This window comes from Bacillus sp. BHET2, from assembly GCF_005938125.1.
GTDB lineage: Bacteria > Bacillota > Bacilli > Bacillales > Bacillaceae_B > Rossellomorea.
Window position 1 is genome coordinate 344,419 of the sequence record NZ_VCQN01000002.1, and the last position, 115,343, is coordinate 459,761.

The 115,343-nt window shown below is 41.4% G+C and carries 113 protein-coding genes, 5 pseudogenes and 1 riboswitch (2 of these 119 only partly in view); of the genes and pseudogenes, 26 read left to right on the plus strand and 92 right to left on the minus strand.

The genetic code is table 11. From position 1 onward, the window contains the following. The 13 genes from coaE to FGG79_RS11410 all read right to left on the minus strand — a co-directional run. A protein-coding gene (gene coaE, locus FGG79_RS11350; RefSeq protein WP_138778348.1) for a dephospho-CoA kinase crosses the window boundary here: on the minus strand, positions 1-384 show its 5' portion. Its footprint begins 222 nt before the window's first position; only the first 384 of its 606 coding nucleotides appear in the window; the start codon lies at positions 382-384; its stop codon lies off the left edge, out of view. A gap of 21 nt (positions 385-405) precedes the next feature. Then, on the minus strand, positions 406-1,038 hold the full coding sequence (ytaF, locus tag FGG79_RS11355; protein WP_138778350.1) for a sporulation membrane protein YtaF: 633 nt from the start codon (positions 1,036-1,038) through the stop codon (positions 406-408). A gap of 68 nt (positions 1,039-1,106) precedes the next feature. Then, positions 1,107-1,931 (minus strand): DNA-formamidopyrimidine glycosylase, encoded by an 825-nt coding sequence (gene mutM / locus FGG79_RS11360; protein WP_138778352.1) that lies wholly within the window; start codon positions 1,929-1,931, stop codon positions 1,107-1,109. Positions 1,932-1,955: 24 nt separating this feature from the next. Continuing rightward, positions 1,956-4,586, minus strand: a complete 2,631-nt coding sequence (gene polA / locus FGG79_RS11365; RefSeq protein WP_138778354.1) for a DNA polymerase I — start codon at positions 4,584-4,586, stop codon at positions 1,956-1,958. 522 nt (positions 4,587-5,108) lie between these two features. After that, entirely contained in the window at positions 5,109-6,044 is a 936-nt protein-coding gene (gene hflC, locus FGG79_RS11370) for a protease modulator HflC (RefSeq protein ID WP_138778357.1), read from the minus strand. Continuing rightward, complete coding sequence (gene hflK, locus FGG79_RS11375) at positions 6,037-6,990, minus strand: FtsH protease activity modulator HflK (RefSeq protein WP_138778359.1); 954 nt, start codon at positions 6,988-6,990, stop codon at positions 6,037-6,039. The genes hflC and hflK overlap by 8 nt, the downstream gene beginning before the upstream one ends. Before the next feature lie 384 nt (positions 6,991-7,374). Further along, positions 7,375-9,174 carry a two-component system histidine kinase PnpS gene (gene pnpS / locus FGG79_RS11380; RefSeq protein WP_138778360.1) on the minus strand — a complete coding sequence of 600 codons (1,800 nt, stop codon included), beginning with the start codon at positions 9,172-9,174 and terminating at the stop codon, positions 7,375-7,377. Next, positions 9,171-9,890, minus strand: coding sequence for a response regulator transcription factor (locus FGG79_RS11385; RefSeq protein WP_138778362.1), 720 nt, complete (start codon positions 9,888-9,890; stop codon positions 9,171-9,173). Before FGG79_RS11385 ends, pnpS begins: the two co-directional genes overlap by 4 nt. A 247-nt stretch (positions 9,891-10,137) precedes the next feature. After that, positions 10,138-10,614 (minus strand): MaoC family dehydratase, encoded by a 477-nt coding sequence (locus FGG79_RS11390; protein WP_138778364.1) that lies wholly within the window; start codon positions 10,612-10,614, stop codon positions 10,138-10,140. 594 nt (positions 10,615-11,208) lie between these two features. Next, positions 11,209-12,147: a malate dehydrogenase gene (gene mdh, locus FGG79_RS11395; RefSeq protein ID WP_138778366.1), complete on the minus strand. Its 939-nt coding sequence runs from the start codon at positions 12,145-12,147 to the stop codon at positions 11,209-11,211. A 78-nt stretch (positions 12,148-12,225) separates the two neighbouring features. Next, on the minus strand, positions 12,226-13,500 hold the full coding sequence (gene icd / locus FGG79_RS11400) for an NADP-dependent isocitrate dehydrogenase (protein ID WP_138778368.1): 1,275 nt from the start codon (positions 13,498-13,500) through the stop codon (positions 12,226-12,228). A gap of 120 nt (positions 13,501-13,620) precedes the next feature. Then, complete coding sequence (citZ, locus tag FGG79_RS11405) at positions 13,621-14,739, minus strand: citrate synthase (RefSeq protein ID WP_138778370.1); 1,119 nt, start codon at positions 14,737-14,739, stop codon at positions 13,621-13,623. Positions 14,740-15,139: 400 nt separating this feature from the next. Beyond that, positions 15,140-15,598: a DUF441 domain-containing protein gene (locus FGG79_RS11410; RefSeq protein ID WP_138778372.1), complete on the minus strand. Its 459-nt coding sequence runs from the start codon at positions 15,596-15,598 to the stop codon at positions 15,140-15,142. Between the two features lie 158 nt (positions 15,599-15,756). Between FGG79_RS11410 and ytvI the strand changes: the two genes are divergently transcribed. Then, the gene (gene ytvI / locus FGG79_RS11415) at positions 15,757-16,863 is read left to right on the plus strand and encodes a sporulation integral membrane protein YtvI (RefSeq protein WP_138778374.1); all 1,107 of its coding nucleotides are present in this window, start codon (positions 15,757-15,759) and stop codon (positions 16,861-16,863) included. 32 nt (positions 16,864-16,895) lie between these two features. Here ytvI and FGG79_RS11420 read toward each other — a convergent pair whose 3' ends face one another. The 9 genes from FGG79_RS11420 to dnaE form a co-directional block, all read right to left on the minus strand. Further along, on the minus strand, positions 16,896-17,282 hold the full coding sequence (locus tag FGG79_RS11420; protein WP_138778376.1) for an FxsA family protein: 387 nt from the start codon (positions 17,280-17,282) through the stop codon (positions 16,896-16,898). Positions 17,283-17,412: 130 nt separating this feature from the next. After that, the gene (locus tag FGG79_RS11425; protein WP_138778378.1) at positions 17,413-17,703 is read right to left on the minus strand and encodes a hypothetical protein; all 291 of its coding nucleotides are present in this window, start codon (positions 17,701-17,703) and stop codon (positions 17,413-17,415) included. A gap of 98 nt (positions 17,704-17,801) precedes the next feature. Further along, positions 17,802-19,562, minus strand: a complete 1,761-nt coding sequence (gene pyk, locus FGG79_RS11430) for a pyruvate kinase (protein ID WP_138778380.1) — start codon at positions 19,560-19,562, stop codon at positions 17,802-17,804. A gap of 30 nt (positions 19,563-19,592) precedes the next feature. After that, the gene (gene pfkA, locus FGG79_RS11435) at positions 19,593-20,552 is read right to left on the minus strand and encodes a 6-phosphofructokinase (RefSeq protein ID WP_138778382.1); all 960 of its coding nucleotides are present in this window, start codon (positions 20,550-20,552) and stop codon (positions 19,593-19,595) included. A gap of 348 nt (positions 20,553-20,900) precedes the next feature. Next, on the minus strand, positions 20,901-21,884 hold the full coding sequence (gene accA, locus FGG79_RS11440; protein ID WP_138778384.1) for an acetyl-CoA carboxylase carboxyl transferase subunit alpha: 984 nt from the start codon (positions 21,882-21,884) through the stop codon (positions 20,901-20,903). Beyond that, on the minus strand, positions 21,878-22,747 hold the full coding sequence (gene accD, locus FGG79_RS11445) for an acetyl-CoA carboxylase, carboxyltransferase subunit beta (RefSeq protein WP_138778386.1): 870 nt from the start codon (positions 22,745-22,747) through the stop codon (positions 21,878-21,880). The genes accA and accD overlap by 7 nt, the downstream gene beginning before the upstream one ends. Before the next feature lie 147 nt (positions 22,748-22,894). Beyond that, positions 22,895-23,551, minus strand: a complete 657-nt coding sequence (locus FGG79_RS22280) for a FadR/GntR family transcriptional regulator (protein WP_276607963.1) — start codon at positions 23,549-23,551, stop codon at positions 22,895-22,897. After that, the gene (ystJ, locus tag FGG79_RS11455) at positions 23,551-24,789 is read right to left on the minus strand and encodes an NADP-dependent malic enzyme (RefSeq protein WP_138778390.1); all 1,239 of its coding nucleotides are present in this window, start codon (positions 24,787-24,789) and stop codon (positions 23,551-23,553) included. The genes FGG79_RS22280 and ystJ overlap by 1 nt, the downstream gene beginning before the upstream one ends. Positions 24,790-24,956: 167 nt before the next feature. Next, the gene (gene dnaE / locus FGG79_RS11460; RefSeq protein ID WP_138778392.1) at positions 24,957-28,313 is read right to left on the minus strand and encodes a DNA polymerase III subunit alpha; all 3,357 of its coding nucleotides are present in this window, start codon (positions 28,311-28,313) and stop codon (positions 24,957-24,959) included. Positions 28,314-28,451: 138 nt separating this feature from the next. Here dnaE and ytrH point away from each other — a divergent pair, with 138 nt between their 5' ends. From ytrH to FGG79_RS11475, 3 genes are all read left to right on the plus strand, one after another. Beyond that, on the plus strand, positions 28,452-28,787 hold the full coding sequence (gene ytrH / locus FGG79_RS11465; RefSeq protein ID WP_034756917.1) for a sporulation membrane protein YtrH: 336 nt from the start codon (positions 28,452-28,454) through the stop codon (positions 28,785-28,787). Continuing rightward, complete coding sequence (gene ytrI / locus FGG79_RS11470; protein WP_138778396.1) at positions 28,784-29,290, plus strand: sporulation membrane protein YtrI; 507 nt, start codon at positions 28,784-28,786, stop codon at positions 29,288-29,290. Before ytrH ends, ytrI begins: the two co-directional genes overlap by 4 nt. Before the next feature lie 489 nt (positions 29,291-29,779). Next, the gene (locus FGG79_RS11475) at positions 29,780-30,193 is read left to right on the plus strand and encodes a sigma-70 family RNA polymerase sigma factor (protein ID WP_138778398.1); all 414 of its coding nucleotides are present in this window, start codon (positions 29,780-29,782) and stop codon (positions 30,191-30,193) included. A 19-nt stretch (positions 30,194-30,212) separates the two neighbouring features. On the opposite strand, the gene FGG79_RS11480 is transcribed toward FGG79_RS11475, so the two are convergent. From FGG79_RS11480 to FGG79_RS11490, 3 genes are all read right to left on the minus strand, one after another. Then, a complete protein-coding gene (locus tag FGG79_RS11480; RefSeq protein ID WP_138778400.1) occupies positions 30,213-31,058 on the minus strand; it encodes an alpha/beta fold hydrolase in 846 nt (281 codons plus the stop codon). Further along, a complete protein-coding gene (locus FGG79_RS11485) occupies positions 31,055-32,761 on the minus strand; it encodes a M3 family oligoendopeptidase (protein WP_138778402.1) in 1,707 nt (568 codons plus the stop codon). Before FGG79_RS11485 ends, FGG79_RS11480 begins: the two co-directional genes overlap by 4 nt. Before the next feature lie 131 nt (positions 32,762-32,892). Then, positions 32,893-33,249, minus strand: coding sequence for a MerR family transcriptional regulator (locus tag FGG79_RS11490; protein WP_138778404.1), 357 nt, complete (start codon positions 33,247-33,249; stop codon positions 32,893-32,895). 91 nt (positions 33,250-33,340) lie between these two features. On the opposite strand from FGG79_RS11490, the gene FGG79_RS11495 reads away from it, so the two are divergent. After that, entirely contained in the window at positions 33,341-33,661 is a 321-nt protein-coding gene (locus FGG79_RS11495; protein ID WP_138778406.1) for a hypothetical protein, read from the plus strand. A gap of 713 nt (positions 33,662-34,374) precedes the next feature. Here FGG79_RS11495 and FGG79_RS11505 read toward each other — a convergent pair. Both FGG79_RS11505 and FGG79_RS11510 read right to left on the minus strand, forming a co-directional pair. Next, positions 34,375-34,800: a hypothetical protein gene (locus FGG79_RS11505; RefSeq protein ID WP_138778408.1), complete on the minus strand. Its 426-nt coding sequence runs from the start codon at positions 34,798-34,800 to the stop codon at positions 34,375-34,377. Positions 34,801-35,024: 224 nt separating this feature from the next. After that, a complete protein-coding gene (locus FGG79_RS11510) occupies positions 35,025-36,239 on the minus strand; it encodes an MFS transporter (protein ID WP_138778410.1) in 1,215 nt (404 codons plus the stop codon). Positions 36,240-36,622: 383 nt separating this feature from the next. Here FGG79_RS11510 and FGG79_RS11515 point away from each other — a divergent pair, with 383 nt between their 5' ends. Continuing rightward, a complete protein-coding gene (locus tag FGG79_RS11515) occupies positions 36,623-37,588 on the plus strand; it encodes a quinone oxidoreductase family protein (RefSeq protein WP_138778412.1) in 966 nt (321 codons plus the stop codon). Positions 37,589-37,664: 76 nt separating this feature from the next. Here FGG79_RS11515 and FGG79_RS11520 read toward each other — a convergent pair whose 3' ends face one another. From FGG79_RS11520 to FGG79_RS11535, 4 genes are all read right to left on the minus strand, one after another. Next, positions 37,665-38,117 carry a GNAT family N-acetyltransferase gene (locus tag FGG79_RS11520; RefSeq protein ID WP_138778414.1) on the minus strand — a complete coding sequence of 151 codons (453 nt, stop codon included), beginning with the start codon at positions 38,115-38,117 and terminating at the stop codon, positions 37,665-37,667. A gap of 617 nt (positions 38,118-38,734) precedes the next feature. Next, positions 38,735-39,073: a hypothetical protein gene (locus FGG79_RS11525; RefSeq protein WP_138778416.1), complete on the minus strand. Its 339-nt coding sequence runs from the start codon at positions 39,071-39,073 to the stop codon at positions 38,735-38,737. 21 nt (positions 39,074-39,094) lie between these two features. Beyond that, positions 39,095-39,622 carry a chloramphenicol phosphotransferase CPT gene (gene cpt, locus FGG79_RS11530; protein WP_138778418.1) on the minus strand — a complete coding sequence of 176 codons (528 nt, stop codon included), beginning with the start codon at positions 39,620-39,622 and terminating at the stop codon, positions 39,095-39,097. A gap of 301 nt (positions 39,623-39,923) precedes the next feature. Then, the gene (locus tag FGG79_RS11535; RefSeq protein WP_138778420.1) at positions 39,924-40,367 is read right to left on the minus strand and encodes a pyridoxamine 5'-phosphate oxidase family protein; all 444 of its coding nucleotides are present in this window, start codon (positions 40,365-40,367) and stop codon (positions 39,924-39,926) included. A 103-nt stretch (positions 40,368-40,470) separates the two neighbouring features. On the opposite strand from FGG79_RS11535, the gene FGG79_RS11540 reads away from it, so the two are divergent. After that, positions 40,471-40,965, plus strand: coding sequence for a hypothetical protein (locus FGG79_RS11540; protein WP_138778422.1), 495 nt, complete (start codon positions 40,471-40,473; stop codon positions 40,963-40,965). Positions 40,966-41,113: 148 nt separating this feature from the next. Here FGG79_RS11540 and FGG79_RS11545 read toward each other — a convergent pair whose 3' ends face one another. After that, positions 41,114-41,584: a DinB family protein gene (locus FGG79_RS11545; RefSeq protein ID WP_138778424.1), complete on the minus strand. Its 471-nt coding sequence runs from the start codon at positions 41,582-41,584 to the stop codon at positions 41,114-41,116. Positions 41,585-41,806: 222 nt separating this feature from the next. On the opposite strand from FGG79_RS11545, the gene FGG79_RS11550 reads away from it, so the two are divergent. Continuing rightward, the gene (locus FGG79_RS11550) at positions 41,807-42,025 is read left to right on the plus strand and encodes a hypothetical protein (RefSeq protein ID WP_138778426.1); all 219 of its coding nucleotides are present in this window, start codon (positions 41,807-41,809) and stop codon (positions 42,023-42,025) included. 160 nt (positions 42,026-42,185) lie between these two features. Here the strand turns inward: FGG79_RS11550 and FGG79_RS11555 are convergent, their stop codons facing one another. The 3 genes from FGG79_RS11555 to FGG79_RS11565 all read right to left on the minus strand — a co-directional run bounded on the left by FGG79_RS11555 (position 42,186) and on the right by FGG79_RS11565 (position 43,960). Further along, a complete protein-coding gene (locus FGG79_RS11555) occupies positions 42,186-42,728 on the minus strand; it encodes a ribonuclease FAU-1 family protein (protein ID WP_138778428.1) in 543 nt (180 codons plus the stop codon). A 126-nt stretch (positions 42,729-42,854) separates the two neighbouring features. Then, on the minus strand, positions 42,855-43,253 hold the full coding sequence (locus FGG79_RS11560) for a VOC family protein (RefSeq protein WP_138778430.1): 399 nt from the start codon (positions 43,251-43,253) through the stop codon (positions 42,855-42,857). Positions 43,254-43,474: 221 nt separating this feature from the next. Further along, the gene (locus FGG79_RS11565) at positions 43,475-43,960 is read right to left on the minus strand and encodes a GyrI-like domain-containing protein (RefSeq protein WP_138778432.1); all 486 of its coding nucleotides are present in this window, start codon (positions 43,958-43,960) and stop codon (positions 43,475-43,477) included. A gap of 114 nt (positions 43,961-44,074) precedes the next feature. On the opposite strand from FGG79_RS11565, the gene FGG79_RS11570 reads away from it, so the two are divergent. Next, a complete protein-coding gene (locus tag FGG79_RS11570; RefSeq protein WP_138778434.1) occupies positions 44,075-45,037 on the plus strand; it encodes a helix-turn-helix transcriptional regulator in 963 nt (320 codons plus the stop codon). Positions 45,038-45,044: 7 nt separating this feature from the next. On the opposite strand, the gene FGG79_RS21780 is transcribed toward FGG79_RS11570, so the two are convergent. Together FGG79_RS21780 and FGG79_RS11575 are read right to left on the minus strand one after the other, a co-directional pair. Then, on the minus strand, positions 45,045-45,215 hold the full coding sequence (locus tag FGG79_RS21780) for a hypothetical protein (protein ID WP_171050899.1): 171 nt from the start codon (positions 45,213-45,215) through the stop codon (positions 45,045-45,047). A 47-nt stretch (positions 45,216-45,262) separates the two neighbouring features. Next, complete coding sequence (locus tag FGG79_RS11575) at positions 45,263-45,940, minus strand: AraC family transcriptional regulator (RefSeq protein ID WP_138778436.1); 678 nt, start codon at positions 45,938-45,940, stop codon at positions 45,263-45,265. A 410-nt stretch (positions 45,941-46,350) separates the two neighbouring features. Here FGG79_RS11575 and FGG79_RS11580 point away from each other — a divergent pair, with 410 nt between their 5' ends. Together FGG79_RS11580 and FGG79_RS11585 are read left to right on the plus strand one after the other, a co-directional pair. After that, positions 46,351-49,383: an efflux RND transporter permease subunit gene (locus FGG79_RS11580; RefSeq protein ID WP_138778438.1), complete on the plus strand. Its 3,033-nt coding sequence runs from the start codon at positions 46,351-46,353 to the stop codon at positions 49,381-49,383. A gap of 198 nt (positions 49,384-49,581) precedes the next feature. Beyond that, positions 49,582-49,710, plus strand: a pseudogene (locus FGG79_RS11585) (IS1595 family transposase); the annotation flags it as partial. 90 nt (positions 49,711-49,800) lie between these two features. Here the strand turns inward: FGG79_RS11585 and FGG79_RS11590 are convergent. The 7 genes from FGG79_RS11590 to FGG79_RS11620 all read right to left on the minus strand — a co-directional run bounded on the left by FGG79_RS11590 (position 49,801) and on the right by FGG79_RS11620 (position 54,555). Beyond that, positions 49,801-50,025 (minus strand): hypothetical protein, encoded by a 225-nt coding sequence (locus tag FGG79_RS11590; protein WP_138778440.1) that lies wholly within the window; start codon positions 50,023-50,025, stop codon positions 49,801-49,803. A gap of 137 nt (positions 50,026-50,162) precedes the next feature. Beyond that, positions 50,163-51,077, minus strand: a complete 915-nt coding sequence (locus FGG79_RS11595) for a GNAT family N-acetyltransferase (RefSeq protein ID WP_138778442.1) — start codon at positions 51,075-51,077, stop codon at positions 50,163-50,165. 149 nt (positions 51,078-51,226) lie between these two features. After that, positions 51,227-52,069 carry an alpha/beta fold hydrolase gene (locus tag FGG79_RS11600; RefSeq protein ID WP_138778444.1) on the minus strand — a complete coding sequence of 281 codons (843 nt, stop codon included), beginning with the start codon at positions 52,067-52,069 and terminating at the stop codon, positions 51,227-51,229. A 280-nt stretch (positions 52,070-52,349) separates the two neighbouring features. Next, positions 52,350-52,676 (minus strand): antibiotic biosynthesis monooxygenase family protein, encoded by a 327-nt coding sequence (locus FGG79_RS11605; RefSeq protein ID WP_138778446.1) that lies wholly within the window; start codon positions 52,674-52,676, stop codon positions 52,350-52,352. Positions 52,677-52,718: 42 nt separating this feature from the next. Beyond that, on the minus strand, positions 52,719-53,042 hold the full coding sequence (locus FGG79_RS11610; protein WP_138778448.1) for a hypothetical protein: 324 nt from the start codon (positions 53,040-53,042) through the stop codon (positions 52,719-52,721). Between the two features lie 279 nt (positions 53,043-53,321). Continuing rightward, positions 53,322-53,783, minus strand: a complete 462-nt coding sequence (locus FGG79_RS11615; protein WP_138778449.1) for a nucleoside 2-deoxyribosyltransferase — start codon at positions 53,781-53,783, stop codon at positions 53,322-53,324. A gap of 160 nt (positions 53,784-53,943) precedes the next feature. Continuing rightward, positions 53,944-54,555: a CGNR zinc finger domain-containing protein gene (locus FGG79_RS11620; protein ID WP_138778451.1), complete on the minus strand. Its 612-nt coding sequence runs from the start codon at positions 54,553-54,555 to the stop codon at positions 53,944-53,946. A 120-nt stretch (positions 54,556-54,675) separates the two neighbouring features. On the opposite strand from FGG79_RS11620, the gene FGG79_RS11625 reads away from it, so the two are divergent. The 3 genes from FGG79_RS11625 to FGG79_RS11635 all read left to right on the plus strand — a co-directional run bounded on the left by FGG79_RS11625 (position 54,676) and on the right by FGG79_RS11635 (position 56,590). After that, complete coding sequence (locus FGG79_RS11625; protein WP_138778453.1) at positions 54,676-55,149, plus strand: hypothetical protein; 474 nt, start codon at positions 54,676-54,678, stop codon at positions 55,147-55,149. 126 nt (positions 55,150-55,275) lie between these two features. After that, on the plus strand, positions 55,276-56,088 hold the full coding sequence (locus FGG79_RS11630) for a helix-turn-helix domain-containing protein (RefSeq protein WP_138778455.1): 813 nt from the start codon (positions 55,276-55,278) through the stop codon (positions 56,086-56,088). 79 nt (positions 56,089-56,167) lie between these two features. Then, the gene (locus FGG79_RS11635) at positions 56,168-56,590 is read left to right on the plus strand and encodes a VOC family protein (RefSeq protein ID WP_138778457.1); all 423 of its coding nucleotides are present in this window, start codon (positions 56,168-56,170) and stop codon (positions 56,588-56,590) included. 112 nt (positions 56,591-56,702) lie between these two features. On the opposite strand, the gene FGG79_RS22130 is transcribed toward FGG79_RS11635, so the two are convergent. From FGG79_RS22130 to FGG79_RS11650, 4 genes are all read right to left on the minus strand, one after another. After that, on the minus strand, positions 56,703-57,014 hold the full coding sequence (locus FGG79_RS22130; protein WP_240794258.1) for a hypothetical protein: 312 nt from the start codon (positions 57,012-57,014) through the stop codon (positions 56,703-56,705). 98 nt (positions 57,015-57,112) lie between these two features. Then, on the minus strand, positions 57,113-57,310 hold the full coding sequence (locus FGG79_RS22135; protein WP_240794259.1) for a hypothetical protein: 198 nt from the start codon (positions 57,308-57,310) through the stop codon (positions 57,113-57,115). A gap of 229 nt (positions 57,311-57,539) precedes the next feature. Then, entirely contained in the window at positions 57,540-58,271 is a 732-nt protein-coding gene (locus tag FGG79_RS11645) for a GNAT family N-acetyltransferase (protein ID WP_138778459.1), read from the minus strand. 43 nt (positions 58,272-58,314) lie between these two features. Next, complete coding sequence (locus tag FGG79_RS11650; protein WP_138778461.1) at positions 58,315-58,938, minus strand: class I SAM-dependent methyltransferase; 624 nt, start codon at positions 58,936-58,938, stop codon at positions 58,315-58,317. Positions 58,939-59,053: 115 nt separating this feature from the next. On the opposite strand from FGG79_RS11650, the gene FGG79_RS11655 reads away from it, so the two are divergent. Continuing rightward, on the plus strand, positions 59,054-59,416 hold the full coding sequence (locus FGG79_RS11655; RefSeq protein WP_138778464.1) for a hypothetical protein: 363 nt from the start codon (positions 59,054-59,056) through the stop codon (positions 59,414-59,416). A gap of 100 nt (positions 59,417-59,516) precedes the next feature. Here FGG79_RS11655 and FGG79_RS22140 read toward each other — a convergent pair. Then, positions 59,517-59,651 (minus strand): annotated as a pseudogene (locus tag FGG79_RS22140) (metallothiol transferase FosB); the annotation flags it as partial. Between the two features lie 168 nt (positions 59,652-59,819). Here FGG79_RS22140 and FGG79_RS11665 point away from each other — a divergent pair. Next, complete coding sequence (locus tag FGG79_RS11665) at positions 59,820-60,389, plus strand: dienelactone hydrolase family protein (RefSeq protein WP_138778466.1); 570 nt, start codon at positions 59,820-59,822, stop codon at positions 60,387-60,389. A 352-nt stretch (positions 60,390-60,741) separates the two neighbouring features. On the opposite strand, the gene FGG79_RS11670 is transcribed toward FGG79_RS11665, so the two are convergent. From FGG79_RS11670 to FGG79_RS11690, 5 genes are all read right to left on the minus strand, one after another. Then, positions 60,742-62,319 carry a SagB family peptide dehydrogenase gene (locus FGG79_RS11670; RefSeq protein WP_138778468.1) on the minus strand — a complete coding sequence of 526 codons (1,578 nt, stop codon included), beginning with the start codon at positions 62,317-62,319 and terminating at the stop codon, positions 60,742-60,744. Between the two features lie 20 nt (positions 62,320-62,339). Beyond that, on the minus strand, positions 62,340-64,286 hold the full coding sequence (locus tag FGG79_RS11675; protein ID WP_138778470.1) for a TOMM precursor leader peptide-binding protein: 1,947 nt from the start codon (positions 64,284-64,286) through the stop codon (positions 62,340-62,342). Then, a complete protein-coding gene (locus tag FGG79_RS11680; protein ID WP_138778472.1) occupies positions 64,286-66,190 on the minus strand; it encodes a putative thiazole-containing bacteriocin maturation protein in 1,905 nt (634 codons plus the stop codon). Before FGG79_RS11680 ends, FGG79_RS11675 begins: the two co-directional genes overlap by 1 nt. Before the next feature lie 148 nt (positions 66,191-66,338). Beyond that, the gene (locus tag FGG79_RS11685; protein WP_138778874.1) at positions 66,339-66,593 is read right to left on the minus strand and encodes a heterocycloanthracin/sonorensin family bacteriocin; all 255 of its coding nucleotides are present in this window, start codon (positions 66,591-66,593) and stop codon (positions 66,339-66,341) included. Positions 66,594-67,085: 492 nt separating this feature from the next. Then, positions 67,086-68,027 (minus strand): DHH family phosphoesterase, encoded by a 942-nt coding sequence (locus tag FGG79_RS11690; RefSeq protein ID WP_138778474.1) that lies wholly within the window; start codon positions 68,025-68,027, stop codon positions 67,086-67,088. Between the two features lie 94 nt (positions 68,028-68,121). Here FGG79_RS11690 and FGG79_RS11695 point away from each other — a divergent pair, with 94 nt between their 5' ends. Beyond that, on the plus strand, positions 68,122-68,427 hold the full coding sequence (locus FGG79_RS11695; protein ID WP_138778475.1) for a YtpI family protein: 306 nt from the start codon (positions 68,122-68,124) through the stop codon (positions 68,425-68,427). A gap of 389 nt (positions 68,428-68,816) precedes the next feature. Here FGG79_RS11695 and FGG79_RS11700 read toward each other — a convergent pair whose 3' ends face one another. Continuing rightward, positions 68,817-70,136, minus strand: a complete 1,320-nt coding sequence (locus tag FGG79_RS11700) for a CBS domain-containing protein (protein ID WP_138778476.1) — start codon at positions 70,134-70,136, stop codon at positions 68,817-68,819. A 419-nt stretch (positions 70,137-70,555) separates the two neighbouring features. Here FGG79_RS11700 and FGG79_RS11705 point away from each other — a divergent pair, with 419 nt between their 5' ends. Further along, positions 70,556-71,317 (plus strand): SDR family oxidoreductase, encoded by a 762-nt coding sequence (locus FGG79_RS11705; protein ID WP_138778478.1) that lies wholly within the window; start codon positions 70,556-70,558, stop codon positions 71,315-71,317. Positions 71,318-71,525: 208 nt separating this feature from the next. Here FGG79_RS11705 and FGG79_RS11710 read toward each other — a convergent pair whose 3' ends face one another. The 3 genes from FGG79_RS11710 to ald form a co-directional block, all read right to left on the minus strand. Beyond that, complete coding sequence (locus FGG79_RS11710; RefSeq protein ID WP_138778480.1) at positions 71,526-71,768, minus strand: hypothetical protein; 243 nt, start codon at positions 71,766-71,768, stop codon at positions 71,526-71,528. Between the two features lie 104 nt (positions 71,769-71,872). Beyond that, positions 71,873-72,553: a metal-dependent hydrolase gene (locus tag FGG79_RS11715; RefSeq protein WP_138778482.1), complete on the minus strand. Its 681-nt coding sequence runs from the start codon at positions 72,551-72,553 to the stop codon at positions 71,873-71,875. Between the two features lie 335 nt (positions 72,554-72,888). Continuing rightward, positions 72,889-74,007, minus strand: coding sequence for an alanine dehydrogenase (gene ald, locus FGG79_RS11720; protein WP_138778484.1), 1,119 nt, complete (start codon positions 74,005-74,007; stop codon positions 72,889-72,891). A 243-nt stretch (positions 74,008-74,250) separates the two neighbouring features. On the opposite strand from ald, the gene FGG79_RS11725 reads away from it, so the two are divergent. Beyond that, complete coding sequence (locus tag FGG79_RS11725) at positions 74,251-75,582, plus strand: purine-cytosine permease family protein (RefSeq protein ID WP_138778486.1); 1,332 nt, start codon at positions 74,251-74,253, stop codon at positions 75,580-75,582. A 249-nt stretch (positions 75,583-75,831) separates the two neighbouring features. Here FGG79_RS11725 and FGG79_RS11730 read toward each other — a convergent pair whose 3' ends face one another. From FGG79_RS11730 to FGG79_RS21785, 8 genes and pseudogenes are all read right to left on the minus strand, one after another. Further along, positions 75,832-76,104, minus strand: a complete 273-nt coding sequence (locus FGG79_RS11730; protein ID WP_138778488.1) for a hypothetical protein — start codon at positions 76,102-76,104, stop codon at positions 75,832-75,834. Positions 76,105-76,442: 338 nt separating this feature from the next. After that, positions 76,443-77,348, minus strand: coding sequence for a hypothetical protein (locus FGG79_RS11735; protein WP_138778490.1), 906 nt, complete (start codon positions 77,346-77,348; stop codon positions 76,443-76,445). Positions 77,349-77,949: 601 nt separating this feature from the next. After that, positions 77,950-79,278 carry a hypothetical protein gene (locus tag FGG79_RS11745; protein ID WP_138778494.1) on the minus strand — a complete coding sequence of 443 codons (1,329 nt, stop codon included), beginning with the start codon at positions 79,276-79,278 and terminating at the stop codon, positions 77,950-77,952. A gap of 182 nt (positions 79,279-79,460) precedes the next feature. Then, positions 79,461-80,501, minus strand: a complete 1,041-nt coding sequence (locus tag FGG79_RS11750) for a nucleotidyltransferase-like protein (RefSeq protein WP_138778496.1) — start codon at positions 80,499-80,501, stop codon at positions 79,461-79,463. Next, entirely contained in the window at positions 80,461-81,093 is a 633-nt protein-coding gene (locus FGG79_RS11755; protein WP_138778498.1) for a Cap15 family cyclic dinucleotide receptor domain-containing protein, read from the minus strand. Before FGG79_RS11755 ends, FGG79_RS11750 begins: the two co-directional genes overlap by 41 nt. Positions 81,094-81,414: 321 nt before the next feature. Next, positions 81,415-82,407, minus strand: a complete 993-nt coding sequence (locus tag FGG79_RS11760; RefSeq protein WP_138778500.1) for a LeoA/HP0731 family dynamin-like GTPase — start codon at positions 82,405-82,407, stop codon at positions 81,415-81,417. 578 nt (positions 82,408-82,985) lie between these two features. Beyond that, positions 82,986-83,543, minus strand: a pseudogene (locus FGG79_RS11765) (malate synthase); the annotation flags it as partial. Positions 83,544-83,815: 272 nt separating this feature from the next. Beyond that, positions 83,816-83,977, minus strand: a complete 162-nt coding sequence (locus tag FGG79_RS21785) for a hypothetical protein (RefSeq protein ID WP_171050900.1) — start codon at positions 83,975-83,977, stop codon at positions 83,816-83,818. A gap of 337 nt (positions 83,978-84,314) precedes the next feature. Here FGG79_RS21785 and FGG79_RS11770 point away from each other — a divergent pair, with 337 nt between their 5' ends. Continuing rightward, positions 84,315-85,055 carry a hypothetical protein gene (locus tag FGG79_RS11770; RefSeq protein WP_138778502.1) on the plus strand — a complete coding sequence of 247 codons (741 nt, stop codon included), beginning with the start codon at positions 84,315-84,317 and terminating at the stop codon, positions 85,053-85,055. 247 nt (positions 85,056-85,302) lie between these two features. Here FGG79_RS11770 and FGG79_RS11775 read toward each other — a convergent pair whose 3' ends face one another. From FGG79_RS11775 to FGG79_RS11785, 3 genes are all read right to left on the minus strand, one after another. Then, positions 85,303-86,157: a malate synthase gene (locus FGG79_RS11775; RefSeq protein WP_138778504.1), complete on the minus strand. Its 855-nt coding sequence runs from the start codon at positions 86,155-86,157 to the stop codon at positions 85,303-85,305. Positions 86,158-86,455: 298 nt separating this feature from the next. Beyond that, positions 86,456-86,626 carry a hypothetical protein gene (locus FGG79_RS21790; RefSeq protein WP_171050901.1) on the minus strand — a complete coding sequence of 57 codons (171 nt, stop codon included), beginning with the start codon at positions 86,624-86,626 and terminating at the stop codon, positions 86,456-86,458. 244 nt (positions 86,627-86,870) lie between these two features. Continuing rightward, on the minus strand, positions 86,871-87,719 hold the full coding sequence (locus FGG79_RS11785; protein ID WP_138778507.1) for a hypothetical protein: 849 nt from the start codon (positions 87,717-87,719) through the stop codon (positions 86,871-86,873). 310 nt (positions 87,720-88,029) lie between these two features. Here FGG79_RS11785 and FGG79_RS11790 point away from each other — a divergent pair, with 310 nt between their 5' ends. Beyond that, complete coding sequence (locus tag FGG79_RS11790; RefSeq protein WP_138778509.1) at positions 88,030-88,623, plus strand: Crp/Fnr family transcriptional regulator; 594 nt, start codon at positions 88,030-88,032, stop codon at positions 88,621-88,623. Here the strand turns inward: FGG79_RS11790 and FGG79_RS11795 are convergent. Then, a complete protein-coding gene (locus FGG79_RS11795; protein ID WP_138778511.1) occupies positions 88,620-89,330 on the minus strand; it encodes a DUF4386 domain-containing protein in 711 nt (236 codons plus the stop codon). The genes FGG79_RS11790 and FGG79_RS11795 overlap by 4 nt on opposite strands. A gap of 170 nt (positions 89,331-89,500) precedes the next feature. Here FGG79_RS11795 and FGG79_RS11800 point away from each other — a divergent pair, with 170 nt between their 5' ends. Continuing rightward, on the plus strand, positions 89,501-90,022 hold the full coding sequence (locus tag FGG79_RS11800; protein WP_138778513.1) for a hypothetical protein: 522 nt from the start codon (positions 89,501-89,503) through the stop codon (positions 90,020-90,022). Positions 90,023-90,298: 276 nt separating this feature from the next. Here the strand turns inward: FGG79_RS11800 and FGG79_RS11805 are convergent. Both FGG79_RS11805 and FGG79_RS11810 read right to left on the minus strand, forming a co-directional pair. Continuing rightward, a pseudogene (locus FGG79_RS11805) lies at positions 90,299-90,730 on the minus strand (PfkB family carbohydrate kinase); the annotation flags it as partial. Positions 90,731-90,736: 6 nt separating this feature from the next. After that, a pseudogene (locus FGG79_RS11810) lies at positions 90,737-91,309 on the minus strand (substrate-binding domain-containing protein); the annotation flags it as partial. Between the two features lie 124 nt (positions 91,310-91,433). On the opposite strand from FGG79_RS11810, the gene FGG79_RS11815 reads away from it, so the two are divergent. After that, positions 91,434-91,643 (plus strand): hypothetical protein, encoded by a 210-nt coding sequence (locus FGG79_RS11815; protein ID WP_138778517.1) that lies wholly within the window; start codon positions 91,434-91,436, stop codon positions 91,641-91,643. A 424-nt stretch (positions 91,644-92,067) separates the two neighbouring features. Here FGG79_RS11815 and FGG79_RS11820 read toward each other — a convergent pair whose 3' ends face one another. Continuing rightward, on the minus strand, positions 92,068-92,697 hold the full coding sequence (locus FGG79_RS11820) for a type 1 glutamine amidotransferase family protein (RefSeq protein WP_138778519.1): 630 nt from the start codon (positions 92,695-92,697) through the stop codon (positions 92,068-92,070). Between the two features lie 75 nt (positions 92,698-92,772). Further along, complete coding sequence (locus FGG79_RS11825) at positions 92,773-93,735, minus strand: helix-turn-helix transcriptional regulator (RefSeq protein ID WP_138778521.1); 963 nt, start codon at positions 93,733-93,735, stop codon at positions 92,773-92,775. 333 nt (positions 93,736-94,068) lie between these two features. Here FGG79_RS11825 and FGG79_RS11830 point away from each other — a divergent pair, with 333 nt between their 5' ends. Then, positions 94,069-95,247 (plus strand): HD domain-containing protein, encoded by a 1,179-nt coding sequence (locus FGG79_RS11830; protein ID WP_171050902.1) that lies wholly within the window; start codon positions 94,069-94,071, stop codon positions 95,245-95,247. Positions 95,248-95,533: 286 nt separating this feature from the next. Here the strand turns inward: FGG79_RS11830 and FGG79_RS11835 are convergent, their stop codons facing one another. The 11 genes from FGG79_RS11835 to FGG79_RS11885 form a co-directional block, all read right to left on the minus strand. After that, the gene (locus FGG79_RS11835) at positions 95,534-96,730 is read right to left on the minus strand and encodes a M20 family metallopeptidase (protein WP_138778525.1); all 1,197 of its coding nucleotides are present in this window, start codon (positions 96,728-96,730) and stop codon (positions 95,534-95,536) included. Positions 96,731-96,742: 12 nt separating this feature from the next. Continuing rightward, positions 96,743-97,579: a MetQ/NlpA family ABC transporter substrate-binding protein gene (locus tag FGG79_RS11840; RefSeq protein ID WP_138778527.1), complete on the minus strand. Its 837-nt coding sequence runs from the start codon at positions 97,577-97,579 to the stop codon at positions 96,743-96,745. 11 nt (positions 97,580-97,590) lie between these two features. Beyond that, the gene (locus FGG79_RS11845; protein ID WP_138778529.1) at positions 97,591-98,253 is read right to left on the minus strand and encodes a methionine ABC transporter permease; all 663 of its coding nucleotides are present in this window, start codon (positions 98,251-98,253) and stop codon (positions 97,591-97,593) included. Next, positions 98,243-99,268, minus strand: coding sequence for a methionine ABC transporter ATP-binding protein (locus FGG79_RS11850; protein ID WP_138778531.1), 1,026 nt, complete (start codon positions 99,266-99,268; stop codon positions 98,243-98,245). Before FGG79_RS11850 ends, FGG79_RS11845 begins: the two co-directional genes overlap by 11 nt. A gap of 109 nt (positions 99,269-99,377) precedes the next feature. Next, positions 99,378-99,482, minus strand: a riboswitch (SAM riboswitch). Positions 99,483-99,733: 251 nt separating this feature from the next. After that, positions 99,734-100,186, minus strand: coding sequence for an NUDIX hydrolase (locus tag FGG79_RS11855; protein ID WP_138778533.1), 453 nt, complete (start codon positions 100,184-100,186; stop codon positions 99,734-99,736). Between the two features lie 189 nt (positions 100,187-100,375). Beyond that, positions 100,376-100,906, minus strand: a complete 531-nt coding sequence (locus FGG79_RS11860; RefSeq protein ID WP_138778535.1) for a hypothetical protein — start codon at positions 100,904-100,906, stop codon at positions 100,376-100,378. Positions 100,907-101,439: 533 nt separating this feature from the next. Beyond that, complete coding sequence (locus FGG79_RS11865) at positions 101,440-101,961, minus strand: MgtC/SapB family protein (RefSeq protein WP_138778876.1); 522 nt, start codon at positions 101,959-101,961, stop codon at positions 101,440-101,442. Positions 101,962-102,299: 338 nt separating this feature from the next. Then, entirely contained in the window at positions 102,300-103,571 is a 1,272-nt protein-coding gene (locus FGG79_RS11870) for a PucR family transcriptional regulator (RefSeq protein WP_138778537.1), read from the minus strand. A 106-nt stretch (positions 103,572-103,677) separates the two neighbouring features. Further along, positions 103,678-105,309 carry an L-glutamate gamma-semialdehyde dehydrogenase gene (gene pruA / locus FGG79_RS11875; RefSeq protein ID WP_138778539.1) on the minus strand — a complete coding sequence of 544 codons (1,632 nt, stop codon included), beginning with the start codon at positions 105,307-105,309 and terminating at the stop codon, positions 103,678-103,680. Between the two features lie 47 nt (positions 105,310-105,356). After that, on the minus strand, positions 105,357-106,274 hold the full coding sequence (locus FGG79_RS11880; RefSeq protein WP_138778541.1) for a proline dehydrogenase family protein: 918 nt from the start codon (positions 106,272-106,274) through the stop codon (positions 105,357-105,359). A 491-nt stretch (positions 106,275-106,765) separates the two neighbouring features. Continuing rightward, the gene (locus FGG79_RS11885) at positions 106,766-107,245 is read right to left on the minus strand and encodes an Lrp/AsnC family transcriptional regulator (protein ID WP_138778543.1); all 480 of its coding nucleotides are present in this window, start codon (positions 107,243-107,245) and stop codon (positions 106,766-106,768) included. 205 nt (positions 107,246-107,450) lie between these two features. Between FGG79_RS11885 and FGG79_RS11890 the strand changes: the two genes are divergently transcribed. Both FGG79_RS11890 and FGG79_RS11895 read left to right on the plus strand, forming a co-directional pair. Continuing rightward, the gene (locus FGG79_RS11890) at positions 107,451-108,377 is read left to right on the plus strand and encodes a DMT family transporter (protein WP_171050903.1); all 927 of its coding nucleotides are present in this window, start codon (positions 107,451-107,453) and stop codon (positions 108,375-108,377) included. A 670-nt stretch (positions 108,378-109,047) separates the two neighbouring features. Beyond that, positions 109,048-109,557, plus strand: a complete 510-nt coding sequence (locus FGG79_RS11895) for a GNAT family N-acetyltransferase (protein ID WP_138778547.1) — start codon at positions 109,048-109,050, stop codon at positions 109,555-109,557. A gap of 340 nt (positions 109,558-109,897) precedes the next feature. On the opposite strand, the gene FGG79_RS11900 is transcribed toward FGG79_RS11895, so the two are convergent. From FGG79_RS11900 to FGG79_RS11930, 7 genes are all read right to left on the minus strand, one after another. Further along, positions 109,898-110,578 (minus strand): hypothetical protein, encoded by a 681-nt coding sequence (locus FGG79_RS11900; protein WP_138778549.1) that lies wholly within the window; start codon positions 110,576-110,578, stop codon positions 109,898-109,900. A gap of 54 nt (positions 110,579-110,632) precedes the next feature. Continuing rightward, a complete protein-coding gene (locus FGG79_RS11905) occupies positions 110,633-110,824 on the minus strand; it encodes an SE1832 family protein (protein ID WP_138778551.1) in 192 nt (63 codons plus the stop codon). Between the two features lie 100 nt (positions 110,825-110,924). Continuing rightward, positions 110,925-111,443, minus strand: coding sequence for a hypothetical protein (locus FGG79_RS11910; protein WP_138778553.1), 519 nt, complete (start codon positions 111,441-111,443; stop codon positions 110,925-110,927). Next, entirely contained in the window at positions 111,436-111,918 is a 483-nt protein-coding gene (locus FGG79_RS11915) for a hypothetical protein (RefSeq protein ID WP_138778555.1), read from the minus strand. Before FGG79_RS11915 ends, FGG79_RS11910 begins: the two co-directional genes overlap by 8 nt. Positions 111,919-112,065: 147 nt before the next feature. Then, complete coding sequence (locus FGG79_RS11920) at positions 112,066-114,015, minus strand: S9 family peptidase (protein WP_138778557.1); 1,950 nt, start codon at positions 114,013-114,015, stop codon at positions 112,066-112,068. Between the two features lie 16 nt (positions 114,016-114,031). Next, positions 114,032-114,307 (minus strand): hypothetical protein, encoded by a 276-nt coding sequence (locus FGG79_RS11925; RefSeq protein ID WP_138778559.1) that lies wholly within the window; start codon positions 114,305-114,307, stop codon positions 114,032-114,034. 268 nt (positions 114,308-114,575) lie between these two features. Then, positions 114,576-115,343: the 3' portion of an ABC transporter permease gene (locus FGG79_RS11930; RefSeq protein WP_138778561.1), read on the minus strand. The gene runs 390 nt beyond the window's last position; the window shows 768 of its 1,158 coding nt (coding positions 391-1,158); its start codon lies off the right edge, out of view; the stop codon is at positions 114,576-114,578.

Here is a 115,343-nt window from a genome sequence, read left to right on the forward strand (position 1 = left end):
TACCATCCAGGTCAAGTCGCTTTCGAATAAAAGCGGAATGTCCATGAAAATGGTATTTTTCCCGGCTTCTATTGCTTCATCCTTATGCTGTAGCATCATTTTTCTGACAGCTGGATGAACGATGCCGTTCAGCACTTTTCTTTTTTCGTCTGAGTTGAAGATGATCTGACCGAGTTTTTCCCGATTGATGGTAGCGTCTGGTTGATGGAGGATGCCCTCTCCAAATTCCTCTACAATCGCAAGGTAAGCGGGCTGACCGACTTCTACTACCATTCGGGCAGCCAAGTCAGCGTCGATGATCGTATATCCTTTTTCATTCAACATCGTGGAAACGGTACTCTTGCCACTCGCGATTCCACCTGTTAATCCTATAACACTTGCCATGATCATTTCCTTTCCGGCACATTAAAATCTCAGGATCCCTATAAGGATGAGCAATACTCCCGGAAGAAATGACACACGGTGAATCCACCGTAAATGAGAGAAGAATTCTCCCATCTTCAATCCAGAGAATAAGAACGTAAAGCTCATCACAAAGATCGCTAACGTTAGTAATAGGGGTGAAAAATGTAATAGTGCTGCGCCAATTCCTGCTCCGAACGCATCCAGTGACAAGGCGATTCCCAGCATAAATGCTTCAATTCCGGTAATCGTACCCGATTTATCAAAGTCTGCCGTCAGGGGCTTTCTTAAAATTTGAATCACTAAGCCTATCGATTTAATTTCAAAGTTAATTAATGTTTTTTCATGTGATAATGCGGCTTCCTTTTCCGGTCTGAAAAACTGGTAAAGAACGGCCGCTCCAATCACGACAAGAATCATGCCACCAATTCTGCCGGCCCAAGCCGGTGTGATGATGGACCCGAGGGTTTGACCAAGCAACATGGCCAATAATAGCGAGCTTGCTGAACAAATCGATATGATGCTGATTGATTTTGCATGTATTTTCACTTTTCGTAATCCGTAGGTTAAACCGGTGCTGAAACTATCGAGACTCACAGCAAACGCCAGCAGTAATAAGGAGATTGTTTCACTCATCTAATAGCCCTCCCAGAAATCATTACAATACTATATGGTAAGGGCTTATCAGATGTTAAATGTTCTTTCTACCGTTGGCACTGAGGACAGTAATGAGTCCCTCTTCCTGCGGAAACTTTTTTCTTGATGATAGCACCACAGTTTCTGCATGGTTCATCTTTGCGACTATACACGTAAAGATTCTGTTGAAACATCCCCATTTGGCCTTGGGAATTCACGTAAGATCGGATCGTACTCCCGCCCATTTCTACAGCTTCGGTTAGCGTTTCTATGATTTGTTCGTGTAATCGCTCGACCTCTTTCCGGGAGAGGGCTTTTGATTTCCTGTCTGGATGGATGCCAGCACGGAATAGGGCTTCGTCCACATAGATATTCCCCAACCCTACAAGGACCGTTTGATCTAATAACGTCGCTTTCACAATTCTTTCGGTTTTACCCAGTTTTTTTGTTAAGTAGTCCGCTGTGAATTCTGGTTGGAAAGGCTCTGGTCCCAACTGAAGGAGAGGGAGATGAAGCAGTTCTTCCCCCTTCTTAAATACATGCATCGTCCCAAACTTCCGTACATCCCTGTACCTAAGTTCCGTGCCATCGGTAAAGTGAAATATGACATGGGTATGCTTTTCAACGGGATCCCCTTGATGCGACACATTATATTTCCCCTCCATTCTCAAGTGAGAAACCAGTGCCACATCATTTAAATAAAAGACCAAGAATTTCCCTCTTCTTCTCATTTCAAGAATTTCCTGACCTCTCAAGCTATGAATGAATTCCTCGGTTTCAGCCGGGTGTTTGATCATTTTCGGCCAGGAGACTGTAACATCTTTTATTTTCTTTCCTATTACAAGGAGCTCAAGCGTTCTTCTGACCGTTTCTACTTCAGGTAGTTCGGGCACTCTGCCACCTCCTTCAAAAAGGCTTTATTTCGCATCGTACCATGTTTGTCCGTAAGAATAATCAACCTTTAATGGGACTTCAAGCTCCATCGCATTCTCCATGACATCAGGTACAATTTTCTTCAGTATTTCAATTTCATCTTCTGGAGCTTCAAAGATCAATTCATCATGCACTTGCAATAATAGGCGTGATTGAAGGTTTTCTTCCTTTAAGCGGGCAGCCATATCAATCATGGCCTTCTTGATAATATCTGCTGCGCTTCCTTGGATCGGGGTATTCATCGCCGTACGTTCTGCGAAGCTTCTCAGGTTGAAATTACGACTCGTGATTTCAGGAAGATAACGGCGACGATTCATCAATGTCGTGACGTATCCTTTTTGTTTAGCATCCTGCACGATGTCATCCATGTATTCCTTAACACCTGGGAAACTTTCTAAATACTTCTTGATGAATTCACCAGCTTCTTTCCGGGAGATATCAAGGCTCTGTGAAAGACCGTAATCACTAATTCCATAGACGATTCCGAAGTTAACAGCTTTCGCATGTCTTCTCATATTGGATGTGACTTCTTCCTTTTCAACCCCAAAGACGTCCATGGCTGTTTTCGTATGGATGTCCATATCATTTCTGAATGCTTCAACCAACTTCTCATCCTTGGCAATATGGGCCAGCACTCGCAATTCGATTTGAGAATAATCGGCAGCAAACATTACCCAACCCTTTTCAGAAGGAATGAACGCCTGACGGATTTTTCTGCCCTCTTCAAGACGGATCGGGATATTTTGAAGATTTGGATCCGTTGAACTTAATCGGCCTGTTTGTGTCAGAGCCTGATTGAAGCGTGTATGAATCTTACTTGATTCCTTATGAACGACCTTCAATAACCCTTCCAAATAGGTAGATTGCAGCTTACCTAACTGACGGTAATGAAGGATATGATCGATAATTTCATGCTTAGGCTGAAGTTTTTCCAACACGTCGGCAGAAGTAGAATAGCCCGTTTTCGTTTTCTTAACAACCGGTAATCCAAGCTTTTCAAAAAGAATCACACCGAGCTGTTTAGGAGAATTAATATTAAAGTTTTCCCCTGCAAGTTCATGGATATTTCGTTCAAGTTCCTCTAATCGGTGTGCAAGCTCATCTTTCATAGTAAGCAAACGATCCTGATCCACCTTCACACCTGTAAATTCCATCTCGGCTAAGATAAGAGCCAGTGGCAATTCCAGGTCCATAAATAATTCTTCCAAGTCGTTTTCTTTCAACTCTTTAATGCACGTATTCTTTAACTCATGAAGAATGAATGCTTTACGAGCAAGGTGCTCTGATAAAACTTCAGTGGAAGGAACTTTCTGTTTCGCCCCTTTACCATAGATGGTTTCATCTGTTTCAATAGCAGGCTGTCCATGTCCTTTTGCGATGGAAGCAAAGTCTTCACTCGATTCTGCAGGATTAATGATATAAGACGCTAACAAAAGATCAAACTGAATCCCCTTAATATCTATCCCTTGTCTCTTTAACGCCACAACCGCTTCCTTCGAGTTATACACATACTTCGCTGCGCTTTCGTTCTCCGCCCATTTCTTAAACACCTCTGAATTCAAAGCTGTATCAAGGGTAAAGAAAATCGTCCCCTGTTCATTGTGAAGGCTCAATCCAATGACTTCTCCTAGATGATAATTTTCCTCAAGCATTTCGATATATAACGAGCTCTCATTTGTCAGATGTTTATCTTGAATGGTCTCGACGATTTCAAAGGAGATATCATCGAGCTCCAGAGGTTCTTCTTCTATGGACTCACCCATTTTCTCCAATAATGAATTGAATCCAAGATCCCGGTAGAAGTTCTTTAGTTGCGCTTCAAGGGTGCCTTCATATTGAAGCTCGTCCACTTTGATCTCAATCGGCGCTTCCCTGAGAATCGTTGCCAGTTCTTTACTCATAATCGCCTGGTCTTTATTTTCTTGAAGCTTTTCTTTTAATTTTTTCCCACTCACTTGATCAATGGACTCGAGAAGCTTCTCTAGGGAATCAAATTCCTTCAACAGCTTAATGGCCGTCTTCTCTCCTACGCCTGGTACTCCAGGGATATTATCAGAGCTATCCCCCATCAGGCCTTTCATATCGATGATTCGATCAGGAGCAATTTCCCATTTCTCTTTTATATGCTCGGGCGTATAGACTTCGATGTCCGTTATCCCTTTTCTCGTTATACAAACCGTCGTATTTTTGGTGCTTAATTGAGTTAAATCTTTATCACCGGAGTAGACCTTCACTTCAAACCCGTCCGCTTCCGCTTGTCGGGAAAGGGTACCGATAATATCATCCGCTTCATAGTTTTCTTTTTCATAACGTTTGATACCGTAAGCGTCCAATAGCTCTCGGATATAAGGGAATTGTTCAGATAATTCCGGCGGAGTCTTCTGTCTTCCACCCTTGTATTCCTTATATGTCTTATGTCGGAAAGTCGTTTTTCCCGCATCGAATGCTACCATGATATGAGATGGCTTTTCGTCTTCCAAGATTTTCTGCAGCATGGTCGTGAAGCCATACACTGCATTTGTATGTACGCCCTTATCGTTATTTAATAATGGCAGGGCAAAGAAAGCACGATATGCAATGCTATTCCCATCAATCAGTACTAATTTTTTGGACATGCAAGTCCCTCCTATAAAGGCTTCAGTTTCTCTACGTTTATTCTACCATGTTGGGGAATGAAAGGAAAAATGGGGGGACTATTATTCGGAGAGTGGAGGCATAGGAAAGGTACCGGCCATAAATAATATTAAATTCAAGTAGCACACTCCTAGAAATAACGATTTCTCGACAAAAGGATCATAAAACCTAGCAAGCGGATCATAAATCGGGATACCGGATCATAGTTCCGAGAAGTGGCTCATATATGACGAAAACCGGCTCATATATTTAGGGAGAGCATGTTTTTCCTCTCTGGATCTTCAACTTATGACACTCAACCTCCAATCTCCATTCAACTAGCCAAAAATCATCTAAATAAAGACTAATTTTATAAATACAGCATCAAAATAACGAAACAATCGAACGACTACCATCTCGAAGCTGCCGAGCACCAATACAATGCATCGCCTCCAACCGATCAACTTAAATAAAAAAAACTCCCGAAGAATGGGTACATCCACATTCCTCAAGAGTTTTCTCATTTATTCCGTATACCCCATCAACAATCTTGCGTATGGGGAATCGGATGGTAAGATGATGACCGTTTCATCATCCACTGTTTTCTTATATGTTTCCAGTGTTTTATACAGGTCATAGAAGCTTGGATCTTTAGAGAACGATTTGTTAAAAATTTGTGCCGCTTCTGATTCTCCTTCGGCACGGATCACATTAGCATCTGCTCCTGCTTTTGCAAGAAGTTCCTTTACTTCACGATCTGTTTCAGCCGTAATCCTTTGCTTCTCAGCATCCCCCTTAGAGAGATACTCCTGAGCTTTGGATTCACGTTCTGAAATCATACGGGTGTAGACAGAGTTTTCATTTGCTTCAGGTAAATCGGTGCGTTTCATGCGTACATCCACCACGACGATTCCATACCCATCCCGCTCCAGTAATTCATTCACCTTTTGCGTCACTCGGTCGTTCAAGCTTCCTCGTGAAGACTTTTCATCATTAATGATTTCATCGTACTCTAATTGGCCAAGCTCTGATCGAACGACAGAATAGATAAACTCTTCCATTTTCGTTTCGGCATTAATGACAAGTCGAGCATTTTTAATCATTTTAAGAGGATCTTCGATGCGCCAAACCGCATAATTATCGATGAGCATCCGCTTTTTATCCTTCGTATTGATCTCGGCTTCCGTTACATCATACGTCATTTGGTGCTTAGGCAGGGTCGTCACAGATTGGATGAATGGAATCTTATACTTTAACCCTGGGTCTTTGTCTATTCGTACCACTTCCCCAAACTGGCGGACGACTTTGTATTCTCCTTCTTTGACAATGAAGAGGCTCGTGAACAGGAGAAGAAGGGCGGCAATGAGAATAATGAGGAAGATGCCTACTTTCGTATATCGCTTCCATTCGACCGGTTCTTTCTTTTTCGAATTCATATCAAAGACGTTTTGATCACTCATTCTCATCACTTCCTTCCTTTTTCACCGGAGGATCCATTTGTCGGATAGGGAAATATTTCAACGTTTCTCCACTGTCCTTCATAATATAGATTTCCGCATCTGGCAGAACATTTTCCAGGGTTTCCAGCACGAGACGCTTCCTTGTAATTTCAGGATTGGATTTATACTCATTGTATAGTTTATCAAATACCGCTACATCCCCACGTGCCTCTTCAACACGGGCGATTTTATCCCCTTTTGCACGTGACATGACCGCGTCTTTTTCACCTAATGCTTCGTTCGTTCGCTGATTTCGGTATTTCTTTGCTTCATTGATTTTCGTGTTCATCGTTTCCCGGGCATCCGTCACAGCAGTAAAGGCAGACCTGACCTCTGAATTCGGCAGCTCAACATCCTGTAACTTCACTGCGAGAATCGAAATCCCGATGTCATAATCATCAATCAGACTCGTTAACAAGTCCCTAACTTCTGCCTCGATTTCCGCTTTACCACTCGTCAAGGCATCATCTATTAATGAGCTTCCGATAATACTTCTCAAAGAAGAAGAAGTAGCATCGTACAGAATTTCTTTCGGATTATCGGAGTTGAATAAATAGCTTTCAGGATCCGTGATCTTCCATTGAACCACGAGATCGGCGAGAACAATGTATTCATCCCCTGTAATCATTTTTGTTTCTTTCGGGAAGTCCTTTATCTTTCCATCCTTTTCTTCATATCCGAATTGAAGACTGAAGGTTTCTTTGGATAGTACTTCCACTGATTGCATTGGCCACGGCATTTTAAAATGAAGACCTGGTTCCACTACCGGTTCCCCCGCTTCACCAAATGTTAATACAAGAGCTTGTTCTGATTCATCAACGGTGTACCAGGAAGTTAATAATACAACAATTAAAATTATGGCTGCCAAAATCATACCTGCCACCATATAAACACGTTTCAAACTCATAAGCACCCTCCCTTTTCTTTCTCTATATCTTATTGTTTGTCTACTAAGATATACGGATTTATGCCAAAAAGGTTTCAGAAAGATTAAGAGAAGATGACAAGATGTGAAAGATTATGAATCTAATAGAACTTCCCACTTCCCACTAACCATGTTCATAAAGAATGAATCGCAACAAATAAGATGACCGCATTTTATCTGGACAAATTGACTATAAGCAGAACAAAGAAAGCGCTTACGGAATAATAAAACGAAAAGACGAGAACGGGGTTAGTTCTCGCCTTTTCTTAACACCTTGGATGAAGGGGTTTCACTTAGTATCGTACCACCCTATTATTAATAGAAATTTAACCTAATGTAAAGAAAATGTAAAATGTACGAAACGTACTAAGTTTTTTCCAACCCTTCACCACGGGAATATGGAGACGGCTGCTTATTTAAGGTGACGGTAAAGGTCGTTCCTTTATTCAGCTCACTCTCGACGTCCACATTCCCTTCGTGTGCCTCGATAATATGTTTAACGATGGCCAGTCCTAAGCCGGTTCCCCCTGAATTACGGCTTCTCGCTTTATCGACACGATAAAAACGTTCAAAGATACGGGGCATCTCTTCTTGACTGATCCCCATTCCGTTATCCTTCACGCTCACGTATACCTTATCTGAATCTTCTTGTATCGTAATTTGGACATCTCCGCCTTTTGGGGTGTACACAATGGCGTTGCTGACCAAGTTGATGAATACCTGTTTTAATCGATAAGAGTCGACTACTGCCATTCCCCTAGAATGGAAGGACGTTCTGAGGGAGATGTCTTTTGATTTTGCTTTTTCCTGAAGGATCGGCATCACGTCTTCAATCAGACTAGCCACTTCTTCCTCATGGAGAGAAAGTTCGAATCCATGTTTTTCGATTTTTGACAGCTCCAATAGATCTTGGATCAGGGATTGCAGCCTGTCACTTTCCATTAGAATAATGTCTAAAAACGATTTTAACGTATCTGGGTCATTCATGGCACCGTCTAATAACGTTTCTGAGAAGCCTTTAATGCTTGTAATCGGCGTTTTAAGTTCATGGGAAACATTGGCCACAAAGTCTTTACGCATTTGCTCAAGCTTTTTGAGCTCCGTAATGTCATGGAAGACAACGACAATCCCTTTCCACTCGTCGTTATTCCCGATAATAGGGGCACCATACACTTCATAATGCTTCCGGTCCATTTTGTGAGGAAGAAGGATCTGCTTCCGCAACCGTTCTTCTGTCATGAAGATTTCTTCCACAAGCTTATTCACTTCCTGATAGTGAATCACCTCATGGTATCTCACTTTCCTCAGCTGACTTTCTTTCAGATTGAAGAAATCCCGGAACGTCCTGTTCGTCAATACTACAAATCCTCGATGATCGATTAGGAGCAGTGCGCTTCCCATGTTCTCGATCAAAGTTGTTAAACGGTCCTGCTGCAGCCCTTGTGTGTTCACCATCTCTTGCAGATTCCTCGCCAGTATATTGATTGAGGAACTCAGCATACTCGTTTCATCAAGTCGATCTTCATAGGTACGGGCGCGATAATTCCCTTTGGCTAGTTCAATCGCGACGTTTGTCGCCGATTCAATTGGCTTGGTGTACCTTACGGTGATCCTCGAGCCAAGTATAATAATGAGGACTAGAGCAAGTCCCAGTGAAATCGACAGAACAAACCAAATTTGCTGTGTACCTTTTTCAAGAGCTGCAACTTCCGTACTCATGATGAGCAGCCCCATCTTTTCATTATCTTTATTTATAAGCGGATACCAATAATATCTAAATTCTGTTCCCGTCGTAACGAGTTTCTTGTGCTTTTGTTTTACATTCCAGTTCTTGTGGATTTCTTTGACGATTTTTTTTTGCTGTGGACCGACAAGCGATTTGTCTGCTTCCGTATCATGGACCACACTACCCTGTTTATCCAGAATAGTGATCCTCACGTCCAATATGTCACTCAAACCTTTGATCATATCCGGATCAATCTCTTCTGGTGCACCATTCTCTTCAATTGAACCAGCGAGTAGTCTCGCTTCCTTTTCGATCCTGGAATTAAACGTATCCAAATAGAAGTTCTTAAAGATCTGTCCCAAGAGTAACCCAAGTCCTATTAATACAGCAATGATTAGCGTGATAAGAGCAAATAGGAGCTTTGTTCTAAACTTGCTCATCGATTTTTAGGCTCCTCCAATTTATACCCCAGTCCTCGAATCGTTTTAATATAAGTAGGTTTTTTGGTATTGGCTTCGATTTTTTCCCGTAAATGGCTAATATGCACATCAACGATTCTCGTATCTCCGGCAAAGTCGTAATTCCATACTGCACTCAGCAATTGATCTCTCGTCAATACTCTTCCTTTATTATCCGTCAAGTACAGAAGGAGCTCGAATTCCTTTGGCGTCAATTCAAGTAATTCCCCTTGGAAATAGGCCTCATATTGTTCAGGGTAAATCTTTAATTCCCCGACTTCCTTGTAATCTGTCGGTTCTGCGGCAGTTGAATCCGCCGCTTCTTGGATGGCTTGACTTCGTCTTAAGATCGCTTTCACCCTTGCAACCACTTCCCTGGGACTGAACGGCTTTGTCATATAGTCGTCTGCTCCAAGCTCCAATCCAAGTACTTTATCAAACTCATCATCCTTCGCCGTCAACATCAGAATCGGGATGTTAATCTTGCGTTGGCGCAGTTCTTTGCACACTTCAATGCCATCCATAGAAGGAAGCATCAGGTCAAGAATGATCAAATCCGGAGATTCTTCAATCGCTATATCCCTTCCCTCTTCGCCATCATGTGCCGTTGTAACCGAATAACCGGATTGCTCCAGATTGTACTTTAAGAGTGTTGCAATAGATTGTTCATCATCGACTACCAAGATTTTTTTGCTCATTTGTTGTGCCTCCAGAAAAAAAATTAACCCCATCATCCAATCGTTTATGTAATTGTACTCTCATTATAATATAAATCCTGAGGCTTACCATCATTTAAAGAGATTTACCATTGATAGATTTCTTCCGGTATGGAATATAACCGACATAGCCTTAGCTCTAATCTATTAATATGATGCACTTCTCAGTCGTTATTTATCATTATAACGAATAAAAAAAGAGCTATGGTTTCATAGCTCCTTCTCGTCATTAGAAATTTTCTAACGCATGACTATTCATTTTTTCTAAGCGATGAGGTGGGCAAACTTTTATTGTCCCGTTCAGAACTTTCTCATCCTCTTCATTGGTAGCCGACACACTAATCGTTACCAGGTGGCTGTTCGTATCGACTTCCGTTACTTCAAACAGAAATTGCACCGTTGCGTAATGGTAGACCGGTTTAGGAAATTCGATCGTTTGCTCTACAATATGAGAGCCCGGACCTGGCAGATATTTTGATACAGCGGATGTAATGATTCCAGTTAACATGATGGTTGGCACAATCGGTTTTTTAAACGGTGTTTGTGAAGCATAATCATGCTGAATATATAATGGATTCGCATCATTTGTGAGCCCTAAATAGAGAAGCAATGCGTTGTCTTCTATTTTTTCAGTAAGGGTCAGCTTTTCTCCAATAGTCATTTCTTCGATTTTTCTTCCCAGTTTTCTCTTTTTCCCCAATAACATAAGAAGCACCTCCGGTATGTAAACGATTACATTTTTAAATAATAGAAATAATGTTTATTGTCTGTCTATTATCATTTTAACATTTTTAGGTTTTCCTTACAAAGAGTTTTTACGCATGTGGGGGTTATTTTTAATGGTTTGATTGATGGTGCTATGAATCTTAATCGCATAAGGGTTAAATCTCAAACCAATAATAATAGCTGAGTAATACTATACTAACTACCATAATAAAAAAGTAACTTCTTTTGTTTTTGGTTCGTCTAGTGCCTCCGAAATAAAAATAGAGTGCACCCACTACAAATATTACATAGGCAATCCATTTAATAAGAATATCCTTATGTCACCTCATTAATGATATTGTTTCATTCTGTAAAAATGATTGCAGCTAAAAGAAGCAGCAATTTTTCCACCTACCCTTCATTAATACCATTATTTACCTAAATTTAATTATCCATTAATTCCTTCCTTTCATCAATGCTCTTATCCCAATTAATGCTTCAATTGTTGAATATAGAAACTCTTTAGCTGATTTTTCATTAATCTATATAAAAAAAACTGACCTCCCAAAAGGAAGTCAGTTTTACATTAAATCAATCAAGCCAATGAAGACATCACATTTTTGACAGCTTCTGCTGAGTTGGCCAGTGCTGATTTTTCTTCGTCGGTTAGTTCGAGTTCGATAATCTTTTCTAAGCCGTTGCCACCTAGGATGGTCGGGACACCGAGATAGATACCATCGAATCCGTATTCACCTTCTAAGTAAGCAATCGCAGGGATGACGCGGCGTTGATCCTTAAGGATGGCTTCTACCATTTGGACAAGTGAAGCCGCTGGAGCGTAGTAGGCACTGCCGTTACCGAGTAGTCCTACAATTTCGCCCCCGCCTTTCCGGGTACGCTCAACGATGGCGTCCAGACGGTCTTTAGGGATCAATGTCTCTAAAGGGATGCCTCCTGCATATGAGTAACGAATAAGAGGAACCATATCATCTCCGTGGCCACCCAGAACGAATCCAGTAATATCCTTCACAGACAGGTTTAATTCCTGAGCCACAAACGTACGGAAACGAGCTGTATCCAATACTCCCGATTGCCCGATCACGCGCTCTTTCGGGAAGCCGGACTCTTTGAAAACGGTATACGTCATGGCATCCACAGGATTGGTTAAAACGATGATATAGCAATCAGGTGAATACTTCACGATTTGCTGCGTGACTGATTTCATGACCTTTTGATTGGTCTGAACGAGATCATCGCGGCTCATTCCCGGTTTACGGGCAATCCCTGCAGTGATGACAACGATATCTGAATCCTTTGTATCTTCATAGTTGGACGTACCGGTAATGTTTGCATCAAACCCTTGTACCGGGCTTGCTTCAAGCATATCCAGGGCTTTCCCTTTTGTTGGATCTTCATTTTGCGGGATATCAACCAATACCACATCTCCAAGCTCTTTCTGAGCGAGCATAAGTGCCGTAGTCGCTCCAGTGAAACCTCCACCGATAACAGATACTTTTCTACGTTTAATTGCCATCATAATTCCCCCTATTCGTGTCATTATGTAAAGGAAGGAGTGCTCCAGAACGAAGCACCCCAACCCTATGTCATATTATTATGCTTCCATGTTTTCGATCAAAGCAGAACCGAACTCAGAGCATTTCACTTCAGTTGCTCCATCCATTAGACGGGCAAAGTCATATGTTACGACTTTAGAAGCAATTGTTTTCTCCATTGATTTCGAAATCAGGTTAGCAGCTTCTGTCCAACCAAGGTGTTCAAGCATAAGCACACCTGAAAGGATAACAGATGAAGGATTTACTTTATCCATACCTGCATATTTAGGAGCTGTTCCGTGAGTTGCCTCAAAGATTGCATGTCCTGTTTCGTAGTTGATATTGGCTCCAGGTGCAATACCTATTCCACCTACTTGAGCAGCTAGGGCATCAGAAATGTAATCACCATTCAGGTTCATCGTTGCTACTACATCAAACTCAGCTGGACGAGTAAGAATTTGTTGTAAGAAGATATCAGCGATTGAATCTTTCACGATAATCTTACCAGCAGCTTCAGCTTCAGATTGAGCTTTATTCGCTGCATCCAATCCATCAGCATCTTTGATCTTGTCGTATTGATTCCAAGTGAATACTTTATCCCCGAACTCTTTCTCAGCAAGCTCGTAACCCCAGTTTTTGAAAGCTCCTTCAGTGAACTTCATGATGTTCCCTTTGTGAACCAACGTTACTGATTTACGGCCTTCAGTGATCGCATAATTGATCGCTGCACGGACAAGACGGTTTGTCCCTTCTTCAGATACAGGTTTGATACCGATACCAGACGTTTCAGGGAAACGGATTTTGTTAGCACCCATTTCGTCTTGTAGGAAGCTGATTAATTTTTTGACTTCATCAGAACCTTTTGCGTATTCGATACCTGCATAGATATCTTCAGTGTTTTCACGGAAGATGACCATGTCAGTATCTTCAGGACGCTTAACCGGTGAAGGAACACCTTCAAAGTAACGTACTGGACGCAGGCAAGTGAATAGGTCTAATTCCTGACGAAGCGCAACGTTCAATGAGCGGATTCCGCCACCAACAGGAGTTGTTAGAGGACCTTTAATAGCAATGAAATATTCACGGATTGCGTCAAGTGTATCATTTGGAAGCCATTCGCCAGTTTTGTTGAATGCTTTTTCTCCGGCATATACTTCTTTCCATGAGATCTTGCGTTCACCTTTGTATGCTTTTTCAACAGAAGCATCTAGAACGCGCTTGGCTGATGCCCAAATATCTGGACCTGTTCCGTCACCTTCAATGAATGGGACGATTGGATTGTTTGGCACGTTAAGTTGGCCGTTTTGGTTTGTGATTTTTTCACCTTGTGTCATTATGTAACCTCCATTTTTTCATTATCAAAGGGGATGACTATAAGTGCCCTATGCATTTAGAGTCAGTCCCCTTCTCTTATTTATTACACCAATATTTTTAGTATTTGTAAATATTGATGATTAACCTCTTTGATCAACCGGAACGTATTCCTGCTTGCCAGGCCCCACATAATCAGCACGAGGGCGGATTAAGCGGTTGTTAGAATATTGTTCTAAAATATGTGCTAACCAGCCAGAAACTCGGCTTACTGCAAAGATCGGCGTAAATAGATCATGGTCGATACCTAAGCTATGATATACGGATGCCGAGTAGAAATCAACATTTGGCGGCAAGCCTTTATTGGACGTAAATACATCTTCTACTTTAACGGACATTTCGTAATATTTACTTTCGCCTCTTAATTCAGTTAGTTTTTTCGACATTTCTTTAAGATGCTTGGCACGTGGATCTCCTTGACGGTATACACGGTGTCCAAATCCCATGATTTTTTCTTTCTTTTCTAGTTTATCCAGGATATATGATTCTGCTTTATCGACAGATCCGATTTCAGTTAGCATCTTCATTACCTGCTCATTTGCTCCACCGTGAAGCGGTCCTTTTAAGGCACCGATCGCAGCAGTAACACCAGAGTACACATCAGAAAGTGTAGCAACACAAACACGTGCTGTAAACGTAGAAGCGTTTAATTCATGGTCCGCATGTAGGACAAGAGCTTTATTGAATGCCTCGATTTCAATTGGCTCCGGGTCTTTACCATTTAGCATATATAAGAAGTTGGCTGCAAACCCAAGATCCTTACGAGGAGCAATTGGCTCCTGACCATTGCGGATACGCGCAAAGCTTGTTACAATTGTCGGAATTTTAGCTTGAAGTCGAACCGCTTTTAAGTAGTTTTCCTTCTCTTCCATTACATCCGCTTTATCATCATATAATCCAAGTAAAGATACTGCAGAGCGTAATGCAGCCATTGGATGAACTTCCTTAATGTTGTACATTTTGAAATGCTCGATTACTTCTTTAGGCAGTGCAGCGTTATCTGCTAACAGCTCTTTAAATTCTTGAAGTTCTGATGAAGTAGGTAATTTAAGGTGCCATAATAAGTAGATAACCTCTTCAAAACTAGCATTATTTGCCAAATCATCAATGTTGTAGCCAACATATGTAAGAGTATCGTCAATGATTGAACTGATAGATGATGTCGTTGCTACAACTCCTTCTAAACCGCGAGTTGCTGTCATAATAATCTCTCCTTTTGGTAAGTATTTCTCTTTTACCCATTTTCATATGAGCATAAAACCCTATAACACATTAATCAGTACTAAAGGCTTGTTTAAAAAGAACGTAAATGAACACGTTGAGCGATTGCTCAATTCCTATACAAAAAATGATTCCCTGCTCCTACTATAATAACACTAGAGCTTGGGATGCGCTTACATTTCCTATTATAAACAATTATCTGACTTTTGTGAATGAAAACGCACTAATTTCTCTAAAAATTATTTTTCTAGAAAAATAAACCATTGGAAAAAAGGATATATAATGTTCTCCAATGCTTTGGAAAGGACCACCTAAAAAATGATGAATGGCCATCCCGAAATCCTCATCAAGAGTGAACGGGCATGATCCACAAAGCATTCTTTACAGAAAAAGTTCGTATAATTTCATCGCTAAATAGGCGATTCCTGCTCCAATCAGCGGGCCGACTGCAACTCCCTTAAAGATTGCCACAGCGAGTACAGTTCCAAGAACAAGCGCTGTCGTAATGTGAGGATCGTTCTCCAAGAGCGTCAATCCACTCTTTGCAATTAAGGCAACAGCCATTCCTGAAGCAAGAGCAATCCAGGCATAAGGTGATTTCAGTGAATCAAATAGATCTTTAAAGCCGATTTCACCGGTTGCAATCGGTGCCAAAACCGCAATCGTAATGATGGTCACACCCCAATTAATTCCTTTGGACTGTATGGTAGCAAACACCCTTTCATCTAGACCGACTAATTTAAGAACGAGTAAAAATGCTACGGCTATAATGATGGACTGGTTCTTTGCTATAAACCCTATTCCTAATAAGAGTAACAAAAACAGAAATGGCTGTGTCATCTAAGCATACTTCCTTCCTCTTCCATTCTCCAATCATTATCCTAGCATATCAACTTTTCTTCTCTGTAATAAAAATGCCGGACCATCTCAAATTAAACTTCCTTTCATTTCCTGTCTCCTATAAAATAGAAGTACTAGACTGGGTAGGAGGGAAGCCCTTGAACTTAGAATATGTTTATCGAACGATCCGGTTTCTGATTGTTGTAGCGATCATCATACTCTCACTGATTTCACTCTATTACATATGGAAACTTGCATATCCGTTTTTCATCGCCATAGCAATCGCCTTATTGATCAACCCAATGGTGAATTGGCTTGAACGATGGCTTCCGAGGATATGGTCCGTCACCTTATCTCTTATCTTGATTGTGGCCATCTTCGCAGGGCTCATCACGTTACTCATTGCCGAGATTGTTTCAGGAGCCAATTATTTAGCCGAAGTGCTCCCTGATCACGTTGATACTCTGGTGACATATGCAGAGGACTTCATCGTTGGACACGTGATCCCCTTCTACAATCAGCTTGCCGGATTGTTCAAAAATCTTGAAGCGGGCCAACAGGATACGATATTGAAGAATGTCCAGACGGCGGGAACGAAAATTGCCACTTCTGCAGGAGACTTCCTGCAAAACTTTTTCACAAAGCTGCCACAGCTGATCTCATGGATCCCGAATGCGGCGTCCGTCCTCATTTTTGCTGCTTTGGCTACATTCTTTATCAGCAAGGACTGGTATACATTATCTGCTAAAGCCGAGAAAATCATTCCTGGCAAAGCAATGACCAGTGGTAGAAAGGTATTCATTGACTTAAAAAAGGCATTGTTCGGATTCATACGCGCTCAGTTTACGCTCATTTCCATCACGGCTATCATTGTGCTGATTGGACTGATCATTCTCAGAGTAGATTACGCAATCACCATCGCCCTTGTGACTGGCCTAGTCGATATTCTGCCGTATCTAGGTACAGGAGCCGTGTTCGTTCCCTGGATCATTTATGAGTTCATTACCGGTAACGTTGGATTGGGAATCGGCCTATCTGTCCTCTATATGGTCGTTGTCGTCCAACGCCAAATCATGGAGCCGAAGGTCTTGTCTTCAAGCATCGGACTGGATCCCCTTGCGACACTGGTCGCTCTCTTCGTCGGCTTTAAGCTCATCGGGTTCCTCGGATTGATCGTAGGACCTGTCGTATTAGTCATTCTCTCCACTCTAAAAAGAGCCGGTGTCTTCGAAGATACATGGAAGTTTATTATGGGAGTAAAATAGAAAAAGCACTGCTCACGAGCAGTGCTTTTTCCTTATCTGTATATGATGACATTCCCGTTATTGATCCAGCGCTTGAATAACCTGTAAATAAACGGCTTGAATAGATTACGCGTCGGTGGAAGCAAAAGAAGGAATCCAATGGCGTCGGTGATAAAGCCAGGCGTCAACAGAACGACCCCACCAACCAGAATGCAAAGTCCATCCATGATGGCATCTCCCGGTAGCTGACCGTACTGCATGTCCTTCTGTGCTTTTCGAAGAGTCTCGATACCTTGCTTTTTAGCCAAATATGCACCGAGAATCCCGGTGGATATGATCAGTAACACGGTTGGAATCAGTCCGATCGCCTGTCCTGAAAGAACAAGTAACCCAATTTCCAACGCAGGAACAATGATTAACAATAACAATATATATCTCATGAAGGATTCCTCCATTCGTTTTAATACTTGCTACTTTTATTATAACATATTAGATGTTTGCCGTATTATGTGGGGGATTATGTTAAATAGTAGAGGTGTTTATAGCGCTTATTACTTTTTTTGTGCTCTTTTATGGAGAGAGGGGTGTTTGGTGTGGTACTTTTTGTGGTTGTTGCGGAACTTTAGCCTGTTGTTGCGGAACTTTCATCATGTATTGCGGAACTTTAGCCGATTGGTGCGGAACTTTCATCATGTATTGCGGAACTTTAGCCGATTGGTGCGGAACTTTCATCATGTATTGCGGAACTTTAGCCGATTGGTGCGGAACTTTCATCATGTATTGCGGAACTTCCACCTTCGATTGGGCCACTTTCATCATTAATTGGGCCACTCTCACCGTTAATCGGGCCACTTTTCTCATTTATCGGGCCAAATTGTGAACATTCACTTCACCCCCCCAAAAAAAACCAATCAAAAAAAGCCAGAGTCCAAACCGGACTCTGGCTTTCATTCTCTTCCTTACAGTACGCTAGCGTAACCGTTATAAATCACACCGTGGGTAGCATCGACGGTAATTTCCTGACCGTTTTCGAATAGGGAAGTTGCATTGTCAACACCTACAACTACAGGGATTCCTAAGCTGATTCCGACAACCGCTGCATGGCTTGTCAATCCGCCTTCTTCAACGATGAGTGCCGAACATTTTTCAATGGCTGGCATCATGTCTTTATCCGTACCGATGGTGATAAGGACGGATCCTGGTTGTGTATTCTTAACTGCCTCTTCAGCAGTTGTTGCGACAACAGCTTTACCGTATGCAGATTTGCGGCCAATTCCTTGACCTTTTGCAACGATATCGCCTACTACATGAATTTTCATTAGGTTGGTTGTTCCTGATTCACCGATTGGAACACCAGCTGTGATCACGATACGATCTCCATGCTTTGTCATGCCTGAGTTTACGCTCTCTTCTACAGCCATATCAAGCATTTCATCCGTTGTCGTCACTTGACGTCCAACTGTAGGGTATACGCCCCACACAAGCGCCAGACGGCGTGATACAGAGTCTGTACCAGTAACGGCTACGATTGGTGCTTTCGGACGGTATTTAGAGATCATGCGGGCAGTGTGACCACTTTCAGTCGGAGCCACAATAGCATTCACATCAAGGTTAAGAGCCGTGTATGCGACCGATTGGCCGATGGCGTCCGTCATGTTGTGCTCACTATCTTTGCTGCGCTTAGATAAGATTGCATTGAAATCAAGGGCGGTTTCTGCTCTTGAAGCAATGTTATGCATCGTTTGAACTGCTTCTACAGGATACGTCCCTGCAGCTGTTTCCCCAGAAAGCATGATGGCATCTGTACCATCGAAGATCGCATTGGCAACGTCACTTGCTTCTGCTCTTGTTGGTCTTGGATTGCGCTGCATGGAATCAAGCATTTGAGTTGCTGTGATAACCGGCTTCCCTAATGAATTACATTTCTTGATAAGTTGCTTCTGAACCAATGGTACCTCTTCAGCTGGAATCTCAACACCAAGATCTCCACGGGCTACCATTAGACCGTCTGAAACTTCAAGGATTTCGTCAATATTGTCTACACCCTCTTGATTTTCAATCTTAGGGATGATTTGAATGTGAGAAGCTTTATGCTCTTCTAATAATTGACGGATTTCTAATACATCCGATGCACGACGAACGAATGATGCGGCAATAAAGTCGACACCTTGTTCAATACCGAATACGATATCACTTGCATCTTTATCAGTGATTCCCGGAAGGTTTACAGATACACCTGGTACGTTAACGCCTTTTTTATTCTTTAATACACCGCTATTTTGTACAAGTGTATGAATCTCGCCATTTGCACGGTCGATTTCCGTCACTTCTAATCCGATTAATCCGTCGTCAAGAAGGATTTTCGAACCAACGTGAATATCGTCAATTAATCCTTCGTATGTAACGGAGAATTTCTCGGTTGTTCCCAGTACTTCCTTCATGGAAACGATGATGTTTGAACCTTGAGTTAATTCGATTGCACCGTCTTCCATATTGTTCGTACGGATTTCCGGGCCTTTTGTATCAAGTAAGATACCTACGGTTTTGCCAGCTTTTTCAGCAGCTTCTCGGATGTTTACAATTCGTTGTCCATGTTCTTCATGGTCACCATGTGAAAAATTCAGACGGGAAACGTTCATCCCCGCTTCGATTAGTTGTGATAACTTATCGACACTTTCACTTGCAGGTCCAATCGTACATACTATTTTCGTTTTTCTCATTTTCTCTACCTCCTGAAATCTTACAACAATTTAGATTGAAAGCTCTTTGGAAAGTCTGTACATGTTAAAGTCAATTTGATGTGGCTTGGCAAGTGCTTCAATTATATCGTAATCAACTAGTTGATTTTTCTCAATCCCTACTGCTCTGCCGCCTTTTCCATGAGCCAATAACTCGACTGCATGAGCACCTAAACGGCTTGCCAACACACGGTCGGCAGCGGTTGGTGTTCCTCCCCGCTGAATATGACCGAGGACAGATACCCGGGTATCCATTCCTGTTGCTTCGGTGAAACGATTGGCGAATTCATTCGCAGACATCACACCTTCTGCAACGATGATTACACTGTGCTTCTTCCCACGTTCCTGTCCTTTCTTCAATCGATTAACGACATCATCAAGATCGAATTTCTCTTCAGGGATCAGGATCGTTTCAGCACCACCTGCAAGACCGGACCACAGGGCGATATCACCTGCGTTACGTCCCATCACTTCAATGATGAACGTTCTCTCATGTGACGTTGCCGTATCACGAATCTTATCAATCGCATCGATTACTGTGTTCAGAGCTGTATCAAATCCGATTGTATATTCAGTACCTGGAATATCGTTATCAATCGTTCCTGGTACACCGACACAAGGGTAACCCCATTCCGTTAACGCCTTCGCCCCTTGGTAAGAACCATCTCCACCAATGACAACAAGGCCTTCAATCCCGTGTTTCTCCAGTTGCTGGATGCCTTTTTGCTGACCTTCTTTTGTTTTAAACTCTTCACAGCGTGCTGTATACAGCATCGTACCGCCACGATGAATGATATCACCAACAGAGCCAAGTTCAAGCTTTTGGATGTTTCCGTTAATTAATCCATTGTACCCTTGATAAACCCCGTACACTTCCAGGTCAAGGAAGATTGCCTTACGCACAACGGCACGGACAGCCGCGTTCATTCCTGGTGAATCTCCACCACTCGTTAACACACCAATCTTCTTCACTGCGATCACCTCATTAAGAAATATCCCTTTATATGTAAATGAATTGAGTAACTTGTTAATCGTTTCACATAAATCAAAGAATAGGAAAATTGAACATTGTATCCTGTTACATTCATTACATTATTATGAACCAATAGACTTTGGATTATTTCTAAAATAACACGAAGATTCAAGGTTCTCAACTAGATACGCAAAGGAAATCTAAAAGACGAAATAATCTTTTAAATGGAAGCGTTTTAATTGCTAATAAATTCTAAATAACGCCACAAATGGATATTCTTAAGGTGATTTCTGACTTTCCCAATGAAAAGACTGACAAACGGTCCATCCCTTTTGTCAGTCTATCGTTTAGTGTGATTTTACCCCGATTAAATCATTTAAAACCGAATATTCGCCCATGGCTTTGAATTTATCATAGCGATGTTGAATCAATTCGTCCTTCTTCATAGGAATCAATTCTCTCAATGATTCCTTCAGGACAGTGTTAATATAGCCAGCTTGCTCTTCTACACCTTTATGGGCACCGCCTTTAACTTCCGGGACGATCTCATCGACGATTCCAAGTTCCTTCAAGTCCGGCGCCGTAATCTTCATGGATTCTGCTGCACGCTTCGCTTGGGTAGAATCCTTCCAAAGAATGGCTGCTGCCCCTTCAGGAGAAATAACAGAGTAAGTAGAGTTTTCAAGCATATGGATGTGATTTCCTACGCCTAATGCCAGGGCACCACCGCTTCCACCTTCTCCGATGACCATGCAGATAATTGGCACAGTCATGCCTGCCATTTCTACTAAATTCCTGGCGATGGCTTCGCTTTGTCCTCTTTCCTCTGCCGCCTTACCAGGGTAGGCACCCTTTGTATCGATAAAGCAAATAATCGGACGGTTGAATTTCTCTGCCTGTTTCATCAATCGTAGGGCTTTTCTATACCCTTCTGGATGGGGCATACCAAAGTTTCGGCGGATATTTTCTTTCGTATCCTTCCCTCTTTGGTGTCCAATAATCGTGACAGGTACATCGTGAAATTTTCCGACACCTGACACAATGGCCTCATCATCCCCGTACAGACGGTCTCCGTGCATTTCAATGAAGTCTGTAAAGAGATAATTTATATAATCCAGCGTCGTAGGGCGGTTAGGATGTCGAGCTACCTGTACCCTTTCCCACGGCTTCATGTTTTCGTAAATATCATTTTCAAGCTTATCGAGACGGCTCTCAAGCTTTTCGATTTCTTTCGATAAATCTACGTCTGAATTCTGAGTAAATTCCTTCAGCTCGGCTATTTTCTTCTTAAGCTCGAGTACAGGTTTTTCAAACTCCATCTCATTTACCATGGTAGATCACCGTCCCACTGATGTATATCAAGTACTGTTCCGATCTTCTCTTTTAATTCAAGTCTTGAAATGACCCCGTCAAGCTGACCGTGTTTTAATAGAAATTCTGACGTTTGGAAGTCTTCCGGTAAGTCTTCCCGAATCGTTTGTTCAATGATCCTTCTCCCCGCGAATCCAATAAGGGCACCAGGCTCGGCGAAATTGTAATCCCCGACAGAAGCAAAGCTTGCCGACACCCCACCTGTCGTTGGATGCGTCATGATCGAGATGAAGAGACCCCCATTTTCGCTCAATCGATTCAGGGCTACGCTGGTCTTAGCCATTTGCATTAATGAAAGCACACCTTCTTGCATTCTTGCTCCGCCGGAAGCGGTAAAGATGATGAAGGGAACCTTCCGTTTATCGGCTTCTTCGATGGCTCTCGTGATTTTCTCACCAACGACAGATCCCATGCTACCCATTCTGAAACGGGAATCCATAATGGCTGTCACCACTTCGATACCATTCACCTTCCCAGAACCAGTCAGGACCGCTTCATTCATGCCTGTCTTCTTTCGATCCTTTTCAACCTTCCCCTCATAATCGGGAAAGCCAAGAGGGTTTACCGAAACAAGCTCACGATCCAGCTCCTCAAACGTTCCTTTATCTATAAAACTATTGACTCTCTCAGGCGAACTCATCCCATGATGAAACCCACAGTGAATACATACTTTTAAATTCTTTTGAAGCTCTTTCGTGTACATGATCTTTTTGCAATCAGGACACTTTGTCATGATTCCTTCCGGTACATCCTGTTTGGACGCTTCAGAAGGGATCGTTGCATATTTTTTCTTTTTCGATTTATTAAAAAGTTCCTTAAGCAAGGTGAAACCTCCTTACCGAATGACAGTAGCATAGAAGAAAGAAAAATAGTAATGCCTATCACATTCTCCAAAATGACAGCTGCTCATTCGCTTCTAGTAGTAAATGCATGATATAAAACTGCTTGACTATCAGTTTAATGGAAAGGTTTAAAAAAAGATGTTGGAAATTGTCACATCTTTATCGACAATTTTTCTTACCCTTTTATATGTCTCTTGCACAGTCTCTTTCTCTTGATGTTGGATTCCTTGAAGCATCTTAATCAACTCTTCCTTTATAGCAGGGGTGAGTGCTTTCTCCCCACAGATCAAGGTTTCGAAGTCATTTAATATATTCCAGATACGGTGGGATAAATGATTCGGGCTCATCAACACGATCTCCCTGAAAACCTCGTTCAGGTTTTCGCTATCAGATATCTTCTCCACCAAAGTATCCATCTTCTTTTTTTCATAATAAAGGTCTTTGAGTGCTTCCTTTTCGATCATCATCTTCGCATAGAGAATATCACTCTGCGCTTTGTCGTCCTGCAGAATGAACATTCCAAGTAGATCGATTAGATGATGATCCCGGAAATCTCTTAAAAAGGTACCTTCTCCTCTTCTTGTTTCAATCAAGCCCAGCAGCTCCAATGCCCGAAGTGCTTCCCTGACAGAAGAACGGCCAACGTTCAACCGATCGGTCAGTTCCCTTTCAGATGGAATCTTGTCACCTGGCTGCAGGCCATCCTTTGATATCATTTCTCGTAATTGGTGAACAATTCCAATATAGACCTTAGCGTGAGCATGGAGAGAGTTCACTTCCGCCATCATTCACTCTTCCCGATTACCGCTAAATCTTCCGTCTTTTTACGGATCTCTTCAGGATCCACCTTTAAGCGGGCTACACCGGTTTCCATCGCCGTCTTGGCAACGGCAGCTGCAACAGCTGGTGCCACTCGCTTATCGAACGGAGCCGGGATCACATAGTCTGCATTCAATTCGTCTTCACTGATTAACTCTGCAATCGCTTCTACAGCCGCTTGCTTCATCTTTTCATTGATGTGGGTAGCGCGGACATCAAGTGCCCCGCGGAAAATCCCAGGGAACGCCAGAACATTATTCACCTGGTTAGGGAAATCAGAACGGCCAGTCCCTACAACCTTCGCTCCAGCTGCTTTCGCAAGCTCAGGCATAATCTCAGGGACAGGGTTCGCCATAGCGAAGATGATCGGATCCTGCTTCATAGAGGAAACCATTTCTTCTGTTAAAGCTCCTGCAACGGATACACCGATGAATACATCAGCGTCTTTCATCACTTCCGAAAGTCCACCCTTGATGTGATCTCGGTTCGTAAATTTCGCGACTTCGTCTTTAATAACGTTCATTCCTTCAGGGCGACCTTCATAAATCGCTCCCTTAGAATCGCACATAATGATATCTCTCACTCCATACCTGTACAGAAGTTTGATGATGGCCATACCGGCAGCACCGGCGCCGTTTGCCACAACTTTGATTTCCGACATCTTCTTCCCGACAATCTTGAGAGCGTTCACAAGTCCCGCCACAGTAACAATCGCCGTACCATGCTGATCATCATGGAATACCGGGATATTGGTTTCCTTCTTTAATCGTTCTTCAATCTCAAAGCAATTCGGAGCTGCGATATCTTCTAGATTCACTCCACCAAATGTAGGCTCAAGAAGTTTAACCGTCTCGACAATCTTGTCCACATCGGTTGTGTTCAAACAGATAGGGAACGCATCTACACCGGCGAAGCTCTTGAATAGCACCGCTTTTCCTTCCATAACAGGAAGAGAAGCTTCCGGTCCAATGTTTCCAAGACCAAGGACTGCCGTACCATCGGATACAACAGCTACCATATTTCCTTTCATCGTGTAGTCATAGACCGTTTCTGGCTTGTCATAAATGACCTTACAAGGCTCGGCTACTCCAGGTGAGTAAGCTAAGCTCAAGTCATCGGCATTCCGCACTTCCACCTTGGATTTCGTTTCTAGTTTCCCTTTGTTCACTCGATGCATATGCAGAGCTTCTTCACGTAATGACAAATTGTCCCACTCCTTTTTGTTTCTGTACATTCTATTGATCAGCGATCATGGATCTTCTAAAGGTAAACGATATATATTTTCGAAAAGGAAAATGATAAAGTTCATAGGTGGTCAGACCACCTTTTTCTATTAAACAATAATATAAATATTGGTTTTAGTAAAGTAGGTTATTGTAATATGACATTTGCCCTACCCAGAATTTGGTGCAATTCCCCGAGAGCCTCTTTAGACGGGGTCACACGTAAATGATCAGGAAGTTGGACACTTTTTTTATCACGTTCATAATAGACAATCACATTTGTCTGTCCGTTAAACCGTTTAATGGCTTGGTGAATTTTCTGCATACACTTGTCTCCGTCCTGGCCACTTTCAATCTTTAAATAAAGAGTTTGCTTCTTTTCTTTTACTCTCGATTGCACGTCTTCCATCGTTTCCAATTGATTCACAATGACCTGTTGCTTATCATTTCGGTTCTCTACGTTGCCCCCGAATAGGAGGATGTTCCCTTCTTTCAAATGTGGCATGTTGTGCTTGTACACATTTGGGAACACCACAGCTTCGATTTCTCCGCTTTCATCCCCGATCTCAAGGAACGCCATCACTTCCCCTTTTTTGGTCCGGATTGATTTCACTGCTGTAATATAACCGCCGAATGTGAGTTTCGTACCCTTCTTTAGATCAGCAATTTGCGGTAAACCAAGATCAGTGTACAGGGAACGATAAGATGAAACCGGGTGATCAGATAAATAAAGGCCCAGCACCTGCTTCTCGAACTGAAGCTTCATATCGATGGTCATCGCTTCTACTTCCATATATTTCGGCTTTAACAGGAATGCCTCTTCTTCATGGAACAAATCAGGATCACCTTCAGGATTGACGAGTTCCGCATGCTGAGCGGCTACATCCAAGCTTGCAAGCAATGTGGCCCGATCGACGTCAAACTCATCAAATGCTCCAGCTAAGACTAGATTTTCAAGAATCTTACGGTTAATCGTTTTAGAAGACACTCTCATGCAAAAATCAAACAAATCCTGAAACGGTTTTTCTTTTCTCGCCCGGATGATTTCCTTCAGAGCTGCTGCTCCGATTCCCTTGATTGCTCCTAAGCTAAATCGGATCCGGTCCTTCCCTTCTACCGTAAAGACAAACTGGCTCGTATTAATCGATGGAGGAAGAATCTCTATGTCATACAGCTTTGCTTCCCGGATGTATTGAGCCACCTTCGTCTCATTCCCTACCACCGAGGTTAAGAGGGACGATAAGAAAAAGGCAGGATAGTGGGCTTTTAAATAAGCCAGCTGATAAGCGATCATACTATAGGCAACCGCATGCGAGCGATTAAATCCATAATCTGCGAATCTCACAATCAGGTCATAAGTCGTATGAGCGACGTCTTCGTTATAGCCTTTCCCGATTGCACCGGAAACAAAATGCTCCCTCTCTTGATCAAGAACATCTTTTTTCTTCTTGGACACGGCTCTTCGTAACAAATCTGCTTCTCCGAGAGAGAAGCCAGCCATTTTCGAAGCAATTTGCATGATTTGTTCCTGATAGACAATCACCCCGTACGTCATTTCGAGAATCGGTTTCAAATCTGGCAGGGGATAGTCTACCTTTTCCACACCATGCTTTCGTTTGATATATGTGGGGATGTTCTCCATCGGGCCGGGGCGATACAAGGCATTGACAGCCACGATGTCTTCAAAGGAACTGGGCTTTAGACGCTTTAACACATTACGCATTCCTTCCGATTCAAGCTGGAAGATCCCATTCGTTTGTCCCTTGCTTAATAACTCAAATGTTTCGGAATCATTCATGGGAATCGAATCTAGGGTGAATGATTGACCGGTTCCTATTTGAACGTTCTTCACGATTCTCTCCAGTATACTCAGATTGCGAAGACCCAGGAAATCCATCTTTAACAGGCCAATTTCTTCTAGAATATCCATGGAGAATTGAGTCAGGTGGATTCCGGAAGCACTGCCCTGAATCGGCACCCACTGGACTAACGGTGCTTCACTCATCACGACTCCCGCCGCATGAGTGGACGTATGTCTCGGTAGTCCCTCTAATGTACAAGCTGTCTCAAATAGCTTCTTATAATGATCGGAGCCCGTCACAAATTCACGAAAGCCCTTCGACTGCTCATAGGCTTCCTTCAACGTGATCCCCAGCTGATTGGGCACAAGCTTAGAGAGTTGCTCCTGCTCTTTCATATTCAGGCCGAATACACGTCCTGTATCTCGGAGTGCGGCCTTCGCTGCAAATGTACCGAACGTAATGATCTGGGCTACGTGGAGGCTTCCATATTTCCCTTCCACATATTCGATCACTTCATCCCGCCTGTGATCAGGAAAATCAATATCAATATCGGGCATCGTCACCCGGTCAGGATTCAGAAATCGTTCGAACAGCAGCTGATGCTCGATTGGATCCACATCCGTTATGTTCAAGGCGTAGGATACCAATGATCCTGCTGCCGATCCCCTTCCTGGTCCAGTCAGGATCTTCTGTTCTTTCGCATACTTCATGAAATCCCAGACAATCAGGAAATAATCACTGAACCCCATTTTCCCAATAACCTCAAGTTCATAATCCAACCGTTCGATGTACTCATCAGAGATCGTTTCCACTCTTTCACTTAGTCCCTTTTCACTGAGATGGGTCAGTTTTTGAAGAGCTGACTCTCCCGCGGGCAAAGGATACTTCGGCAGGAGCTGCTGGTGGAACGGGATATCAACATGACATTTTTCTGCTAGTTTCATCGTATTTTCAAGTGCTGAGACGTGGTCAGAAAATAACTCCACCATCTGATCCTTCGTCTTGAAGTAATATTCCTGTGATTCAAGCACGTCACGATCATCTTCCGACAGCTTCCCCCCGTCCCGGATCGCTCCCATGCATTCATGAGCAAAATGATCCTCCTGGTCGAGATACTGCACATCGTTGGTCGCAACCATTTCCGTACCTGTTTCTTCTGCCAGCGCGGTTATCAATGGAATGAGTTTGTCTTCTGACGGGAGACCATGCTTTTGCAAGCTTACATAAAAGGAATCCCTGCCAAACATCTGTTGAAAACTGTGGATGCATTCCTTCGCTTGCTCCTGTTCACCATTCAGTAGCAGACTCTCAACCTCTCCCTTGACGCCGGGAGTGATGGCAATCAATCCTTCGCTATAGGATTGCAGCCATTTCGACGGTATCCCATCTTTCGACTTCGCCCCGATCGCACTCGAGATCTTCAGGAGATTTTGATAGCCCGTTTGGTTTTTCACAAGCAGAACCAGGGGATGGGAAGGCCCTTCGTTGTCTGATGCTATATCTGCAGTCAACCCGATAATCGGCTTGATCCCTTCTTTTAAACACGCCTTATAAAAAGGTATGGCGGCATACATCATATTTTTATCGGTTAAAGCAAGTGCTTTATACCCTGAATTCTTCGCTTTATGTACAAGTCCATTTATCGATATCGTGCTAGACAAGAGACTGTAGGCACTCGCTATTTGTAAATGAACAAATGACATGTTATGCACAACCTTTTTCTCAATATACTTTTATTATAGGAAAGAAACCGAAAAAAAGAAAATATGTTCTCCCTCATATCTTGTCCCCGAATCCCATATAGTTATCGTAAAGACACGTAATAGATGGAGATGATTGAATTGGCAGAAGCTTTCTTTCCGGAACTATTCAAAAGCTTCTTTATCGCTATGGGGGTACTGCTCGGGGGATCACTCCTCGGCGGGTTAGCCTCGTTCGCCATGGGGCAGCCTTTATTCATTGAAATGAGACGACTATCCGATTTCCTGCGCATCTGGGCCATTATCGCGGCGATCGGCGGCACATTCGACACGGTCTACAGCTTTGAAAAAGGCTTTCTTAATGGAGAAACAAAAGAACTGTTCAAACAATTCCTATGGATCCTTTCTGCTCTCGGAGGAGCCAACACCGCTGCCATGATCATTACCTGGCTGACACAGGAGCATATGCCGTCATGAGGATCCCTCCCTTTTACCGGCTCCCCTCCTGGCAGCGTTTCTTTGCCGGAATGGTCGTAGGAGGCATCATCAGCTGGATGATCTTCTTATTCATGTTCGGTACCATGCATGAAAAGCAGGCCCAAAAGATAGAAGAACAGAAAAACGACATTAGCAAACTAAAACACACCCTCTCCTATCTACAGGAAGAATACAAACAATTAAACAACGAGAATGAAGACGAGCTCACCATTCAAGAAGTGAAAGTGAAGATCATCAACACGACAAAAACTAAAGTGGAATTACTCAGTATACACGAAACCGAAGACCGGCTGAGCGAGGACTTGCGGAGCCTTCTGACCAAGGACTTAGAGACAGTGTACGGAAATAAGGAACTCATTAAGAAGATTATTGAAAACAAAACGGTCAAATTACATGATAGAAACTTTCAATTGAAAGTTCGGGAGATGTACTTTTTTACGACTACGCAGATTACGTTGGAGTTGGAGTATGAGGATGATTAGCATTGATGGATGAACCTGTTAGAGAGGCGTTAGTGCCTTTAATAACAGGTTCATTTTTGTTCAATTAATTCATTTTTCCGGAAAAATTGGGACTTCCACTGAGTAAAGTCATATTTTTTCGGACGAACCTCTATTTGACAGGTGTTTGGGGTTACTTCTCTTACCCTTTCATCGTGATTGCGTCGTTTTTCACCACTATTGCGTCAGAATTTATTTTATTGCGTCATTATTTTAATTATTGCGTCAAAACGGACCATATTTGCGTCGATTTTATTGATTATTGCGTCAATATCCATAATATGCCATTGTTCAACAGCATGACATTCATCTATTTTCCAGTACATGCTCATTAGTATAAAAAATACATATATACTGGTGTTAATCCACTTGAAAAATAATTCCATCTTACATAAAAAAATGAGAATAAACCTAAAAACCATTCGTTGTACTATATGAAAAGGCCTTTCAACCATATAAGGAGCGAAGTAAATGAATAGTTCACCGACCAACTTCATCACCAGGTTAAAAAAGAAAAAAGAGGACGCATTGGAATATATTATCGATGCTTACATGCCACTTGTGAAAACCATTGCCACGAAGATTTTACACAATGGGAACCATCTGGACATTGATGAATGCATTAATGATGTATTCCTGATCGTCTGGCAGAACTCACATCAATTTAAGGGTGAGGCAGAGGATTTCAAAAAATGGATCGGGATGATTACCAAGTACAAGGCAATCGACCGGTACCGACAGGCTGAAAAACGCAACACCCGTGAACAAATGAACGAATCCCTCCTTCAGAAAGAAAGTTCTATGGAAACCGATATTTCTGTATTGAGACAGGAAGAAAAAAACGAATTATTAGCAGCGATCAGCCAGCTTGAGGTTGAAGGATAGACTTTTATAGGGGATTTATTTATATTTCATTAACCCAGTACCGAATTTCCCTTCCCACTCTCTCTGGACAATCCCAATGTACGTTATGTTTCGTATCCTCGATACCGACAACATTCACTCTTCTGATCGTACTCTTCAGTTTCTCGATTCCTTTCTGACGTGAACGGTCTGAGACGGGAATAGTCGCATGAAAGAATAATACAGGGCAAGCAATCGAATGATATATTGTTGAACTTGGTTCATGATAAAATGCTTTAATCGTTGCCAAAAGACTTTTCCTGTCTGCTTTCAACTGATAATGGTCATCCACTTTTGCAAAGTTTGAAGAGATGATCTCTTCAAGCTGCTGATTCCACGGCCTTGTCGTATACTCCTCGTATGTGTTCACCACTTCATTCCAGGCACCATACCTGCTCGAATCTATGTAGTCCTCCCAATCCGAAAGAGCCTTTTCTTTTGTATACCCCACAACCATTTCAGGAAATACATACCCTCCGTCTATTAAAATAAGCCCCTTCATTTGATTCGGGTATTGCTTGGCGATATGCAATGACAGGTCGGCTCCCCAGGAATGTCCCAGTACATATACTGGTTCAGTCGTTAGTCTGCTGATGACTCCCATTATACGTTTGGAAAGTGAGGAAAACAGATAATCCTTCTCATGGGGAAGGGGCCCGGTTTCTCCGTGTCCAGGAAGATCCAGTAGAATGATATGAAAATCGTTACACAAATGCTTGGTAAGTTCTACAAAACTGTTGGAGTCCCCTGTCATGCCGTGCAGACATACAAGTAAGGGCAAGTATTTGTCACCGATTTCATAGGTTCTAAAGGAATAGTTGTCTACTGTTATTGTTAATTCCTTCATTTCCACCTCTCCTCTTTCATTGATTGTTTCTCTAACCAGTTTTCAATAACACCTACTATTGATATAAATCCCTTCTCGTCAAACGGCGAAGCAATTCCACTAATGTCCAGCAACTCTAAAAACGATTTACTTCCTCCCAACTCACAAAGCTTCATGTACATTTCCCAAGCCTTTCCTTCATCCACTTGTGCAATTGCCCATAGCTGCAATGCACACAATTGTGCAACAGCATAATCAATATAATAAAACGGAAGGGTAAAAAGATGTACTTGTTGTTGCCAATAAGCCCCTCTTTTTAAAAATGGATGGTCATACGAATACTTATAAGGCATATATTTCTGTTCAATCTCAGACCATATTTCTTTTCTTACAGAGGGAGATACACCAGGATTCTTGTAAACGAAATATTGAAATTCATCAATGGCCGCTCTACAGGGCATGGAAAAGATTGCATCTTCAAGATGAGAATATCTATATTTATCAGCATCATCTCCAATGAAATCATCCAAATAGGACCATATAAAAAATTCCATTGCTATGGAGGTGATCTCACACGCTTCCTTTGTAGGGACGATGTATTCCGGAATCGAGTGATGCTCCTTAAAGTGAGACATTTGGAATGCATGACCAAACTCATGACTTAACACTTTGATATCTTTTCTTGTACCGTTCAAACTAGCAAAAATGTAAGGCTGTTTAACATTACACAAATAAGTGGAATATGCTCCTCTCATCTTCCCTTCCTTATGCGTTAAATCCATTAGATTTCTTTCAGTCAACGACGTGTACAATTTTCCTGCATCTAAGGATAGTTCATTTAACACTTTTCCAAAGTGAGAGACAATCCATTCACTATTGCCATTAAGAACTGCATCTCCAGAAAGGGATCGAATGTCTTCGTCATAATAAGTTAACTTTTCAATGCCTAGTCTGATTCTCTGCTCTTCTCTCATTTTTTCGGAAAAGGGAACGAGATATGTTTTTAAGAAATCACGGAACGAGTCAACATCCGCTTGGCCATAATCCACCCTTGAAAGTCTCGCATATCCAAGCTCTACAAAAGAGGAGTATCCCAACGTGTTGGCAATACGCGTTCGTACTTGTACCAAAGCATCGAAAATCTCATCAACCTTATTTTCAACCCTGCTTAAAAGCTCATACTTTCTTTCTCCAGCCTGTTTTCGAATTTGTCGGTCATTAGAGAACAAAAAAGCATCTAATTGGGAAAGGGTTCTTTCAACACCTTCAAATTCAATCTTGGATTGGGCCATCAACTTTGTATATTCACTGACTAAATCATTTTCTACCCTTAGATCTACAATCACTTCTGTACTGATTGTATGGTGGTTGACGCTAGCCAGTTTCAATAACTGGTCACCGTATTTGATATTAATATCCTTTTTAAAAGGGGACTCCAAAAGGTGTTCATAATAAGAAGCCACTATTTTTTCATAGATTGGCCAGACTCGGTTAATGTAGCTTTGCTCTTCTTGATACTGAGTATCAGCAGTGTCCAAATGACTTCTTATTTGTGCGATGGTCAGCATTGTTAAAACATCGTTTCGAAGAGTATTGATTTGATCGATTAATTCCGATTGTTCTATGAAATTATCAGCCGTTCGAAAATTTTCTAAAAGTACAGCAATCCTTTCTTCGAACTCTTCCATGTTAGGTCTCTCATAGATAAGATTGTTAAACTTCATCCTACTCCCCCTCACTACTTCTACATAATAGTAGGGAAAAACTTCATAGATTAATAGTCTTATAATTCTTACTATTGGGTGTTATAATAACAATATAAGGAAATAGACCTTCCGTATCTTATTCGCATAAATCATATAATATCCCTAATCTCTTCCATCTGTTTCTCCAAAGCAATTCTCCTCCTCCTCAATTCTGCCTCCTCTTTTTGAAGTGTATCCAAATGAATGTTTAGCTGATCAAACACCTTATTCACTAATTCTTTATCCCCGCAAGAATATGCATCCTTTAGGCTGAAAATCAGTTGAATTTCGCTCAGTGATAAACCATATTCCTTTAGCTCCCTGACCACTTGAAAATCCAAAACTTCCTTCTCACTATATTCTTTATAATGCTTATTCCACTTTGGAGTAATTAAATTTAGTTCCTCGTAATGCCTAACTGTATCCTTGGTCGTCTGAAGTAAGGTTACGAACTCTCCAATTTTCATCTATGTTCACCTCTTTTTGAAAAAAAACTTTGACGTGGGGTTAACCCCGTATATTTTAATTAGTTTATCAAATTTATACTGGAGGAAGAAAATGACTACAACCTTCTTGATTGGGACCACTCTTGCGGTTATCTACGGTGGATTATCTATGATAAGCGGAGCTATAGAATTAAAGACTAGAAACATCCCTACTTCGTCAGCAATTGTAATGATATTAGGAGCCGGAGGGGTATTGTGTTCACTTTATCTCATTCACCTCAATACAAAATATGTACTCGCTTTGATATTCTGTTTTCTTTTAATGCACATTACGGCTATAGTGAATGGCTATCATCTAAACGGAAAAATTAACAGGGGACATCATTTGATTCGTTTTTCGATTTCCCTCGTTATTTTCGCACTGTTACTTTAAGTGTATATTTCATTAAATTGTTCTCCATCAGGGGTTCACACTTTCTATAAATTATTGGCAACAGGGCTTTTCCAATACACAATAAAACCGTTCCACCTCTGGATAATTCTCACCTAAACCCGTAATCTCAGCAGTAATAAAAGATGGGGAATGATAAATTCGAGCATTTTCATTTCCTATGCCCTCGCTGCGATGGGTTGGCATTACGGCTATATGTTTTAATTCACACCGTTCATCATCCAGGAATTCAATCCCTAAACATCCAACAAAAATTATGCCCCACCGTAAACCTATTTAATTTTCGTACTATGAAGTGAATGTACAACTCATATTCCGGTTCGATTTTTCAGTGACCTCATAAGACAATAATGCCTTGATAGTAGGATGGATCGTTTTTGTTTTTACTTCCTCCATAAATAGGCTCATCCCCCATACTCAAATCCATGAAGCGCTTCCTGCAATGCGAACTTGCTCTTATAAAAGGTCATTCTTTCAAATACTTGATGCTCGCGCGGTGCAACTCCAGACATTTCCTGACGGAAGGTTCACCGTAACTAGATAACAATCCAGCAAAGTCATAGCCAGTGTCCCCTACTTCCGTTTCACCAAAATCGATAATCCTGGAGATACTTTGATAGCGTTTTAAGATTAGTCTTTGAGTAATAAAGAATTTACTTCTGAATCCTACGAAGCACTCTACTTTTTCCAGTTCATCAATGATGAAAAAGAAAAATGAAAATCTGATAAAATCGAAACAACGCTCCGATGAACAGAGCCCCTAAAGAAGCCATTAGTATGTACCTGAATTTGAATAGCCACTGGTATTTATATTCTTTAGGATCCTTCCACTTGTGAATATCTTTTTTCACAGTGTAAAAGAATAATAGTATTAGCGGCAAAACGATTAGTATGATGATACCTAGAAAGAAAATCTGATTATAATGCGTCATGAATGATTCCGGCAGAAAAGTTTTCAACAATTCCCCTAACGCGACAAAAAGCAAGATCACGAGCATGACATTGGATGTAAAAACAGCAGAGAGTTCTCTCCCATTCTTAATGCCCCTTATGATGAAAAATGGAATTAAAAAAAGGAGCCCAATCACTGCCAATGCGTAAAAATATGTACTTCCAGACATGGAATCCCTCCTTATTTACTTAGCTAACAAAAAACTGAGACATTCAGGCAACATAGGATAAACCGAAAATAACCTGACAGCATATGCAAGGGTTTCACCGGTAACGATATAAATTCCACGATGACAACTCCCTTATTTATCCAAAGATATTATAGCATTAAAAAAAGGAACATTTCGTATTTTTGAAATGTTCCTTAAACAATGATTCTAAAATGGAGACAACGCTACCTTCTCAACACTGATTTCCGCTCGATCCCACGAAGCCAAGCTGTTAACACTACAGCTCCTGCGACCATAATCGCACCGATCCACGGTGTATGAATCAAGCCGATTCCATCTACAATGATTCCACCTACAAAGGAACCAATCGCAATTCCGACATTAAATGCGGCAATATTCAGGGCAGATGCAACATTGACTGCTGATGGGACATATTTTTCAGCCAGGTTGACTACGAGAACCTGCAGCCCTGGTACGTTCATGAAAGCGAATAATCCCATTAGGAAGATCACGATGAGACCTGCCACTTTGAATGGTGCTGCGAATGTAAGAGCTAATAGAATGATGGCCTGCAGAACAAACATCCAGAATAGCGCTTTTAACGGACTCTTGTCGGATGCTTTCCCTCCGACGACATTTCCGATGGCAACGGCTATTCCGTATACGAGAAGGATGATACTCACCCATTTCGCGCTGAATCCCGTCACATCCTGCAGTAAAGGTGTTAAATAAGTGAATGCGACGAATGTACCACCGTACCCTAGGGCTGTAATAGCAAAAGCTAAGAGTAATCGGCCGTTGGTAAGAATCTTCAACTGGTCGCTAAATTTAGCAGGCGGTGATTCTTTTAAATTTTTCGGTACAAGGATTGAGCTTGCAATGATGCCCACGACACCGAGTAAGGCGACTCCCCAGAATGTAGCTCTCCATCCGAATGCCTGCCCTATAAAGGTTCCAAGAGGGACTCCTGTAACAGTCGCAACTGTTAATCCTGTAAACATAAAGGCAATTGCGCTGGCCCGCTTATGGGCAGGTACTAGATCCGCTGCAATCGTCGATCCGATTGAAAAGAAAATACCGTGGGAGAATGCTGTGATAAAACGTGCAACAAGCAATAGTCCAAAGCTTGTGGACATGGCCGCAACCGAGTTTCCTACAATGAATAACAGCATCAAGGACATAAGAAGCGATTTTCTGCTCATCTTACTGGTCAATGCCGTCAACACTGGTGCCCCTATGGCCACTCCAACGGCATAACCTGAAATCAATAATCCTGCTAGTGTGATTGATATCGATAAATCATCGGCAATCGATGATAATAATCCAACAGGTACAAATTCTGTCGTTCCTATTCCAAAGGCACTGATGGCAAGGGCAAGTAACGCCGGTGTGCCGCCTTTTGTCTTTGACTGATGTATAGTAGCTGAAGTTGAACTCATAACGTAACTTCCTCCTAAAATTTTTTAATTGGTATGAGAAAACGAAGGCGCCTTTGGTTTCTCTGTACACATGATAATGGGTACAAATATTTATTGTAAGTACGCACTTTAAAGTCATATAGGTACTTTTTTGTAACCTAGGGACTTGTGAGTTCCTATATACCTTTCAAACCTCTTTTGCTAAATCTAATAGGTACTGTTTGAAAAGCTAAACTGAATTATGAGGGAGATTTAACTTTTTGAGAAGAACGCACTTTGAAGTGACATAAGCACCTGGAAGTTCCTATGACTGTGACTGGGAAGAGAATGCAAGCTCTTCTCTAGTCAAATGAAAAGGAACTGGTTACACTAAAGGGGAATGATGTTAAAGAGGAGAGTACATAATGAAAGCACTCGTATTTGAAAAGTTCGGTGGACCGGATGTCCTCCATTATCAAGAGATTGATTCTCCCCAAATGGGACCGGATGAAGTTATCGTAGAAATGAAAGCAATCGGCCTGAATTTCGCAGATGTTTATAGAAGAAAAGGAAATTATCACTTAGCAGGAGATCCACCGTACATATGCGGGTATGAAGGAGCTGGGATCGTCAAGCGTGTTGGAGCAAACGTGAAAGGAATCGACGTAGGGGACCGCATCGCTTTTGCCGATGTCCCTTATGCGAATGCTGAACTTGTGGCTGTGCCTAAGGAAAAAGCAATCCCCCTGCCTGATGATATATCGTATGAAACGGCTGCATCCCTCTTGTTACAAGGTCTGACTGCACATTACTTAACGAAAGACAGCTATAGCATCAAGAGCGGGGATACCGTTTTAGTCCATGCAGCTGCGGGCGGAGTGGGACAACTCCTCGTCCAAATCATTAAGATATTGGGCGGCACAGTTATTGGGTTAACTTCTTCGGAAGAAAAAAGACAGGCAGCGTTGGCTGTTGGAGCCGACCATATGTTTTTATACAGTGAAGACTGGAAACAGAGCGTGCAGGATGTGACAAATGGCAACGGCGTGGACGTGGTATATGAGTCAGTCGGTTCGACTCTGATGGAAAGTTTTGAATCTACTCGCATCGGTGGGACGGTCGTATTCTTCGGTATGGCGGGAGGCGATCCTGTTTCAGTTGATCCAAGAATGCTGATGGACACCTCGAAAACTTTGACCGGTGGCGACCTTTGGAATGTGTTGACGTCTCACGAAGAACGAGTGACCCGCTCCCACGAATTATTCGGGTGGATCCAAGAAGGAAAGTTAAAGGTTTCTGAACCGATGGTCTTTCCTTTAAGCGAGGGTGCGAAAGCACATGAATATTTGGAAAGTAGAAAAAGTACCGGTAAGATTTTATTGACTTTGTAGACGAAATTGATGAGACCCTGTCCCTACATATTCGGAGGGACAGGGTCTCTTGTTAAATTATTTAACTTTTTGCGTTCTATATATCTTGAGATAATCGAATCATATCGCGACACTGGATGCCATTTTCAACGATTTCTTCCGGGTAATGCCTGATGAAAAAGTCCAAATCCACCCCAACGATTCTGAATCCACACTTTTGATAAAGGGCTAACTGCCCGATTCCAGCGTTCCCTGTCCCCACTTCAATGGTCTTGTATCCATTTGACCTTGCCACCTTAATGGCGTCCATCACCAGCTGTTTACCTATCCCATTGCCGTGCAGTTCTTCTGCAACAGCCACATTGACCAACTCGACGGTTTCAGGTCTGGTTGCAAGTAAGACGTACACACCAACGATTTTGTGATCCAGCTCCGCGACAAAACATTCTCCCCTCGCGACGTATTCCTTTACAATTCTCTCTGAAGGATCTGCCAGGAGAAGCAATTCCATTGGAAGAACTTCATCCTTGTTTAGTTTTCTAATAAACATTTCCTACCTCCACTGAATCCCAAAAGATTTTCAAGCATAACTTATTCTGATCATCACATTAAGAAAAAAATATTCATCTAGGCATATCACCTTTACTAACCTGAAATAAATAGTATACTGAAATTATTCTTCATCTTGAAGAAAGTGGTTTAAGGTAGGACCCCTTAATGTAAATCGAAAAATTCCTTATTTGTAGCGGCTTACCAGTGTTGTTGGTAAGCTATTTTTTTATGTATATAGACCTATTTTGGGGAGCTGCGGAACATTACCTCGCAGCTTGGTAAATGTCTTTAAACCCCTATTCAATAAATCAGGAATTCAGCTGAAACATATTGCGTTGTATCCTCGACTTTATCATGATGATTCTGAAATACACCCACCCCGTTCTTAATCTTCAAATTCTCTCTACTTTTGCCAAGCTGTTCTTTTGTAAATGTGGCGATATATTCTTAGTTGTTAATTGGAAACAATCATCTGAAGCTGTTATGCCTTCATCAATGCAAATAAGCGTTTGGCCATCCCATAAACGTCCTCAATCGTGAGTGTTGCCTCTTCTGGTAATCCAGTCTTTCCCTTACTTCCTCCATGAAAAAGTGAAGAAAGGTAAATTAATTAGATTAATTCACTAATTCCCAAACGCGGCCATCTTCCATCCGGATGATCATTCCTAGAAAACCAAAGGTTCTAAAGGTCATTTGTTCTCCTGTATCATACTCATAATTCCTCTCGTATGAAGAAAAAAATCCAACGTTTCTAAAGTGTCCGGATCGTCCCCAGATTGCTTGATCATTTTTCATACAATCTTTAACCCCTCCATCTTCTGTACATACAATGTCATTTTCATCCATCATCCATTGTTCCATTTCTTCACTGGTTGGAGAAGTATAATCCATTACAGCAAATAATATGATGAATACAATGATTCCTGAAACAAATATTCTCTTTTTTGACAACACACCATTCCACCTTTAATGAGCTTACACTTTTTGTTTAATCAATCGAATACATTCCTCTGCCGATGACTTTGTTGTATCCACCGTCACATCATAATTCATTCCTTCGTGCACAATAGTAGCCTGTGATACAGCCATTCCTTCAATACGGTCTCCTCGTTCTTTCTCACGGGCAGCAGCTACGGCCGGATCACAGAAGACACCGACCCACAGCACCTGCATTCCTTCCAAGGCAATCTCCCAGCTTTCACGGCTTTTCACTCCGCCTAAGAAAACATCGTCGATGATGATCCGTGCACCTCTTCGTGCCATCTCTCCGATACCGTGCATCCACGCAGATTCCAACGCTCGGAATTCAGAGCCTGGATTAACCGAACCATCCTCATCCAGTGTAATGCCGCTTTCTTTCTTAAACATGGCTACAGGCATAGCCTCAATTAGATCATCAATGCCCAATCGCAACCATGACTCAGGCAGAGAATTCTGGAGACATCTTACGAGCGTTGTTTTGCCGGAGCTTGATCCGCCGTTTAGGATAATGATATTAGTCATAGTGATAGTCTCGCTTTCTTTTATTGAAAACCATGATTCCTATTCCTTTTACATTAAAAAGTCGGTCTCATTCGTCAGATTTAGTTTAATTAATTCTTTTTCTACCCGAAATTAATCGAATTCATTTAGAAATGGTTGCAGTTTCAGCTAAAAGTGCACCAAAGCCAATCTTAATGGAGGTTCCCTATGGTCTATGAGAGTCGATTAATCCTCTCACAGTATTTATGAGCCACATCTTCATTTTATAAGCCGTTTGTCGAATAGTTGCAGTTGGAAACCGGCTACTTTCATTAAGAATATTCTAAATACTCGGCACAAAAGACTGATCCCTCACAACAACCGACTCAGGTACAAATTTGATAAGGACATTACTGTTCCCTAACCCTTGAAACCTGGGATCCCAATTCTCTTCATTTGGACCAAGATAACGCTTAAGCAATTTCGTTGCAATCGTCTTATCAAATGTCTCAACCGTGGCTTTTCCTCTGAATCCTACATGATGCACTTTGCCGGTAGTATGATCGAGATCAACGATTCCTATGGCACATGCCGGGTTTTCTTCAATTCTTCCAGGGAAACTGTCTGAAGGAGGCGTTCCAATGATATAGATTTGCTCATTTTCCCAGTAAAACCATACCGGTGACTCCCTTGGTCCTTCCTTGGATACTGTTGAAAGGTGGGCAAATAACGGTTTCTTTAGAAATTCATCGAGATTAATATGTTTTTTACCTGTAATGATGTTCAAATCTTTCCATCCTTTCTATATCAGAAAAAAATCGGTATGTACTTATTTTATTGAAACATTTTCCATCATCATTCGTAAAGATAAATAAGGAGGGAGTAAACGAATGAAAAACCTAGCTATAAAATGGATGATTTTAACGTCACTGCTGGCATTAATAGCAGGATGTGCTGCTCCAAAGGAAAGTGATGAGAATGTAAAAACCATCCAAACCTTTCTAAAACACGAATTCACTGGACCTGATGAACAGCTCTCGGATGCATTTAAACAAGATGTAACCTTTCCACCTGAATTAAAAGAGTATGTAGAAGAGAACTATAGGCCACTGGTTATGGATTGGGAAGATATGATGAATGCTAATCATATTTTGTTATATCAGCGCTTGGCTTATGAAAAAGGGTACCAATTGAAACCAAGTAATATTGAAGTTAAAAAGGATAAAGATTTTGCTTATGATTACGAAGTCAAAGTGGAATACAGTAAGGACGGGGAGACCCAAACCGCTACTGTCAGTGGACGAATGAACCTTAATGATGATGGAGAGATTGTGACGATCCGGAATATGGATGATGGGGGATTAATAGAGAAAATGAAACACTAAAGCATGGAATTGAAAGTTGGAAATACAACAGACGCTGAAAACATCTAAATTCAGAAGTTCCCTTTCAGTTGGACAAATGTCTTTCCACTTTCAATCCATTATTTGAAGGAGACAGATACCCTTTCTCTCCAATGGAAAAGAAAGATCCTCACCGTTGTGAAGGCCACGAACCCTGCATCTTCCTCAATTGAATAATTTGGCCCGTATGATAAGCATCGTGAAGCATGATGTCCAGCAGCTTTTCTTCAAGTGAATCTTCTTCAATCCCTTCATCCGTTGTTTTACTAAGCGACTCTCTTAATCCCCGGTGAGCCGTCTCTACATGTTCAACGACTGCTTTCCATTCCTCGTCATCATTTACTTGTTCGGTAAGGTAGAAAGTATCATTGCCATCAAGATTGTTCGTCCATTCACGATCTTCTAATTCGGCCGTCAGTCTCTCTTTGTAGTAAATGAGGTGATTAACATTTTCCCATATGGTTTTGGTCGCCTTCCCATCCGGTCTCCAACTTGCTTGTTCTGCGGTGAGCCCTTCTATTGCGTATTTAAATGGAGCGTACCAACTCTCCTTGTCGTATGTAGTATCGAGCATTCGTAAGAGTAAATCGATTCGATTCATTTTCTTTCTGCCTCCTTGATAATGGTGTTTGTTATAGATAGTACTTCATCAAAAAGGGAAGAACTCCTTCTTTAAGTTATTAAAATGATTCGGCGTCAAAAATAAAGACCTAAGGTAAAGGAGAATTCCTGTTTCAGGAACGTACACCCTCTGATGATTATTTCAACTGGATAACCGACAAATCTCTAGTCGTGTCGAGAATCAAAGCACTGGAGTGTATCAATGGCTTCAGCAAGCACACGCTGCCTTCCCATTTTTAAATATCGATTCGAAGAAACAAATAAAAATAACGAGTCCACGGAAGGGATTTGGGGATCCGGAATCCTGATGGGAATGGAGCTGAGGAATGGGTTACCATTATATTTGAAATATCGCCGTTATTTCCTGGATTTCGCCGTTAAATTTATAATATCGCCGTTATATCCCGAATTTCGCCGTTAAATTTATAATATCGCCGATATAACCATTGCAGCCTTAGGTTGCAATGATTATTACGACACCAAGTGTTAATCTATACGCTTGTAACCTCTTTTTCTTTCAAATCGAAGTTAAAGAAGGCCAGATAAAGTGCTAAATGTTCCGGTCATTAACGTTTAACACACTACACAAGGTCCTTCTCCAACATTCTTCTATGTTCATGGGCAAGTTTAATTAACGTAAATTCGTCATTAATAAGCTTCTTCATTATTTCTCTGCTTTCATTCCAAGCTAAATCATACAAACTCTTAGAAAGAGTCCCGCTTTTATATGCATGTTCCAGTTCATCCTCATCCAGTTGAAACACATCACCAGAAGGCAGCACGACAATATCCAGGTAGAGATCATCCATCCAGGGAACTCCATCATTCACTCCATTTCGAAGGCAAATATCTATGTACCATTGCACGACGTCGCCATTTGCATCGAACATGGTCGTGACGGAATGATATTTTCCTAAAGGAAAGTGCTGGAGCCACATGTACCCATTGTCCACAATACATATGTCTTTCTCTCCATACCGGGTTATTAATGGCTCGTTCACTTCCACTGTATGCAATAAGGTAATATATCCTTGGAATTCCTTCGTGGAAAGATGGGTTTGAGCATATTTCCTTTGTTTTACCCTCTTCCAATCAGCACGGTTACCATACCTTCTTTTGATCATAAAAGCTCCTCCATCATATTCCCCTTATCAATCATCTCTTTACTTAAAAAACAGGCGATGAGGATCCTTACTGTTATGATTCATCTTTTCTAAAAGGGGGAGTGGGAATTGTCTCAAATCTACCGATCATTTAGGTAGATTCAGCTGCCACGAAACTCCAAAACGGTCATTTAGCCAACCAAATTTCTTACTGAAACCGTAATCTCCTAGTGGCATAAGTGCTTGTCCACCTTCACTCAGTTCTTCATAAATAAGCTCAAGTTCATCTTCCGTATCGCAAGTTACAAAAATGGAGAAAGAAGGCGTGAAGTCAAACTGATGCTTAACATTACTATCAATGCACATAAATTCTTGCCCCTTCAACTTGAAAGTGGCTTGCATGACCTTTCCTTCATCTCCACTTTCATTTGCCCCATATCGAGCAATATTAGTAATGGATGAATCCTCAATCAGAGATGTGTAAAAATTCATTGCTTCTTCTGCATTTCCATTTTGAAACATTAAAAATGGTGTGACCTTTTTCATTATCTATCTACTCCTTTTCGTATCTAGTTTCTAAATAATAATCCAACTTATATGATCATTTCCACTACTTTACTAACCTGCCACTTATAAAATGCGCAATCATCGTCCCCGCGTTTACTGATTTACCCTTCCAATTATTTCAAATTACACCTATCAACTCAAGGAAAACATGAAATAATAAAATGGCGTAATCCACTCCATGGATTACGCCATCCAGTTTCTTATTTCCTTACAACAGGAATCCACATCTCACCAAATATCTTCCCGTCCCGGTGCCCCATCTCAACCGTCGCATTTGGTGCACCAACATAAGCGACATCCTCTGCTTCTGGTAAGACTTGACCAAAGGCTATGGCAGTAACCTTATTATTCAGCTCTTCAGCCGTCTCCCCTTCCCCGTTCACAACCACGTATTCTCCCTTAGGGAATTGAATCACTCTGGCTTCATCCGGTACTGGTGAAGTTTCATCTGCCAAGACCCCTGCATAATGCATCATCTTTTGATTCACCGCTTCATTCACTGCGAAGATGTAGTCATTTGCGGCTAGGGACTTTAACGTGTCAAGCCTTCCATCTTCACTGACGGCTTGCCAGAAATCCGCCTTTTCCTTGTTCAATCCAGCAAAATCAGTATAATCACTCTTAAGATCTGTTCCTAACCCTATTACGATAAAACTGTCTTTTTCCTCTAATCGATACTCTGCCATATTCAAAAACCATCCTTTTTGTTAAATGATTTCAAGCGATTTGTCTGCATCACTTGATAACTATATAATAGCGTTAAATAGTATCAAAAAATGATACCTTTTCTGGAGGTCCAGATGAAAAAAGTTGAACGGATCAATATCATGATGCGATATATCAATAACCGAGCTCACTTTACCATTTCAGAAATCATGCGGGAATTTAACATTTCACGATCGACAGCGGTAAGAGATATAAGAGAGATTGAGTCCATGGGCATGCCGCTCGTCTCAGAAGCTGGAAGAGATGGGGGATATTTTGTCATGCACAATTCTGTCCTGCCTGAAGTCCGTTTTACCGATTATGAAGTGAAAGCACTATTTATTGCATTTATGGCGACTCGTAATCAGCAGCTCCCTTATCTAAAAAGCCGTCAATCCATAGCCGAGAAATTACTTAGCCTCATCTCACAAAGCCAGCAAGATGACCTGATTCTCCTGAACCAACTCCTGTTATTTGAAGGGACCAACCCCCATAATCCCGACTTACTCGACCTTTCAGACCTCCCGCATCCAATGGTGGAAACACTTTTTCAGATGCTCCTTTTTGATCGATATTTAACACTGACAATCCAAGAAGAGAAGAACATCAAATCTTATTCCATCTATCTGTTGCACCTTCACCATGAAAGAAGCTTCTGGATCATTGAAGGCTTTGACTTAAAGGAAGAAAAGAAGCGTACGTTTCCCGCCGACCAACTCATCGATGTTAAACCATACTCTCCGAGGAAACGAATACGTGAAAAAGAGATTCTAGAAAAAGTAAACAGAAGTAAAGAGCCAATCAATCTTGTCCTTGATCTTGGCCCGAAAGCAATTGCCCAGTATAAGAAATATCATCCTTTAATAGTATCCATCGCTTATACGAACCCTTACCAAACCACAGCCGTTCTAGAAACTTTTGTCAATGTCCATAAGCCCGAAGAATTGACCGAATTCATAAACTGGCTGCTATTTCTCGGCGGGGATCTCAATGTCAGGGAAATGCCTGAAGAAATGGTTCACGAAGTTCAAAAAGGGTGGCACTTCAATTCAATTTGACCACCAGCTACCTTTCCAGAAACCTTAGGACAATGAAAGTGGCCATATGTCCACCCCACACAATAAAAGAAAATATTTGAGTATTTCCTTTATCATGACGCTTAATAAATACCTTGCCGATCCATTCAGCTGTTACAGCAAGTAAAAACAAGGTTAAAAGCAGTGCAAATTGATTCATAGTTAATCTCCTTCAAGCTCTTATTTCCTCCATCACCCGATAGCTGATTAAAGGGTATCGGGTGATGGATTCCGACGACAGTCCTCGATCATTTCAATATATTGTGTATCCCCTAAGCCATACTCTTTAAAATTTCGGATCATATGAGACACCAGCTCTTCTGCCGGAACGTCCCCATGCTTTTGAATATACAACATAAGCTCACTATCTTTATTAAGGTAATTCAAATAAAGATCAATTCCCTTATGTAGAGGCTTGAGTTCAATTTCCTCAGGCATGGTTTTATGAAGCATTACTTGTTCGTAAAGAGCTGTATACCCCTTCGCTTCTAAGCTATGTACATTCACGGGCTTATATTGATGATCCACAAGATGCAGGTCAATCGATCCTTTATACTTTCTCTGGTCCAACCATGCGAGTATCGTCAGAACATTCATTTGACAAAACATATCTTCATCAAACCACAAACAAATATGTTCAACAGTCCTTTCAAAGAGGGGCTGCAACGGTTTAAGGGTGATATCAGCATACTGACCTGGTGTTACATGATGAAGTCTGGAACGCAGCTCAATAAACTCATCTGAAAATATGTTTTCGCACGTCTCTCCATAACACATGGCCTCGTTTAATGGGATCATCTCTTCAGTTTCAAGAAACTCTGTCTCTCTGAAACGTTTGTACATCTCTGTTCCATTCAGGATATGTACCGTTTCTGTTTGAATCATAGTGACACCTCCAACTCTCTCTATGGGTGGTACTTCTGTATTTATGAAACGAATAGTTTGTCTCTACAGTTAATGAACAGTGAAAACTCTTCTTCACTAACCTATTTAGTTACTATTATTACTTCCACAAAAAAAGCCTCAATCCTTCTTGGATGAAGGCGGCCTTTTGTTGAACTATTTAAAACGAGGAAAGCACTTTAGTATTTGACAGAGATATTTTTCAATTTTTAAGAATACGAGACTCCCTTCCTCAGTAAAATGAATGTTGTGGCCAACGGTCGGTAAAGTGGATGAACTACGCCTCAAGACCTAGGCCAATATTAGCCTGGAGGAGGCTGTGATTGAGTCAATAATCAGTTATCCTTAAAAATGAAGGTAAAAAAAACCAAATCAGTATTGGGGGAAAACACATGCAAGCTTTAACAAACTGGGCGTTTCGCAATAAGGCGGCCATGGGGCTCTTTGTGGTCATCACTTTAATTATCGGCATCATTAGTTATTTCCGTTTGCCTATGGAGTTCTTGCCTGAAGCGGATAATCCACAAGTTACAGTCGTCACCCTGGGTCAGGGGTATGATGCAAGTTCCATGACTTCGAACATCACAGAGCCCGTGGAACAGTCGGTCACATCTATTTCAGGGAAAACATCGATCCTATCCACTACCGGGGAGGGATATTCACAAGTTTCCATCAACTTTGATTCCAAGACAGATATGAAGGAAGCTAAAGCGAAAGTCGAGGATGCAATCAAAGGAATCCAGCTTCCTGAAGGAGTCGGAGAACCGCAAATATCTCAGCTGAATACTTCGATGATTCCGATTGGTCAAGTGTCGGTGACATTTGATGAGGGATTAACGAAGAAGAACCTTGATCTCGTCAACGATGAATTCAAGCCGCTGTTTGAAAATCAAGCAGGCCTGTCTCAAGCAAGTATCGCTGGTGAAAATAATGCACATGTCCAAATAAACCTTGACCATGACAAACTAGAAAAATTACATATCCCGGTCAACGCGGTGATGGGAGTGCTGCAAGGACAACATGTCTCCGCTTCTGCCGGAAGCACCACGATTGATGGACAGAAGAGTACGATTAACGTCACGGACAACTTGACTTCCGTAGACGCGTTAAAAAACTTGCCTATCCCGTTGCAAGTCCAAGACGCCCCTAACGTAAAGCTGAAAGACATTGCAACCGTTGAGAAAGTGAAAGGTGAAAACACCATCACACGGGTAAACGGGAAAGAAGCCCTGGCACTTATTCTCTTCAAAGAAAGTGATGCCAGTGCCGTTACTGCAGGGGAAGAAGTACAAGACACGGTAGATAAAATCAATAAGGACTATGAAGGGGTCGAAGCTACGACATTATTCACAACAGGGGAAATGGTGGAGAATTCGGTGAACAGCATGGTTCGCGAAGTAGCCTTAGGTGCACTGTTCGCTACGCTTGTTATTCTTTTGTTCTTAAGAAAATTCAAGCCGACTCTGATTACCGTCATTTCAATTCCATTATCTCTCTGTATCACGCTTTTCCTTCTCTGGTTATCTGGAGTCACACTGAACATCCTTACTTTGGGTGGGGTAGCGGTAGCTGTCGGACGACTGGTCGATGACAGCATCGTCGTCGTCGAAAATATTTTCAGGCGCAGCCAGAATGAGAAGCTTTCCAAACAAAATGTTCTCCTAGCTACAAAGGAAGTTTCCCGTGCGATTACGTCTTCCACTCTCATTACAGTGGCCGTATTCTTACCTATGGGACTCGTCAATGGATCGTTAAAGGCATTCCTGCTTCCTTTTGGATTGACGGTTACGTACTCATTGCTCGCTTCCTTGCTTGTAGCCGTGACGGTCGTGCCATTGTTAAGTCGTGTCATGTTGAAAAATACAACCTTGCCGACACATCACACACCGCACCGCTACGTAAGCGTGTTAAGATGGTCACTCAATAAAAAAATCGTTCCTATCCTATTGGCTATTCTTGTGTTTGGAGGATCGATTGCCCTTTATATCACATTACCGAAAGCAGCTACAAGTGCGAATGATGCCTCATTTGTAGCTGTCACAATGGAATTCCCAAGTGATACGCCGCAAGACACTATCAAACAACGTATGTCGGGCTTCGAAGACAAATTATCGGAGTTTGAAGGGTACGATCATTTGATTACCCAATATGGGTCAAGTGAAGAAGCAGCTCAATACGGAGAAGTGGGTGATCCGGACACTGTTTCCTATACCGTCATCATGAAGGAAGGAGCAGATGCCGAATCTTTCATTGAAAACGTGAATGAAGTGAAAAAAGATGAAAAAGACGTGATCATCACTGCATCACCTTCATCCATCTTCGGAGGGTCATCCAATTCCAGTATTACCTATGACGTCGTCGGAAATGACACCAATGAACTTCTGACCACTTCCAAAACGATTATGGATAAGATCGAGAGTGTGGATGGAGTGAAGAAGGTCTCAAGCAATCAGGAGAAAACGTCACCCGTCTTCACAGTGAACGTCAATACGGAGAAAGCAAATGCCCAGCAAACGGCTATGCAAATCCGCTCATTACTGAACCCACAGCCGATCGGGGTAATCAACTTAGATGAAGAATCAACTCCTGTGTTCCTGGACGCAGGTGTTAATCCTACTTCGACGTCAGATTTGAAAGACTTGACGATCGCAACAAGTGCGGGCATCCAGCCACTAACTGACGTGGCTTCCATCACGGAAGAGGAGAAACCTAGTACCGTCCTGCATAAGGATGGTGACTTATATGTCCGAATCACGGCAGAAGTCGAGCCTGAGGAGCTATCGGTTATTTCGAAGAATATCGGTACAGAAATCAACACGATCGAACTACCGAAAGGCGTTTCTCTCGATACTGGTGGTGCCGCTGCCCAGCAGGCCGACGACTTTAAGGACCTTGGAATAACGATGCTTGCTTCTATCTTGATTGTCTACCTGATTATGGTCCTGACCTTTAAGACGTTGAAAGCTCCACTGGCCATTCTGATTACGTTGCCACTCGCCTCAATCGGAGCCGTTCTCGGTCTGCTCATTGCCCGGGTGCCTGCAGACGCTACTGCTCTGATCGGAGCGTTGATGCTAATCGGTATCGTCGTCACGAATGCCATCGTCTTAATCGACCGCGTCAAGCAGAATGAAGAAACGATGATCATTCGTGACGCGATTTTAGAAGCATGTGGCACTCGACTTCGTCCGGTGGTCATGACAGCGATTGCCACCATTTGCGCCATGCTTCCCCTTCTTTTCGGTCACACAGAAGATGGAAGTCTTGTATCCAAATCCCTTGCTGTTGTGGTGATCGGCGGTCTTGCCGGTGCCACCGTGCTGACGCTCGTCGTAGTACCTGTGTTCTACGAATTGCTTTATTTCAGGAAATCGAAACGCCAGCGGGCAGAGCAATTAGCAGCAGATGAAAAAATAGCTCAGTAATAACATAAGATAATGGAATCAGGCTGTCGAAATCATTTTCGGCAGCCTAGTTTCTTATAGAGCAGAGAGATGATTGTTTGCCTCTATTTGTTTAACAATTAATCCAGCCCCATTTTTTTTAATGGCTCTTTTCGCATAGATTGTTGCTATTATGACCATCCTTATTCGAAAGTGATGAGATCTTCTTTAAAGAGTCTTTATCTTTATTGGTTCAGCTTCCTTCAGCAAGGTAAGAAGTTGGCTGAAAAGGAACAGATAAACCAAATGCTCCTCAGTGATTGCGAAAATTCGAATTGTATTACCGTCAATTTCTTGCGTGAGGTATAAAAAACAGCCATTCCTATGTTGGAACGACTGTATTTCTTATTGCGTCAAAGTCCATTTGGCTTTCTTTCTTTCATTGTACCTTGTTTGCAATTATACGCTTCTGAGTTTAACTATACGTTCCACAACAAATCCAACTATTAAGCCGATAGCAAAAGGAAGTAATGCAATATTAGCATCAAAAATCAACCCATTTTCTAATGGTTCATTAAGTACGAGTGAAAACCTAAAAAGAGATAAATTAAATATATTCCCAATCCCATAGAATAGAGCCATTGTCGCAACTGAAGCTAATAACGGAAACAATATTTTTTTCATAAAATCCCCCCCTTTTTCTAATTGTAATATCGAATTAAACTCCTGATAGCTGTTTTCCCCTTAATATAATACCATAAAAAGTAAATTTCCCTTGTTATAATTAAAAGCCACAATCTTTACGAAAAGAGCCTTTTTAATTAAACTACATACATATCAGTTATAGATTTATTCCGAATAAATCCAAGGTTTTCATAAAGCGTAATCGCCGGATTATCTTTGATGACAGATAAACGGGTAGCCGGGTACTCTTTACTCGATACGTTGATGGAATGGGTTAACAAGAATCGTCCAAGACCTCTCTGTTGATGTTCAGGGTCTACGGCTAGACTCATGATGAGAGGATAGTCTTCAAATTCCATATGAAGACAGACTCCAACAATGGTGTTCGTGCTCTGATCTACAATCACTCTTGAACATTTATCCATGATTGTATTGTTTTTATGCTCCTCTATGAATTCCTTTACATGCAGAATATAATCCTCTTTGGTTCCAATTTGTTTATAAGCCGGATTAGCTTTATAGGAATTCACAAGTAAATTTGCTATATCTTCTGTATCTTCACTTGAAACAGGGTTTGATCCATACCCTTCAGGTAGCATTGCCTTTACCTGTTGTGTTGGTCGGGTCATCCAATAATTCACTTCATGAACCTGGCATCCTTGGTGCTCATACGTTTTCACATGTTCTTCTACAATCTCTCTAACAATGATTTTCTCTTCCGCTTTTGATACCTTTTTTAAATGGTTCAGAAGCTTGTGCACTAGCCCCTTATAATCTTCATATGGTGGAACAATAAATAAATCGTACATAAAATTGGGTTTTATAAATACACCACCAATGATAGTATCATCCTTCATGATGAAATATCCGCAGTCAAATATGGTTGCGATTTCTATTAATGTCGCAGGGGACCTTCTAAAATAGTAGTCTGCATATTTTTGTCCATGATAAATGGAATAATATCGATTGTATTCTTTGGGTTCTTGATACACTAATCTCAACCCATCTTCTAACTCAATATGCTCTTTCAACAGTTGATTTTGTTCACTCATATTATTCTCCCCTCCTTTTCAACTAACTTCCCTACTGTGCACATTTGGTCGTACATTATGTACCTTAGTCATTTTCCTCGGACGAACGTCCAAGATCCCCGCATTCGCTGCAGGGTCTAGACTTATCCGTTTTCCCGTTGAAGAGTCGTTTAGGCTAAATGATTAAAATCCTTTACCATTCCCCTGAATTTTTCTAGTTCTTCTAAATGAGGTGAATGGTTACTATTTTCATATATATAAAATGTTGAATTAGGAACAAGATGAAAAATTTCTTCTGAATATACAAAAGGGCATTGAGAGTCGTATCTTCCACAAAAAACGATTGTCGGTGTTTTTATTCTTGAGATGTCTTCTCTAATATCATACGTCGGCAGTTCGGCATAAGAATAATAATCTAAACGTCTTTGAACAACTTTTCCACTGCTTGGCTTAGAAAAGTATTCATCAAATCTGCTCGGGTCATTCAAAGACATTTCTGTCCATTCCCTACCTGCTTGTGCCCGTTCTTCTTTTGTTGACCCTTTAGATTTAAGGGTGGAAAATACCTCTTTCAAGCTTTTGTTAAGGGGATTTTCATCACTATAAATACTGTCCCGATCTTCCATATACTCATTAGTAGCAGATGCTCCCCCTACAATTAAGCGTTTTAGGGAATCGGGATGATTAGCAGCATAAACGAGTCCTAACATCCCTCCAGTAGAATGGCCAGCAAAGTTCCAGTCATCATACCCTAAAGCTACTCGGATAGCTTCTAAATCCTTGCTGGTTTCACTCATACTTAACTCATCTTCATCTTTAATTTCTGTGGAATTCCCAGATTCTTTCAGATTTACAAGGTAAACTTTAAAGTCGTCCACAAAGCGATCTGCAAAATGGTAGCCACGCTCGTTAAACTCACTATATAGATGTGTCACACATAATGGTTCACCATTCCCGGCTTCGAATATTTCAAAGTCCCCTCGTTCTGTTTTAATTAGTTTTTGTTCCCACATCATTTCTCCCCCATTCTCCCTTCACGGCCCGTTAACTGAATACAAGAAAAGCCGAAGAGCAGCTAATCGATGTTCAAATGTACCAAGCAACTAAGGCAGCTGTCATGAATGACTTATCTGCTAAAGGATCAAGAAACTTCCCTACTTAATTAGACGTTAGCCAAAGAGTGAAAGTTTCGATTTCTTCAATTTAACTGACAAATAAATGAAGGGCAATAACCGGAGATCAATAAGATGATCTCCGGTTATTGCCCTTCTAGCTGACGAATGCCTAAACATATTACATTTCGAAAAAATAATCTCTTTCCACTTTGCATACTCTTAATGCAAAGCTTTTATACCATTCCTTTTTCCCTCTATCCTGTGCAACCTGATGTGCTGAATGTTCCTTCCACTGCTTTATTGCATCTAATGACTCCCAATATGAAACAGTGATTCCCACACCCTCATCACGAGCACTTTCTACACCTAGAAAACCCTGCTGCTCGGAAGCTAACTCTACCATTTTTTTGGACATTTCCCCATAACCTCTGTCATTCTCTGTTTGCTGTGAAACAAATATAACCGCATAGTAAGGCGGCTTTGGAGTATTAGCAATCCCATCCATCTCTTATTCCCCCACCTCTACTATTTTCTATGACAAACCATTTTATGGACCAGTCCCACAGCTAACTTCATACCCTTCACCTTCTACCCCTTTTGTATAACATATGGTTGCGGTGTCGCCGGTCGGACTATTGTAATCATACCAATATACATGGTAAAGCTGTCCATATCCTTGATCTTGATAATCCCCTTTTTGAATCCACGCAATAAAGCTCTGATATGGATGACCATCCTTGTAAATGGCTTCTCTTAATGCAGACCTCGGTGAGTCATGATCGTGAACCAACGGAGCTAACAATGGTGGCAGGGATACTAACACCACTACTACCAGCAAACTCAAAATGAAAGCCTTATTTCTCTTTGTCACACTTTCCCCTCTTTTCTTATTGTCTTGACTCGTATCCTACCAATCAACTTACTACCAATTATTTCAAAACACTCTTACTTACTCAAGAAAATTAAAAATAAAATTGGAACTAATCCGTCTCGAATAAAAAAATAGCTGGAGATCAGTTGACAGATCTTCAGCTATTTCGGCGCTTAATAAAAAATGGGGGCATTAACCCGTAATCGATTAAACAACATAAACAACAAGTGAGTAACAATACTTAATTGAATGTCCCTCCATTCTAATAAGAGACATCGCTCATATAACCGGACCTTCATACGGGGCTTTCGGCATGCGGTGAAAATCATAGTTTGATAGAGCGTCCACGTTTGTAAAGTAAGCGTGTAAACTGTTGGCCATCATTAGATTCATGGTAGCATTCTTTTCATTAACCAATAGGATCGGCTTACGCATGGAGTAGGCATAACCAATCTCAAATGCTGTCCCACTGTCCACATACTTGCCTTCAAAATCACGGATGCCCACCAGTACATCAGCACGTCTCAAAGATCTCAAGTCATTTTGGAACACCGCCCGCCTCCACTCTTTTGATCCAAATGGAAGATGGTCAAATTGGTGAAATCGTGCAGAAAAGATTTCCGACACATAAGGATTCTGCATGAGGGCATTCTCCAGTCTTTGGATCCGGTCAATTTGCTCTTCATTGAAAAAAGGACTTGCAATAAAAACCCTGATATTTCTTATATTCGAGCTCTCCATATGATCTCCCCCGAGACGTATTTACTACGTATCATATTAGGTTTTCTCTCCGTTCATGTATATGAATTTTACATTCCGTACCTTTTTGCTTTCTAATGGGCACGAAAAAAATCGAGTATGAGATTTTACATACTCGATTTCACATCAATGCTGATTCACTTCACTTCTCTTTCTGGTAAAACCGACGTACCTTCGCTCGATTCCCGCAATCGGCCATGGAACACCAGCGCCGACTTTTATTCCGGCTTGTATCGAAGAATAGCCATCCACATGGATCCCCTTCACATTGCTTGACCCGCTCCAACTCATTTTTTGAAACGAGTAAATCTACAGCGGATTGCAGAATGGGAGGCAGCATAGTATCAAGATCTTTCTCTGTTTGTTTGAACTCCAAAGTGAATTGATCCTCATCTTGGATGACTTGTAACGATCGATAGAAGGTTCTCACGGATTCATTGAAGCGTGCCAGATCCTGCTCGTCCATCGAGGATTTCTTTGAAATGCTCTTGAACATTCGATACATGACTTCCCGCAGTTCGATTGCCTGCTTCAGGGTTTCTGCTTCTTGAGAAGGGTTTTCCCCAGCTTCAACAAGAAGGTGTTGTGCCTGTTGGGCAGTCAACACTTCAGCATGGACCGACCAGTCGACCAATTTGGCATAACTCGTAAACCAATCCCGCCTTTTCTCCGTACTTTCCCGCCAGCTGACGGTATTGATGAAATCCATACACAGCCGTTCTCCGACCATCATATAAGGGTTTATTTCCGACATGATCATGACTCCTTTACTCTAACCATCATAATACATATTGACAGTTAGAAACAACCGGAGTAAAATTATAACCATCTAAAGTATTTTTGATGGTTATATACAAATTCAGGAGGTACTAAGATGGAAAATCCGATGTTGGCAGCTGTTAAAACGTTGTTGAAGGAAACATTCGAAGGACCTGAAGGAAACGGAAGCTGGTACACAGAATCCAAGCCTGGCAGTGGTTTATTCGGAACACTCGATGAATTATCCGCAGAAGAAGCTTCTATACCGGTCAATGGTACAACAATCGCGGCTCAAACCGATCATACCCGTTATTACTTATGGGTTGCGAGATCATACTTGAATGGAGAGGAACCCAGCAAGGACTGGGAAGCATCCTGGAAAATCACCAGCGTTAACACACGCACATGGACACAATTCAACTCCGAACTTCAACAAGAATACACAACACTACTTACAAAGATTGATTCACATGACCCCCTAGATGAGCAGACATCAACGGGTCTGTTGGGAGCAATCGCCCACTCTGCCTACCATCTCGGTTCGATACGACAGATGATCAAAGCAATCAAAGTCCCAAGCCAGCCATAAGCATGAAAGAAAGCTCCAGGAATCATTCTTCGGAGCTTTCTTTCATGCTTGTCACTCAAATCTAATGAATTCTCTCACTGAAATGGTTAAACTAGATGGGAGTACGAACAAAATCGAGGTGACGTCATGAATCCTTTCCTGCCCATACAATCCCCTTCAATTTTACACTCAAACGGAAGGAACTATCAGGAATACAACCCTAACCATGCACTAAGTCCCTATGTAGCTTGTTATTGGAGCCTGGATTATTATGCTTCGGATACCCCGGAAACTCACCGGATTTTACCAGATGGTTGTGTAGATATTATAGTTGATTTAACTGCTTCTTCTCCTTCAAAAGGAGCTTTCATAACAGGACTCATGACGCGTTTTGAAACATTGACCTTTACGAACGAGCAGCATTTTTTTGGCATCCGCTTATTCTCGAAGCACGCACGGGGTTTCCTACACTATCCTGTACAAGAATTTATTGACGACCGTGTCTATCTTGAAGATGTTTGGGGAATGGAAGGTCTACTATTCACCGAGGAAATCCAAGAAGCGCTAGGGACTCTTGAAAGAATGGATATTGTTGAAACAAAACTAATTCACTTATTGAGATCTTTGGGTAATCACCGGATTCCAGATTCACTCCAAACCTCCCTTCATTATATTTTCATGAATCACGGAATGAACTCCATTCAAACATTAGCAGAAAAGGTCAGCTACAGTGAACGGACGATCAGAAGAGTATTCAAGGAGGAATTAGGTGTCTCTCCTAAAGAATTCTCACGTATTATTCGCTTCCAAAGTATGTTGAAAAATCTTCATTCCGTTCAAAATGGAAGCCTTATGGAAGTGGCTCTTCACTACGGTTATTACGATCATGCGCACTTCACCAATGAATTCAAACATTTTTACGGACTGGTCCCGAGTATTGTATTTCCTACCCGAACCTAATGTTGTCCGTTTTTTACAAGTTTGTTCACTTTAAATAAGGTATCCTAGGGAAGAAGCAGTAAACAAGGAGGAACGAACAATGAAACCAAGAATTACCGTACTAACTCTCGGAGTAGATGATCTGGAAAGGTCACTGGAATTTTATCAACACGGTCTACACCTTCCAACTGAAGGGATATTGGGCAAGGAATTTGAGAATGGAGCAGTTGCCTTTTTCGATCTGCAAAATGGATTCAAACTGGCCATCTGGGAACGAAAAAGCTTAGCTGCAGAAGCAAATGTACCACTCTCTCCCAGAAGTCCCTCTGAATTCACGATCGGCCATAATGTAAGCAGTAAAGCAGAAGTGGATCAGGTAATGCTGGAAGCAGCAACTGCCGGGGCAAAAATCACCGATCCAGCCAAGGATACATTCTGGGGAGGATATTCTGGTCACTTCCTGGATTTAGACGGTCATTTATGGGAAGTTGTATGGAATCCAGAGTGGGAAGTAGAAGACTAAGAATGAGAGGCATGAACCAGCTCATTATAAGTGGGCTGGTTTCTGCCCCCTTTTCTAAAGATCAAGAAAAAGGAGCTTACTCCTCTTCCGATAATCCCCACAGGTTACTTGATTAATCATTTTCCCTCACTATAAATACTCCATTTGGATCCGTTTTCTTTGATGTCAGAATTCCACTCATCACTGCCTTTTTAATTGTGGCAGCTCCTCCCTTTACTGAATGTATTTGATTCATTTGCTTGTTAAATAATTGAGATAAATCTTTTTCCACGTCTCCTTCTTTTACAACCAAATCTATTTCTTCGATTTTGGCAAGTGCCGGTGTCCCGTCTATGGTGTCTACATTACTCTGCAGTTCAATTCTAAAACCATATGGAGATCCGATAAAGGTTCTTCTTTCATTCGAACTAATTTTCCAGTTCATTTCTCTGGCCCTCTCACAAATCTCATCGAGTTCGTCTTCATTGACTAAAAACCCAATATGATCAAACATCACTTTTTTCCCAAACCCAAACGTAATGTTTATGGCCCCCTCCTTGCTTCAATAATCCTGAACGTAATATCTTTTTCCCGGAAGTCATCCCATCCTAAAGGAGGGTTAAATGTTTGAAAATCCCCTTGATATTTTCCAGTACGAAGTGATATTCGAAATCCATTTTCCACATAGAATTTCTCCGTATCTTCTATAAAGGGAGTCCAAAAATGGTAATGAAATAGCATGTTAAAACCTCCAACTATCGTTTATCTTTCTAATACCATCAATATATCAATGAAGAATCATTTGTCCGCCATAAATCCGTATGAGGTTTCTATAATACTTTAGTAGTAAGTACTAAAATTCATATATTACGATTAATCGTTACTTCAAATTAAGTGGCTATAATAAATAAAGGTGCAATCCATCTTAGATCACACCTACTTAAAGTGGCATCTATATTCTAATACTCAATCATTCACTCAATCTAATAGCGATCGTCCTTCCTAAACGCTTATATCCTAAAGACTGAGCTATTGCAACGGATGGTATATTGGATTCAAGCGTCTGATAGTGCATAATCGCACCACCTGTTAATCCTCGTTTTGTGAGGGCATTTACAACTTTTTTCCCATGGCCTTTCCCTCTATGAGCAGGATGGGTAATAATCCCGACACTCAGAAAGCCTGACTCTCCCCTTCTCCAAGAACCTGCTGCCACGACTTTTCCATTAAGGATCTGCAATAGGATCGGCTTCTTCTGCTCATCAATGGAACTGTGTTGCCACTCGATTTCTGAGCATGAGTCACGCAATTCCTCAAGTAACGTTCTGTGGTGCTCACTCTTATATTCAACCACGGATGAAGAGGATGTTTGAAGCAATGAATCATTCTCTAAATACTCTTGAAATGCTGGTCCAATGAGTTTAGTATATTTTCCATTTATTGATTGACCTAGCCATTCAGCATCAAATACTACGTCAGGTCTGAGGTTCCTTACCCCTTCGCCTAGCAATGGTACGTATTTTGGTGGTGCGGAGATGATACAGGAGATTTCATTGGAGAAAGCGTAAATACCGTTATATCCTTCTAAACTCTTGGAATGTTGCAATACCCTCACATTAGGAACAAGTAGATCTGAATAGTCACATCCAAGAAAACCAGCCCAATTAGCATATACTCGATATGTCATATCTTTCTGAACCATCTATTTTCCCCTTTCTAGCCTTCCTCAGTAAATTCGATGAAACTCAGTTTCCTGAATTTTCACTGTTCACTACCTTCGTACTGCTCGCGATAAACATCGAAGCATCCTGTTTCATGAACACGCGCTTTCCATAATAAAATGTCTTAATTTCAGTAGAAGTAAATCCTACTTCAGAGAGTAAGCCTTTCAACTCTTCATGGACAAACCCGTTGTGAACCTTTGGGTGGCTGATTTCTTCGTTTTTGTCAAAGTCCACGATGATAAGCTTGCCTCCTTCATTGAGGATTGTGAACATTTCATGTAAAATCTTTCGGGTATCGGGGATGTGGAGAAGGACGAGTGACATGAGGATAATGTCAGCATTCACGTCAGATGTTCCCTGTGTGAAATCGGAATGAAGGACTTCAGCGTTGGTGATTCCTCCCTTGGCGATCTTTGCTCTTGCCACTTCTAACATCTGCTCCGATGAATCGATTAACATAACCGAATCGACCATATCGGCCAGTTCCAAGCTAACAAGCCCTGTACCGCTCCCATAATCGAGTAAGGATTTAGATTGACTGTCCTGCAGTTCTTTTTTCACTTCCTTCACGACAATCTGAGCAAGTTCCTTTCGCTCTTCTGTATCGTATCGTTTAGCCATTTCTTCAAAGACGTTTTGTTCCATCGGTCACACTCCTATTTAGGTTTCTTTGTCGTCATTATACCAAAAGTCCATGTAGGGGATTGATTTTTGGTACACTACATATAGTTCAAATTTAGGGAATGGAGGTGATTGGTTCATGGGACAATTCACACAGGAAGAACACGAGCAGTTTATTGAAGCATTTCGATCCATCATCCGTAAATCGGAAAATGCTCTTGCACGCATGAAACCAGGTACGCCGCAGACGAATCTGCTTGAGAAACGATTGAAAGCAGCCCGGATTGGGGAAGATGTTCTTCATGCACGATGGAAAGGCAAGGAGTTGGATGCCAGCCAAGATGAGTTAATATCGGCAAAAGAGGTGCTGGATGGGTTGCTCTTGATGCTTCCTTCCTTTCTTGAGAAGACAAAGCCTGGGAGTGGGCAGCGGACCTATATTGCGAGGAGGATCAAGGCATTTCAGATAGCTGTTTCCTATTTGGATGATGAGGTCAATTAAAAGAGCCGGCATACCTGCTCTTTAATATTGATTTCTGCCTTCATTACTCTGCTTTCTTCCAGTGAATTATTTGGAACCCTGACCTGGCATAGCTTCACTCCTACTCATAAAATTCCATATAAGGTTTAGCTTCCTTATAATAATTTATTCGATCTTGTAAGGTGCCACTATGAAACTCAAATGTATGACCATCAGGATCTGTGAAAAAAATCGATTTCTTATCACGACTATCTCTCTTTCAACCTGGAAAAATATTTACATTTATCACAACTTTTCACAGGAACAACTATTTACCTTTCTCCACTAAGACAGTAGAGAAGAACTTCTAGCAGGTCAAACAAGATATTTGTCGAACCCTATAAATAAAGCGTAGTACGAAATTTATTAATTGGGGGAGAAAATGATGGCAGAAGTCTTGATGTTCCACCATGTTTTAGGCAAAACGAAGGGAATTGAAGCAATCGCCGATCAACTTAGAGATGCGGGGCATATAGTACATGTGCCCGATTTATTTGAAGGTAACATATTTTCCTCACTGGAGGAAGGCTTAGGATTTGTTAAGGAAATCGGATTTGAAGAAGTGACTGCCCGTGGCATTCGGGCAGCCGACGACCTTTCTCGAGATGTCGTTTATGCTGGTTTTTCACTCGGTGTCCCTGCAGCACAGCAGCTCGCTCAAACTCGTGATGGCTCAAGAGGCGCACTGTTTTTTCATGCCTGCCTCCCAACCTCGGAGTTCGAATCTCCATGGCCCGCCGACTTGCCTGTGCAAATTCATGCCATGAATGCAGATCCATTCTTCGTTGAAGATGGTGACATCAACGCGGCACGTGAACTTGTGGAGTCGGCTAATCACGCTGAACTTTTTCTGTATGAGGGCAAGGAACATCTCTTCACCGACAGCAGTATACCTTCTTACGATGCTGACGTGACGAAGCTTGTGATCAAGCGGGTTCTCGACTTTCTTGCATAATCACTTGGAAGCACGGGGACTGTTCTTGTGCTTCCTTTTCGATTAAAAAGAAGCAGTAAAAACGTCCCGAGGCCAGCCCGAGGGACGTTTTTTGGAAGTTTTTTCTCTAAATAATCTTTTTCAACTGTTCAGTACTTCCATCCCATACCCTTGAAAAGGGGTATAGAGAAGATTCATGCTAGATTTATAATTAACGTGCGGGATTTGGAATAATCATGCGGCTTTCGTCATAATCGTGCGAGTTTCAGATCAAATCATGCGAGAAATTCGAAAATCGTGCCGCAGTTTCGAATTTTCTTTATCTGTGATTACCGAAAGCACCACTGGGACAGGTCCCTTGGCTACCTCATCTTCAACTCAGCAAACTCCCCCTCATCCAAGCCTTCTCCCGAAAATGTCCGATTGGAATTTGGATCAAGGTTGTTTGTTTATCAGAATCCAGTTTGTATATTCCATCAGTCAACGTTGTATCAAACCCAAGCAGCGGGTGTCCACCAAACCCGGCGGCAGACGTTGATAATAGCAAGCGCTGTACAAGCATTCCAGCTTCCATTTGCATGATCCTGTAGCCTCTGTACCCCAGGGTGTCTTTATAGGAATCTTTGTTCCCAATGATATGAAGACATAGTGGCACCTGAAGCAAATTGACGTTATCAAGTGACAGACCTGATTGCAGCTGAAGACGATAATCTCCGGTACCGATTTCCCGCAAAGAATGGCGGCCACTGTCATATACGTATGCACCATTTGGTATGCCTTCTACATTATACAAACAGCCAAAAATAGAAACACGGGGTTCTTTGCCGTCAAAAACTTCCTCTACGTCACTCCTAAAAGAGTATGAATGTGTTGCTTTTTTCAATAAAGTCGAAAGCCTTTGCTGACTAACCTTCCCCATGACAAAATCCATTTCCTGGGAATAGCGATTTTTGCATGCTTCAACAAAATCATACGGAAAGGACTCGATCTCTGGCAGCTGGATTTCTTTCTCTCCATTTCTAAAAACCGGTTGTTTTCCAAGTGTTTGAAAATCGCCTGTTGAATCTATTTTGGATGCTTCATTCACCGCCAGTAATATAGGAAACTCTCTAACCTTTTCAGACCTTTCATAGTGTTCTACAGAAATAGCCGGCAGCTCCCGGCATAATTCTTCAGAGGTGAATGTCCGTTCCATTCCGTTCCTGTTTCCAGCCCAATTCGTTGCAGCAACCGAAAGAGGGATGACGGTGTAGACGCTTTCTTCTTCCTCGGTCAGTCCAAGCAAACGGTTGATCGCTGAATCGAGAAATTGAACATACACCCCTGACTCGAATCCAAACCGTTTGGCCGTTTCTAGCAGCTGACCCATCAGGACGCCGGCATCCAGTCCCTGCAGCCGATAGGAAAAGTTATTGTATTTAAAGAAGTTTTTCCAATATCTTGTTGAGACAAAGGCAGTGCCGAAGCAGGATGAGATTTCGCAGCGATTGCCGAGTGCCCGTTCTAAGTACGAATCGACATTCCCTTCCCGAAGTAAGACGAGGCGATGGTGGGCGGCATCATAATGGTAGATTCCATCGGGCAAATCATCCAACTTTAAATAGATATATAGTTCATTCGGATACAATGCCCCTCCGGATGGAGCAAACCGTCGATTGGAGTGGACGGGGTAAGCCCCCGCTTCCTGAGCATCATCAGGATACACTGACTGGCTTATCCCGGAGATGCCGTAGACATACCAGAGAAAATGACCGATTCTTTCTAAATCGGGTTGTAACGGCGGCTGTCCCTCTGGCAGTGACAGCGGTACTTCTGTAGACAATGGTACAGTCGGCAATCCCCGATACAGCTTATAGGGAAGAGGGGCATCTTCCCAGTCCACTTCCCAATTTGGCTGATTGGCCCGATTGATATCAAATTGCAGGTTGTGCAGAAATTCTTCCAGACTCATCCTCCTCACCTCCTCGTACCTTAAGGAAACGGATGCGGTTTTTGATTGAGCTTATCAAATGTCAATGACCGGTCGGCATATCCCAGTTCCGCCGGGACGTTGAGGACTCTTTCCAGGCCTTTCAGTCGGGTAAGATGATGCCCGAATGTCATGGGAAGCATGCCGGGAATCAAGACTTTTACGCAGGACAGTCCGTTCTTTTCCAGTTCCGGTGCGGTTTGGTCAACGACAATGACATCAAGGTTCCGGCTTCGGAATGTTTCAAGAATATCCTTCAGGTCATCCGTCAAATCGGTATGATCAGACTTCCCATCGAATTCTTCTTGGAAACTTCGTAAAGGCCGGCTGTCATCCTGTAAAAAGGTGAAACGTTCTTCGGCCTGGGGCAATCCGTACAGCATGCCGTGATCATCCATCTGCCTTACGAGGGAATCATCGTATAGCATCTTTTCATATTTCGCTTTGTTCTTCTCCAATTTTCCATCGAGATTCAGCATCATCCCGGCGAGCTCCTGAATCGCGCTTTTGGCCGCTCTTACAGGGTCAAGATGGGCACCTGCCGCGAGGATCAGATTCAATCCCGTATCCTTCCTGTTCTTGGCCATGGCAAAGACGCTTGGGATTCCGTGCTCCATGGTGGAGTTATATAAATATAGATCATACCCTGCGACCGCCCGCATCCGTTCAATCATTAACTCGAGCTCCTCGTCCTCTGCTGTTAAAGGATCAAGATGCGGCAGGTTGAGTTCTGCATACCAGGTCAAAAGGAAAGAATCCCGTTCGACTACCTCCAAGATTCCATAAAAAATCGCTTCCTCCCTGCTTCCGCCAAGGGCACAACCGTTGGACGTTTCATAGACAAAACCGGACGAACCGCAGCCCAGACTGTAATATGCAAGGAGCTCAGGAACGAGAATCGGCCGCTCTTCGATGAGTGAGTACCCCCACACCCAGTCGATTGCCCTGTCAGGGTCGAACTTTTCAAATGGGAATCCCGGCATGGCGTACTGTTCGTCGGTGTGCACGCCGACCTCTAAAGGATTCAGTGCACGTTCCTCCACGTTCAGGTAGCTGTCATGGACAACCGTCCGTTTACCACGGGGCTCCAATCCGCAGTGACGCTCCAACCCTTCAAGGATGGCAGTCAGTTCGCTGTCTGAATAAACTTGAGTCCTTCCCGCCGTCCCTTCATCCCCGGAGAGCATCGGCATATTGACGCTCGCATCGGCAAACGGCGTCACCAGGTCATACATTTTGCTGTTAAAAAGTCCGGTCCTGTTATCCAGATAGTCATTTACAAGAACAGATTTTATTTCATCCAGGGACTTACATCGGAAACTGCCGGCACGGATTTTCGGACTTGACTTGAGGGTCACACGGGCTAGTTCCGCTGAATCATCCGGAACCTGGCTGCAGCTCGGGCAAAACGAGTCGGGAACGAATGAGTGCCAGGAACTGTTCAATGTTTTCAATTCTGTTAAACACACCCGTCCTTTTGAATGGGGCTTTGCACCTTCCAGGACCCTGACAGCTTCTGCTGCGATGATGTGAGACATATGCGCTAATCCGGTATTCGAAGCCCACGGATCTTTCGTCATTCCACCAATTTCAGCGAGTTTCCCCTGTACCGCCCGCATCTCATGTCGTTCCTTTCCTCCAAGGAGACGTCGCAGATCGCCACATTGTGAGCAACCCGGTGTTTCGGGCTGAACCAGCGGTCCGATGACCCCCTCTCCAAACGAAACGAAGCCTCTCAGCCAAGGAACCTGCTTCCCCCTCATCACTTCTTCTGCCATTTGATGGACAGCAGGATTCCATGAATCATCTAATACCAACACTAAATTTGTATTTGCAGGAAGTCTCGTTTCAACGCTTTTTTGCCTGAAAACGGGGTACCGGGCAGACAGTTCGGCACAAACACGGTCCGAAAGCATCCCCTCCCCCACGATCACTACGAAAGAACTCATTAGGCTTCCTCCTCTCGCAGCAGCACACTAAACACGCCTTCCAGCTCCTGTTTAAAAGCGGGTTCTATATCCAGTTCATACACCACTACCTGTTTCTGCTTCCTTTTCAAGGTGTTGATTGCTTCTTTCAGCTTTTCAGGCTGGACCCTGTCTGCACCGGATGGAAAGGAGATTCTCTGCACATTCTCTCCCTCCAAAACAACGGCAACAGGGTTTGCGTCGAAAGCTTCCTTACCGTTCTGGGCTTGAAAGAGTGCTTGCTGCAGAGAGTTCCTCATCGCCATGGTGATCGTGAAGCCGGTATTTCCGTACCAGCCATTCTTTCCGCGAACATAGACAACCGGAAATCCAGACAAATCTTCCCCTAACCCGATGTCAGGTTCCTTCTGCATCGTGGTCAGAGCCTTTAGATAAAACCGGCATGTTTCATCTTCAACCTCATCTAGATCAAGACGGGAAATGATATTCCTTTGAACAGATTCTCTTTTTCTCAGCTCATCTGTCAAACACTTCTGCAGGCCGCGGCCCACGCATTCAACGAACGTCGCGCCCGTGCAGACCGCCATGTGATCACCTGTCTCATGAGGTACGATCAATTCACCTAATCTTGAGGCGTATCTCTCTATTCCCCTTAACCCTGCTTCGCGGCGTGCCTCTGCATGGGTCAAAGCATTGAATACCATCTCATCCAGCAGTTCTGCCGGACCTTCAGACCGTCCGTCGACAGGCTGGACACGGCATTGAGCGAGCGGCAGCTGCTTCGTATCCCCTTCCTCCCATACATGAAAGATTCCTGTCTCTTTTGACGTGAGCAGACTAAAGAAATACAGCAGTTTTTCAGGATCAGACCTTTCTGTCACATGTTCCAACCTGGTTTCAAGATTCAGAACAGGTTCAGCCCCAAGTCCGGTTTCCAAGGGATGTGGGAAAAAGGAATGCCAGCTTCCTTCAAGCGTTTCTGTATTAAGCAGAAAGATCCGGTTACGCTGATCAGATTTTGACACCCTGGTTATCTCTTTAAATAATTCAAAGACGATCATATTCGCAAGCATCGCTCCAGGAACCGCCGACTCAGCCGGAAGCTCATCTTCTTTTCCCAAGGCGGTCGTGTGGATGCGCCTCCATGCGGATTCCCATCCCGCATCGGAATCAGGATGAATGATCGGTCCTGCAATCCCTTTCTGTTTGTGACAAATCGCAGGGATAAAAAGCTTCTTATTTGTCCTGCAAATCGCCTGCAGCAGATCAAGTTCCTCAAGTTTTTCGTTTTGAGTCACATATAAAATCGCATCGTATTGCCTTAGAATCTCCAGCCATCCCCCCTCACTGAACCTGACTTCCAGGAGCTCTACCTCCGGATCTGTCTTGCGGGCATGGTCCACAAGTTCCACGAGCCTTTTTCTGTTCGTCGGTACCTCATCAGTCACGAGAACCCGCAGCTTTGACAACCCAGATTCAATCAATGCTGAAACCATTGACGTCAGAAAAGGACCAGATCCCACTGCCAGGACATCTGCATAACGATAGGTTTCAAACCGTGAAGCACTTGAATCTGTCAAACTATCGACAAACTCAATTTGTGATGCGAATTTTTCCACTGCATGTTGGGGCAGGTCATGGGGCAGGTCCCTGCTTACGTCCCGGACGAATCCATTCCTATGCAATACCTCTGCCATTTCCATGACTCTGTTTTTATAAGGTTCAGGCAGTCCATTCGTCAAATACTCAAGTGAGTACTCCCCATTGAACATTGGCAGTAGCTTCTCAACCCATTGGTCAATTCCACTTCCCTCCATATGGAAAGAGCATAGATTATTCCTAAAATAAACACCGGTGTTTGGTTCAGGTAGGTAAAACATGTCCCTCGTTACTTTCAAACGCATAGAAGGGTTCAATTTTTCCATAGCGCTCCTCCTTAGCCCAGCTAATCTCACATGTATTTTGGCAGTCATTACCATCCTATGAATCTCAATTTGTCCCTTATGTATAAAATAAAGACCCCTGCACAGACTCATACAGGGATCCATCTGAAAACGATATTTTAAAAGCGGATTAACGCCCGCAGCGCCCACATCTGCCGCAACCGCCACATCCACCACATCTTCCGCAGCCTCCGCAACGGAAGCATCCACCGCAGCCACCGCAGCCAAAACAGCTGAAGAAACAGGAGAATCCAAAGCCAAAACAACCTCCAAAGAAAAGTCGTTCGTCATTTGGATCATACATGTTTTGATCCCAGGAAACAGGTTGTGTTGCCTGGAAATCACCTACATACAAATTTTGAAGTTCATTGTGAAAATTATTCATCATTACCACTCCTCCCAAACAAAGTACCCAATGAAAATATAGACCAATAAATGGAGCTTTTCATGAAGAAATTCTGTCATTTAGGCAAAAACACTGTAAATGTGAATCATCCTCAACAATTTATGTAATCTTGCTGGGTATTGTTACTGATACAAAAGCCTATTTTGCAGGGACATGATGTAAAAAAGAACATCAAAATACTCCAGTCAATAGACCGGAGTTAATTCGTAATTGTTTGAGAAGCGATTGAAGGGGGCAAGGATTGGTGCAGATGTGCTGCATGTGCATTTTAGCAAAGCAGATTTAGTAAAGGATAAAAGAGGTAATATAGGGTTTGCTGTTGACGCGACCTTCTTTTCCTGAAAAGTCGAAGTCTGGAAGCGGTCAGCGGACCTACATAATTCGGAGGATCAAGGCATTTCAGATTGCCGTTTCCTATCTGGATGATTCGGTCAACTAAAAGAGCCGGCATCTGCCGGCTCCTCTTAAGTCTTATTTATGATTTCTGCACACTTCTCTTAAATCTTTCATCACTTCTTCTTTCTCTTCCCACGAATAAATCGAAGCACCAGCCGCCAGTGGATGTCCACCGCCATTGTATTTCTTGGCGATTGTATTGATGATCGGTCCTTTCGAGCGGAGACGGACTCTGATTTGATCGTCTTCTTCAATAAAGAATACCCATGCTTTCATGCCTTTGATGTCGCCTAACGTGCTAACCAGCAAGGAAGCTTCTGAAGGTACCACTTCAAATTGTTCCAGGATATCCTTCGTCATGACCATCATTCCGCAGCCATCCCCATCGATTTCGAAGTTTTGCAGAACGTATCCGTGAAGCTTCGTAACGGTAGAATCGACTTCGTACATACGATTAAATAATTCATTCCGGTCAAAGTTGAATCGAATCAGTTCACCAGCGATATCAAAGGTTTTCTGTGTCGTGCTTGGATACAAGAATCTTCCCGTGTCTCCCACAATCCCGGCAAACAGGAGTCTTGCTCCTTCGTCCGGCAGGGTCAATCCTTTATCTTCTCCGAATTGGTAAAATTCATAGATCATTTCACTGACGGAACTTGCAGATGTATCGATCCATAGGTGATCCCCGTAGGCATCCTCGTTTGGATGATGATCGATTTTCACTAACTTGTCCCCGAGCTTATAGCGACGGTCACAGATTCGTTCTTCGTTGGCCGTATCACAGACGATGATCAGGGCACCTTCGAATACAGAATCTTCGATGACGTCGAGGCGCTTTAGGTAATGAAGGGTCTCTTCTTCTTTCCCTACTGCGTAGATGTTTTTCTCCGGGAAAGAGGTTTTCAGCATTTCAACAAGTCCACCCTGTGAGCCGTATGCGTCCGGATCGGGTCGGACATGTCTATGTACGATGATCGTTTCATATTGTTTGATGAGGTTCAGGATTTGTTCTTTCATGGAAATCTCCTTTGTAGTGGAATTTTTATTTGGCATTCTGTCCGGTTATCTGTAAAATAGTAGCGAGAGATGTCAACGATGGAGGACTAATATTATGTATTTTCTCGCACTACTGATTGTCGTTACGTTCACTTTTTATGTCTTTTATAAGATTAAACAGGTGAGAAGTAGACGACCTATGGAAAAGAAATGGTTATCTGCAAAGGCAAGTATTGCCCTTGGATTGTTTGTTGCGCTGTTTGGTCTCAATCAGCTGTTTTTATTTCCTTCAACCCTGACGTATTTTATCGGTGGCCTTTTCACTCTGATTGGACTTGGAAGCTGCTGGGCTGGGTTTAAGATGTATAAGCATGTACTTCCTTATGCTCAAAGAGAAGCGAAGGAACTTGATAATCAATAAGGTTACATGAAAGACTAGATGTTCAATCTAGTCTTTTTTTGTTATTCATAAACTTTATTGCTTTTTATGGAGCGAGTGCTGGTTGATTTCCGCTGCAGGTGCTCGCTTTCCGCGGGGCGGGAGTTGAGCCTCCTCGGGCTAAAGCCCTGCGGGGTCTCAACTTGTCTAGCTCCGGCGGCTAGCCCCTCGAGGTCATAAGCTAAATGGTCCAAGAAGGCAAAAAACGCCTTCTTAGGCCCATTCATCTTATGCTTGTCGGGGCTGTGCAAGCCGCCTCCGCTTTTCGTAATTTCCCGCTTTTCCCGTCGGAGTCGAGCACCTTCCGCTTCAATCAACATAAGGGTTATCTTCATCTGATACCTTACTCTGCGCAATATCGATAAAATGCCCTAATGCCGGTCAATAAGCTGACAAATCATGAGGGATTTTCCCATTAACACACCTTCGCTATAAACCTCTACATCCACTTTACCAAATTTCCGTCCGACGTCGAGTACTTTTGGATGAATTTCGAGCGTGCTTTCCATTTGGACCGGTTTGATGAAGTAGATGGTCATGTTTTCGATGACCAGGTCCCCTTTTTTGAATGGCTTCAGGGCGCGGTTGGCCGCTTCTGTCATGAGGGTGGTGAACACTCCGTATGAGATGGTTCCGATTCCTGTTGTCATCTGTGGTGTAACGGCGAAAAGGTAGACTTCTTTATCACCCTTTTTCTCTGCGGCGACTTCCACTCCATTACTGATAAGATCATCAATTGTTTCACCAACCTGAGGCTGTCTTTGAATCATTTGCAGCGCCTTTAAGACGTCCTGGCGGCTGATGATTCCTTGCAGCTTGTTTTGCTCATTAACGACAGGCAGTAATTCGATCCCTTCCCAGATCATGATATGAGCGGCAGAGGCGACACTCGTATTCGGGCTGACCGTGATCGGGTGTTTCGTCATGACTTTATCAATTCCAATGGTTTTCTCTTGTCCCATTATGTCTTTAGACGTGACCATGCCGTGTACCTTCAGGTTATGATCGACGACTGGGAAACGGCTGTGGAACGTATACTGATTCTTTTCGTACCATTCCTCAAGCGTATCATTGATATCCAGGTAAGCCGTATCATCAGCTTTTGTTAAAATGTCTTCCACTAATACGATCTCTTTCTTAATAAGCTGATCGTAGATGGCTCTGTTGATCATGGTGGCGACGGTAAAGGTGTCGTAGGAAGTGGAGATGATCGGGAGCTCCAGTTCGTCTGCTAGCTTCTTGACATGATCGTCTGCGTCGAATCCCCCTGTGATGAGAACTGCCGCACCTGCCCGTAATGCGTGTTCCTGGGCCTGGGTCCGGTTCCCGATGATCAATAAGTTCCCGGCTTCCGTGTATCTCATCATCGCTTCAAGCTTCATGGCTCCAATGACAAACTTGTTGAGCATTTTGTGTAACCCTGAGCGGCCTCCCAGTACTTGTCCATCAATGATATTGACGACTTCAGCATAGGTGAGCTTTTCGATGTTTTCTTTTTTCTTCTGTTCGATGCGGATCGTTCCGACGCGCTCAATGGTGCTGACATATCCTTTTGTTTCGGCGTCTTTAATCGCTCTGTATGCGGTTCCTTCACTCACGGCCAATGCTTTCGCAATTTGACGTACGGAGATTTTTTCACCGACAGGTAAGGTATCAATATACTCTAGTATTTGTTCATGTTTTGTAGCCAAGCTTTTCACCCTTCTTTGTAACGTCCTACTTCTTACGTTCATTATAATGTGAAAAGCTTGGTGTTTCAATTTAATCGAGGCTCTCGGGAGTAAAAGCCCTACTTGTTATAAGAACTTTGTTACTTTTGTATGAAGCGAGTGCTGGTTGATTTCCGATGCAGGTGCTCGCTTCAATCAACATTAGCCTTCGTTACAATCAATTTCTCATAAAATATTTCTCTTTTAATAACCTCATCCTAACGATGTAGTATGTTTGGTCACGTTCTATCATATGAGAGGTTACTAGACTTGTAATCAGATGTAACAGACTCACTTTTTTCGCAATCTTTCCCAATCTGCGACTCTTTCTTGATACACTATTTAAAAGGTCCTCTTTAAGGAAACTGTGGATCAATTTAATGGGAGAAGGAGAGATACATATGGTTAAGAATTTATTTGATTTAACTGGTAAGGTAGCAGCCATTACAGGTGCTACTCGTGGTATTGGACAGTCTATGGCAATTGCGCTGGCAGAAGCAGGAGCAGACATTGCCTTACTTCAAAGGAATCCGGAATCGACTGATGTGAAGGAACAAATCGAACAGCTTGGTAGAAAATGTTCGATTATACCATGTGATCTTGAAAAGGTAGAAGAAGTGAAATCGGCTATTCCCGGTGTGATTTCTACATTTGGGAAAATTGATATTTTAGTAAACAATGCTGGTATTCAGCGTCGGTCGCCTTCCGTGGATTTTCCTGAATCCGATTGGGATGATGTTCTAAATATTAATTTAAAAGTGGTCTGGTTATTATGTCAGGAGGCAGGACGTCACATGGTTGCGCAGGGAGGAGGCAAAATCATTAACACCGCTTCTCTTCTTTCTTACCAAGGAGGACTGACCGTTCCAGCTTATGCAGCAGCAAAAGGCGGTGTAGCACAACTTACGAAAGCTCTCTCCAATGAATGGGCAAAAGAGGGTGTGAATGTAAACGGGATCGTTCCAGGTTATATTGCTACAGACATGAATACTGCCTTAATTGATGATCCCGTAAGAAGTAAACAAATTCTTGATAGAATTCCAGCAGACCGATGGGGAAATCCGGATGATTTCAAGGGAACCGTGGTCTATTTAGCTTCTGATGCTTCCAATTATGTACATGGTCATTTAGCAGCCGTTGATGGCGGATGGCTCGGAAGATAGTTCAGTGATTTGAGTTTGAATCATTTTAAAAATATCCGATAGAAAGGTCACTGAAAAGGTGAGCTTTCTACCGGATTCTTTATTACGGGAAGAACTTTTTGATTTTCAAGAAGAGACTGCTGGTTGATTTTCGCTGCAGATGCTCGCTTCAATCAACTTCATAGGTACACTTCTACAAAACCGATTAATAATATACTTTTGAAAAAACTCATCCAAATGATCTTGATTTCACCTTCCGCACTGTCTTCGTTTTTCCTTTTGTACCCTTTCCTGTTCCTTTAGGCGTATAAAGCAGGGCTGCAAGGTTTCCGGCTATGACACAGGTGGCGAGGATGAGCCAGCTGATGGCGAAGGTTCCTTCGAGGCCTTGTGCAAAGATAGACATGCGGGGAGCTCCGTAGTATATGAGGGCTCCTGTTATGAGTAAACAGAGAATATATCGTTGTTTCACACGTTCTTCCTCCTCTCTGGGCTTGTATCATGTATATGCGGGTGAGGAGAATATGTTGTGTAAAACGAGAAAAAAGGATGATGCAAGCGCACCACCCTTATCTCTTAATATTCGATTACGTCTCCTGCATTCATGACCTGTCCTTCAGAATCCTCGAGCATGTCGACAAATTTATGTGGATCCTGTTTGATTGGCGGGAATGTATTGTAGTGGATTGGCACGACTTTCTTCGCTTTTAAGAAGCTTGCAGCAGTTGCCGCATCTTCAGGTCCCATCGTGAAGTTATCTCCGATTGGAAGGAAAGCGAGATCGATTGGGTGACGTTCCCCGATCAGCTTCATATCTGAGAATAATCCGGTGTCTCCTGCATGGAAGATTGTTTTCCCTTCAATCATTAAGAGAAGTCCTGCCGGCATTCCCATATAGATGATTTCATTGCCGTCTGTAATCAGACCGGAGCCGTGGAATGCTTGTGTCATTTTCACTTTACCGAAGTCAAACTCATAGGCACCACCGACATGCATCGGGTGGGTTTTCACAAGTTGCCAGCTCAAGTACGTCGCAAGTTCATGGCTCGCAATGACCAATGAATCATTTTTTTTCGCGAGTTCTACCGTATCCCCTACGTGATCGTTGTGACCGTGTGTAAGGATGATGACATCGGGCTTTTCGTCATCCACATTAAGGTCTGTCAGTTCATTTCCGTTGATGAATGGATCGATTAGAATCGTTTTACCATTCGTTTCGATTTTCACTACTGAATGTCCATGATATGAAATCTTCATTTTGTATCTCCTCCATATAAACTTATCTAGTCAATTTTCTTATTCTCGTATCCTACTTTATGTTATACCCGAATTTTATACTTTTAAGCGGAATTGAGTGAGTGCTGGTTGATTTCCGCTGCAGGTGCTCGCTTTCCGCGGGGCGTGAGTTGAGCCTCCTCGGGCTTCGCCCTGTGGGGTCTCAACTTTCCCGCTTTTCCCGTCGGAGTCGAGCACCTTCCGCTCCAATCAACTGAAGGGCGTATCCTTGGTCACTTCAAATATCCTACTTCGTTTTCCTGAAACACATACAAAAAAAGCCGACTGAACATTTTCATGCAGTCGGCTTCGTGGTGTTATTGTTGTTCTAATTGTGTTTTTGTATCTGAGTAGTCTACGTCTTGTGCTTCGGCTACTGCTTGGTATGTGACGTATCCGTTCAGTGTGTTGATCCCTTTTAATAGTGCTTCGTTGTCTAGGGATGCTTTTTTGTAGCCTTTGTTTGCGATTTGAACCGCATAAGGTACTGTTACGTTTGTTAATGCGATGGTAGACGTACGTGGTACGGCACCAGGCATGTTGGCAACGGCATAGTGCACAACGCCGTGCTTCGTGTAAGTTGGATCGTCATGCGTTGTGATGCGGTCTGTTGTTTCGAAGATTCCACCTTGGTCGATGGCGATATCGACTACAACTGATCCTGGCGTCATCGCTTTGATCATGTCTTCTGTTACCAATTTAGGTGCTTTCGCTCCTGGAATCAGTACAGCTCCGATAACAAGGTCCGCTTCTCTAACAGCTTGTTCGATATTTAACGGGTTAGACATAAGTGTCGTTACGTCACTTCCGAAGATATCATCAAGCTGACGAAGGCGATCCGGGTTAAGGTCAAGGATCGTTACATTGGCACCAAGTCCAACAGCCATTTTCGCGGCATTCGTACCAGCAACTCCTCCACCGATGATCGTTACTTTACTACGGCGAACACCTGGTACACCTGAAAGTAATACACCTTTCCCACCGTGGATCTTCTCTAAGAACTGTGCACCGATTTGAGTCGCCATACGTCCAGCCACTTCACTCATCGGAGTCAATAATGGAAGGGCACGATTCAGTTCAACCGTTTCGTACGCGATTCCGATCACTTTATTATCAATTAACGCTTTCGTTAATTCCGGTTCTGGAGCAAGATGTAAATATGTAAATAAGATAAGCCCCTCGCGGAAATAAGAGTACTCACTTGAAAGTGGCTCTTTTACCTTCATGACCATGTCCATGGACCATGCTTCCGCTGCAGAATCGACGATGTGTCCGCCTGCTGCTTTGTAATCTTCGTCTGTGAAACCTGAACCCATTCCTGCTCCTGCTTCAATGTAAACCTCATGTCCGAATTGAACAAGATTCACAACACCAGCCGGGGTCATAGCCACACGATTTTCGTTGTTTTTAATTTCCGTTGGTACACCAATACGCATACTAAGCCAACCTCCTAAATGCACTATTGCTCCTTGGAGCATTCACTTCCTAAATATAACACTATTCATATATAATAGCGAAGGGCAATTACTCACCCTGTAAGCACTTACATTCTAACAAATAAATAAGGAAATATCTCTATTTTTTTCGAAAAAATAAAATGATTATTTCTTCGCTTTTTTGCAAAGATTCTTTAAAATAGAAACCATGCATCCTAGTATACAGAAGAGGAGACTTTTTTTATGAAACAACCGATGATTGAACGGCTCGGACTCGAAAAGGTCCCACCCGAATTAAAATCAACCACCTGGATCGAATACTTCATTATACAGCTCGCCTTCTCAGTGAACGCAGGAAACTTCCTCATCCCGGCACTGGCCGTCATGGAAGGCGGACTTTCCTTTCAGGCAGCATTTCTTGCCACCGTACTCGGGGCAAGCGTAGCCTTCCTATTCGTATCATTCCTGTCACTACCGGGCTCCCGCTACGGCCTGCCCGCTCAATACGTCCTAAGATCCATCATCGGAACCCGGCTGTCGATGCTCATCGCATCCCCCATCCGGTCCCTGACGTCCCTCTACTGGTTCAGCGTCCAGACCATCGGAGGAACCTTCGTCATCATCTCCATGGTGGAAAAAGTAACACCTTATACGATTCCATTCGTTCCCGTTGCCATTGGACTCGCTATTATCATGACACTACTTGCCTTGATCGGTTTTGAAGCAGTCAAGAAAGCTACGAAACTATTTATTCCGATTCTCGTGATTGGGCAGGGGATCATCCTGTACCTGTTCCTGACAGAAGGAGCAGGTTCCCTTATGACGCTAAACCAAGGGCAGGAACCATTCTCGATCGGAACGTTCTTATTCTATTCAAGCCTCGTCTTCGTCCAATACATCTCAGGCGTCAGCGCATCATCTGACATCACCAGGTACAGCAAGAGTGACCGTCACGGATTTTGGGGACTGTACAGTGGAAACGTCGTCGGATTCATGATGACCGCACTGCTTGGAGGATTGAGTGCAAGTTTGTTTGAGAATTTGAACCCATTCGTGGCAGCGGGTCAACTGACCGACTCCAGTATGCTTCTTTTAGTGATCACGGCTTGTGCGATGGTATCGATGATTTCGATTAATCTTAGTAATGCGTATACAGGGGGATACAGTTTGCTTAATGCATTGCCGTCCCTATCGCGGATTCAGAGTGCATTGTTGTTCAGTATTGCTGGAATTATTTTAAGTTCTTTCCCGCAGTTGGTTTATAATGCGAAGGAGTATATTTCTTATCTGGGGATCCTGATTATTCCGATTTCGGCGATTGTGGTGGCTGATTATTTGGTTATTAGGAAAGGGAGAATTTCTGAGAATGCGCTTGTTCGGCTTGCGAGTGGGGAGTCGAATTTTAATCGGGAGGCGTTGTATGTTTTAGCAATAGGGATGGTGTTTTATTTGGTGATTCCGGATGGTTGGTCGCCAGGGTTTAGTTGTTTTATTGTTACTTGTGTTGTTTATGTGGTTAGTAAGATGCGAAGTGGGATGGAAGAACAGAATCCTATTCAGAACTTGGTTAAGTAAAGATAATGAAACTTTAGGTAAGGTTCACTCTTTGCTTGCAAGGACTTCTCTTTCAATTTTGAAACACACAGGTTAATAACTTTTCTGTTCTCCACATGTTCAGAGTGTAGTGTGGAAACAATTGGGATGCAGAGTGTGATTTTATATTATATAAAATAAATGTCTATGTTATTTTTACCACCACCCATGCAATTTCCAGTGTTCAAATAAATATATCAACCTATTACTAATTAATTCTTTTATGATATTCTATACTTTAGTCAACTTTTTAATTTCTTTAAAAGACACTGCTTGAACCCCTAATACCCCCATGAGGTTATGTAAAGCCTCAGCAATTGCTACAGTTACCGCCCAGTAAACCAAAGGTGTATCAATTAATGTTGAAAGAGTCTCGGCATCAACTTTTCCTTTTCCATAAAATGCACCAAAAGTATAAATTGCTATCATTCCATATCCAACGGTCTTGTAGACAAATGCCAGTTTATCTAATACAAAAACTACCAACAATAAAATGTTTGTCATACTCCCACCCCCAACTGCTTAACTTTACCATTAACTCTTTATATCAAGTATATATTTAATGTATTTTCTGCTTCCATGTCAAATATATAATGGATTCTTACATTCTTTATTTTAAAAGGTTTTATTAAATTCATAATAAGAAAAGGAAACCACTTAGATCAGAGCTACACCCTCTATCAAATCGCTGTTGTTTTAGTAGGATTCGACATGGAAAACAACTGTAAAAATTCAGATCTGGCCATTATTGCTTACCCATGCCGATGGTCTAACCCCAATATCGTTACTTGATGAGTATCTCTTTTCCTAAAATTGTTATACTGTAAATCCTCTTCAAATGATTAATATTCATTGCAATAACTACTTCTAATAAATTCATGCAGCTTATTTAAGTCTTTAAATTCAATTATTTCATCAAAATCACTATTAGTTAAAGCTTTTAAGTACCTTTTTTCAGCAGTATCAGTAGAACCTCCCACAAAAATTTCTTTATGAATATAGTCAGGGGGAGTATCTCTACTTATTATATCACTAGAGATGTGAATATACTTTAGGTCTGGGTAAAACTCGTGTGCTGCTTTTATAACTGCTTGTACCATCTCTAACGGTACTTCATTTCCCAACCAAATAGCTTCTTGAGCGTCATAATTTTCTTCCATGTTAAGAATAGGTTTATAGACTTCAGAAACAAAACCTAATCTCTCGTATTGATTAACCAACATTGCAGCTTGTGGTTTTTTTCCATTTACACTTACCTTATATAGCTCTTTGTTCATTTCATTTCCTGTTTTCTCTATTTTCACACTCGTTTTTTCAGTATCTTGCTTGTAGCCACTTGCAGAGTAATTAACTTTACCTATTTGTCTTTTTAATTTCCTCAAACTTCTATTTAACTGCATTTTTTCTTTGTTTAGTTGTTTATTTGCATTTTGATAATATTCTAAAACTGGAACATCAACAGTAGATTGTGTTCTATTATCAAAAGAGCGAATAAAGTTATTCTCATCTTTATAATCAGAAGGTGCATACAGCTTATTATGATGATTTGTAACTAAGCGAAAAAAAATAGCTAAGACCACTATTGGAAATAAAACTATAAACAAAACTAAAATTAAATTTAGACTATAGTTAAGTTGAGATTTTATTATAACAACGGCTGCTATACCATCCACTAAAACTAAAAACAATCCAATTATCCCCAGAGGGTTATTTATAAATGCTTTAAATTCTCCTAGTTTATCCTTCATTTAATATCTCCTATTTTCATTGAACGCTATATTTTTAATCATATAGAATATGCATAACCCTTTTCTAACATTAAACAATTCGTTATATAGCACTATTAATACTAAAAAATAAATACATATTGTTTTCTAACCTAAGTTTTAGTGAAAAATTATTTCTGTAAAAATTCAAATTGGGTCTGACCCCAATATCCAAGTTACTTCTAAATCCTGCCCTATTCTACTGAAGATAATTTAGTTCCTATAATCAATGCTATTTATTAAATGATCTCTGCCTTAAATAATTTAAATATACCATTATAGCAACCAGTAATCCCCATAATCCCACAGTATATCTTAGAGGATGATTATTTATTATCAGCCCCAAAAATGGAAGGTTAATTAAAATATCATTTACAATAAATTTCAATCCCCTATAGCTAAGTAATACTGTCAACAAAGAAGTTACAATAAATATAAATGATTCATTTCTTTTTATTTGAAAATCCCTTTGTTTATCTATATCGTCTTTTAATTCAATAAACAATTTTTCAACTTTTTCTAATAAGGAAGTTGTATTAGTTTTGTTCAGTAAGGCTTTATAAAATTCTTTAGGACTTCCATCTTATTGGAATAAAGATTCCTCACTATACTTTAACCTTATTAGATTCATGTTTTTTTTTACCTTATTATAATCAGAAAGTGTATTATAACTATTCGAATTTAAGTCCTCCAATGTTTTTCTTAAGAAGAATTTCTTAATGAAAGTCAGTTCGTAAAACCTTAAATATTCAAACATATACTGCCAGGTCAAGCCCTTATACACCTTGTTTAATTCTTCTTCATATAGTTTTTCTTTTTTCAGCTCTTTTTCTTTCTCTTTCAAACTATCAACAGCGTGTGGATCGAAAAGCATATGGTTTATTGATAGTATTCCAGTATGACCATTTGCAAAAAAGTTCATATGTTTATGGCTTTCCGTCAATGTACTTTGTAGGATATTTTCCATATCCTTAGATGAAAAGTGCTTTATATATTCAGTAGAGCTGTTTTTCAATAGGGCAAAATAATAGTTTTTATTCTTGTTGATAAATTGAGCATGTTCCAAGTTTTTATTTCTGTTAAAATCTCCAATTACCCATGATGTCTGCTTGAAGTCAGGATTCGAAAAGAATTTAGCTGAGCAAATATTTTTGATTAAATCCTCGTAGTAACTTGTTATATCAGCAATAGATACCGATTCTTTTTTTTCCTTTTTCCAATAGTCTTTTGACTTGTACTCTTTTTGAATAGGGTAAAATTCAACTGTTTCAAACGTAATTACAGAAGGTGGTTTTTCGCCAATATTCCCTATCGATTCTTCTGTGATGGAAAGCATAATATTTATAGTAACAATACCATCTCTATAAAATGTAACCAGGATTGTAGGCTCAACAAATTCACCGTTTAACTTTGCAAGAAAAGGTATTAATGTAAATCTTGCTTGGTTAAGTGATTGGTCTTTTTTTAAATAAGCAAGGTCAGTTGCTTGTATATATTCTTCTGTATCTAAAGAAAGATGATGAAGGTGTCTTTCTACTGGATTTATAATATGATTTATGGCGAAGGTTTTTCCATTATCACTGAAAAGTTCTTTATGGTAATAGTAGTCTTCTTTAATCTCTTGTTTGTATGTATGTTCAATGTCTTCTTTAGAGTATTTTCCTGAATTTGGATCTAATATGGAATACGAAATACCGTGGAGACTCTTCTCCTTGACAGGGACTTCCCTCGTATAAAACCCTTGTTTTAAATTAATATATTTAGCATATCTTTTATTTTCTATACCTTTTTCTTTAGAGACATCAATATAACCAAGAAATGAATAAGATTCTTTTATTTCCTTAACAATCTTCTCAAACTTTTCAGGAGGAAAGGTCATTATAGAATATTGGTTAAATATTTTGTAAAACATTAATTTCTCCCTTCTAATAAAAAAAGGAATTAGACTTCCAGCTCAAATTTCCAAAGAAATCTCTCGTAACGAGGGTCACCTCAATATCCCTATTTTAATTGAAAATTAAAAACTTAGATTAAAGGAGCACTACTATTCTATTTTAAGAGTGAGTGGTAGTGCTTCTTCTCCATTGTTCTATGCTAGGCTATAATTTCTTTGTTAATACTGCCCCCTGTCATTTTAAGGTCATCTAATACGTCCTCATATAAATCCATAAGCTCGATTATCATTAAAGAAAGATCCTCTTTCGCAGCTCTTCCTTTCTGAAAAATTCCTCTTGAGCCATCCGGAACAAGCAAACTATTTCTATACACATCTTGTTCGTATATCCTCTTAAGAAAGAAAAGAGAATTTTCCAGTAGCTTTAAAGGAGTATTGGAATACCAATAGCTTTTGTCTTCCATGTGATACATGAGTGCAGCTATGTCATAGCTGCTTAAATTTATTTTATGTTCCGAGTCAGCTTTGAGGGTTTTGAGAAGCCTAACAATCTTCTTAAAGTTTGCAGCTGCACTTGTATCTTTATCGTCTAGGAGCTTGTTATGATAAAAAGGAGTATTGGATAGTGTGGTCTTTTCCTTATAATTAAGGACCATTACTCCTCTATAATAATCCAACCTCGTTTCTCTGTACTTTATCGTGTCATACCAATTAGATGGGACGACATCAACTTTTCTTCGAAGAGAACCACCTTGGATTCCTATCGATTTTGCACCTGCATTATCCACATCTGCAGCAGGAAAAGCTTTTTTCAATATTGCAAAACTCGCTTCTCTTAAGTCACATAAATCGTTAACCGGGTTCCCTTGGTATGGGAGCGATGGCTTCAAAGGGGATTCCAACGTTACAAAACTCTTATGAATCGTCAAGATATCAATGTCACTATGGGCTCGGATATGAGTATTATTTGTTACTGAACCTTGATATTTGTACTCAACATCAAACCCCTTATCTTTTAGGGAGTCCAACTGATTTTTAATTCTTTCGCCTTCACCAAGAGTTATATCTGTCGATTTCTTGTCTACAGCTTTCATGGCCCCTAGAACATATTTGATACTTGACCCTTCGCTTATGTATTCATAGGACTCGATAAACATGCCAGCACTCTTCTCTAAAAGAACATCATCCTGCCTTCGTTTCTTAAGCGCTTCGAGTCGTTTCTGATAGTTTTGCTTTTCCATCTTTTTCCCTCCTAATTAAACACATCTCTCCGTGAGATTGCCTATCTTTATTGTTGTTAAAATAGTATCCCTCTGCAGTTTGCTGATCTTCCGAAAATGTTAGAACGCAAAACCCTTCATGATTTCTCATGTCACTATCTGCAGTAGCATTTGTATTATTTTGATAGTGGTATGACAATCTATATCCATCCCCAGGGAAATGTTTAATCCCACCGGTAATACTTAAAGACTTCGAAGAAGAATTCTTTGTCTTTAATGTGATAAGGACCCTATCCCAAGTTTGTTTAATGGTTATAGTCCCTTCCCAATTGTATTCTTTTCCCTGAGCACTATTCTTCGAAAGTCCATTTAAATCCCATTCACCTTCTATATTAGGGAAGTTATAAATTTTCCTAAAGGTTTTCAATTTCCAAATTACATGGTTTAGTAACAGATAGAGCAAACCAAAAATAGTAATGCTACTAACTGGAAAAGATATATATTCCCATTTATGTATATATGTTGATATCACCCCTGATATAGAACTCGAGAAAATAGCCAAAAAGAAATATATTTGTCTTCGGGGATGATCAACCACAGTATATTCATGCACGATTGTTCCTCCTTACTATGTTGAACTTATTACATTATACACAAAATTTGGTATTTTATGTTTCTTTTTAACTATTTATCTACCAGAAAAACCATTTTATGTCGAATTTCTTTGTATACAGAAGAACAATTTTTTCAACTACGAGATGAGATTTACATTGCTAATGCTGATGCTTAAATTCAGGTCAGACCCCCGGCAAGAAAATGGGTCAGACCCCCGGCAAGAAAATGGGTCAGACCCTCTGTACATTAAAGTTTCACAGTACTGATGGTCTGACCCCATATCTACATAAAGGGCTATTCACTAGAAGTTGCTTTTTTCTTAAATTTCCTGCTTCTCCTTTTGAAGTCGCAGTAAACTGTTCTCAATATCTTGGAGAACTTCTTTATTTGTCTGATGAATTTGAGCGATGTTTTCCCTCAGTTCTCCCTCTGATTTGTATAGAGGGAAATAAGTTTCAATATGGTTTTCACGCGTAAAGGTGGAGTTAAATTCCTTAAATAGGCCATCGATTTCTTCAAGTATAGTTTCTAGTTCTTTTTTCAGTTTGTGCTCAGATATCATGTCTGAAATAGCAGAAATACCGTCAAGCAGTGCTGGAAGTCCTTGAAGGAAATTGCCGAATTTCACAAATGCCTCGCCCCTTTTCATGGCTTGCCACGGCTTGAATTTCATTGGCAACTTGGCCATATCCCTCACTTTTAGAATCGCTTGGGATAAGGTTTTCGAGGATTGGGATGCAAGCTTGGAACCTAGTTTTGCTCCTGCCTGTCCTGAAAATTTAAGCAGCTTGCTTTGAATGTCACTGTGGAAAGATAAAGACGATTCTATACTTTTTAATAAGTTCAACTGCTCATGGAAAAGGGATTCAGTATGCTTTTGGATGATAATGTTCATTCTTTCGCTTAGAATATGTCCATCTGCTCCGATTTTGACTTGTACTCTATTCTTCAAGTTATCTGTATTTGTACAGGAGTTAATAGCTGAAAAAATATCTTCCCTCAGGTTCAATATTTCCTCCTTGATATTTCTGTATTTCATCGTTATATCTCTGCTGAATTTTTCTATTTTCAGATCCAGATCCTCCAACTGATGGCTGCTTAATTCAACACTTTTCTTTATATCATCCCGTGTTGCTTCAAGCTGGCTGATGGATTGAAGGATGGCATCTTTAATTACGCTAATACCTGCATTTCTCAACAGCTCATTCTTGAATTCTTGAAAAACGGGGTCAGACCCCCAGCTCATTAACGCTTCACCATACCGAGGGTCTGACCCCAATATCAATAGAATAATCCCCACAAGCGAAATCATTCATCTCCTTAAATCAACCTGGGGTTAGACCCCCAGCTCATTAACGCTTCACCGTACCGAGGGTCTGACCCCAATATCTTGACCCCAATATCTAAAACCACTGGAGAACTATACCTTGTTAAATGTCCATATTGCAAAAAGAAAACAACCGGAAAAGCTGCCAATTGTAAATGGTGCGGTAAATGGATATCAGATAGGAGTTAATCAAAAAGCTTGAAAATTAGGGTCTGAACCCAGTTCATTAACGCTGAACAGCACTGAGGGTAAGACCCCCTGCACACTGTGATAATAAAAAAGCTCCTTCTCCCTGCAACATAATATTGCCATGGGAGTTGGAACTTCATTTATATTAATTGTAATGTAATCAAGAATTCATAATAATACAACTTGCTTCTTTGTTATATACTTACCCTACTAAACTTATTATTCTAAATTGATGCGTACCGAGGGTCTGATCCCAATATCACCAAAAACCACTAAAAGGGACAAGGCGGCCGCCTTGTCCCTTTTTAACACTATTCGCAGTGAACATAACACACTCTCTCACCTTATATGTGCCAGTTCCCCGCTGTTCTTATCTAAGCACGCAATAATGCTCCATTTGGCTCTTTTAACTCTTGCTCTACTATTTGATTCATCTTAGAGAAGTGGTCCAGAAATTGTTGTGCCAGCTCTTGTTCCTCTGTGTCACTTTTCAATGAAACGATGTCGCGCAAAATCTGAGCCATCCACGAATTATCAAAATAACGGTACTTGCCTGTATTCCAAGTCGTTTTTTGAGGGGATTTTTCATTGACGTAGTACTTCCAAAAAGGCATCTGCTTCGATTCCTCGTCAGTAAGTTGGAGTCTGTAATGGGAATGGGCAGGAATATTCCCATCTTCACAAAGTTTACCGATGAAATTATCCTTCACCATATAGACACCTAATATCCGTCTGTCTTTTTCAGGCATGCCGGGATCGACCGCTGTCAGCAGGACCGCACTGTTTTGGTGTAAGCGACTGGGTTTGTTTGGCTTACCCTTATTATTACCACTTTTTATTTCACCAGAGGAAACCGACCAATCTGAAAAGGAGCTACTCTGTTCTTCTGTATCGCACCTGTAAACCATCTGCGATTCGGGATGAAGTTTATTGAAAATTGGGGTCAGACCCCAGATACATTAATGCTTCACTGTATCGAAGGTCCACCCCCATGCACCTTATCAATTTGCTCTACTTTAAATTTTCTTTTACGTAGTTCATGAATCTTTACAAATAACACTAACTTTTCCTCCAAAAATCCTAACTTCCAGTAAAGTAACGTCACTATTTATTTTACTAAAGTAATAGGTTGATTGACAAAAGTTTAAATCTTATCAAGCAAAAACTGTCAACTCTATTCTAGCGTTCACAATAGTGAGGTTCCTTAATTCTCATACATAATTACTGCTATAAATATTTCATTGTTTCCATCATACGCACCGCTAACTTTAATATCTATAACCTTATTAGAATACGTATTCAACACATCATTTATTTTATTTTCAAGACCATTTGTAGTAGACGCTTTCACTACACTAACCTGCATTTTAAATCACCTCCCACATACCTAATTCAAGATAAACGAGAGAATACCCTCTAAAACAATCTAATTATGTAATATTTTGTTATTTTAATAGGAAATATATGCTATAATACTGTAGAACCCTGCATTGACAAGCAGGGAGGTGATAGCATGGCTAAGACGCAAAAAGGTAACAAGATTGTCTCAGTGAAGCCTTATACTCGCAAGGTAAAAGGTGGTAAAACTGTTAAAGTTCCCGGACACCGTCGTTCAACGCCTAACTAATCCTCCTGAGCTAGATCAAACTTCCGATAAGGCAGGGTTCTTTTTTTTATAAACACAGTAAAGGAGTTAAAATATATTGATATTAACTGAAAATCCAGCATATCGACTTCATGAAATTATGAAAGAGGTATATACAATCACTTCTCCAAATAATGTAACGATTTCTTATAGAGATTTATGGGCCAAAGTTTTTAATTTTGATCCTACTAATAATGACGCTTTACTTGTTGCAACTCACTCTTTATTAAAACTGTATTTAAAAGTAAAGGATCGTATAATTAACAACGAAATGCTAAATGATGAAATGAACCTGCGACATCTTAAGAAACTTGAAGTAATAGTAATGAGGTACAACTTAGAAACAAATTTCAACAAGGCTCATCTTTCAACAGACACTATGACTGCACTACATTATATAAATAAATCCTTTGCATTGGTCTATGGAGTTGAACAAACTGCAATTTCAGAAGAAACACAAACCGAATTGTTAGATGAAGTTCGTTCACTAATTGACAATATTGCAACCTCTGAGTTACCTGTAGACATTAAAGAATTTCTTATTATGAATATGAGTAATATACAAGAATCATTAGTATTATATAAAGTTTCAGGTGCAGAGGGAATGCGACAGGCATTAGAAAGCACCATAGGCTCAATCATGTTAAACAGGAAACATATTGAATCGATGAAAGAAAATCCTGACGTAAAAAGCTTTTTAGCTTTTATTGGAAAAACAATAACTATCATTGAATCTGTTAACTCGATTAAAGAACTAGCTTCGCCTATTATTTCTGTCTTATTAGGCGGAGGCGAGTAATAGAGAGGTCACAGGATCTCTCTTTTCTAATTTCCCCACTAACACAAAAAGGACCCACCCCAGAAAGAATGGGGTCAGTTCCCCAGTTCATTAACACTTCATCGTACCGATGGCCTGACACCAATATCAAGATGTCCAAAAACCACAAAAAGGGACAAGGCGGCAGCCTTGTCCCTTTTCAACACTATTCGCAGTGAACCAAACACACTCTCTAACCTTATAAGTGCCAGTTCCCCGCTGTTCTTACTTAAGCACGCAATAATGCTCCATTTGGCTCTTTTAACTCCTGCTCCACTATTTGATTCATCTTAGAGAAGTGGTCCAGAAATTGTTGTGCCAGCTCTTGTTCTTCCGTGTCACTTTTCAATGAAACGATGTCGCGCAGAATCTGAGCCATCCACGAATTATCGAAATATCGGTACTTGCCTGTATTCCATGTCGTTTGTTGAGGGGATTTTTCATTGGCATAGTACTTCCAAAAATGCATTTGCTTCGATTCCTCGTCTGTAAGTTGGAGTCTGTAATGGGAATGGGCAGGAATATTTCCATCTTCACAAAGTTTACCGATGAAATGATCCTTCACCATATAGACACCTAATATCCGTCTGTCTTTTTCAGGCATCCCGGGATCGACCGCTGTCAGCAGGACCGCACTGTTTTGGTGTAAGCGACTGGGTTTGTTTGGCTTCCCCTTATTATTACCAGTTTTTATTTCACCAGAGGAAACCGTCCAATCTGAAAAGGAGCTACTCTGTTCTTCTGGATCGCACCTGTAAACCATCTGCGATTCGGGATGAAGTTTATGATTTTTCAAAAGTTTTTCATGACCTACTCGAAGCTCCTGGTATTTTCTTTGCCTTGCCTTTTCCTCTTCTTTCTGCATTTCTTCCTCTTTGAGTTCCATTTCCTGCTCGTGTAACATTTTTTCAAGTGAATTGGCAGCACTTTTATCATGTAGTTTCAAGTGCTGTCCAAATACATCCGGGTAAACAAATTTTTTATTTTCCGAGGCGAAATGTATTTCAACTACCGTATCATTATGTTTAACGATACTTCCCATACCAAACCGCTCATGTGTAACTTTCTTATTGATTAAATTCAATATATTAGTCCTCCTTGTATAATAACTCGGGTACTATTGCCTAAAAAGCTCACAAAAACTGTTTGAATTTTCCTTCGGAATAAATAAGATATTTAAGTAAACGTTCAATAAAAAAAACACCAGGTAATAATTATAGCATTTTTTTGATAAAAATACAACTTGAGTGTTGACAACCTATTTTAATGCGAGGTAAAATGAAGTTTTGTTTAAATCTTGATGATTGGTAAAACCCTGATTTTTTTGGTTTTTCTCGTCAAAATCCCCGGTTAAATGGGGAAGGATTCAATTTGTTTTTTGGTTAACTCGAGACGATTCCCATTCTACTTTTTAAGGTAGAGTGAGAACCATCCCCATCCACCCCTTTATTTTCATCATTCATCCCCTCAGCCAAGTACAGCTCCCAAAGCAACTCATCATCGTTCCCAAGGTGGTGCAGGTCGTGGCCGTGGATTTCGTCGTTCCTCTTCAATTCGTTTCGCTCCTTCTTTTTCCCAATTGCGTATGGTTTGTAGTATCGTTGTTTCCTCTACAGGATGTACATACATATCAGCAATCGTCGGCAAGTATTGACTCACTTTGATGTGGCTTCGATTCGCCTCTTCACTTGGTGATAATCGCACTCTTCCAAGTACTCGAACCAGACCGCCGCCGTGTCACGACTAAGCATTCGGTGAGGGTAAGTCCCCTGGATCACCTTCACCACTCCCCGAATTTCATGACCCCGTCACACGCTCCTCCAGCCTGTCCAGCATGTCGTCCAGTTCCTGCATCGTATCTCGGGGTGCTATGTATGACTCAAAGGCCTTCTCCAAATACTTCGGACTGTTGATCGTCAGCTTCGGATTGATGCTCTCCTGCTTGTCAAACTGCTCGTCCATAAAGGCAATCAACTCCATAGTCGGCATCTTGTTGGAGCTGATCCGCTCCATCGCCATCTGATCCACCGCTGTCAAGAGACGGCCTTTCCCCCTTCTGGCAACGAAATGTCCGATCAACTCCTGAAGCCTCTCTTCATCAGTAGCATCTTTGTTGTTGTTGTTGTTCTCTAAGCTCTCTTCTTTCTTTACGTTCTTAAGTCTGTTTCCACTCCCCATCTCTACCCGATTCACATCCTTTTCGCCATAAGGAGACATTCCGGAACCAGCCCCCTCTTCAGGCTGGTCATCACCGGAATCATCTCCCCTATCCTCTTTCACAGACATTCCCATCCACTCTAAATAATCCACGCAAGTATGGTCCTTCGTCGGTCTGAGCGTAAACACAAACCCATGCTGAAACTTCTCCGCCTTCAACAAGCCACACTCCTCCAACCGCTTAATCGAACGCTGAATTCGCGAATTCGAATACTCGTCAATCTTCTTCCCATTGTAATACCACAAATCCTCCCGCAGCTTCCGGATCGAACGGATATACTGCCTCTCCCCAAGCACCACACCTCCAACCTGAACCCCGCCTTGATACGTGGCATTCAACAGAATCCACACATACAAGCGAAGATCCTCCGGATGATAAAAGGTCTCCAAATCCAACATCTCTTGCTCTAATTTTCGCCATCCACTCATTCGAATCACTCCTGTTTCAGTTTGTATTCATCTTTTATATAGGGCGATTGGGTGGGAAAGGACACCTTAGGGAAATTTTTTCATAAAAAAAACATTCGGATGGGGATCCGAATGTTTTTTGGTAGGTTTATTATTAATTGCCCCTCTTGATAAGGGAAGATACTCAAGCTTTTTCCGTTAATCCAATAAGACTAACTATATTTAAACCTATTAAGATAGTCCGGGCCTAATCCTCTAATAAATGTTCTCCACCCTGATTTGCCTTGATATACTAATAGTAAGAATAGATCCGAGGGAAGAAGGTAGATTCATGAAAGATGTCCTTATTCAGTACATGAAACGTTTTACCGACATAAGTGAAGAAGAGTTAAAGAAACTTACTATGGATGTTCCTGTAGCTACGTTTAAGAAAGGAGCCATCCTTTTGCGTCAGGGCGAGGTTCCGGATAAATGTTATTTTGTATTAAAAGGTTGTATTCGTCAGTATTCGGTTGACAATGACGGAAATGAGAACACTTTCAATTTCTTTACCGAGGAACAAAGTGTGACTATTTTCAACGCGCACGAATTAGATAAAGCTTCTAAATATTCACTGTGTTGTTTGGAAGAGTGTACGCTCGTTGTCGGTGATTTGGCTACAGAGCAGAAGAGCTATGACATGCACCCCGTTCTGGAAACCATGACGCGTAAAATGATGGAAGCAGACGTTGGCGCAATGCGAGATGAATTTGCTTCCTTTATGTCCTCATCACCAGAAAAGCGCTATGAGCAATTACTGGAAAGAAGATCTCAGTTAATTGAAAGAGTGCCGCAATACCAGCTAGCAAGCTATTTGGGCATTACACCTGAATCTCTCAGTCGTATCAAAAAACGTGCTCTTAGTAACTTACGAATTGTCGACTAATGGATGGTCAATTTTCTTCCCTTTGCCAGCAACCAGATTCCAAACCCTAATTCGCCAATAAACATCGGCGTCATCAAAATGAGTTCCAGTAAATGCGTTACGTTCTCGAGTTGCGGTATAAAGGTATACAGGCTATGAATAAGCGCATAACCGAAGCCTGCTAGGATGAGCAAAATGCTTATTGGTTTTGGAATATGTTTTGTCTTCATTGCTACATATCCGACCGTGATAAGATGGAGACCAAATAGGATTAATCCAAATGACCAGATCGCTTCAAAAGCAGTAATCGAGGACATCACTTGCATTGCCGTCCGATTTATTTCTTCGGTGAACATTGATTCTCTTACAATCCCACCAGCAGTAATAAGATGTGAAACGGCAATTGAAAGGATCACTGTGTAGAGCAAACGAAGGCATACCCCTACTAATGCATACGCTTGATGGAAAAGCCTAAAAAAAAGATAAAAACCCCACGAAACAACTAAGTCAGCTATGATAATGATCATCCACCCCATAATCTCCATCCGAAATAATGCAGTATTAGATTGAATGTTTGTTAGAGTAGTGATTGCTTCTCCACTAACCACGAGGGAACTGTGTACAAATCCATAAGAAAAAAATGCCGCAATGGTCATGATGAATAAGGCAATCCCGGCCATAATCGCTGCCTTTTTTTGAATATTGCTTTGGTTATGATTTGATCTCATAACATTACCTCCTAGATATGATGTTGATTATTATTGTAATTAGGATCTAAGAAGTAGTCATTGACTTAAGTTAAGAATGGATGGAATTGCATTTTCTCGAAACAAACTAGTATTGATATATAGAAAATTGGGGCCACTCATTTTATTATTGATAAAGGGGGATTATGACCATGAGTTCAACAATTGAAGAGCTTTATAAAAAATATGTACGCCTCGCCATTCCTAATCAATACAAAATAAAAGAAGCTGAAACGATCTTAATGAAAGAATATTCTGCAGTTTTTTACCCAATAAAAGAAGTGGCTTTCCTCCTGTCACCAGAAGAGGAGAAAATACTGGATACTTGTTTTAAAATTGAGGACCCTGGAGTATTGTTCAAGTTATTTACTGAACAAGAAAAAAAAGACCTTAAAGAATTGAAAGAAATCAATAAACAAAACCCACTGAACTTGGAAATCGCCACTAAGAGTGAAGTAGAATATACCAGAATTCAAGAAGGCAATTATGTCATGGTATTCTTCGGCACCGATCATGAGGGGAAAATCCAAGAAGTGAAATTACTCGGCTATAGTCAGAAAATGTTTGATTTAATGACCGTTTTTATTGGAGTAGATCATAATCAGTGTCTCCTGGAAAATAGAGATTTTCAAGAATACTTGCTCTCTCTCTCTAACCTTGGTTACTTAGATTAGTATCCATTTTCGTTAACCCAAAAGAACCCAATGACATAGGATTTTGTCATTGGGTTCTTTGAGTGACAGACACTCTCCGAATAATCTTTACTTTCTCTCGTGAAATTTATGTAAAATGAAGAAAATCCCACTTTAAAAATACTGATCTATCAACATTTATTTCATTTCACGTTAAAAACAGGATTCGAAATAATTCGAGGAGTGACTGTCACCCACTTGAGGTCATTTGCCCATGAACCCCTGTATTCGTTTCCACTTCTTCTGCAAGGTTAACGGTTCCGGGATCTCCTGCTGAATCATGATGAGATCGCATGTTTTAAGGAAATCTGCTGTTTTCTCCACGTACTCAGGAGTCACAAGATAATTGGCCCCTTTAACGACGACAATACTGTTGTCCCCTTCAGCTAGGATGATATGAGCCGTTCCAGACTTCGCACCTATAACCGGTTCCACATAGTCCGTATGAACACCGTTTCGCTTAAAGTTTTCTAATATGTCTCGGCCGTAGGGATCATCCCCTACACATCCGATCATGTAAACGTCAGCCCCCAGCCGTGCTGCTGCAACGGCCTGGTTGGCTCCTTTTCCGCCGAGTACCGTGTCAAAGCTGTCCCCCAGTACCGTTTCCCCTGCACCGGGCCGTTTCGCTGATGTCACCACCAGATCCATGGATGAACTGCCAATCACGGCAATTTTCGCTTTTTTCATCTTCCTTCATCCCTTTTTTGTTGTGTTTCGCTGTATGAGTTCAACCGGAAGCTGAACACTTGTATCGATGTCATTTTCTTGTTTTATCAGTTTAATCAGAAGTGCCGCGGCCTGCCTGCCCATTTCGTAAGCCGGCTGCCTGATCGTGGAAAGTGACGGATAGGAAAGGCTGCTTTGCGGGATGTCATCGTAGCCGATAACCTGTACGTCTTCAGGAATCTTCTTCCCGAGCCTCAATGCCTCATGGAGAATAGCAATCCCGACGATATCATTGCTCGCAATGACCCCATCCGTATCAGGATAGGTGGCGAACAGTTCCTCTGCCCAGCCCTTTGCGTCTTCAAAAGAGAACGACGTCGTTGACATCACCGTGAAATCGACGTCCTTCCCGCTTAAATACTCGATGGCTCCCCGGAATCGGTCCTGTGCTGGCTTGACGTGAGCCGGTCCCTTCATGACGGTGATCCGTTTCGATCCTTTTTCTACGAGGGTCTTTGCCGCCAGGCGTCCCCCTTTGCGTCCGTCTGCGTATACAGCCGGATAGTTGTCCGTGGTCCGGTCAAGGATAATTAGTTGCAATAGTTTCAACCTTAAATTTTTGAGACTCTTTATTTTCAGAAGCAAGGTAAATGTACAAGCAAATACTATCATTCCAAATATATTAATAGAGACCGTTTAGTATATTTGAAAAGGAGTGTTATATATGTATCCTTCTGGTGATGGACTCGCCAAAATTTTAAAATGTCAAATCAACCAAGCAGTCGCATTGCTTCTCGGAAGTGGAGACATCCAAAATCTTGTTGTGAAAAAAGTTGAGAATGGGGTAGTCTCTGGTTTAGATCTGAACAATCCGCAGGCTGTATACTCTGTGGCTATTGATAAGATTGAGCGTATTATCACATATTCTGATTAAGGTGCTGTCCAGCACAAAAGAAAAAGAGATCACTTCATCATGATGATAGAGTGATCTCTTTTTCTATTCTACCGGTTATTTTCCCCCTCTGATATGCCTGCCAGAAACAAAGGCGGGGACGGTCTTACTCTACTTTTTGGCTTTAAGGGAGATTGAGATTAGTCGAAAGGAGATGATAGAAACGGACCTTTCCCACTCTAAGATAAAGAAAATAAGGGGAGGTTTTCCGCTTATGCACAGAGAACTCACCCATTATTGTATTTCTTGAGTCAATAGGCAGTATGTTTCCGTCTATTGATCAGTTGACAAATATGACACCACTTCTAATTATTAGGGGAGGTTGATTCGTTCATCAAATTCCAAATCAAAGAGCCCAACTTCTCTACAAATCTAAAAAGAGAAATTGGGCTTTTCAGTACCTTCATTAATTTTTTGAGTTCATTAACTGGAAGAAGTATTGGGGTTTATGGCTCTTATTTAAGTTATACCACGAATGTAATGCATCTGGTGTAACTACATCTATTTTTTTCAGTACCTCCATAGCAAATTCCAGAGGAGCTATTCCTGATGCCGTAATTAAATTCCCATCAGTTACCGCAGGTCCCGATTCATAGAACGTTTCTCCTTTATAGTTAGGACATACCATTTTAGTATATTCCAAGTTATTACTTGTATGCTTTCTAGTATCTAAGTATCCCATATTCGCAAGGGCCTCAATTGCACCACAAATGGCAGCAACAATCGTGCCAATCTTTAAAACTTGGCCAACTCTTTCCAAGATCGGTTGATGAATGTCTTCACTCCAAGTAGTTCCTCCTGGTAAGATTAAAAGATCTTTCCTCTCAAGAGTACATTCATCAAGGGAAATATCTGGTTTTATGCTCAGTCCTCCCATCGTCGTAATCATTTCTTTAGTAGCTCCTACTGTTATTACTTTTACAGCTGCTACATCTTTTTTGAAATATCTTCCTGAGTTTAGTTCAGCCATTAAATATCCATATTCCCAGTCCGACATTGTATCAAATACATATAGAAAAGCTTTTGTTGTTTGCATCCAATCACACTCCAATCACCATTGATATAGTCATTATAATAAAACTTCCCTGACAGTTAGCGTCAGGGAAGTTTTTTATACTTGATGAAATTCTATTAATTCCGACAGGACTTCAATAATTCTTTTCTTAAGACTTACTGGCTCAATCACTTTAATCGATGTATTGTACGGTAAAAGTAAATGAGGTACATATGTATGAATCACATCTTTTTCAAGAAGAAAAACTGCTTGATTGGACGTCCGTTCTTGGAGGTAGTGTCCTAAAAACCAATGTTGGCAAATATCATCCAATGCACTTTTTCCCCCGTTAAGAACCAAAGAAATAATCCCTTCCTTATCTTCTATCGTTGGAAGAAGGTTTTTCACGAAAAAATCACTTGCTGAAAAATTCTCCGGCCGCTTAAACGTATTTTTAGTCAGCATGAGATTTTCCATTCGATCGACTCTAAAACTGCGGATATCCTTTCTAAGATGACAAAATCCAATCACATACCACTTGTTATTCCAATAGATCATTCTGTACGGATCGACCAATCTTTCACTTAATGGCTTTTCCCCACTTTTATGATAAAGAATGTTGACTGAGTACCCGTCAGCTACGGCCTGCTCCAATTCCTTCAAAATAGGTTCCATAGCGTCTAAACGTAATCCACTTATGACTTCAAAACTCGTAACATGTTGGTTTACCTTTGTTTCCTGCTCTTGATTGGAGTGGTGACTGAGTTTTGAAATGGCCCTATCAAGTGCTTCCCCTCCATAATATCCAGCTTCTTCTGCAAAAACAGCCGCGTGAAAGAGTGAAGTTTGCTCCTCAACATCAAAAAAAAGCGGAGCCTCAATAAAATGGTTCAATAAAGAGTACCCACCGTTATGTCCAGGTTCCGAAACAATCGGTACACCACTTGTAGAAATGGTATCAATATAACGATACACCGTCCTTATATTCATCTCTAACCTCTCTGAAATTTGTTTTGCAGTAACTTTTTCACCTGAACGAAGCATCCATAGAATTGCTAACATATTGTCAATTTTAGGCATATGATTCCACCTCTATATCCCTCTATATATAATTAATAACCATCTTACAATACCAATTATTTCAAATATTATAATATTGAGCAATCCCCTTATTTCATCGCTGTGCAAACCGGGGACTTTTCTTACGCCACTTCTTAGCTTTTAGGCGCATTAGTTGAAAGAAAAAGTAGAAACACTATGAAGGCGAAGATATTTTCAGATTAGAGGTCCAGCGATAAAAGCGAATTAACATATCATTTTTTATAATTATTATCTCCCCCACTCAGCTTAAATGTTATAATTATCCAAAAGAAAATTGGAGTAGATAAGATGGTAATTAAGTTAAGAAATTCCTTGATCGAAAAGGCTGTTTATTTAACACCCAAAGAGTTAAATGTTTTTAAGAGTGCTCTAGAATTTACAGAACTAGCACATCTCGGACAGAAAAGGGATACTGGAGAACCTTATGTTTGTCATCCATTTACAGTGTGTGAAATTCTGATGGACTATAAAGCGGATATTACGACTCTTACAGCAGCTCTACTTCATGATGTAGTTGAAGATACTGATTGCTCCATAGAGGATATTAAAAACAAGTTTGGTCCCCAGGTTGCCTTGATTGTAGATGGATTAACGAAGTTTGAGAAAGGTTCCTTAAACAAAGAGCTCTTTAATGCCTTGAATTCCGAAAAACTACTTTCACACGCAACCAAGGATATTAGGGTAGCGATTGTTAAAATAGCAGATAGGCTTCACAATATGAGAACGCTTGGTATTAAAAAGATCGAGAAGAAAGTTCCTTATGCAAATGAAACTTTAGTCTTTTTCTCTCCTCTTTGTGAACGGTTAGGGTTAGTTGAATTCCAATCGGAACTCGAGGAACTTGCTTTTAAGTATCTCAATCCTCAAAGGTATGTAAGTGTAAAGAATCTTAAAGTTAATTATGAAAAAATTTTCTCCAACATCTTTCATTATTGTATAAGACACATCTTAGAAAATAACCAAACACCTCTTACTGTAGACATGAAATGGCGTTCTGTACCCATTTACATTTCTTATTCAAAACTTCAAGAAGGAGAGTCTCTCTCTAAGCTTTTCACCATTCATATCATCACAGATACCCAACTAAACTGTTATACACTTTTAGGAATCCTACATAACTCATTCAGACCTGTTCCAAATATGTTTAGAGATGAGATTTCATGTCAGCGAAAGAGATTCCATAGCCACCTTAAAACCTCCGTCATGGTTCATGATGTTGAGGTCAACTTTGAAATCAAAACGAAAAGCTCTCTGAATGTGAGTATATTTCATTTACTTAATGAACTTTCTGTCACAGAAATAGAAGTGTTCAGTTCCGATTTGCTAAGAGATTCAATTCAGTCCGTTAAGGCTATTTCGAATGATCCTATAGAATTTTATGAATTGATCTCATTCGAATTACTGCAAAATGATATTACAATATACACTCCTAAAATGGATGTAGTTTCCCTTCCTGATGGTTCAACCGCCTTAGATTTTGCATTTTTTTAGATCCTTCAATAGCAACAAGGATGTACGGGGCAAAAAGTAAATGGAGAACCAAAACACCTTTATACAAAATTAAAGGATATGGATCTAGTCGAAATTTTGATGGAAGGGCATGAAACGGTAGTAGAGGATTGGTTGAACCATGTACAAACCTCAAAAGCGATTAAGGAGATTAATATGAAGCTAAACAACTGTTAAATTACGCTGGAACTGGATGTTTCATAAACGGGGATTAAAAAAAAATTAAGGGCACAAAAAAGACAGCCCTCATCTGGCTGTCTTTCCATCCTTATTTACTTGTACCGAATTCTTCCCATATTTCTTCTAAAAGCTGCTTATCTGTCAGCAGTTCATACCCAGTCAGCGCAAGTGCCTTTGCCCCGATCACAAGGGCACGGTCACCCTCGGTGGATTTCGCCGCTTCCCTGAATTCGTTCGTGTGGACGACGAGGGATTCGTGGCCGATTTTGATGTAGGGGTGGATGGTCGGGACAACCCGGCTTACGTTTCCAGCGTCGGAGGAGCCGAGTCCCTTTCGTTCCGTATCGTCGAAGTATTCCCCTAGTGACTCAATGGAGCGCTGGAATACTTTATCGAAACGGCGGTTGAGCTGAAAGTGATCGACTTCATTTTGGATTTTGATGACATTCAGTTTCGTCCCGGTAGAAAGTGCCGATCCCTCAGCGATCGCTTTCACTTTCTTCGTGACTTCATTGCACGCTTCCCTCGTTGCAGCGCGTATATAGAAGCGGGCTTTTGCATAGTCAGGAACGATGTTGGGCGCGTCACCACCGTGGGTAATGATGCCGTGAATCCGTACATCATCGGTCACGTGTTGGCGAAGGGCGTTAATGCCGTTGAACAGCTGGATCACACCGTCGAGGGCATTGATGCCGTCTTCAGGGGAAGCTGCGGCATGCGCAGACCTTCCTTTAAATTCGAAATCAAGCGGGTCCACCGCAAGGGTTTTTCCTGTCTGCGTTGTCCTGTTGAACGGATGAACCATCATGCAGGCATCCACTCCTTCGAACAAGCCTGCCTTTACAAAACTGCCCTTCGCACTTCCATTCGGGCCGCCTTCCTCGGCAGGAGTCCCGAACACCACCACTTCCCCTCCTGTTTTATCGAGTACGGACGACAGGGCGATGGCCGCCCCGCAGCTTGCCGTCCCAATGATATTGTGACCGCAGGCGTGACCGAGTCCGGGCAGGGCGTCATATTCAGCCAGGTAGCCGATGACCGGCCCTTCTTTCCCTGAATGTTTGCGTGCCACAAAGGAAGTCTCATGACCCGCCACTCCCCGTTCGATGGAGAACCCGTTGGCTGCAAGAAGGGTGGTTAAGGTCTCTGAAGCAAAGAACTCTTCGTTTCCGATTTCAGGTTTGTCGTGGATCTGATGGCTGGTCGACACTAGTTTCACAGCCAATTGATCGACTGCTGAGACGATGTTGTTCTTACGATCGGTAATCGCTGCTGGTTGACTCATCTCTTTTCCCTCCTAATGCAATTCACTGACCGGCACGAATGTCGGGATCAGGGAATCTTTATACGTTTTCTTGATATGTTCCGCTACGTCATCTTCCTGATAGAGCTCTACAATCTTTTTATAGGTCTTATTGTCTTTATCTTTTTCCTGCGCCGCGATGATATTGATGAATGGCTTGGATTCCGCCCCTTCAATATAGATGCTGTCATCAACCGGGACGAAACCTGCTTCAACAGCCACGCCATTATTGATGATCGATGCCGCAACATCCGGCAGTACCCTCGGTGTCTGGGCAGCGACGACCGGTGTGAATTCAAGGTTTTTCGGGTTTTCTTTTATCGCTTCGAGACCCTGTGACTGATCAAATCCTTTTTTCAGTTCGATCACACCTGCTTCCTCCAGTAGAAGAAGGGCACGGCCAAGGTTCGTCGCCTCTTGAGGAACGGCTACTGTACTGCCTTTCGGTAAGTCTTCTACCGATTTATATTTTTCCGAATAGATTCCCATCGGCGCGATGATCGTCGAGCCGATCGGTACGAGGTCCAGATTATGTTCTTCAACGAAAGAATCAAAATACGAAATCGTCTGGAAGGCGTTCAGGTCGATATCCCCATCGGCCAGCGCCTGGTTCGGTCTCACGTAATCGGCAAACTCCACAATCTCAATTTCAATCCCTTCCTTTGCTGCTTTCTCTTTCATATACTCCCAAATCGGCACCCCAGATCCATTCACTCCGACTTTAACAACTTTTTTTTCACCTGAGCCGGATGCACTGTTTCCCGAGCAGCCGCTCAATATAAGAGTAAATAATAGAATCGCGATACTTGCCAGGCTGATTGATTTTTTCATTTTCCTCTCTCCTAACGTCTCCTGATGATTTTTGATAATGTATTTCCTGCTGTCTGGAGTCCCTGCACCATCACTATTAAAATGATGACGGTCACAATCATGACGGATGTCTCAAATCGCTGATATCCGTAAGCGATGGCGAGATCTCCGAGGCCACCGCCTCCGACTGCCCCAGCCATGGCCGATGCACCGACAAGGCCGATGGTCGCGATCGTGATATTCAGGACCAGTGTACTCAGTGCTTCCGGAATGAGGATCCCGAAGATGATCTGCCACGGCCCCGCCCCCATGGACTCCGCCGCTTCAATGACACCCGGTTCCACTTCAAGGAGCGAGCTCTCTACCAGTCTTGCAATATACGGTGCTGCAAATACAACTAGCGGCACGACCGCTGCCGCCGTTCCGATCGATGTACCGACTACCAATCTTGTAAAGGGGATGATGGCCACCATCAAGATGATAAACGGGATCGAACGAAACACGTTGACGATGCTGCTGAGTACTGAAAAGACGGCTTTATTTTCAAGTAAATGACCCTTCCTCGTTACGACGACGATGATGCCGAGGGGAAGCCCGATCAACGTTGCAAACAGAAGGGAGAATGACACCATAGCAACGGTATCCCATGTTGCTTCTATAATTTTTGGCCAGAATAATTCCCAGTTAACTTGCACGCTTCTCCACCTCGCTTACAAATAATCTGTTCTTCCAATAATCCAGGATCTCTTCCGTTTCGTTCTTGGTGCCGATGATCTGTACGATGAGATTCCCAAACGGCTTGCCCTGGAGTTCCGTGATCTGGCCGAATAATACATTGATATGAGCATTAAATTTCTTAGCCGTTTCGGAAAGGATCGGCGTTCCCGTCGAATCGCCCTTGAAAATGAGGCGGCAGATGAGCCCTTCTTTGCTGTCATTCAATTTGTCAAGAACCGATGCCGGAAGCTGATCATTCATAACACTCTTCACAAAGTTTCTCGTCGTCCGGGTCTGCGGGTTTGAGAAGATATCGAAGACGCTTCCCTCTTCCACGATTTCTCCATTTTCCATGACAGCGACCTTATCACAGATTTCCCGGATGACCCCCATTTCGTGGGTGATCATCACAATCGTAATGCCATACTCCGCGTTGATTCTCTTTAATAAGTTCAGAATTGATTCCGTCGTCTGAGGATCAAGGGCGGATGTGGCTTCATCGCAGAGCAGAATCGAAGGCGATGTCGCCAGGGCTCTTGCTATCCCCACCCTTTGCTTCTGCCCTCCTGACAGTTCATCCGGATAATGCTTCGCTTTATCTTCAAGTCCGACAAACGCGAGCAACTCTTTTACTCTCTCGCTGATCTTATCTTTCGGCCATTTTGCCAGTTTCAGAGGATAGGCGATATTCCCTGCCACCGTCCGGGATTGAAACAGATTGAAGTGCTGAAAGATCATCCCGATGCGGTGCCGCTCTTTCCTCAGATCGATTGCCGACTGATCTTTCAGACTGCGCCCCTCTATGAAAATATCACCCGAAGATGGTTTCTCTAAAAAATTGAGACAGCGGACAAGCGTGCTTTTTCCCGCACCGCTGAATCCGATCACCCCGTAAATTTCTCCCTTCTTCACTTCAAAGGAAACATTCTTTAAAGCGGTGAATGGCCCATCCTTCGTCTCGAATACTTTCGTAACATTCTGAACTCTGATCATACAAGACTTACTCCTTTCGCTATGTATTCTTCTTGTTGCCTTTCATGGCTCAAATAAAAAGTGCCCCCCTTCATAAGAAGAGAGGCACAAATATGTATATGTCCCGCTCTTCTCATCTTTCAAGTCATATGACTTGATGGAATTGGCACGGTATTCATAAGAACCCGTTGCCGAGGTATCGCAGGGCCAGTCCCTCCACCTCTCTTGATAAGAAGATATCGCTTTATTAAATTAAAGTTATGATGCGTTTAAGCATTAGGGTAATGGTATAGGATTTCAATTTGTTTGTCAATCCTGTTTTTGAATAAATTGTATTACGCTGGATATAATCCAATTGGTCACTTTAACCAGTTTTCAACTAGTTGTTGCACTATTTTATACTTTTCATCTGGGAGCAGATTGACGATCCGGATAAAAGTCCATACATTAACGACGACCGGCTCTTCCATTAATGCCCCCATTAATTTAATAAGCAATACTTATATATTCATTTAATATTGGTAAATCAGGTGGACTAATGTTCTTAGGAAGTTCATTAAACTTAAAAAACTTCAATTTTTGAACTTCATCTACTTCTCTGGTCAATACACCTTCGTAATCACTACATACATAGGCTGAAATGACGTTATACACCTCATCACCGTGAGGATATTTATAGTAGAAATTTTCTCCCGAGTAAACATTGAATAACTTTAATTTATTTGCTTTTAAACCCGTTTCCTCAAACAACTCTCTTATTGCCACTTGTTCTAAAGTTTCACCAATCTCCAATGAACCACCAGCTAATCCCCAGCAGTTATTATCATTACGAAGTTGTAATAATATTTCTTTATATTCATTAATTAAAATAACGCAAGCCCCAGCCATAATAATAGGACGGCTTCCCACAGTTTTTCTCAATTCCCTTATATAGTCCATTTTATCCTCCTATTATATTGAGTGGGTTTTAATATAGTATCCTTCTTCAATTAATCTGCCCTTTAACTTAATACCAATTATTTCAAAATAGAGTAGCTTACTCAAGAAAAACTTCAAACAAAATTGAAGCTCATTCTTTTTCCGATGCATATCGCCACTCTGGAGCCTTCCACAATATCATGTCATCAATCAATCATACTCTTCAATCAAATCCCCATTTTTATCATAATATTTGTAGTTCCGATATTCATGTCTACCTTCTTCTGATTTAGGCAAATCAACCCAGGTTACGCTCGGCTCGTATGGAGTGAACGTTTGTACCAGTGTTTCCCCATTAATATCAACCGTCATTTTCGCAATGTCATTTTCATCATTCGCAACGAACATGATTTTTTCTATGTCCCTACCAGGTAAAAACATCGCAAGTGCCTCGTCTTGATTGGATTCAATATGTTTCCACACATAGTTGTCCTTATCGTTTTTGGCAAACTCAATATAGGATGGCATATGATTGGCTAGAAAGCCTACAATCCTAACATCATCAAAATCTTTGATTTCTACAACGTGAATGTCTTTATCCTCATAGCCTTCCTCCGACTTTATCACTTTGATAATGGATTCCTTATCATTACCGTATACCTTAGTCGATTGATACCAGGCATAGGCGGGGACCAGAATTATTACTGCAGCGAACAAAATCGTTATTTTTCTCTTTTCCATAAAATGACCCCCTACGATTGAGATAGCTGAAGAATAACTAACCATCATACGACAGTTCTATTTTGCTATCGTTCTCTTCCAACTTATTTTTTCGATTTCCTCATCTGAAACCAACAGCTCTTCTTTATTCTCTTTCTCTGCCAAAATAAAAGATTATAATAATACCAATTATTTTTTAAAAATTGATTTTATACAATCCTTTATCCAATTAAATGCCCCTTAAGCTGAACAACCCTCTGCCACAATTCCAATCACATCTTACTCCACAAGGAAGCACTTGAATGACAGAGAGCTTTCCATTAAACTCCCTTTAACGGAACATCCGCTTCACCAATACCTTATTTTACCACATGCCCTACTCATGACTTAGAAAAGCTTTTGACAGATTCAAATAAAATCGTTGTCATTTGGACTTCTTTCACGATTAATACTTTGTACACCTTCATATATTAAAAAACTGACCCATGCCAAATCACAGGTCAGCTTACATTCATTTATATAAAGAGCACCAGAAAACGGAACGCTCACTTGCTTTACATCCCAGCCTTCTTCTCTTCTTTCTCATCCTGCTTTTTTCTTTGTATCTTCCGCAGACGCATGGTCATGATTTCCCGTCCTTCGAAGATGTTTCCGATTCTTGTCATGATGAACGTGACCAGGGTAGAAAAGATCACAATACCGTAAAATCCTGCTCCAATACCGATGCCGACTCCCCCAACGTAGAAAATCATCGCAGCGGAAGTGAGACCCTTCACCCGCAGTCCATCTTTCAGGATCACACCTGCACCTAAGAATCCGAGACCTGATACAATCTGGGCAGCCAGACGGAAGGGATCCATCATTTTTCCGCTATCTGGCTGGCTGAGCATCTCCGCGCCTTGGATGGATACGATTGTGATCAATGTACACGCCACTGCCACATACGTATATGTTTTTAATCCAGCGGGCTTGTTCTTCGCTGACCGGTCCCACCCGATGACGAAGCCTAATATGGCACTCACCACGATCCGGAAATAAATATCATGCTGCCAAAAGAAACCCGTTAATCCATCCATGAAATGCGCCATGACTCCATCCTCCTTAAATGAAAAAGAGACCTCGCCACAAAACGAATGCATCATCTCTCCTCTAACAGGGGAAAAAATCATACATATCGCTTCATAGGTGATCTCTTCCACTCTTCCTACCAAGCTTTAATCCAAATAATTTTTCTTTCTATTATACACGAATTCTCTTCTTATTTCAATATAACATCTGAAAATTCTTAATATACAATCAATTGGAGAAAATAACCTTTTCTTCCTAAATACCCATTGTACGGTAGAGTTGTAAAAAAAAACAGAATCGGATCTAGGTTTCTTTTAAATCCTTACACCAAATTCTATACCCTGATTCATATCCCCTTCAAAGCATCCTTATACCGCTGATAATACGCTTCCACATTATTCAACAACAATAATTCAGTATACAAATATACCTTCATATTAAAGTCATTAAAATCAATCGTAGTCAGCTCCTGTATTTTCTTGATTCGATAATTCAACGTATTCGGATGGATGAACAGTTCATTAGCGGTCTGTTTACCCTTTCCGTCATTCGCCAGGTACACTTCAAGTGTCTTGAGCAGATCTGTCTGCTTCTTGATATCATTCTTGATCAATGACAGCAGGTCATCACTGTAATAATCCTTTGATGTATTTTTCTCATAGAGCGTTGGTAAGTACCGGTAAATGCCTAATTGAGCAAATTCCCGCGGCATCGATTCAGGACGGGGGCTGATGAAGTTAGCGGTCTCAATGACTTCTGATGCTTCCAAGAAGCTCTTTCTCATTTGATGTAACGAGGTGTATTCCTTCCCAACCCCGATCAAGAAATTGTAGAATTCTTCCTCACCTGTTTGCTCTTTCACCTTTTCGACGAGATCTCTGGCTAATTCCAGGGAAGAAGATGGTGTGTCTGCTTTACCGTAGAGAACGAGGATCACTTGGTATTCCGTCCTTAACGAATAAATGTTTGTTTGGAAACGGGATTCCTGAACCAGCTTCTCAAGTTGGTCGAGCATAGACTTATATTGCGACGATGCGATGGAATAAACCGCTACCGTGAACCGTTCCGGCAGTGTCAGCTTGACAAGGGATGCATCATGACGGAGTTGGCTTTCACTTCCGTACTCGTGCTGGAGGAGGTGCCATAATACTTCTTCTTTTCTATCCTTTTTGATATTGACCTTTGCATACATATCATTGATCAGGTTTCCTAGGTGAGGGGAGATTTCTTCAAGGAAAGCGAGCTCTTCGTTTTCGAGGAGACGGCTGGATTCCTGAACCCAAATATATCCCATCGTGTGCCCCAGGTACTTTGCGGCAATGACGACACGCTGGTGGAATCCTAACTCTTCCATTGCTTGAACCCGGATCGGATCAGAATGTTTTTCGAGTCTGTGTACGATTCCTTCTTTTTTCAATCGATCGATGATGAAGACCGGACATTTTTTCGTGAGGATCGTCTTTTGTTGTGTTTGATCGAATTTATTAGAAGATGAACTGTATGAAATCAATTCAAAATTTTTATTTTCAATGATCACGGGATTGCCTAATTTTGAACTAATCAATTCCGTTGCTTTATGAATGTCTTCTGTTTGGAGGATTACATCAATTGCTTCCATAGGAATCTTACCTTTCCACGAGTGTTAATGATTCCTATTATAGCGTTAAATCCCGAAATAAAAAATGAAAAGCTCCCCCTTATCGTGAGAGCTTTTCGCATTCTATTTATTCCTCATCCATAAACGGATAGGCAATTTCTGTTGTTGGTGCAAAGTTTTCTTTGATAATACGAGGACTGGTCCAACGAATCATGTTAAATACAGAACCTGCTTTATCGTTTGTACCAGATCCACGGGAACCGCCGAATGGTTGTTGATTAATCACCGCACCAGTTGGTTTATCGTTGATATAGAAGTTTCCAGCTGCACCTGAAAGACGACGTTCCAAGTGCATAATGGCTTCACGATCTTGTGCAAAGATTGCGCCTGTTAATGCGTACATAGACGCTGTATCTACTGCAGTCAATGTTTCTTCTAATTGATCATTTTCGTATACATAAATCGTTAATACCGGTCCGAAAATTTCTTCAGTCATCGTTTTAAAGTTTGGATTCGTTGTCACGATGACAGTCGGTTGAACGAAGTATCCAACAGAATCATCATACGTACCACCGGCGATGATCTCAGCTTCTTCAGAATCTCCAGCATAGTCAATGTAGCTTGTGATAGATTCAAAAGCTGCTTTATCGATGACCGCACCCATGAAGTTTGTAAAGTCTCTTACATCCCCTACTTTAAGCTTAGCCGTTTCTTCCATTACCCCATCTTTCACTTCTTCCCACATGCTTGCAGGGATGTATGCACGAGATGCTGCTGAACATTTTTGACCTTGGTATTCAAACGCACCACGAACAAGTCCAGCTACTACTTTGTCTGCTTGTGCCGTTTCATGAGCAAATACAAAGTCTTTCCCACCAGTTTCTCCAACCAAACGAGGATATGATTTATAGTTTGTAATGTTTTCTCCTACTGTTTTCCAAATCGTCTGGAACGTACTTGTCGAACCGGTAAAATGGAATCCAGACATACGAGGGTCTGTTAATACTACTTCCGATACTTGTGAGCCACGTGAAGGCACGAAGTTGATGACGCCTTTCGGTAACCCTGCTTCTTCTAAAATACGCATGAAGTAGTAGTTTGATAGTACAGCAGTTGTTGCTGGTTTCCATACGACCACGTTCCCCATGATGGCAGGAGCTGACGGTAAGTTTCCACCGATTGCTGTGAAGTTAAATGGAGAGATCGCCAATACAAAACCATCCAGTGGACGGTAATCTAAACGGTTCCAAATGTTTTTCATGCTATCCGGTTGCATTTGATAAATCTGATTGGCATAATCAACGCCAAAGCGTAAGAAATCTGCTAATTCTTGTGCAGCATCAATTTCTGTTTGAATAGCTGTTTTAGATTGTCCTAACATTGTAGCCGCATTGATTACGTCTCGGTATGGACCAGAGATTAAATCAGCCGCTTTCAAGAAGATAGATGCTCTGTGTTCCCATGGCATATTTGCCCATGATTCCTTCGCAGCCATTGCCGCTTCTACAGCATCGCGCAACTCTTTTTCTCCAGCTTGCGAGAAGTTAGCCAATACATGTTGATGATCATGAGGCATTGACACTTGCTTCACTGTATCTGTCTTAATCTTCTCTCCATTGATAATCACCGGGATCTCGACTTCGATACCAGATTGGCGCTCTAATTCTGCCTTTAATGTTTCTCTTTCTTTCGTACCTGGAGCATATGTATTGCCAGGCTCATTTTTAGGTGTTGGGATGTTATAAATTCCGTTACTCATTTTCTTCACATTCCTTTCTGGATGTACCTTCTTTTTTTAAAAAAAATTTATTTGCTGAAGATTCCCTTCAGTGCAAATGCGATATTTGCCGGCCGTTCCGCCAGCCGTCTCATGAAATACCCATACCAGTCCTCGCCATATGGCAGATAAATCCGGACTGTGTACCCTTTTTTCACTAGATCGGACTGCAATTGGTTCCGCATGCCGTAAAGCATTTGAAATTCAAAGCGGTCATGGGGGATATTGTGTTCTTTCACTAATCCGATGGTGTAATTGATAATCGCTTCATCATGGCTTGCGACTGCTGTATAATGGCCGTTCAAGAGCTGCTTCTTGATGAGATGTTTCAGATTCTCATCAACCTTTTTCTTATCCGGGAACGCCACTTTACTCGATTCGTTATATGCACCCTTCACAAGCCTCAAATAAGGGGAGTACTGATTGAGATCATCTACATCCTTCTCTGATTCATAGAGATAGGATTGGATCACCGTCCCCACATTGTCGTACTTCTGACGGAGCTTCTTGTAAACGTCAAGGATGGCATGGTACCTCGAGGAATCCTCCATATCGAGAGTAACCGTGATTCCGCTTTCATTTGCCTTCGAGAGAATCAACTCCATGTTCTCCATGACAAGATCTTGACTGATATCCAATCCCAGGGAAGTCAGTTTAACAGATATTTCAGTGTCCAGCTGGTGATACACGATGGCACTGATACTCTGAATACATCTTTGGACATTCTCCCACGCCACCTCTGTGGAGTCGACGAATTCACCAAGATGATCGACTGTAACCTGAAATCCCTCCTCGTTTAATTGCGTAATCAATGGAATCGCTTGCGAAAAGGTTTCTCCACCCACAAGCTTGTTAGCCCCAAATCTTGATCCCCACCGTTTGGCCATTTTATCCAACGACTTATTGTGGGAAAGAAACAAGAAAAAACGCTTACTTATCGCTTCCAAGATTACAACACCTCCTTATATTGACAATTACCTCAAGCACTGGGTGATTAAACGAAGAATTTAAATCTTAAGAAAATTATACCGAGAATACCCCATAGGAAACAACGTGCTGAAGCCACAAACATTTGAGTGTTGATTTATGGTGGAAACACAAAAACACTCTTGGATGTTTATCTGCCATATCCAAGATTTATCTGCCATTCTGACGATTTATCTGCCATATTTTTCTTTTATCTGCCGTTATCACATTTTATCTGCCAAATTTCCGATATATCTGCCATTCTACAAAATCTGACAACCGCGACCCTTCCAATAAGATGAGGCATCTACAGATTGGTGAATCGGTTGTATCTTATGAATTGTTAGCCAGTCTAACATTCATCACGATTTGTGCAGCGGTATTCACAATCAACAAGCCAATAAACACCCAAACAAAAAAAGCTGTCTAAGTATTTTCGGCAGCTCTTAAAACGAGGTCTGGACCACTACACTCATTCCCCCAATATCGGCAACACCGTAGAGTCCTTAATCTCCCTCAAAGCCAAGCTCGTTTGAATCTTCGTAATCCCCATTTCATTCAGCCTTCTGATAAAGAGCTCCAGCCCCTTGCGATCCTTGCAGGCGACTTTCAGGAGATAATCATATTCACCAGTCAAACAATGACATTCCAGGACTTCTTCCATTGATTCCAGTGTATCTTCCAATGATTCCAACTTTTCTATTCGATGTTCATTGGTGCTCATAAACACGAAGCATAATAAGTCAAATCCCAGTTTTTCATGGTTTAGAATGGCTACTTGCTTCTTGATATATCCTTCCATTTCCAACCGTTTGATTCTTGCGTGTACGGCTGGTGCTGATAAATTGACCCGCTTCGATAATTGGAGATTGCTTAATTGTCCATCCTTTTGAAGCAAATCCAAAAGCTGAAGATCCATTTGGTCCAATACCCTACTTACGATTGATTCCATGATACATCCACCCTTTTCAATTGTTCCGAAAACCACTGTTATTATGGTACAGAAATGAATTTATATAAATTAATATTCTATTATTCTTTCAATTATTTTGATTAAACCTCATTATACAATATGTTCTTTTGTAAATCTTAGAAAATGTTAAAATTATTCTTATAGACAATGCCATTGTGCACAATGGCTCTTCGAAAAGAGGCTAATGAACGTGAAATATTATTACCTGTTGTTACTGACCAGCCTTCTCTGGGGAGGCAATTTTATTGTGGGGAAAACGCTTGTCGAACATGCATCCCCCGGAACGTTAACCATATTAAGATGGGCCATCGCCGTCGTATGCCTGTTCCCGCTTGTCTGGTGGAAAGAAAAAAAGCTGGTTCCACCTCTTCAATCGATACTGCCATTATTTTTCATGGGTCTAACAGGTGTTGCCCTCTTCCAGTCACTCCAATTCATGGCTTTGGAAAAAACCTCTGCCACCAACGTGGGCTTGATTTCCACCTTAATTATGTTTTCGATTGCAGGAATCTCTTTTATTTTTCTAAAGGAAAAATTGAATTCATTTCAAATACTATCCATGCTCATCTCGCTCTTTGGCGTGTTATTGGTCCTTTCAAAAGGAAACGTAGACATGGTCCGTTCATTGCAATTTAATCAAGGAGATCTCTATATGCTGACTGCGGTTGTTATGTGGGGATTCTACTCCGTTTGCAGTAAATGGGCAATGAAAACCGTCACACCGATGATGTCCATACTATACTCCGGTATATTCGGTCTGCTCATCCTTCTTCCTTTTAATCTTCATTCTTTCCGAGTGACCAATGTTGACGCTTCTTTCGTACAGTCAATCTTATATACCGGTGTTATTTCCACTGTTGTCTGTATGGTACTCTGGAATGTCGGGGTGAACAAGTTAGGACCAAGTACTTCAGGATTGTTCTTGAATTTCAATCCCATATTCACAGCCCTACTCGCCTTCGTCTTTTTGGGAGAAAAGATGAATGGGCTTCAAGCTCTCGGCAGTATGATTGTCTTAGCGGGGTGTGTGTTGTTTTCTCTATTCAAGACCAAGCCTAAGATCGAAGTCCCTTCCACACTATTATCAAGTGAAGCTGTTAAAGCTTCATAAAAAGAAGCAGTGCCGATTAATCTAAAGGGTTCCGTTTTCGGGCGCTTTTGTATAAACGACATTAAAACTGACCTATGGATTGGCATAGGTCAGTTTCTTAATATATCAAGGTTTATAAAACATTAACCGTGTAAATGGCAGTCCAAATGACAAGGTTTATATACCGGACAACAGCTATTGTCCTCGTAAAAAAAGTTCCAAAATGAGGGTCAATTGCCTCGCCATTTTGTCTGTCAAAAACAAATCATAAACTGTTATATCAGCAACCTATCATGTGGTAAAATAAGGATAAATATAGAAAACTTATATTCCAATAAAGAGCAGGTTAATGCAAGAAGGTTTGCAGGAAATAATATACAACATATAGAAATACTGAAAATAATAAACTAAATGAGGAGATAATACCTAATTTGAACATTCTAACTCTGATTCACTAACGGGGCTTATCCGGAACAGGATGAGCTTCTTTTTAGTTTTTAAATTTTTCTTGAGTAAGCTGCTCGATTTTGAAATAATTGGTATTAAGTTAAAGGGAAGGTTACTTGAAGAAGAAATCCAATTATCGGTATCGTATTATTATAAATTTCATAAGGAAATAACAAACGATGAAGTTTAATACCGTTCACATTGATAGATTATTTATATAATGTACGAAAGGCTGGAATAAGTCATGGTAAAAAAAGAAGCACCGATAATTCAAACAGAACGATTGGTTTTACGTCCGAGAGCGGAAAAAGACATTCCCAATATGATTAAAATGTTGAACAATGATGAAGTAAGAGAATTTCTAGGGATTAATCCCCCTCGTGATGAACACTCAATGTTAGAAATGGTTAGGAATCGTACAGAAACAAAATGGACTGTCGCCTTAAAAGATACGGATGAATTCATCGGTGATGTAATGATTCCAGAAATAGCAGAAGGTTATCTTGGGGGAATTGGTTATCGCTTCATGAGGGAGCATTGGGGAGGCGGTTTTGCATATGAAGCGGTTTCCGCGGTCATTGAGCATAGTAAAAGCACATTAAACCTTAAACGCCTATTTGCTAATATAGATAATAAAAATATACCGTCAAAAAAGTTAATTGAAAAACTCGGATTTACTTTGGTAGCGGTGTTGCCTGAATCGCATTTACACGGCAGAGTTGCCGATGTAGCTTACTATTCTCGTATATTGTAAGCATCCTTACGCTCTCCTGAGAAAAAACAGGTGAGTGTTTAAATGGGGGGGTATTTCGGGTCAAGCGATGTGATTTTAGTGAAGAGGCTCGGTTTTTGATACGGATTCGAAATCCTTGAGGCTTTGGTCGAGCTTTCTTTCACTTCTCACTATAACTCTAAAAAGAAAAATAGTGGGTAAAGACATCCGTCGATGACTTTACCCACTAATCTTAGTATGTTTTCCTTTTTATAGCTGCCAGTTTGGGTGTCAATATGAGTGTCATCAGGACTTGATTTTTGGTTTCAAGCACCTCAAAACGGAATCCTTTACAATTAATCGCATTGCTTCTTTTATTTTGCTATCTTTTCTCCATACCCCCGGATTCGACTGCTGTTTCCAGAGCATCAAATGGTTCTTTCTCCTTTGACGTGATGGTATAAACGGTTTTATCCTTCTGCCACTTCACGACTGTTTCCGGATGTTCCTTAAACCCGTTGATCGTGATCACTCCTTTATCCTGCGGTGCGGGTAAGTAATGATCTTCTAAGTAATCAACGACTTTCTTCGCCAGTTCATCTCCACCCTCGTATCCCTCTATTCGATATTGGGGATCGTTTGGGAAATCGATCCGGATCAGCCAGTTTCCTTCGTTCCAGGAAATATACTCATGGCCGGCAGCTCCTTCTTGCATTCCCTTGATTCCATGGCCAAGATCAATGTTTGTCTGCTCGACTTTCATGTATCCGTTGATGGCAGCGGCCGCATCCTCCCTTGAGTCATATTCCTGTTTTTCTACTTCGCTTGCCCTTTCACTCGCATCTTTACTACCTTCATCATTTGTATTCGTTTCATCGCCGGTATCCTCTTCAGAACTTGCATGACTTTCTTCTTCGGTCATATCCGTTGATGTCTCCGTTTGATTTTCTTCCATCGTCTTATTGGTGTCCTCATTTTCTTGTGAAGGCTCTTCCTGGCTGCAGGCTGATAGCATTAAAGTACCACCCAGAAAAAACGCTACACTGTATGATTTAAACGACATCTCTGCACCACCTTTTTGTAGAGTATAGTTTTCATTACCCTCCTTTGTTATCTTTTAAAATGTCTGATGATCAAGTACTGCAAACTGTTTATGCAAGTCAGCCAACTCTTTTTCCAATTCGTCTAATATCTTCAGGTGTTTATCTGTGTTTCTGCCCACAGATTCTAACTTCTCCAGATCTCTTTGAATTCGTATGTAGTCATCTTTCACTTCGTTCATTTTGTATTCTAATTCACTTTTCTTCATGTTCGTTCAACCCTTTCAGGAATATTCGTAAATTTGATCACCACTATTTATCCTGGCCTCTTGTATGAATCAGATAAAAATAGTATACCATTTCAATTTCTCATTTTATGAGCCTGCTTTTCATTTGTTCAACAAAAATAAGATTTGCTATTAAGACAAAGCAATAGAAAACATAACTATAGGATATATTCCACGTATTAAATTGAAAAACGTCAAAGTACTTCGCTGAAATCCATTCAAGCCCCGCAAGCAAGAGGGCATAAAGTAATATATAAACAATCTTGTTTGGCTTCCATTTTCGATAGAAATGAATGAAGAGGATGATCGGGATGGGGTATACGACTATCTGCAGAATGGAGTCAAAAAATTCCCCATGCCCATAATCGAGTGTGTTATAAAAATCGAATGGTGGTTCTGCCAACAATCGATCTCCTATTGTGCCAAATAAAATGTTAAAAACAAACAAAGCTATGATTTCTGTTTGCAGTAGGTGTGGCTCCAGATGATGGACCAATACCAAAATACACACGCACAGGACAACAATAACAAGTACAAAAATTTCATTTTTATCGAATGTTTTAGGTGTCAGAGGCTCTAGAATTTTTGAAATCTTAGTCAACAAAAACGAGCTCCTTTTTTAAGATAGAGGCAAAACGAATCATAAATACATACGAAAATAGAAGAATTCCAGTTGAGATCCCTACATCTATCATTGGATACCATCCAGGAGTCTCAGATATTAACATCCCTGTTTGTAATAAAAAAGATTTTGATATAACATCTATCCCAATCCAGACCATGGCAATCATAAATTTAGAAATCATTGGTATCTCTGAACGAAAGAAATACAATACCCACATTAATAAAAGAGGGATAAACAACCCAAAATGAAGATAACTTAATACTCTCGGTACCAATTCTTCCTTCACGGAAAGTCGATCATATGCAGAAAAGATTTTGAAATTGATGTGTTGGCATAGAAAGGAATTAAATAAACTGAGTATTAGTACCTCGATCGCCAAGAATCGTTTTAATAACCCTTTTATAGAGAATAACAATACGAGGGAAAATAAAGCCGTGACTATCAGAATCATCTTCCAGTTCACCCCTTTTCCTATTAGACTTCCCACTTTGGGGCATATTATTGCTTTGCTATAGAAGAGGGATGGACAACTAGAACTAGGGGTCAGACCCCTGGTACAAGGTCTCTGACCCCTATAATCACTGTGCCTAATTAATCATTATACCCTAAAATCTTGCATGCTTTCTCCAAGTAAATAGTGTGAAAACCACATCAAATTCTGCTTCATAATCGCCACATTCATTCCTGGCTGGTCAGGACTATAGGCCATTCCTTTGAATATAATCAATTCTGTCTTAATGCCCATATCCTTTAATCCTTGATATAGCTCATATGCATTGGAAGTTGGAACTCTTGCATCCTTTTCTCCATGTTGGATTAAGGTCGGAGTACAGGCAGATTTGATATAAGTCATGGGTGAGGTTTTAGCATATACCTCTGGGTCATTCCATGGAGTATCTCCTAGATGCATCCTAATAAAGTAGGGTATATCCGTATTCACATAATGGCTTCTCCAATTCGTCATTCCGCCTCCGACTGAAACCGCCTTAAATCGATCACTGTAGGTAGAACAGAAGGCTGATATAAATCCTCCCTGGCTCCAACCCATCACCCCTACCCGTTCCTTATCTGCAATCCCTTTGTCAACGAGTGCATCCACTCCGAATATCACATCCTGATAGTCACCGATTCCCAGATTTCGATAGTTTGCTTTCAAGAATCCATTCCCATATCCTGAACTTCCTCTATAATTTGGTTCTAGAACGATAAAGCCCTTTTCAATAAACAGCTCAACAGGATATTTCTCATTGAAACAGCCTGAATGGATCGGGAAAGATGCCCACCCTGGACCGCCATGGATAAGTACCAATAATGGATATTTTTTGTTCCAATCGAAGTCTTGTGGGGTCGTTAAAACCCCTTCTATTTCAAGATCATCGCTGCTTTTCCAAGAAATGACCTCCCTCTTACTTTTTCGCTTCCCCTTGAAAAAATTATTTTCATCCGTAATTTTTTGATCATCTAAATAGATTTCAAAGGTTTCATTTGGTTTGGCCTTACAATAGGATAGATGATTTCCATCTCTTGTTATAGATGCTTCCAGTACAAAGCCCTCGTCTTTTTCGCTTAGCATTTCCAAAGTGCCATTTTCAGTTAACAACCCTATGCGGTAATTCGTTTTATCCTGCCACGTAATGAAAATCCCTTTAGCTGTCCATCGTATTGGAATAACGGTACTATCGAAGTCTGTTAAAGGTCGAATGAACTCCTCAGTATTCAGATCATAGATTTCTAGTGTATTGTCTTGTATGTGGGTTTTATAGTAATCTTTTTCCCTTATACTTGCCGTGTAACAGATTTGGCTGCCGTCGGATGAAATGCACACGCTCCCTCCCAACAACTTATCGATATTCAGCTTTTGCATCTCTCCAGTTTCAACATCGAGTATGTACAAATCCCGATTAAAAATATCTCCCATGTTCGGGCTTGGTGCAGTCAGTAATACAACCTCTTTTCCATCGTTTGAGATATCAAATTCAAGTATATGAAATTCCTGACCGTCCGTTAGTGGTTGAGACATACTGTTTCCACTAGAATTGTTTGTTTCAATGTAATATAAGCAATGATTCAGATATTCTTTACCTACATAATGGAAGTCTCCATAGGTCTCCCTACGTTTCTTGATTTCCTCCGATTCCTTTGACTGTGCAATATAATAAAAACCATTGCCAGCAGGGTCCCATTTGAAGTGACTGACTCCTTCTCTTTCATCCGTGATTTGAACACTGCTAGAACCATCTACTGACTGAACAAAGATTTGATTTTTCTTATCATTTCCTTGACCAACTGAACGAAGGTAAGCAATATGTATGGAATCTGGAGACCATAGTGGAGAAGTTCCCTCTATCTCTTTGGCTGTTAAGGCGTAACATTCCCTCTTCTTTTTTTCATATATCCATATGTCATTTCGATATGTATTGTCAATCCAGTTAGCTGTATTTTTGACGAATGCTACATTATTACCATCCTCGCTTATGATTGTGCCTGATAAGGTTGGGATGGTTAGGAGTTCTTCTATACTTAGATATGTATTTTCATTACTATTCATTCATAAACCCCTTCATCTATATTGGTTTTTCGTTTATAGCTTCAATAATTTCCTCTCTTAATCTATTTGTTTTTTTCTCACTTCTTAGAGATTTATCAACTTTAGCCCATCCAACGATGTATCGTAAATGTTCATCTTTCTTAAATAAAACCTCATACTTCAGATAGATTGGTTTAAACCAGTCTGTTTGATTCAGCAATTCAATGTTCCTATTAACTTTTTCGTCATTTGGATTTCCTCTTATAAACATAACCATCGACAAACATATATTAGCAAATATTTCAAGAATCATTTATTAACCTCTTTTCTTATGAACTATTCATATTTGTATAAAATAAAGCCCTCCGTTTTTTCCATTTTAAGGGTATAGATAGATTAATAATATCATTCATTTTCCAGAAAGCACAAAAAGTATATGATTTAAAATAGAACCCACCTTTATGAAGCCTGTAGATTCAGTGAATTCTTTAAGTGATAACATAAGCCAATAAAAGAAGATTCTCACGAGTTCACTAAACTCACGAGAATCCTCCACTTACTAATCATAATCCCATTACATTCTACTCAAACCGAACCTTTCTCAACCCCACCAACAAAAACACTACCGCAAACCCAAGCAGGATCCCAACTGGAGCTATGATATCCGTTATCCCTCCGCCTCTTACCGTCAACTCAGCGAACCCTTCCATCCCCCAATACTGCGGAAGGAATTTCGCTACATCTTGAATAAAGTCCGGCATGATTTCAACCGGCCAGTAGACGCCTGCGATCATGCAGGTGGAGATGATAATTAGATTTCCGAAGACGGATTGCTGTTCTGACGTTTTCACAAACCCTGCAATGAAAAGCCCAAGTCCGATGGTGCACAGAAGCAGGCTTGAAACGAGAATCATGTTGGCGAACGTGTTTCCCCATTCAATATGAAAGACCTTTTGTGACACGGTCATCAATATCCCGAATTGGATCCAGCCGATGAGGAAGAATGCTAGTAGGTAACCGCATAATAGTTCTACTTTGGTTGCCGGGGTGGACATCATCCGATACCAGACTCCGTTTTGTCTTGCTTCTAAGAGGATTCCGGTACTTGATAGCATGGCAATCATGACGAACATGATGGTGAAGCCGGCGGATCGTGCCGTGAGATTGTTCATGGTTTTCAGATCTTCGCTTTTGGTAACCGAGACGGTTTCAACTGGCGCCGGTACGGATTTTAGTTCTTCTGACATTTTCTCCTGGATGCTAGCAGGATTCTCCCCTGTTGTGTCTTGATAGAAGTCCGCAGCCGCTGTGCCTATTTTCAACTTCACAAGACTGTCATTGATGAGCTG

What these genes read in the sequence shown, in the direction of transcription:
- FGG79_RS11725 (WP_138778486.1), top strand. Translation starts at nt 74,251, where the DNA reads ATGAAACAACCGATGATTGAACGGCTCGGACTCGAAAAGGTCCCACCC.
- FGG79_RS11515 (WP_138778412.1), top strand. Translation starts at nt 36,623, where the DNA reads ATGAAAGCACTCGTATTTGAAAAGTTCGGTGGACCGGATGTCCTCCAT.
- FGG79_RS11565 (WP_138778432.1), bottom strand. Translation starts at nt 43,960, where the DNA reads ATGGCAGAGTATCGATTAGAGGAAAAAGACAGTTTTATCGTAATAGGG.
- FGG79_RS11905 (WP_138778551.1), bottom strand. Translation starts at nt 110,824, where the DNA reads ATGAAGAAAAGTGAATTAGAATACAAAATGAACGAAGTGAAAGATGAC.
- FGG79_RS22135 (WP_240794259.1), bottom strand. Translation starts at nt 57,310, where the DNA reads ATGCTATTTCATTACCATTTTTGGACTCCCTTTATAGAAGATACGGAG.
- FGG79_RS11485 (WP_138778402.1), bottom strand. Translation starts at nt 32,761, where the DNA reads ATGAAGTTTAACAATCTTATCTATGAGAGACCTAACATGGAAGAGTTC.
- hflK (WP_138778359.1), bottom strand. Translation starts at nt 6,990, where the DNA reads ATGAGTTTGAAACGTGTTTATATGGTGGCAGGTATGATTTTGGCAGCC.
- FGG79_RS11520 (WP_138778414.1), bottom strand. Translation starts at nt 38,117, where the DNA reads ATGTTTATTAGAAAACTAAACAAGGATGAAGTTCTTCCAATGGAATTG.
- pruA (WP_138778539.1), bottom strand. Translation starts at nt 105,309, where the DNA reads ATGAGTAACGGAATTTATAACATCCCAACACCTAAAAATGAGCCTGGC.
- polA (WP_138778354.1), bottom strand. Translation starts at nt 4,586, where the DNA reads ATGTCCAAAAAATTAGTACTGATTGATGGGAATAGCATTGCATATCGT.
- FGG79_RS11590 (WP_138778440.1), bottom strand. Translation starts at nt 50,025, where the DNA reads ATGAAAAAAATATTGTTTCCGTTATTAGCTTCAGTTGCGACAATGGCT.
- FGG79_RS11885 (WP_138778543.1), bottom strand. Translation starts at nt 107,245, where the DNA reads ATGGAATCAATCGTAAGTAGGGTATTGGACCAAATGGATCTTCAGCTT.
- FGG79_RS11890 (WP_171050903.1), top strand. Translation starts at nt 107,451, where the DNA reads ATGAACGTGAAATATTATTACCTGTTGTTACTGACCAGCCTTCTCTGG.
- FGG79_RS11550 (WP_138778426.1), top strand. Translation starts at nt 41,807, where the DNA reads ATGGCTTCAGCAAGCACACGCTGCCTTCCCATTTTTAAATATCGATTC.
- FGG79_RS11580 (WP_138778438.1), top strand. Translation starts at nt 46,351, where the DNA reads ATGCAAGCTTTAACAAACTGGGCGTTTCGCAATAAGGCGGCCATGGGG.
- FGG79_RS11835 (WP_138778525.1), bottom strand. Translation starts at nt 96,730, where the DNA reads ATGAGTCAACCAGCAGCGATTACCGATCGTAAGAACAACATCGTCTCA.
- accA (WP_138778384.1), bottom strand. Translation starts at nt 21,884, where the DNA reads ATGGTAAATGAGATGGAGTTTGAAAAACCTGTACTCGAGCTTAAGAAG.
- FGG79_RS11555 (WP_138778428.1), bottom strand. Translation starts at nt 42,728, where the DNA reads ATGATCAAAAGAAGGTATGGTAACCGTGCTGATTGGAAGAGGGTAAAA.
- FGG79_RS11705 (WP_138778478.1), top strand. Translation starts at nt 70,556, where the DNA reads ATGGTTAAGAATTTATTTGATTTAACTGGTAAGGTAGCAGCCATTACA.
- FGG79_RS11735 (WP_138778490.1), bottom strand. Translation starts at nt 77,348, where the DNA reads ATGAAGGATAAACTAGGAGAATTTAAAGCATTTATAAATAACCCTCTG.
- FGG79_RS11410 (WP_138778372.1), bottom strand. Translation starts at nt 15,598, where the DNA reads ATGACACAGCCATTTCTGTTTTTGTTACTCTTATTAGGAATAGGGTTT.
- FGG79_RS11695 (WP_138778475.1), top strand. Translation starts at nt 68,122, where the DNA reads ATGTATTTTCTCGCACTACTGATTGTCGTTACGTTCACTTTTTATGTC.
- FGG79_RS11635 (WP_138778457.1), top strand. Translation starts at nt 56,168, where the DNA reads ATGAAACCAAGAATTACCGTACTAACTCTCGGAGTAGATGATCTGGAA.
- FGG79_RS11855 (WP_138778533.1), bottom strand. Translation starts at nt 100,186, where the DNA reads ATGGACTATATAAGGGAATTGAGAAAAACTGTGGGAAGCCGTCCTATT.
- FGG79_RS11505 (WP_138778408.1), bottom strand. Translation starts at nt 34,800, where the DNA reads ATGTCTGGAAGTACATATTTTTACGCATTGGCAGTGATTGGGCTCCTT.
- FGG79_RS11560 (WP_138778430.1), bottom strand. Translation starts at nt 43,253, where the DNA reads ATGAAAAAGGTCACACCATTTTTAATGTTTCAAAATGGAAATGCAGAA.
- FGG79_RS11665 (WP_138778466.1), top strand. Translation starts at nt 59,820, where the DNA reads ATGGCAGAAGTCTTGATGTTCCACCATGTTTTAGGCAAAACGAAGGGA.
- FGG79_RS22280 (WP_276607963.1), bottom strand. Translation starts at nt 23,551, where the DNA reads ATGGCGGAAGTGAACTCTCTCCATGCTCACGCTAAGGTCTATATTGGA.
- FGG79_RS11730 (WP_138778488.1), bottom strand. Translation starts at nt 76,104, where the DNA reads ATGACAAACATTTTATTGTTGGTAGTTTTTGTATTAGATAAACTGGCA.
- FGG79_RS11615 (WP_138778449.1), bottom strand. Translation starts at nt 53,783, where the DNA reads ATGGAGAGCTCGAATATAAGAAATATCAGGGTTTTTATTGCAAGTCCT.
- FGG79_RS11605 (WP_138778446.1), bottom strand. Translation starts at nt 52,676, where the DNA reads ATGGATGGGATTGCTAATACTCCAAAGCCGCCTTACTATGCGGTTATA.
- FGG79_RS11840 (WP_138778527.1), bottom strand. Translation starts at nt 97,579, where the DNA reads ATGAAAAAATCAATCAGCCTGGCAAGTATCGCGATTCTATTATTTACT.
- FGG79_RS11715 (WP_138778482.1), bottom strand. Translation starts at nt 72,553, where the DNA reads ATGAAGATTTCATATCATGGACATTCAGTAGTGAAAATCGAAACGAAT.
- FGG79_RS11600 (WP_138778444.1), bottom strand. Translation starts at nt 52,069, where the DNA reads ATGTGGGAACAAAAACTAATTAAAACAGAACGAGGGGACTTTGAAATA.
- ytaF (WP_138778350.1), bottom strand. Translation starts at nt 1,038, where the DNA reads ATGAGTGAAACAATCTCCTTATTACTGCTGGCGTTTGCTGTGAGTCTC.
- FGG79_RS11510 (WP_138778410.1), bottom strand. Translation starts at nt 36,239, where the DNA reads ATGAGTTCAACTTCAGCTACTATACATCAGTCAAAGACAAAAGGCGGC.
- hflC (WP_138778357.1), bottom strand. Translation starts at nt 6,044, where the DNA reads ATGAGTGATCAAAACGTCTTTGATATGAATTCGAAAAAGAAAGAACCG.
- ytrI (WP_138778396.1), top strand. Translation starts at nt 28,784, where the DNA reads ATGAGGATCCCTCCCTTTTACCGGCTCCCCTCCTGGCAGCGTTTCTTT.
- FGG79_RS11690 (WP_138778474.1), bottom strand. Translation starts at nt 68,027, where the DNA reads ATGAAAGAACAAATCCTGAACCTCATCAAACAATATGAAACGATCATC.
- FGG79_RS11800 (WP_138778513.1), top strand. Translation starts at nt 89,501, where the DNA reads ATGAGTTCAACAATTGAAGAGCTTTATAAAAAATATGTACGCCTCGCC.
- FGG79_RS11785 (WP_138778507.1), bottom strand. Translation starts at nt 87,719, where the DNA reads ATGAGTGGATGGCGAAAATTAGAGCAAGAGATGTTGGATTTGGAGACC.
- FGG79_RS11915 (WP_138778555.1), bottom strand. Translation starts at nt 111,918, where the DNA reads ATGATTCTGATAGTCACGGCTTTATTTTCCCTCGTATTGTTATTCTCT.
- FGG79_RS11425 (WP_138778378.1), bottom strand. Translation starts at nt 17,703, where the DNA reads ATGAGAAAAGTGGCCCGATTAACGGTGAGAGTGGCCCAATTAATGATG.
- FGG79_RS21780 (WP_171050899.1), bottom strand. Translation starts at nt 45,215, where the DNA reads ATGAATCAATTTGCACTGCTTTTAACCTTGTTTTTACTTGCTGTAACA.
- FGG79_RS11790 (WP_138778509.1), top strand. Translation starts at nt 88,030, where the DNA reads ATGAAAGATGTCCTTATTCAGTACATGAAACGTTTTACCGACATAAGT.
- FGG79_RS11650 (WP_138778461.1), bottom strand. Translation starts at nt 58,938, where the DNA reads ATGGAACAAAACGTCTTTGAAGAAATGGCTAAACGATACGATACAGAA.
- icd (WP_138778368.1), bottom strand. Translation starts at nt 13,500, where the DNA reads ATGACACAAGGTGAAAAAATCACAAACCAAAACGGCCAACTTAACGTG.
- FGG79_RS11865 (WP_138778876.1), bottom strand. Translation starts at nt 101,961, where the DNA reads ATGGATGGATTAACGGGTTTCTTTTGGCAGCATGATATTTATTTCCGG.
- FGG79_RS22130 (WP_240794258.1), bottom strand. Translation starts at nt 57,014, where the DNA reads ATGAACTGGAAAATTAGTTCGAATGAAAGAAGAACCTTTATCGGATCT.
- citZ (WP_138778370.1), bottom strand. Translation starts at nt 14,739, where the DNA reads ATGACAGCAACTCGCGGTTTAGAAGGAGTTGTAGCAACGACATCATCT.
- dnaE (WP_138778392.1), bottom strand. Translation starts at nt 28,313, where the DNA reads ATGTCATTTGTTCATTTACAAATAGCGAGTGCCTACAGTCTCTTGTCT.
- FGG79_RS11625 (WP_138778453.1), top strand. Translation starts at nt 54,676, where the DNA reads ATGGAAAATCCGATGTTGGCAGCTGTTAAAACGTTGTTGAAGGAAACA.
- FGG79_RS11645 (WP_138778459.1), bottom strand. Translation starts at nt 58,271, where the DNA reads ATGGTTCAGAAAGATATGACATATCGAGTATATGCTAATTGGGCTGGT.
- FGG79_RS11670 (WP_138778468.1), bottom strand. Translation starts at nt 62,319, where the DNA reads ATGAGTCTGGAAGAATTTCTGCACAACCTGCAATTTGATATCAATCGG.
- FGG79_RS11920 (WP_138778557.1), bottom strand. Translation starts at nt 114,015, where the DNA reads ATGAATAGTAATGAAAATACATATCTAAGTATAGAAGAACTCCTAACC.
- FGG79_RS21785 (WP_171050900.1), bottom strand. Translation starts at nt 83,977, where the DNA reads ATGCAGGTTAGTGTAGTGAAAGCGTCTACTACAAATGGTCTTGAAAAT.
- FGG79_RS11475 (WP_138778398.1), top strand. Translation starts at nt 29,780, where the DNA reads ATGAATAGTTCACCGACCAACTTCATCACCAGGTTAAAAAAGAAAAAA.
- FGG79_RS11895 (WP_138778547.1), top strand. Translation starts at nt 109,048, where the DNA reads ATGGTAAAAAAAGAAGCACCGATAATTCAAACAGAACGATTGGTTTTA.
- FGG79_RS11745 (WP_138778494.1), bottom strand. Translation starts at nt 79,278, where the DNA reads ATGTTTTACAAAATATTTAACCAATATTCTATAATGACCTTTCCTCCT.
- pyk (WP_138778380.1), bottom strand. Translation starts at nt 19,562, where the DNA reads ATGAGAAAAACGAAAATAGTATGTACGATTGGACCTGCAAGTGAAAGT.
- mdh (WP_138778366.1), bottom strand. Translation starts at nt 12,147, where the DNA reads ATGGCAATTAAACGTAGAAAAGTATCTGTTATCGGTGGAGGTTTCACT.
- FGG79_RS11750 (WP_138778496.1), bottom strand. Translation starts at nt 80,501, where the DNA reads ATGGAAAAGCAAAACTATCAGAAACGACTCGAAGCGCTTAAGAAACGA.
- cpt (WP_138778418.1), bottom strand. Translation starts at nt 39,622, where the DNA reads ATGACTAATATCATTATCCTAAACGGCGGATCAAGCTCCGGCAAAACA.
- FGG79_RS11815 (WP_138778517.1), top strand. Translation starts at nt 91,434, where the DNA reads ATGTATCCTTCTGGTGATGGACTCGCCAAAATTTTAAAATGTCAAATC.
- FGG79_RS11620 (WP_138778451.1), bottom strand. Translation starts at nt 54,555, where the DNA reads ATGTCGGAAATAAACCCTTATATGATGGTCGGAGAACGGCTGTGTATG.
- FGG79_RS11825 (WP_138778521.1), bottom strand. Translation starts at nt 93,735, where the DNA reads ATGCCTAAAATTGACAATATGTTAGCAATTCTATGGATGCTTCGTTCA.
- FGG79_RS11595 (WP_138778442.1), bottom strand. Translation starts at nt 51,077, where the DNA reads ATGAGTGAACAAAATCAACTGTTGAAAGAGCATATTGAGTTAGAAGAT.
- FGG79_RS11490 (WP_138778404.1), bottom strand. Translation starts at nt 33,249, where the DNA reads ATGAAAATTGGAGAGTTCGTAACCTTACTTCAGACGACCAAGGATACA.
- FGG79_RS11495 (WP_138778406.1), top strand. Translation starts at nt 33,341, where the DNA reads ATGACTACAACCTTCTTGATTGGGACCACTCTTGCGGTTATCTACGGT.
- FGG79_RS11385 (WP_138778362.1), bottom strand. Translation starts at nt 9,890, where the DNA reads ATGAGCAAAAAAATCTTGGTAGTCGATGATGAACAATCTATTGCAACA.
- ald (WP_138778484.1), bottom strand. Translation starts at nt 74,007, where the DNA reads ATGCGTATTGGTGTACCAACGGAAATTAAAAACAACGAAAATCGTGTG.
- FGG79_RS11675 (WP_138778470.1), bottom strand. Translation starts at nt 64,286, where the DNA reads ATGAGTTCTTTCGTAGTGATCGTGGGGGAGGGGATGCTTTCGGACCGT.
- pnpS (WP_138778360.1), bottom strand. Translation starts at nt 9,174, where the DNA reads ATGAGCAAGTTTAGAACAAAGCTCCTATTTGCTCTTATCACGCTAATC.
- FGG79_RS11760 (WP_138778500.1), bottom strand. Translation starts at nt 82,407, where the DNA reads ATGATTTCGCTTGTGGGGATTATTCTATTGATATTGGGGTCAGACCCT.
- FGG79_RS11900 (WP_138778549.1), bottom strand. Translation starts at nt 110,578, where the DNA reads ATGTCGTTTAAATCATACAGTGTAGCGTTTTTTCTGGGTGGTACTTTA.
- FGG79_RS11545 (WP_138778424.1), bottom strand. Translation starts at nt 41,584, where the DNA reads ATGAATCGAATCGATTTACTCTTACGAATGCTCGATACTACATACGAC.
- FGG79_RS11570 (WP_138778434.1), top strand. Translation starts at nt 44,075, where the DNA reads ATGAAAAAAGTTGAACGGATCAATATCATGATGCGATATATCAATAAC.
- FGG79_RS11860 (WP_138778535.1), bottom strand. Translation starts at nt 100,906, where the DNA reads ATGGAAAAGAGAAAAATAACGATTTTGTTCGCTGCAGTAATAATTCTG.
- FGG79_RS11680 (WP_138778472.1), bottom strand. Translation starts at nt 66,190, where the DNA reads ATGGAAAAATTGAACCCTTCTATGCGTTTGAAAGTAACGAGGGACATG.
- FGG79_RS11420 (WP_138778376.1), bottom strand. Translation starts at nt 17,282, where the DNA reads ATGAGATATATATTGTTATTGTTAATCATTGTTCCTGCGTTGGAAATT.
- FGG79_RS11850 (WP_138778531.1), bottom strand. Translation starts at nt 99,268, where the DNA reads ATGATCAGAGTTCAGAATGTTACGAAAGTATTCGAGACGAAGGATGGG.
- FGG79_RS11480 (WP_138778400.1), bottom strand. Translation starts at nt 31,058, where the DNA reads ATGAAGGAATTAACAATAACAGTAGACAACTATTCCTTTAGAACCTAT.
- FGG79_RS11795 (WP_138778511.1), bottom strand. Translation starts at nt 89,330, where the DNA reads ATGAGATCAAATCATAACCAAAGCAATATTCAAAAAAAGGCAGCGATT.
- FGG79_RS11630 (WP_138778455.1), top strand. Translation starts at nt 55,276, where the DNA reads ATGAATCCTTTCCTGCCCATACAATCCCCTTCAATTTTACACTCAAAC.
- FGG79_RS11870 (WP_138778537.1), bottom strand. Translation starts at nt 103,571, where the DNA reads ATGGAAGCAATTGATGTAATCCTCCAAACAGAAGACATTCATAAAGCA.
- FGG79_RS11655 (WP_138778464.1), top strand. Translation starts at nt 59,054, where the DNA reads ATGGGACAATTCACACAGGAAGAACACGAGCAGTTTATTGAAGCATTT.
- FGG79_RS11390 (WP_138778364.1), bottom strand. Translation starts at nt 10,614, where the DNA reads ATGTTATTGGGGAAAAAGAGAAAACTGGGAAGAAAAATCGAAGAAATG.
- FGG79_RS11685 (WP_138778874.1), bottom strand. Translation starts at nt 66,593, where the DNA reads ATGAATAATTTTCACAATGAACTTCAAAATTTGTATGTAGGTGATTTC.
- FGG79_RS11925 (WP_138778559.1), bottom strand. Translation starts at nt 114,307, where the DNA reads ATGATTCTTGAAATATTTGCTAATATATGTTTGTCGATGGTTATGTTT.
- FGG79_RS11575 (WP_138778436.1), bottom strand. Translation starts at nt 45,940, where the DNA reads ATGATTCAAACAGAAACGGTACATATCCTGAATGGAACAGAGATGTAC.
- FGG79_RS11820 (WP_138778519.1), bottom strand. Translation starts at nt 92,697, where the DNA reads ATGCAAACAACAAAAGCTTTTCTATATGTATTTGATACAATGTCGGAC.
- FGG79_RS11540 (WP_138778422.1), top strand. Translation starts at nt 40,471, where the DNA reads ATGAAAAACCTAGCTATAAAATGGATGATTTTAACGTCACTGCTGGCA.